92 protein-coding genes, 7 pseudogenes and 1 CRISPR repeat array (2 of these 100 running past the window's edge) are annotated in these 115343 nt (G+C 47.4%); of the genes and pseudogenes, 77 read left to right on the forward strand and 22 right to left on the reverse strand.

What is annotated here, in order from left to right:
* Positions 1-112 (forward strand): annotated as a pseudogene (locus BN2762_RS12045) (sigma factor) (its annotated part extends 104 nt beyond the left edge of the window); the annotation flags it as partial.
* 27 nt (positions 113-139) lie between these two features.
* Here the strand turns inward: BN2762_RS12045 and BN2762_RS26080 are convergent.
* Positions 140-422 (reverse strand): annotated as a pseudogene (locus BN2762_RS26080) (IS66 family transposase); the annotation flags it as partial.
* An 82-nt stretch (positions 423-504) separates the two neighbouring features.
* The gene (locus BN2762_RS12050; RefSeq protein ID WP_055109968.1) at positions 505-1398 is read right to left on the reverse strand and encodes an AraC family transcriptional regulator; all 894 of its coding nucleotides are present in this window, start codon (positions 1396-1398) and stop codon (positions 505-507) included.
* Between the two features lie 411 nt (positions 1399-1809).
* Here BN2762_RS12050 and BN2762_RS12055 point away from each other — a divergent pair, with 411 nt between their 5' ends.
* The 12 genes and pseudogenes from BN2762_RS12055 to BN2762_RS12110 all read left to right on the forward strand — a co-directional run bounded on the left by BN2762_RS12055 (position 1810) and on the right by BN2762_RS12110 (position 14059).
* Positions 1810-3090 carry an ABC transporter substrate-binding protein gene (locus BN2762_RS12055; RefSeq protein WP_055107225.1) on the forward strand — a complete coding sequence of 427 codons (1281 nt, stop codon included), beginning with the start codon at positions 1810-1812 and terminating at the stop codon, positions 3088-3090.
* Positions 3091-3144: 54 nt separating this feature from the next.
* Positions 3145-4065, forward strand: a complete 921-nt coding sequence (locus BN2762_RS12060; RefSeq protein WP_230202504.1) for a carbohydrate ABC transporter permease — start codon at positions 3145-3147, stop codon at positions 4063-4065.
* 13 nt (positions 4066-4078) lie between these two features.
* Positions 4079-4933 (forward strand): carbohydrate ABC transporter permease, encoded by an 855-nt coding sequence (locus BN2762_RS12065; protein WP_055107226.1) that lies wholly within the window; start codon positions 4079-4081, stop codon positions 4931-4933.
* 24 nt (positions 4934-4957) lie between these two features.
* A complete protein-coding gene (locus BN2762_RS12070) occupies positions 4958-6397 on the forward strand; it encodes a glycoside hydrolase family 32 protein (protein WP_055107227.1) in 1440 nt (479 codons plus the stop codon).
* Between the two features lie 140 nt (positions 6398-6537).
* Positions 6538-6798 (forward strand): type 1 periplasmic-binding domain-containing protein, encoded by a 261-nt coding sequence (locus tag BN2762_RS27715; RefSeq protein WP_222861071.1) that lies wholly within the window; start codon positions 6538-6540, stop codon positions 6796-6798.
* 192 nt (positions 6799-6990) lie between these two features.
* The gene (gene scrK / locus BN2762_RS12075) at positions 6991-7860 is read left to right on the forward strand and encodes a fructokinase ScrK (protein WP_055107228.1); all 870 of its coding nucleotides are present in this window, start codon (positions 6991-6993) and stop codon (positions 7858-7860) included.
* A 409-nt stretch (positions 7861-8269) separates the two neighbouring features.
* Complete coding sequence (locus BN2762_RS12080; protein ID WP_055107229.1) at positions 8270-9613, forward strand: NosD domain-containing protein; 1344 nt, start codon at positions 8270-8272, stop codon at positions 9611-9613.
* A 377-nt stretch (positions 9614-9990) separates the two neighbouring features.
* Positions 9991-10499: pseudogene (gene sigK / locus BN2762_RS12085) on the forward strand (RNA polymerase sporulation sigma factor SigK); the annotation flags it as partial.
* A gap of 170 nt (positions 10500-10669) precedes the next feature.
* Positions 10670-11444 (forward strand): annotated as a pseudogene (locus BN2762_RS27720) (IS256 family transposase); the annotation flags it as partial.
* Between the two features lie 692 nt (positions 11445-12136).
* The gene (locus BN2762_RS12100; RefSeq protein ID WP_055107232.1) at positions 12137-12523 is read left to right on the forward strand and encodes a sigma-70 RNA polymerase sigma factor region 4 domain-containing protein; all 387 of its coding nucleotides are present in this window, start codon (positions 12137-12139) and stop codon (positions 12521-12523) included.
* 55 nt (positions 12524-12578) lie between these two features.
* The gene (locus BN2762_RS12105; RefSeq protein WP_055107233.1) at positions 12579-13304 is read left to right on the forward strand and encodes an ABC transporter ATP-binding protein; all 726 of its coding nucleotides are present in this window, start codon (positions 12579-12581) and stop codon (positions 13302-13304) included.
* The gene (locus tag BN2762_RS12110) at positions 13295-14059 is read left to right on the forward strand and encodes an ABC transporter permease (RefSeq protein WP_083484915.1); all 765 of its coding nucleotides are present in this window, start codon (positions 13295-13297) and stop codon (positions 14057-14059) included. The genes BN2762_RS12105 and BN2762_RS12110 overlap by 10 nt, the downstream gene beginning before the upstream one ends.
* 173 nt (positions 14060-14232) lie before the next feature.
* Here the strand turns inward: BN2762_RS12110 and BN2762_RS12115 are convergent, their stop codons facing one another.
* Both BN2762_RS12115 and BN2762_RS12120 read right to left on the reverse strand, forming a co-directional pair.
* Complete coding sequence (locus BN2762_RS12115; protein ID WP_222861073.1) at positions 14233-16311, reverse strand: sugar-binding protein; 2079 nt, start codon at positions 16309-16311, stop codon at positions 14233-14235.
* Between the two features lie 205 nt (positions 16312-16516).
* On the reverse strand, positions 16517-17758 hold the full coding sequence (locus BN2762_RS12120; protein WP_055107235.1) for an MFS transporter: 1242 nt from the start codon (positions 17756-17758) through the stop codon (positions 16517-16519).
* A 188-nt stretch (positions 17759-17946) separates the two neighbouring features.
* Between BN2762_RS12120 and BN2762_RS12125 the strand changes: the two genes are divergently transcribed.
* Complete coding sequence (locus BN2762_RS12125; RefSeq protein WP_055107236.1) at positions 17947-18978, forward strand: LacI family DNA-binding transcriptional regulator; 1032 nt, start codon at positions 17947-17949, stop codon at positions 18976-18978.
* Between the two features lie 135 nt (positions 18979-19113).
* Here the strand turns inward: BN2762_RS12125 and BN2762_RS12130 are convergent.
* Positions 19114-19623: pseudogene (locus tag BN2762_RS12130) on the reverse strand (IS3 family transposase); the annotation flags it as partial.
* Between the two features lie 576 nt (positions 19624-20199).
* Between BN2762_RS12130 and BN2762_RS12135 the strand changes: the two are divergent.
* From BN2762_RS12135 to BN2762_RS12160, 6 genes are all read left to right on the forward strand, one after another.
* Positions 20200-20487, forward strand: a complete 288-nt coding sequence (locus BN2762_RS12135; protein ID WP_055107237.1) for a hypothetical protein — start codon at positions 20200-20202, stop codon at positions 20485-20487.
* Between the two features lie 216 nt (positions 20488-20703).
* A complete protein-coding gene (locus tag BN2762_RS12140; RefSeq protein ID WP_055107238.1) occupies positions 20704-21549 on the forward strand; it encodes an ABC transporter ATP-binding protein in 846 nt (281 codons plus the stop codon).
* The gene (locus BN2762_RS12145; RefSeq protein ID WP_055107239.1) at positions 21546-22256 is read left to right on the forward strand and encodes an ABC transporter permease; all 711 of its coding nucleotides are present in this window, start codon (positions 21546-21548) and stop codon (positions 22254-22256) included. Before BN2762_RS12140 ends, BN2762_RS12145 begins: the two co-directional genes overlap by 4 nt.
* A 73-nt stretch (positions 22257-22329) precedes the next feature.
* Entirely contained in the window at positions 22330-24624 is a 2295-nt protein-coding gene (locus BN2762_RS12150) for a preprotein translocase subunit SecA (protein WP_055107240.1), read from the forward strand.
* A 449-nt stretch (positions 24625-25073) separates the two neighbouring features.
* Complete coding sequence (locus BN2762_RS12155) at positions 25074-28229, forward strand: non-ribosomal peptide synthetase (RefSeq protein ID WP_055107241.1); 3156 nt, start codon at positions 25074-25076, stop codon at positions 28227-28229.
* Positions 28222-29271: a cysteine peptidase family C39 domain-containing protein gene (locus BN2762_RS12160; RefSeq protein ID WP_055107242.1), complete on the forward strand. Its 1050-nt coding sequence runs from the start codon at positions 28222-28224 to the stop codon at positions 29269-29271. The genes BN2762_RS12155 and BN2762_RS12160 overlap by 8 nt, the downstream gene beginning before the upstream one ends.
* A 77-nt stretch (positions 29272-29348) precedes the next feature.
* On the opposite strand, the gene BN2762_RS12165 is transcribed toward BN2762_RS12160, so the two are convergent.
* Positions 29349-30446, reverse strand: a complete 1098-nt coding sequence (locus BN2762_RS12165) for a glycoside hydrolase family 88/105 protein (protein ID WP_055107243.1) — start codon at positions 30444-30446, stop codon at positions 29349-29351.
* Between the two features lie 154 nt (positions 30447-30600).
* Between BN2762_RS12165 and BN2762_RS12170 the strand changes: the two genes are divergently transcribed.
* Complete coding sequence (locus tag BN2762_RS12170; protein ID WP_055107244.1) at positions 30601-31434, forward strand: AraC family transcriptional regulator; 834 nt, start codon at positions 30601-30603, stop codon at positions 31432-31434.
* A 99-nt stretch (positions 31435-31533) separates the two neighbouring features.
* The gene (locus BN2762_RS12175) at positions 31534-32988 is read left to right on the forward strand and encodes a family 43 glycosylhydrolase (protein WP_055109973.1); all 1455 of its coding nucleotides are present in this window, start codon (positions 31534-31536) and stop codon (positions 32986-32988) included.
* Between the two features lie 155 nt (positions 32989-33143).
* On the opposite strand, the gene hcp is transcribed toward BN2762_RS12175, so the two are convergent.
* Positions 33144-34829 (reverse strand): hydroxylamine reductase, encoded by a 1686-nt coding sequence (hcp, locus tag BN2762_RS12180; RefSeq protein WP_222861074.1) that lies wholly within the window; start codon positions 34827-34829, stop codon positions 33144-33146.
* 141 nt (positions 34830-34970) lie between these two features.
* Complete coding sequence (locus tag BN2762_RS12185; RefSeq protein WP_055107245.1) at positions 34971-35240, reverse strand: hypothetical protein; 270 nt, start codon at positions 35238-35240, stop codon at positions 34971-34973.
* Between the two features lie 307 nt (positions 35241-35547).
* On the opposite strand from BN2762_RS12185, the pseudogene BN2762_RS26900 reads away from it, so the two are divergent.
* Positions 35548-35844, forward strand: a pseudogene (locus BN2762_RS26900) (aminoglycoside 6-adenylyltransferase); the annotation flags it as partial.
* A gap of 256 nt (positions 35845-36100) precedes the next feature.
* Here BN2762_RS26900 and BN2762_RS12190 read toward each other — a convergent pair.
* From BN2762_RS12190 to BN2762_RS12200, 3 genes are all read right to left on the reverse strand, one after another.
* Positions 36101-36427: a hypothetical protein gene (locus BN2762_RS12190; protein ID WP_055107246.1), complete on the reverse strand. Its 327-nt coding sequence runs from the start codon at positions 36425-36427 to the stop codon at positions 36101-36103.
* A gap of 4 nt (positions 36428-36431) precedes the next feature.
* Positions 36432-37025, reverse strand: a complete 594-nt coding sequence (locus BN2762_RS12195; protein ID WP_055107247.1) for an ImmA/IrrE family metallo-endopeptidase — start codon at positions 37023-37025, stop codon at positions 36432-36434.
* Positions 37026-37135: 110 nt separating this feature from the next.
* Positions 37136-37489, reverse strand: a complete 354-nt coding sequence (locus tag BN2762_RS12200) for a helix-turn-helix domain-containing protein (protein WP_055107248.1) — start codon at positions 37487-37489, stop codon at positions 37136-37138.
* Between the two features lie 312 nt (positions 37490-37801).
* Here BN2762_RS12200 and BN2762_RS12205 point away from each other — a divergent pair, with 312 nt between their 5' ends.
* The 30 genes from BN2762_RS12205 (at position 37802) to BN2762_RS12345 (ending at position 64431) form a co-directional block, all read left to right on the forward strand.
* On the forward strand, positions 37802-38299 hold the full coding sequence (locus BN2762_RS12205) for an ArpU family phage packaging/lysis transcriptional regulator (RefSeq protein ID WP_055107249.1): 498 nt from the start codon (positions 37802-37804) through the stop codon (positions 38297-38299).
* A gap of 121 nt (positions 38300-38420) precedes the next feature.
* On the forward strand, positions 38421-39611 hold the full coding sequence (locus tag BN2762_RS12210; protein WP_083484919.1) for a phosphoenolpyruvate hydrolase family protein: 1191 nt from the start codon (positions 38421-38423) through the stop codon (positions 39609-39611).
* Between the two features lie 148 nt (positions 39612-39759).
* Positions 39760-40974 (forward strand): Tm-1-like ATP-binding domain-containing protein, encoded by a 1215-nt coding sequence (locus BN2762_RS12215; RefSeq protein WP_055107250.1) that lies wholly within the window; start codon positions 39760-39762, stop codon positions 40972-40974.
* A 42-nt stretch (positions 40975-41016) separates the two neighbouring features.
* Positions 41017-41841: a phosphoenolpyruvate hydrolase family protein gene (locus tag BN2762_RS12220; protein ID WP_055107251.1), complete on the forward strand. Its 825-nt coding sequence runs from the start codon at positions 41017-41019 to the stop codon at positions 41839-41841.
* Between the two features lie 384 nt (positions 41842-42225).
* A complete protein-coding gene (locus BN2762_RS12225; RefSeq protein WP_148499934.1) occupies positions 42226-43056 on the forward strand; it encodes a hypothetical protein in 831 nt (276 codons plus the stop codon).
* Positions 43057-43073: 17 nt separating this feature from the next.
* Positions 43074-43298: a YqzN/YkzM domain-containing protein gene (locus BN2762_RS12230; RefSeq protein WP_055107253.1), complete on the forward strand. Its 225-nt coding sequence runs from the start codon at positions 43074-43076 to the stop codon at positions 43296-43298.
* A gap of 2 nt (positions 43299-43300) precedes the next feature.
* The gene (locus tag BN2762_RS12235) at positions 43301-44764 is read left to right on the forward strand and encodes a phage tail sheath family protein (RefSeq protein ID WP_055107254.1); all 1464 of its coding nucleotides are present in this window, start codon (positions 43301-43303) and stop codon (positions 44762-44764) included.
* Positions 44765-44786: 22 nt separating this feature from the next.
* Complete coding sequence (locus BN2762_RS12240) at positions 44787-45203, forward strand: phage tail tube protein (protein WP_055107255.1); 417 nt, start codon at positions 44787-44789, stop codon at positions 45201-45203.
* A gap of 32 nt (positions 45204-45235) precedes the next feature.
* Positions 45236-45697 (forward strand): phage tail assembly chaperone, encoded by a 462-nt coding sequence (locus BN2762_RS12245; RefSeq protein ID WP_055107256.1) that lies wholly within the window; start codon positions 45236-45238, stop codon positions 45695-45697.
* A 35-nt stretch (positions 45698-45732) separates the two neighbouring features.
* On the forward strand, positions 45733-45882 hold the full coding sequence (locus tag BN2762_RS27270) for a cupin domain-containing protein (protein WP_222861131.1): 150 nt from the start codon (positions 45733-45735) through the stop codon (positions 45880-45882).
* Between the two features lie 38 nt (positions 45883-45920).
* A complete protein-coding gene (locus tag BN2762_RS12250; RefSeq protein WP_055107257.1) occupies positions 45921-47519 on the forward strand; it encodes a hypothetical protein in 1599 nt (532 codons plus the stop codon).
* Between the two features lie 14 nt (positions 47520-47533).
* Positions 47534-48169, forward strand: a complete 636-nt coding sequence (locus BN2762_RS12255; protein ID WP_055107258.1) for a LysM peptidoglycan-binding domain-containing protein — start codon at positions 47534-47536, stop codon at positions 48167-48169.
* Positions 48166-49182, forward strand: a complete 1017-nt coding sequence (locus BN2762_RS12260) for an XkdQ/YqbQ family protein (RefSeq protein ID WP_055107259.1) — start codon at positions 48166-48168, stop codon at positions 49180-49182. The genes BN2762_RS12255 and BN2762_RS12260 overlap by 4 nt, the downstream gene beginning before the upstream one ends.
* Entirely contained in the window at positions 49175-49588 is a 414-nt protein-coding gene (locus BN2762_RS12265; protein ID WP_055107260.1) for a hypothetical protein, read from the forward strand. The genes BN2762_RS12260 and BN2762_RS12265 overlap by 8 nt, the downstream gene beginning before the upstream one ends.
* A complete protein-coding gene (locus tag BN2762_RS12270) occupies positions 49581-50069 on the forward strand; it encodes a DUF2634 domain-containing protein (RefSeq protein ID WP_055107261.1) in 489 nt (162 codons plus the stop codon). Before BN2762_RS12265 ends, BN2762_RS12270 begins: the two co-directional genes overlap by 8 nt.
* Positions 50069-51187: a baseplate J/gp47 family protein gene (locus tag BN2762_RS12275; RefSeq protein ID WP_055107262.1), complete on the forward strand. Its 1119-nt coding sequence runs from the start codon at positions 50069-50071 to the stop codon at positions 51185-51187. The genes BN2762_RS12270 and BN2762_RS12275 overlap by 1 nt, the downstream gene beginning before the upstream one ends.
* A 137-nt stretch (positions 51188-51324) precedes the next feature.
* Positions 51325-51903 carry a YmfQ family protein gene (locus BN2762_RS12280; RefSeq protein ID WP_055107263.1) on the forward strand — a complete coding sequence of 193 codons (579 nt, stop codon included), beginning with the start codon at positions 51325-51327 and terminating at the stop codon, positions 51901-51903.
* Positions 51893-52954, forward strand: coding sequence for a hypothetical protein (locus BN2762_RS27275; protein WP_055107264.1), 1062 nt, complete (start codon positions 51893-51895; stop codon positions 52952-52954). Before BN2762_RS12280 ends, BN2762_RS27275 begins: the two co-directional genes overlap by 11 nt.
* 103 nt (positions 52955-53057) lie before the next feature.
* Entirely contained in the window at positions 53058-53336 is a 279-nt protein-coding gene (locus BN2762_RS12290; protein ID WP_055107265.1) for a hypothetical protein, read from the forward strand.
* 31 nt (positions 53337-53367) lie between these two features.
* A complete protein-coding gene (locus BN2762_RS12295; protein ID WP_055107266.1) occupies positions 53368-53637 on the forward strand; it encodes a phage holin family protein in 270 nt (89 codons plus the stop codon).
* Positions 53634-54350, forward strand: a complete 717-nt coding sequence (locus tag BN2762_RS12300; protein ID WP_055107267.1) for an N-acetylmuramoyl-L-alanine amidase — start codon at positions 53634-53636, stop codon at positions 54348-54350. Before BN2762_RS12295 ends, BN2762_RS12300 begins: the two co-directional genes overlap by 4 nt.
* Before the next feature lie 878 nt (positions 54351-55228).
* Positions 55229-55627 carry a hypothetical protein gene (locus BN2762_RS28165; protein ID WP_316246794.1) on the forward strand — a complete coding sequence of 133 codons (399 nt, stop codon included), beginning with the start codon at positions 55229-55231 and terminating at the stop codon, positions 55625-55627.
* A complete protein-coding gene (locus tag BN2762_RS12305; protein ID WP_055107268.1) occupies positions 55617-55901 on the forward strand; it encodes a hypothetical protein in 285 nt (94 codons plus the stop codon). The genes BN2762_RS28165 and BN2762_RS12305 overlap by 11 nt, the downstream gene beginning before the upstream one ends.
* A 185-nt stretch (positions 55902-56086) precedes the next feature.
* Positions 56087-57574: an L-arabinose isomerase gene (araA, locus tag BN2762_RS12310; RefSeq protein ID WP_055107269.1), complete on the forward strand. Its 1488-nt coding sequence runs from the start codon at positions 56087-56089 to the stop codon at positions 57572-57574.
* An 85-nt stretch (positions 57575-57659) separates the two neighbouring features.
* Positions 57660-58781, forward strand: a complete 1122-nt coding sequence (locus tag BN2762_RS12315) for a GntR family transcriptional regulator (protein WP_055107270.1) — start codon at positions 57660-57662, stop codon at positions 58779-58781.
* Between the two features lie 993 nt (positions 58782-59774).
* Entirely contained in the window at positions 59775-60464 is a 690-nt protein-coding gene (gene araD / locus BN2762_RS12325) for an L-ribulose-5-phosphate 4-epimerase (RefSeq protein ID WP_055107272.1), read from the forward strand.
* 181 nt (positions 60465-60645) lie between these two features.
* Positions 60646-62316: a ribulokinase gene (locus tag BN2762_RS12330; RefSeq protein WP_055107273.1), complete on the forward strand. Its 1671-nt coding sequence runs from the start codon at positions 60646-60648 to the stop codon at positions 62314-62316.
* A 27-nt stretch (positions 62317-62343) separates the two neighbouring features.
* The gene (locus BN2762_RS12335; protein WP_055107274.1) at positions 62344-63474 is read left to right on the forward strand and encodes a sn-glycerol-1-phosphate dehydrogenase; all 1131 of its coding nucleotides are present in this window, start codon (positions 62344-62346) and stop codon (positions 63472-63474) included.
* A 233-nt stretch (positions 63475-63707) separates the two neighbouring features.
* Positions 63708-64052, forward strand: coding sequence for a DUF805 domain-containing protein (locus BN2762_RS12340; protein ID WP_055107275.1), 345 nt, complete (start codon positions 63708-63710; stop codon positions 64050-64052).
* Between the two features lie 187 nt (positions 64053-64239).
* Entirely contained in the window at positions 64240-64431 is a 192-nt protein-coding gene (locus BN2762_RS12345; RefSeq protein ID WP_055107276.1) for an aspartyl-phosphate phosphatase Spo0E family protein, read from the forward strand.
* Positions 64432-64721: 290 nt separating this feature from the next.
* On the opposite strand, the gene mmsB is transcribed toward BN2762_RS12345, so the two are convergent.
* From mmsB to chvE, 3 genes are all read right to left on the reverse strand, one after another.
* A complete protein-coding gene (gene mmsB, locus BN2762_RS12350; protein WP_055107277.1) occupies positions 64722-65885 on the reverse strand; it encodes a multiple monosaccharide ABC transporter permease in 1164 nt (387 codons plus the stop codon).
* Between the two features lie 4 nt (positions 65886-65889).
* On the reverse strand, positions 65890-67419 hold the full coding sequence (gene mmsA / locus BN2762_RS12355; RefSeq protein WP_187386515.1) for a multiple monosaccharide ABC transporter ATP-binding protein: 1530 nt from the start codon (positions 67417-67419) through the stop codon (positions 65890-65892).
* Positions 67420-67765: 346 nt separating this feature from the next.
* Complete coding sequence (gene chvE, locus BN2762_RS12360; protein ID WP_055107278.1) at positions 67766-68857, reverse strand: multiple monosaccharide ABC transporter substrate-binding protein; 1092 nt, start codon at positions 68855-68857, stop codon at positions 67766-67768.
* A gap of 1044 nt (positions 68858-69901) precedes the next feature.
* On the opposite strand from chvE, the gene BN2762_RS12365 reads away from it, so the two are divergent.
* The 5 genes from BN2762_RS12365 (at position 69902) to BN2762_RS27730 (ending at position 75188) form a co-directional block, all read left to right on the forward strand.
* Entirely contained in the window at positions 69902-70504 is a 603-nt protein-coding gene (locus BN2762_RS12365; protein ID WP_055107279.1) for a tetratricopeptide repeat protein, read from the forward strand.
* Complete coding sequence (locus tag BN2762_RS12370) at positions 70411-73206, forward strand: polymorphic toxin-type HINT domain-containing protein (RefSeq protein ID WP_074048623.1); 2796 nt, start codon at positions 70411-70413, stop codon at positions 73204-73206. Before BN2762_RS12365 ends, BN2762_RS12370 begins: the two co-directional genes overlap by 94 nt.
* Positions 73207-73216: 10 nt before the next feature.
* The gene (locus BN2762_RS12375) at positions 73217-73534 is read left to right on the forward strand and encodes a hypothetical protein (protein ID WP_055107281.1); all 318 of its coding nucleotides are present in this window, start codon (positions 73217-73219) and stop codon (positions 73532-73534) included.
* 478 nt (positions 73535-74012) lie between these two features.
* Positions 74013-74417, forward strand: a complete 405-nt coding sequence (locus tag BN2762_RS27725; RefSeq protein WP_230202505.1) for an IS110 family transposase — start codon at positions 74013-74015, stop codon at positions 74415-74417.
* 150 nt (positions 74418-74567) lie between these two features.
* On the forward strand, positions 74568-75188 hold the full coding sequence (locus tag BN2762_RS27730) for an IS110 family RNA-guided transposase (protein ID WP_262362811.1): 621 nt from the start codon (positions 74568-74570) through the stop codon (positions 75186-75188).
* A gap of 317 nt (positions 75189-75505) precedes the next feature.
* On the opposite strand, the gene BN2762_RS12385 is transcribed toward BN2762_RS27730, so the two are convergent.
* The gene (locus BN2762_RS12385) at positions 75506-76288 is read right to left on the reverse strand and encodes a cobyric acid synthase (protein WP_055107282.1); all 783 of its coding nucleotides are present in this window, start codon (positions 76286-76288) and stop codon (positions 75506-75508) included.
* A 313-nt stretch (positions 76289-76601) separates the two neighbouring features.
* Between BN2762_RS12385 and BN2762_RS12390 the strand changes: the two genes are divergently transcribed.
* The 8 genes from BN2762_RS12390 (at position 76602) to cas2 (ending at position 86456) form a co-directional block, all read left to right on the forward strand.
* Entirely contained in the window at positions 76602-78116 is a 1515-nt protein-coding gene (locus tag BN2762_RS12390) for an N-acetylmuramoyl-L-alanine amidase family protein (RefSeq protein ID WP_074048719.1), read from the forward strand.
* Between the two features lie 223 nt (positions 78117-78339).
* Positions 78340-80778, forward strand: a complete 2439-nt coding sequence (locus BN2762_RS12395; RefSeq protein WP_055107284.1) for a CRISPR-associated helicase/endonuclease Cas3 — start codon at positions 78340-78342, stop codon at positions 80776-80778.
* Positions 80779-80995: 217 nt separating this feature from the next.
* The gene (gene cas5c / locus BN2762_RS12400) at positions 80996-81715 is read left to right on the forward strand and encodes a type I-C CRISPR-associated protein Cas5c (RefSeq protein ID WP_055107285.1); all 720 of its coding nucleotides are present in this window, start codon (positions 80996-80998) and stop codon (positions 81713-81715) included.
* Complete coding sequence (gene cas8c / locus BN2762_RS12405; protein WP_055107286.1) at positions 81712-83619, forward strand: type I-C CRISPR-associated protein Cas8c/Csd1; 1908 nt, start codon at positions 81712-81714, stop codon at positions 83617-83619. Before cas5c ends, cas8c begins: the two co-directional genes overlap by 4 nt.
* Positions 83616-84479 (forward strand): type I-C CRISPR-associated protein Cas7/Csd2, encoded by an 864-nt coding sequence (gene cas7c, locus BN2762_RS12410; protein WP_055107287.1) that lies wholly within the window; start codon positions 83616-83618, stop codon positions 84477-84479. Before cas8c ends, cas7c begins: the two co-directional genes overlap by 4 nt.
* Positions 84469-85128: a CRISPR-associated protein Cas4 gene (gene cas4, locus BN2762_RS12415; RefSeq protein WP_055107288.1), complete on the forward strand. Its 660-nt coding sequence runs from the start codon at positions 84469-84471 to the stop codon at positions 85126-85128. Before cas7c ends, cas4 begins: the two co-directional genes overlap by 11 nt.
* On the forward strand, positions 85125-86156 hold the full coding sequence (cas1c, locus tag BN2762_RS12420; protein WP_055107289.1) for a type I-C CRISPR-associated endonuclease Cas1c: 1032 nt from the start codon (positions 85125-85127) through the stop codon (positions 86154-86156). Before cas4 ends, cas1c begins: the two co-directional genes overlap by 4 nt.
* 9 nt (positions 86157-86165) lie before the next feature.
* Entirely contained in the window at positions 86166-86456 is a 291-nt protein-coding gene (gene cas2, locus BN2762_RS12425) for a CRISPR-associated endonuclease Cas2 (RefSeq protein ID WP_055107290.1), read from the forward strand.
* 170 nt (positions 86457-86626) lie between these two features.
* Positions 86627-88928: a CRISPR direct-repeat array (repeat unit 32 nt; unit sequence GTCGCATCCCTCGTGGATGCGTGGATTGAAAT).
* Positions 88929-89010: 82 nt separating this feature from the next.
* On the opposite strand, the gene BN2762_RS12430 is transcribed toward cas2, so the two are convergent.
* The 4 genes from BN2762_RS12430 to BN2762_RS12445 all read right to left on the reverse strand — a co-directional run bounded on the left by BN2762_RS12430 (position 89011) and on the right by BN2762_RS12445 (position 94352).
* Positions 89011-90258, reverse strand: a complete 1248-nt coding sequence (locus BN2762_RS12430) for a response regulator (protein ID WP_055107291.1) — start codon at positions 90256-90258, stop codon at positions 89011-89013.
* Positions 90258-92171: a cache domain-containing sensor histidine kinase gene (locus BN2762_RS12435; RefSeq protein WP_055107292.1), complete on the reverse strand. Its 1914-nt coding sequence runs from the start codon at positions 92169-92171 to the stop codon at positions 90258-90260. The genes BN2762_RS12430 and BN2762_RS12435 overlap by 1 nt, the downstream gene beginning before the upstream one ends.
* Positions 92161-93159, reverse strand: coding sequence for a substrate-binding domain-containing protein (locus BN2762_RS12440; RefSeq protein ID WP_055107293.1), 999 nt, complete (start codon positions 93157-93159; stop codon positions 92161-92163). Before BN2762_RS12440 ends, BN2762_RS12435 begins: the two co-directional genes overlap by 11 nt.
* A 203-nt stretch (positions 93160-93362) precedes the next feature.
* Positions 93363-94352 carry an ArsR/SmtB family transcription factor gene (locus BN2762_RS12445; protein WP_055107294.1) on the reverse strand — a complete coding sequence of 330 codons (990 nt, stop codon included), beginning with the start codon at positions 94350-94352 and terminating at the stop codon, positions 93363-93365.
* Positions 94353-96094: 1742 nt separating this feature from the next.
* Between BN2762_RS12445 and BN2762_RS12455 the strand changes: the two are divergent.
* From BN2762_RS12455 to BN2762_RS12500, 10 genes and pseudogenes are all read left to right on the forward strand, one after another.
* A pseudogene (locus BN2762_RS12455) lies at positions 96095-96319 on the forward strand (alpha-L-arabinofuranosidase C-terminal domain-containing protein); the annotation flags it as partial.
* An 86-nt stretch (positions 96320-96405) separates the two neighbouring features.
* Positions 96406-97737 carry an ABC transporter substrate-binding protein gene (locus BN2762_RS12460; protein ID WP_055107297.1) on the forward strand — a complete coding sequence of 444 codons (1332 nt, stop codon included), beginning with the start codon at positions 96406-96408 and terminating at the stop codon, positions 97735-97737.
* Between the two features lie 79 nt (positions 97738-97816).
* On the forward strand, positions 97817-98710 hold the full coding sequence (locus BN2762_RS12465; RefSeq protein WP_055107298.1) for a carbohydrate ABC transporter permease: 894 nt from the start codon (positions 97817-97819) through the stop codon (positions 98708-98710).
* A gap of 3 nt (positions 98711-98713) precedes the next feature.
* Positions 98714-99547, forward strand: coding sequence for a carbohydrate ABC transporter permease (locus BN2762_RS12470; RefSeq protein WP_055107299.1), 834 nt, complete (start codon positions 98714-98716; stop codon positions 99545-99547).
* Positions 99548-100070: 523 nt separating this feature from the next.
* Positions 100071-101459 (forward strand): ABC transporter substrate-binding protein, encoded by a 1389-nt coding sequence (locus tag BN2762_RS12475; RefSeq protein ID WP_055107300.1) that lies wholly within the window; start codon positions 100071-100073, stop codon positions 101457-101459.
* Positions 101460-101579: 120 nt separating this feature from the next.
* Complete coding sequence (locus tag BN2762_RS12480; RefSeq protein ID WP_055107301.1) at positions 101580-102467, forward strand: carbohydrate ABC transporter permease; 888 nt, start codon at positions 101580-101582, stop codon at positions 102465-102467.
* A gap of 27 nt (positions 102468-102494) precedes the next feature.
* The gene (locus tag BN2762_RS12485) at positions 102495-103337 is read left to right on the forward strand and encodes a carbohydrate ABC transporter permease (protein ID WP_055107302.1); all 843 of its coding nucleotides are present in this window, start codon (positions 102495-102497) and stop codon (positions 103335-103337) included.
* A 59-nt stretch (positions 103338-103396) separates the two neighbouring features.
* The gene (locus BN2762_RS12490) at positions 103397-104800 is read left to right on the forward strand and encodes an arabinan endo-1,5-alpha-L-arabinosidase (RefSeq protein ID WP_055109981.1); all 1404 of its coding nucleotides are present in this window, start codon (positions 103397-103399) and stop codon (positions 104798-104800) included.
* Positions 104801-104844: 44 nt separating this feature from the next.
* Complete coding sequence (locus BN2762_RS12495; protein WP_055107303.1) at positions 104845-105813, forward strand: glycoside hydrolase family 43 protein; 969 nt, start codon at positions 104845-104847, stop codon at positions 105811-105813.
* Between the two features lie 50 nt (positions 105814-105863).
* On the forward strand, positions 105864-107378 hold the full coding sequence (locus tag BN2762_RS12500; RefSeq protein WP_392391575.1) for an alpha-N-arabinofuranosidase: 1515 nt from the start codon (positions 105864-105866) through the stop codon (positions 107376-107378).
* A 72-nt stretch (positions 107379-107450) separates the two neighbouring features.
* Here BN2762_RS12500 and BN2762_RS27735 read toward each other — a convergent pair whose 3' ends face one another.
* Complete coding sequence (locus BN2762_RS27735) at positions 107451-107798, reverse strand: hypothetical protein (RefSeq protein ID WP_222861075.1); 348 nt, start codon at positions 107796-107798, stop codon at positions 107451-107453.
* Between BN2762_RS27735 and BN2762_RS26095 the strand changes: the two genes are divergently transcribed.
* Positions 107778-112118, forward strand: coding sequence for a LamG-like jellyroll fold domain-containing protein (locus BN2762_RS26095; protein WP_222861076.1), 4341 nt, complete (start codon positions 107778-107780; stop codon positions 112116-112118). The two genes, BN2762_RS27735 and BN2762_RS26095, sit on opposite strands and share 21 nt — an antisense overlap.
* Positions 112119-112263: 145 nt before the next feature.
* On the opposite strand, the gene BN2762_RS12510 is transcribed toward BN2762_RS26095, so the two are convergent.
* Both BN2762_RS12510 and BN2762_RS12515 read right to left on the reverse strand, forming a co-directional pair.
* Positions 112264-113901, reverse strand: a complete 1638-nt coding sequence (locus BN2762_RS12510; RefSeq protein WP_055107304.1) for a sensor histidine kinase — start codon at positions 113899-113901, stop codon at positions 112264-112266.
* Positions 113902-113903: 2 nt separating this feature from the next.
* A protein-coding gene (locus BN2762_RS12515; RefSeq protein ID WP_055107305.1) for a response regulator transcription factor crosses the window boundary here: on the reverse strand, positions 113904-115343 show its 3' portion. The gene runs 90 nt beyond the window's last position; 1440 of the gene's 1530 nt are visible here — the last part of the coding sequence; its start codon lies beyond the right edge, outside the window; its stop codon occupies positions 113904-113906.

Genomic DNA, 115343 nt, shown 5'->3' on the forward strand with positions numbered 1-115343 from the left:
AGGGACGAAGCTGGCGACGTTTGCGGCCCGCTGCATTGAGAACGAGATACTGATGCATCTCCGGTCGTTGAAGAAGACGCGTAAAGATGTGTCGCTGCACGATCCGATTGGAGCGGGATACACTCAGATAATCCTATGGTAAACAACAAGGAACCTTCCTTCGACCCGTGCGATACAGCCAAAGATACGACTGGGATTCCGCTGAAATACCCGGCTCGTATGCAGTGTTGTTTCGTCGGTATGTAGAATGTCTTGCTTCGATAGATGCGTCTTCATCCGCTGGGTCAGTAGCGAAAGCCAGTGCTCCGCACCATAAATCATCTAATGCCAGGTGTTTGGAGTGATAGCGTCAGCCCCATGCGTGCGAATTGCTGCTCCTGCCGGTACAGTGGCTGACTATCTGCATACTTCTGGCTCATCACCATCCCCCAAAAAAGAACCCTTAATTCGTGAAACTAAGACCATCCTCCTGTTAGGCTCTCCAGGTGGATATAGTGAATAATTCTAATCTTCATGTTCATGTTTATAGATTTTTTTCTTACGGTAAAAGGAAGGATTAACTCCATCTATTTTTTTAAAGGCTTTACTGAAGGAATGAATATCCGGAAAGCCGACACTTTCGGCAATGAGCGTTAACGGGTCATTAGTGAACTGAATCATTTCCTTCGCCTTTTCTATTCTTAGTAAAAGATGATATTGAATTGGGCTCTTCCCGAATGATTGTTTGAATAATGAAATCATATAGTATTTGCTAATTCCCGAAATTTTGGAAAGTTCATCTAAGGTTACCTTTCGGTCGATATTGTGGTTCAAGTACATCCGCAACTGCTCCATTTCTCCCATATTGGTTACTAGATGTGGATTACAGTTCCAGTAGTTTTCACGTAAAAGTACATTCAATAACTGCAAAAACAATCCTTTTATATTCATTTCATAAAAGGGTAACGTCATTTGAAATTCTTTTATGATTTCAAAGATGATTCTTTCTATAACCAAGGTATTCCTTAACCGAATGTGACTGGGAATCTGAGGGATAATTTGCTCAAGATCGTCGTTTCGAAACCATTTCATTTCATCCGCAGTCATATCTTCAAGTTTTTTAAAGGAAACCTTCACATCGGGACTATCCTCCTTATAGAACAAATCAAAATGTAAATGAGGTTGTCGTACTAATTCTGTTCCTAACTTTCTAATAGAGTGCCGTTGCTTTGGACGAAAAAGAAAGAGGTCCCCCGATTCCCCGATAAAAACATCATCCTCGACGGTTACTTGTATTCTGCCTTCCTTAACGTAAAGTAACTCATAGTCAAATAAAACTCTCTCCTCTAAATACCAAGGGAATGGGATATGACTATCCATTGCTAACCGGATGTACGGCGATAATTGCTGAAAGTTCACATTAGTCTTTCCCTTCAGAGTGTTTTTCAAAGCAATATATGACAAATAAAAAATAATTCTACCTAAATACTAATTCATAAATGTATTATAGCATGTATATGTGATGAGTGAATCGTTTCCATTGATTTGAAATTATTGACAAGGAAAGCCAATCTCATCGTGAAATTAAATCAGGAACAGGACATGAACGTTTGGGCAACAAAACAGCCATTAAGCGGATTGCCATTTATCAAAGATTCACGCAGTCTACCTGAACCAAGCTGGGATCGAACGAGGGGAAACCGGGTATTTGATTGAGAGGGTATCCCTTCATGAGTGTGCAAGAGAATTATGGTCTGGTATTCTTGGTGGTTGTATGGTTTTGTCGACGGTCTTGTCCGGTAGTTCAAGATAAGTTGAGAGGAGAAAAGTATGAAAACAACACGTGTAATGATGAGTGCCGTACTGTTTCTTTGTTTCTTGGTTGTGTTAGTCGGATGTGGAAGTAACTCTGCAGGTAGCTCTAATGACAAGACGTTAACGCTATTAGTTGAAGGCGGTGGTCCTGCTTTTGAAGTGGCGAATAGAACCGCAGCGAAGTTTGAGGAACAGACAGGCTATAAAATTAAGATCGATTCTGTTCCTTATAGCGGGGTATACGATAAGTTGAAGGCTGAAATTGATGCGAAAAAATCGACTCACGATGTAGCGATTATTGATGTATTATGGTTTCCTTCGTTAGCGAAGGGACTGGAACCGTTAGGGAATGTGTTGACGGAAGAACAGATGAATGATTTCTTACCTCAGTTAAGTGAAAGCGCTACGATAAATGGGGAATTGTTAGGGATTCCGACTTGGAGCAATTCTAAAATTTTGCTCTACCATAAAGGTTTGTTCGAGGACCCGATTAACCAGGCGAACTTCGCGAAGGAATTCGGCTATGCCTTGAAGGTGCCAACAAATTGGAAAGAGTATGAGGATGTTGCAAAATTCTTCACGAACAATGGAATGTATGGCACATCCGTCTTCGGTCAGACCGGCGGCGATGCTGTCAGCAGTTGGCTCGACCATGTTACTCAAGCGGGCGTTGATTCCTTGGTGCTGGATCGTAATGGTGAAGTGAATATTACTGAAGAGCCGTATGTCCAATCGCTCACCTTCCTGCAGAATCTAGTCAAAGATAAAGTTGTCCCTGAGGATTATCTGTCGATTGCAAGCAGTGAAACTGCAGAGCTGTTTAATAACGGTAAATTGGCGATGCAGCTTGCGTGGGGACATTTTTACCTCTCCTCAGATAAAGTGTTGCCAGGGCAGATCGGTGCTGCACCGATGATTGCGGGAGAGAAGGGTATTGGCGCGGTGCCAGGGCCCTGGTATCAAGTAATTTTGAAGGATTCTCAGAAGAAAGACATTGCGGAGCAATATCTCAAATTCATGTATGATCAAAATGAGCTGTATATGGAATCGTTAGGGGTAGCAGCTCGAAAGTCAGTCTTTGAAAAGTATATTGATATTCCGCAATATGCGCATGTGAAGGCGATTGAAGCGACCCTTGACGGAGCACAGACGCAGAACAGACCTCAGATTGAGCAATGGAGCCAAATTGAGAATGAAGTTCTCTCGCCGATGCTGCAAAAGGTTCTATCCGGCAGCGATCCAACCACGGAATTAACATTGGCTAAAAAGCAAATCGAAGAAATTCTAGGCAGATAGAAAAAAGGTGGTGCGTTCGAACGTGCCACCTAAGCAAGGAGTCTAACGATACACATGATCACGATAACAGAAGAGTCTCTTCCAAAAAAAAAGTCTCAGAAACGAGTGTCTTCGACCATTGATCGAAAAACATTGATGTTGTTTTTCTTGCCAGCAGCTATTTTTATGTTCCTGTTCTTGTTATATCCGTTATTCATGCTCGTGTTCGACAGTTTCTTTGTTACCAATGATGTTGGGACACGCACTTTTGCGTGGGGCGATAATTACCTCCGTGCCGTAGAGTCTGCTTCGTTTTGGAAGTCGTTTAAGAATACGGTCATTTATGTGTTGTTGGCAGTAGGCTTTGAGACAGTCATTGGCTTGACCTTGGCAGTTGTTTTTACGCATAAATATCGTGGGTTCCGCTTCTTGCGCACCTTGATTTTGTCGCCATTAATGATTGCACCGCTCGTGGCCGGTTTGATCTGGAAATTCATGCTGAGCAACCAGTTCGGCATTATTAATACGTTATTGGTGAAGCTGGGGCTGATTGAATCCACCAACAGCATACTCTGGCTGGCCGACCCTAAAATTTCACTCCTGTCATGTATAATTGCGGATGTCTGGCTAACAACACCCTTTATGATGTTGATGTTTCTAGCGGGGATTCAAGGTGTTCCGGACAGTCTATACGAAGCGGCGGAAATCGAAGGTGCAAGTCGTTCGCAAATGATTTTCAAGATTATAATACCGAATATTAAACCGATTCTTATGAGCGCTCTGGTCGTGCGGATTATTGATGCTGCGCGGTCCTTCGATATTATTTGGGTCATGACACAAGGGGGTCCTATCAATTCATCTGAGCTCTTGAGCGTGCACATTTACAAGATGCTTCAACGGTACGGTGATGTAGGGTATGCGAGTGCAATGGCCGTGATTTTCATTGTGCTATTGGTAGGAATTACATTGCTATCTATGCGAAAAGTAAAAGAATAGGGAGGCGATTGCATTGTTTGCAGAACAACTCGGGCGAAATAGAAAAGACAATGTTTGGATCTTTATCATGTATGGAGTAGCTGCATTGTTCTTAGTCCTCTTTATATTTCCGTACCTATATATGTTGCTATCCTCACTTAAGCCGTCCAATGAAGTGATTTCCACGTCGCCAACTTTTTTTCCAAAGGCTTTCTCGATCGAGAATTATATTCAATTATCGCAATATGCGGGGATGGGTAAATTCTTTCTCAACAGTATTGTAGCAGCAACAGTGGGTACTCTTATTTGTCTTATCTTAGGATCTATGGCTTCGTATGCTATTTCCAGAACAGCAGCATCGAAATTAAGCGGATTTTTCTTGGTGCTTGTCCTGTGCCTCAAGATGATTCCGATGTCTAGTATCGCGGTTCCAATTTACGCATTGATCCAAAAATTCGGTTTATATGATTATTTGCCTGCTCTAGTCGTGGTGTATGCAGCTGTTAATATGCCATTTGTACTGTGGATGATGATTAGCTTTTTTAAAGCCGTTCCAATCGATATGGATGAGGCGGCTTCGATTGACGGGGCTTCCCCGATTGTGAGCTTTCGAAAAGTCATTCTGCCGATCACCATTCCCGGGATCATTTCGACGGGGATCTTCACCTTTTTGTTGGCGTGGAACGATTTCTTGCTAGCACTTCTACTGACGAGCAGCTCAGCAAAGACCGTGCCCGTTGCGTTGTCGGAGTTTTTGACGGCATACAATTTGGATCTGGGACCGATGACTGCGGCAGCAACTTTATTTAGTTTTCCGGTGATCGTCATCTCGTTCTTCTTACAGAAATATCTGGTATCTGGCATGATGGCCGGGTCCGTGAAGGAATAATACAACGATGTCGGAGGGATCAGCATGGATTTGCATGAGCAAAGAATTGCAGAAGCGAATATCTATTTGAACCAGTATCGAGATAAAATCAGTCAAAGTCAATATCGCCAAAATTATCATTTCTGCACACCTGTTGGTTGGTTGAATGACCCGAATGGATTCATTCAGTATCGAGGCGAGTATCATTTATTCTATCAATTTCATCCGTACAAGCCTTATTGGGGTGCAATGTACTGGGGTCATGCCAAAAGTAAAGACTTGATTCACTGGGAGCACCTCCCTGTGGCATTGGCGCCGAGTGAAGCTTATGACGATCATGAAAAAGGCGGTTGTTTCTCAGGAACAGCGATTGAGAAAGACGGTCGATTATATATCTTCTACACCGGAACGATCCTCCAAGGGGAAAAAGTGATTCAGACCCAATGTCTTGCGATCAGTGAAGATGGGGTGAAGTTTACGAAGTATGCGGGAAATCCGATTATCGAAGCGGATTATCCGGGTGTTACGCCTGAGAATTTTCGTGATCCGAAGGTATGGGAGCATAATGGCCGGTATCATATGATTGTCGGTACGAGTATTTCGGGAAGAGGAAACGCCTTGTATTACACGTCGGATAATCTAGTGGATTGGGAACTCTCGGGCCCATTCGTTGATTATCAAGGCAATTATGGGACCATGTGGGAATGTCCGGATTTCTTTAGGATCGGAGAGAAGGCGGTCCTTCTTTTTTCACCAATGGGCCTCGGCGAGACGACAACGCTATATTTGATTGGAACCATTGATGATGCGACGGGGAAGTTTAGGATTGAATCCGAAGAAGTGATTGATTATGGGTTTGATTTTTACGCGCCGCAATCGATTTTAGACCATCAAGGTCGAAGGATTATGATGGCTTGGCAGAATGGATGGGATTGGATGCCATGGTGGAAAGATTTTGGCCCGACGTCAGAGATGGATCAGTGGTGCGGGGCGATGAGCTTGCCAAGAGAAGTGACTTTGAAGGGTTCTCAATTAAGTTTCAGACCTATTCCAGAAATCTCGCAATATATGAAGAATCAGTATCTGTTTCAAGAGATTTTTGTCTGGAAAGAAGAGCGTCTGTTAACCGCAGAAATGTCGGAGAGTTTTATGCTCGAATTAGATCGAACGGATCTTCAGGGTACTTTAACGTTGACCATCAGAAATGAGCAGGGAGTCGCCGATCAGATTGTTTGCTCTCGAACGCGTGTAGAATACTTCAATGTTAACAATCCGTTTGGAAAAACAGGGAAATCAATGGTGGCTGCTGACAATGAACCGCTTCTTTTGTATTCCGATAGCTGCAGCTTGGAGATTTTTGGAGTGGAATCAGGAAAAATGTTCTCTGTAAATAACTTCATGAAAAAGGGCAAGCGAATAATTACGGTGACGAGCGATTCTCCAAATACAATAATTAGATTAAACCTTAGTGAAATACGTAATTAGTTGGTTGCAAGATGAGAAGGGTGCACGTAATTTATTCAAAAATAAGACTTATTTGATCGGCCTCGTGATTCTGGATGTGAAACGCCCTTTTTTCTCGACGATCACGGCATTTAATGAGAATAACTGAATTCCAGGAACAAGTGAAAAAAAAGGTTACATTAAGATACTGCAACAAGCGTTATCGCACCTTTAAATTTGAAATAAACAGCCATCATATTCCGTGTGCTACGTACGAGCTCGCTTGGAATCAATTTGATTTATGTAGCTATATTGAGGTGGCTGATGAAATACTGACGCAGTATCCAGATATTGATGGGATCTTCTCGGTAAATCTGGTCATCATTGCGATGCTTAGACAAGCTTTGAAGCGATACATTCGGGTTCCTCAAGCATTGAGATGAGTCGGATATGATGGGACCTATGTGTCGTTAGATGACCTATCCTTCTTTTCCAAGCGTCATCTAGCCTTATGAGGAGCTGGCCAAGAAAGCCGTCGCGCTCTTGGTGGAGTTAATGGACAAGAAGGAAATCGATTAAATGATCTATGAATTGGATGTTCATCTGACGGAAGAACAATGATGGGAGGAAAAGAAATGCTACTGGGCTCGATTGAAGCGGGCGGGACGAAATTCGTCTGCAGCGTAGGCACGCCAGAACTGGAGATTATCAAGAGAGTCAGCTTTCCTACAACGACGCCAAGTGAGACGCTAGCGCTCGTGATCGATTTTTTTCAACAATATGCAGAGGAATTGCAGGCGATTGGAATCGGCTCATTCGGTCCAATTGATATTCATCCGGCTTCGCCAACGTATGGCTATATTACCTCGACACCGAAGCTGGCCTGGAAGTACTTTGACTTTGTAGGGACGATGACCGAGGCAATGCATGTGCCAATCGCATGGACAACCGATGTCAATGCAGCAGCCTATGGGGAATATGTGAAAGGGCACGGCCAAGGCTTGTCCAGTATCGTCTACTATACGATCGGAACAGGCGTCGGCGGCGGGGCCATCCAGCAGGGGCAATTCATCGAAGGATTCAGTCACCCTGAGATGGGACATATCTTCGTTCGTCAGCACCCCGACGATCTCTTTGAAGGGGCTTGTCCCTATCATCAGAATTGTCTGGAAGGGTTGGCGGCGGGGCCGGCGATCGAGAAGCGATTCGGTGTGAAGGGCCAAGAACTTCCAGTAGATCACCTGTACTGGGAGATCGAAGCGTATTACATTGCACAATGTGCGTATACCGCAACGCTCCAGCTTTCCCCGGAGCGGATTATTTTCGGTGGGGGCGTTATGCAGCAAGAACACATGGTTCAGCGCGTACGCGTGATATTCAAGGATTTGCTGAACAATTATGTCCGAACGCCCGATCTCGCCCAATATATCGTGACGCCGGCGTTAGCAAATAATGCAGGGACGATCGGCTGCTTTGCCTTAGCGAGGGATCGGGTGGAAGTGTAGAATGCTTGTGATAGGGAGCCCGCAGAAGCTGGTTAGCTTTGTTAGTCTTTGATTTCAAGACTAACTCTATGTCTAAATTGGCAGGGGAAGCTCCTGCTGCGGATTAAAGGTTGGTAATCCTCCCCTAAACTCCGACGTGCATTCGGAATATACTAATGTTGTCGACAAGTAGACAACGTTTTTCGTCTTAAATGAAAGATAATCAGAATTGAGCGAGTTCATAAAGTCTTATTAAGAATCTGAACGTCTTTCGGAAAAAACTGGTTTTTCTTGTCAAGTAATGATCCTTCTGAGCGAAAATAATCGGAAAAGCTGTAGGAAAAGTACGAGTTCTTAGGCTTTACTTCCAGCTATATCAGGAATAAGTAGTTTATGAACAAACACAATTAATTGATAGGAGAATTTATCTATGGCTAGTAAAAATTATTACGACGTAACAGAGTGGCCTGTCGGTAATCCGTATGAGGATATTGGTGAGGTAATTAATAGCATTATAGCAGATATTAAAAGTAGGCAAACGAAGACTGATGTGAATAAAGGCGGAAAGCCGGGTGCGGTTATCTATATTCCACCGGGAGATTATCATCTTGTCAGTCAAGTAGTTATAGACATCAGTTATCTTAAAATTATGGGTTCTGGACACGGGTTTACATCTTCGAGTATTCGTTTTAATATTCCTGAGAATGAATGGCCTGATTTGCATGAATTATGGCCGGGAGGAAGTCGCATACTCGTAGATATTCCCCTAGAAGTAAATGACGAGGAATATAAAGGAGCTGCATTTTATGTTGAACGAAGTGGAAATCCCCGAATAAGTTCGGTAGAGTTTTCTGATTTTTGTATTGATGGTTTGCATTTTATTGAAGATGGTTCAGGAGAAATATATCCGGAAAACACATACATGAATGGGAAAACGGGTATTTATGTTGCGAGCGCTTGTGACTCATTTCGGATTACAGGCATGGGCTTTGTGTATTTAGAGCATGGAATTACGATCTATCATGCTGATGCACTGACTATACATGATAATTTCATTGCTGAGTGTGGTAACTGTATAGAACTACGAGGTTGGGGACAGGCTTCAAAAATAACCGATAACTTGATAGGAGCTGGTTTTAAAGGATATTCAATTTACGCTCAAAATTTTGGTGGACTTTTGATTACAGCGAATAATGTTTTTCCACGAGGTGCGAGCAGTATCTATTTTGATGGTGTGACACGTTCCAGTATCACAAATAATAGACTTCATTCATTTTATCCAGGAATGGTGGTATTCAGGGAAAATTGTTCGGAAAACTTGGTTTCTTCAAATCACTTTTTACGTGACCATGAACCTTGGACCCCTTTTCTGGGAATAGACAATGGTTTAGATGATTTGTATGGTCTCCTCTATATCAGTGGTAATAATAATTCTATAATAGCTAACCACTTTTCTGAAGGAATTAATACTCAGAACATCAAGCCGGAAGGTGCCACACCTGTAATCATACGTATTGTTTCGGGTAATGGAAATTATATTTCTACCAATCATGTTGTTGCCACTGAGGTTCATGCCAAGGTAAGTGATTCTTGTTTCTCTGCACAAGTAGACGCTTTGTTGACTACCGAAGCATCAGAGCCGCTTACCGTAACAACAGTATTGGTAGAAAAAGAATCGCTTTACAATACGATTCTTGATTCGGGAAGCGATGCACAGGTTGTTATGGACAAGACTGTAAATGCATTCAGAGCCACACCAACGCCAGGAGCATAAATAATATACTCAACTATTTTGTGGTAGTTTTTGTTCAAAAGTTTCAATTGCAAGGCAGACACTTGAATTATTTCGTTTGTCATTTATTTTTTTGGGGCGCTTCCAGCGATGGAAGTACCTCTTTTTTATATTTCCCATATTTGGATAAATGACAATAAAGTCCACAGAAAAAAGGATTTTCTTAGGGTGGGTTCCAGAAAATGCTTTATTTTAAGTTTCGAGAAAGCATGACAATGGTCTGAATCATTGAGCTCAGCAATATCATCCCCTGAAATATCCAGCATAATATACCCTTTGTATAATGGCTAAAGCTCTTTAACTGACAAACAATTTAAAAGTCCGTTACTTTTCTTTAGAAATTAACATCGTTTCGTGTCCACAACCTCAAGAAGTTTGACAACACAGGCGAAGACCTGGAGGATCTGATTTCGATCGGAACGATCGGCTTGATCAAGGCAATTGAGAGCTTCCGGCCGAACAAAGGGACGAAGCTGGCGACGTTTGCGGCCCGCTGCATTGAGAACGAGATACTGATGCATCTCCGGTCGTTGAAGAAGACGCGTAAAGATGTGTCGCTGCACGATCCGATTGGAACGGATAAAGAGGGCAATGAGATCACGCTTATAGATATTCTGGGAACGGAAGCCGACGATGTGGTGGACCGGGTTCAGTTGAAGATGGAGAAGAGCAAAATCTATCAAAACCTCGATACTCTCGAAGCCAGGGAGCAGGAGGTCATTAAGGGGCGCTTCGGTCTCGAGCATGGGGGCGAGGAGCGACGCAGCGTGAGATCGCCAAGGAGCTTGGCATTAGCCGGAGCTATGTGTCGCGGATTGAGAAAAGGGCACTGATGAAGCTGTATCATGAGTTTTATAAGAAGAAGTGAGTGTAGGAGAGAGCCGTCTTTTAGGTAGTTCCTAAACTGTTGCAAAATTTAAGAGGGATATTTTGACATTTAAAACTTAAAGTAGAAGGTCTTTTTTGAGGCTAGCTCCTTTAAGTTTTATTTTAATCGGTTATATAAATTGTTTGTCATGCTTATATTATATGAAACCTTGGAATAATCGTCCGCTTTCAGACAGTCGCTTTCCCTCGTGCTCGTGGACGCCCTGTATTTGAAAGTGCGGGAAGAAAGTCGCGTTCGCTCCCGCGGAGTGATGCTGGGTATCGGCGTAAATACGGACGGACAGCGCGAGATTCTGGGCCTTATGCTGGGCGATACCGAGTCCGAAGAAAAGCTGGACAGAGTATACTTCAGCTGGCTTAAACAGCGAGGCCTCATAGGCGTCGATCTGATCGTCTCTGATGATCATGGCGGGCTCGTTCGCTCCATTCGTCAACAGCTTCAAGGCGTGACCTGGCAACGCTGCCAGACACATTTTATGCGCAACATGCTGGATGCCTCCCCGAAGAGCTTGAAGGAAGAATCCATGCGCATGTAAGGCGATTATGGAACCACCCGATCCAGATACAGCCCGCATGTTGCTCGACCAGACCTTGGCTGCATACAGCGATAAAGCAGCCAAGGCCATGCGAACTCTTGAAGCCGGTTTTGACAATGCGGCAGCCGTCCTGAGCTTGCCTGAGAAGTACCGTAAGCGTCTGCGGACGACGAACAGCGTCGAGCGCCTACACGAGGAGGTACGACGACGTGAACGCATGTTTCGCATCTTCCCAAACCGTGAATCGGTGGTTCGCTTAATTAGTGCCTTGCTCATGGAGCGCAAATGAAAAATGGGCTGCTGGGAAGAAGTATTTTGGTATGGCTGAGTATGTCCAGTGGCGTGAAAAGAAGCCAAAAACCACGGCCAAAGTAACTCGCATAATGTAGCCGAATCTAGCTGAGGGAATTTACACATAAAAAAGGACTTGATCTATTTACATTTCATAACAGAATAAAACTAAATTTTATTTGATGCTTTGTTTAATGTAATAAAGACAGAGTTAGAAGAGATGAATATTAATGAAAACAAAATTAGCTTTAAGTAAAGCTAGCTTACTAGTATTGATTGCATAGAGACAAAGTTAATAGAATATTATTTGCTTTATTTTGAAGAAGTGCTAATATTTTTAATAGTGGGAAATAATGGGGTTTAATTATATTCTTATTAAACAAGAACTAAAATCAAGTAAAAAACACTTCTTTTGATGGTGTTAGCGTAGAATCAAGTTCAACAAGTGAAGAGTACTTTAATATTCATAAACTTTGTAGACATCGATGACCATAAAAATTTTTAGATCATTATAAACTTTTCGATTTTCTTCAACAAAGATAACTCATATCCAAAATTCTATCACATTGATTGCAGCAAATAATACTTATGTTAACTTGGACGTTTAAAACTTTACATTTTAGTCCATTAACCAATGAACTATGGTGGTGCATATTCTTATGACTTTACAAGATGAGAAGTATGAAACATTAGAAAAAGCGGATCAATTGCTAGTTCGAAAATTACTGAGCAATTATTAGAGGCAGAATGGAAAGAACTTTATCAAGTATTGTGGGCGAGATACTCACCTATGGTTACGAAGAGACTTAGAAGTGAATATGCTGTAAAAGAAGTATTTCAGGATTGGATGATTGCTGTATATCAAGCAAGTAATAAGCAACTACAAGATAATCCAGTGGCATATTCAATACAAATATTACTTAACAAGGTTATACGTTATATACGAAAGCAGATTGAATATCGCCGACATGAAGTCGAATTGGAGATTGCGATAACAAAAAATACAGATGATGAAGTTTGGTTTTTTGGTAGTGCTGTAGAATCATCAAATTTGTTATTTAGTCTTCACACTCAAGAGTCATTGAGTAAATTATCTAAAACTGGACGCCAGTACTTCATATTACATACTGCGGATATACTTGCAAGTTTTATATCAATAGCAAAGTATACGTTTTGACGAAGTATAACGTTAAACAAATAACCACATATAAGATACAACTAGGGGGGCTGAAATGATTATTGACATCAACAATATGTCTAAATCCTATGGCGAAAATCTTGTATTAGATCAAATTTGTCTAAAGGTTAAGAGAGGATCTATTTTCGGTATTCTTGGAAGAAATGGTGCGGGTAAAACATCACTGATCGAAACAATGATTGGTATTAGAAAAAAAGATAGCGGTAAAGTAACTATTTTAGATCAAAATATTGAATCGGTTAATGACACAATTAAGTATCACGTTGGATTACAACCGCAGACTTCAGCATTATTGCCTCGTCAGACTATATTAGAAACACTAACATTGTTTGCAAGCTTATATCCTAATCCATTGCCTGTTAAGCAAGTGATGAGTCAATTAGGTTTAGATCAAATAAGTAACAAGCGAATTAATCATTTATCAGGTGGTCAGAAACAGAGGGTATTGCTAGCAGTAACAATGATAGGTGATCCGAAGTTATTAATTTTAGATGAGCCGACAGCTGGTCTCGATCCACAAGTACGTAGATCATTATGGTCAATTATTCGCGATTTACGTGATCAAGGAAGAACAATTCTCTTAACAACTCACTATATGGAAGAGGCAGAACAGTTATGTGACGAAGTAGCTATATTACATGACAAACATATCATAATGCAAAATAGCCCTGAACAGATTATAAATGTACAGCAAACTAAGACATTAGAAGATGCATTTGTTTCATTAACAGGTAACTTAGTGGAGGCGGGATGGGATTAATGAGTAATTCTTTTAAAAATATTTTTAAAGCGGGATTTAGGGAGACTGTTAGGGATGGGAAAACAATGTTCTTTATTAACTTTTTTCCTATATTTTTTATTGGATTATTTGCATTAATTGGTGTACAGGTTGGAGAAATAAATGGTATACCTGCTTTTGAGTTTATGCTTCCTGGACTACTTACATTTATATTGTTACAAATTGCTGTATTTACAGTAATGCAACCTCTTGTGGAAATTAAAAAAAATGGCACGATGGCATTATTTGAGCTAACCCCGTTGAAGAAAAAAGACTTTATATTCTCGATGCTGTTGTTAAGAATGATATATGGCTTAGTATGGATAATTATATTCATCGGTATATTTTTATCGCTTGGGTCAATACATATTTCTCAAATATCTCTATTACTTGTAGTTGTTTCTTTAGGAATGTTTATGGTATTTTCGTTCGGTATAATGCTAAGTACATTTTTCAATAGTGTAGAGGCAGCAGGCACATGGGGTGGATTTATTATTGTCTTTATCTATATGTTTAGTGGTTCTGGTGGTATGTTACCTAATGTTAAAGGCTTCATGAAAATAGTATCACAATTCAATCCGTTCTCCTATTTAACCCAAGCTATACAGCAATCGCTTTTTAAAAATATTGCAATTACATTTCCGTTATATGTACATTTAATCATTATTATAGGTACAGGTCTGTTATTCATGATCGTTAGTATAAAAACATTTAAATGGAGTTTGGAGGGGAAGTAGGGTATGAAGACGTTAGATGAGTTGTGTTGTATTGGAAAATTAATAAGAAGTAATGACGAATGGCCGAGGCTCGTGAGCCGGTCGGCCATTCTGTTGATCTACACTATAAATTTGCTATCGATAGAACCACTCTGGTAATGTATGCGTCGGACTAGAAAACGATATCTTGCACTTTAGTTGCGAAAGAGGTCCGGCAATATGTCGTAAATATACTGGTTTACCCAATTCCAAGCATGCGTACCGCCATCGGCGGCGATAAAGTAGAAGTTCCCTTTCTTCGTATCCGATGAATAAACAAAGACATCGGTGAACTGCTTCATCGCGTCGATCTGAGGTTTTAAGTTCGGATAGGCAATATCCAGGGTGCCTGTGGCGCTGAAAATATAGTAATCCTGCGGCTTATACCCGGATGCCCTTGCAACGTCGGCAAGGTACTTTGCCGTTTCATTGGGCTTGAGGCCGCCGCCTCTCTGCTCAAGGATCCAGCTATCGCCGGATAATGGCAAATAGTATTTGAAATAGTTCAGATTATGGATAAAAGTATACCAAGTCGTGACCGAACCCATGGAGAACCCGCCGAATGCCCGATGCGCCCGGGATGCTTTCAAATCGTCCAAGCTTCCGGATTTGGCATAGGTATTGTACTTGGTTTCTACCAAGGGAACAATTGTGTTGATCAGTTCCTCATGGAAGAGGGCGACATCATCCTTACCGCCGTAGAACGTAGGTGTCACCACAATAAGTGGTTCAATGTCACCATTTGCAATCATATTGTCCAGTATTTTCTTCATTTCTTTGCTCTGGCCGGGTCCGCCAAAAATGAGATTCTCATTCTCACCCCCGCCATGCATCAAATAGAGGACATTGTAATTCTTATCTAGATTGGAAGCGTCATAACCATAAGGAAGATAAACATTTAATTTCTTCTCGTCCATACCGCCTTTTAAGTTAGCCGCTTTGTACGATAAGCTTTCAATCGTCCCCGATTTACTGTTTTCCAGGCGATATTCATCGGGAACCGGCTTGAAATATTTCTCGTTTGCCGCTTCTTCCGTCATTTCCAGCTTGCCGACCGCATCCTTGATGGCGGCATATTGTTTATCGATTTGTTCCTGGGTGACTTTTTGGTCTTTGAGAACATTTTCGGCGAAAGCATTGGCAATCGCATCCGTAACTATATTTGCATTTTTATAAAGCTTGAGCTCAAGCTTCAGCGTACTTTTGATCAAATTGATGAGATCGTAGGGGTTCAGTCCGCTGACATCGCCCTTTTTCTTGCCGGTAAGCAGGATTTCACCGAACTTTGTCGTATCGTTCCAGGCGCTGCCGGTTGAATCGAATAAATTGATAGTACCGACTCGCTCCGATCCTTTCGCGTCGTTCACCTGTAATTCGATGCCAAGCACCTTTCCGTTTTCCGGTTTCGTATTCAAAGCGATTCTTGCCTCAATGATATATCCGTCTTCCGTTTTTCTTGAAGATGTGTAGAACCGCTCGGTATTTCCGTTGTCCACGGACTGCATATTTTCATAATTTACGCGAAAATGCAAATCATCTACGCCGTATTCCTGCGTTTTGTTATTGTGCTCATCAAGAAATAACTCCACGGAATCTTGCATATAAGGCGTTTCGGATTGTACGGATAAGTTTGGATCTTTAACCTCTGCAAGAATGTAAAGCGCGCGGTCATCCCACAATGCCTTAAACGTGGCGGTTGTGTCGGTATGGCTTGATACGTATTTAGGTGAAACCGCTTGCGCTTTATTCCATACCGGATCCTTATTGCCGTCTATGACCGGCGATCCAAAATAAGCAATCATTCTTCCGCTGGAGTCGAACCCGTTCTTATCTACAGGCACTTTTGCTGGTTCCGGTGTTGGTTTCACATGAGCCTCCTTGACATTGACTTTCACCGAGAGAATTTCCGCTTTCTTGTTAACCGTTATTTTGCAAGTGATGGTTGCAGAGCCGACTGAAGATGCTTTAACGAGTCCGTTCTGATCGACCGCTGCCACTGAGTTTTTGTCGCTACTCCAAGAATAGCTCGCACCGGGAGGCTTATTGACGATCTCCAATATAAAGGATTCGCCAACCTGCAGATTGATGGCGCCCTTCTGTTCAAATGCAGGCTTGCCTTTGGCAGCGGCCGCGGAGACGTCATGCAATGGACCGAGAAAACATACAGATAACAAAGATACAATGACTAAGATCTTCATGATGGGCTGCACTAACGGCTTCGTTCCCGTCTTCAAAAAAATCTCCTCCTTTTTCTTTTCGGAGCACGTGTTTCTGTTATGCCGGGTAGCTCTCGCTGCTTCTTGATATTCCGCATCCACACCCTTTCATAAAAAGTTGCATTTTCGTTTTAGCATTTTTGGCTTACGCGTGAATCGTAACTCGATTTGTATAAAAAGTCAATATTAAATCCGGGCTGCAGGCGTTGCTAAAACGTTAAATCTAAATGCCCGCATTCGTCCGCCGTGAACTTTCCATATAAAAGAACGCCGATAAGGCGAAAATCATGATGAAGCTGGCAAGCAGGAAGATCCACCGCATCTCCAAGAAGTCGGACAAGAGCCCCCATCCTGCGGCTCCGGCGCCGATCCCAAAGTCCAGCGCGATGTAGAATGTGGCGTTCGCCTTTCCCCGGTTTGCTTGATCCGTGTTCGTAATGGCCATTGCATTCAGTTGAGGGATTAGACATCCATTCGCGAAGCCGAACAAGACGGCACAAATGACCAGTTCCCACAATGTGCTTGCAAAACTGATTCCGGCGAGCGCAATCCCGAGCGCAAGCAGATTGACGGACATGACGAAGCGGGGACCCATCTTTACGGTCCACGGTCCAACGATGAAGCGGGAAAGCGCTAATGCAGCGGCTTGAACGGCGAAAACCACACCGATATGGTTGATGCCTTTGCCGATCGCGAATGACGGGAGGAATACCATGACCGTGCTGGTTGCCAAAGATACGAAGAGGACGACAACCGAAGGCGGAATAGCACGAGGTTCCACGAGTTTATTCCAATGTCCTGCCGCGTCAAGTGAATGCTGCTTGGAGGGGGGACGCGGGGTGTAGGCCGCCACTTCCTTGCGATCCCTGTTCTCGGTTTCGATACGCACGCTGATTAGGAGGGCGATCAGGGAGACGACTCCGGTCAAGTAATAGAGTACAGTATAGTCGGAAACTTCCAATAGGTATAGTGTGGCAGACGGCGCAATCGCTACGGCTAGCGTTCCGAATAGTCCGAAATACGAGATCCCCTGGGTCATCTTGTTTTCTGGCAAGATGTCAGTGGCCATTGTACTGGTTGCCGTCGAACTTGCGGAGAATGAAATGCCGTGCATGATTCGCAGGAAGATCAGCGCAGGTATGAAGGCAACAAAGCCGTACAGCATAGTCGTAATCGTATAAACGACAACCCCCCACAGAAGGATGGGCTTTCGCCCGTAGGTATCGAGCGTTATACCGATAAGCGGTCGCGTCAGAAGCGCTGCCAAAGTAAAGAAGGTCATGGACAGCCCGGCCAGCGCATGGCTGCCTCCCAAGTGAAGAAAGAACAGCGGCATGGACGTAATATGAACCTGTGTGCAGATTCGAAGCAGTGTTGTCACGATCGTCAGTTTAATAAAGTCTGCTGTCCAAATGCTCGAACTCGTTAACGGTTTGTCGATTGCACGTTCGGGGGATGTCGTCATGCTCTGACCTCCTGAGGGATATACAGACATAGTTGCATTTTCGTTTTAGCAACTACATCGTAAGGGGAATGATGTCTAAAGTCAATATAGTTCATAAATTTATGCCGACGATCAAAGCCGCTGGTTTGACTTTCCCGGTACTTTTCCGTATTAATAGAGTATTACGAACGGGGAGTGGACGGATAGGTATGTCTACGATTAAAGAAATCGCTGAAAAAACGAAGCTTTCCGTGGGGACGGTTTCAATCGTACTCAACGGCCGCGGCGACGAAATGCGCATTTCAAAAAAAACGCAACAGCTAATTCTGGAGGCTGCGCAAGGGGTCGGCTATGTACCCAATATGTCGGCAAGAAGATTAAGACAATCCGGTGTTCGAAACCTTCCGGTCATCGCCACGTTCTGGCCGTCCGACCTCTCTTCCGACTTGTTGGGGCGTTTTTTCATGGGAGCCCAGAGCTCGATTCTGGAACAAGAGTATACGTTCGAGATGACGATCCAGCCTTTCAAGCGGAAGCACATCCATAGAATTAAGGAAATATGCGACAGCGGCATGTATCATGGCGTGATTCTAACGGGCATCTCCGCAGAGGATCAACGTTATCTGGAAGACAATCCGCTAAGCGTACCGACCGTGCTGTTCAATCGCAAGAGCAGCATCTATAGCTGTGTCCATGTCGATACTTACGAGATTGGCCGCAAATCGGCTGAATTGTTTGCGCTCCGCGGGCACAGGAAGGTTGGCACGATTGTGCCAGACCATCTCGTGAGGTCGGAGAACAATTTGCGTTTCAAGGGGTTCGTCGAGTCGTGCGCCAAGTACGGACTCGAACTGGAGGAACGGCATATCCAAGCCGCTCCGATGACGATGGAGGGCGGAAATGCGGCGGCCAGGAGAATCGTGGAGGGAGGCGGCGAGCTGCCAACAGCCATCTTCTTCCCTCTGGGAATTATGGCAGTTGCAGCCCTTCCTGTGTTCCATCGTGCAAATATCAAAATTCCCGACGCGATGGAAATCTTGACTTATGGCGACCATGATGCCGAGAAATACAGCGTCCCGTCCCTTTCAACGGTTAAGCTGCCCGTTGAAGAGATGGCCGCGGCATGTATCCGTTTGGCAATGGGAAGGATTCTTGATCCCTCGACGAAGCCGAAAGCGGTCGTGTTCGAGACGCCGTTCATCTTCCGCGAATCTTGCGGGGGCTTCATCCAAGAGCTTTAACGGAGTGTCAACGTTCGCTTCGTTTTTTCTAGGTGGTAGATCTTCATCTTGCAAAACGGTGGGGAAAATTCGTTTAATGTGAGTCGAAGCAGCCTTTTGGATTGAAGTGACCCCGAAAAGTTAGACAGTTATTTGTTAAGCGAAACTCTGGGAATGAGTTCGGTACTGGACCGGGCTCATTCCCTTTAGTTTTGCCTTGATACGCTTGTGATTGTAGTATTCGATATAAATGAAGAGCTCTTGTTTAAAATGCTCAATACTATCGAATTCTTATAAATATAGGAATTCAGATTTCATTGTACCAAAGAAACTTTCTATGACGGCGTTATCGCAGCAATTCCCTTTGCGCGACATACTTTGTTGGATACCACGCTGTTTAAGGGCATGGCAATAGGGCTTCATTTGATAGTGCCAGCCTTGATCAGAATGAATGAGAGGGCTGTCTTCAACTGCTAACCGTTCAAATGCTTGATCCAACATGTTGGAAACTAGAGTGTATACAGGCCTTGAATCAATCGTATATGTAATAATTTCGCCGTTAAACAGATCGAGCATCGGAGAAAAGTATACTTTTTCTCCACAACATTTAATCTCCGTTATATCCGTAACCCACTTCTCATTGGGCTTCTTCGCCTGAAAGTCACGCAGTGAACTGGAGAGGAGATGTCGCCAAAAGCTGTAGTGAAATGGATCAAATCTATCCGCGGGGAAGTCGATGTAACTCAAGCATGTACATGGATCGGGCTTTCTCGTGCCACTTGCATATCAAGAGGCTGTAAAAAGGAAAGGCACTATCATGAGCATGTCCCGTAAGGGTACGCCTGCTGACCTCGAACGATGATTAAGTGATCGGAACCTACTATGCCAATCGAACAAATGCCAATGAATAAGAAATGCTCGGTATGTTTGTAAGTACAGTGGCATTTCGAATGTCTATCGAGGGCAAGAAGAAAGACGTATTTGATATTACCCACGAAGACCGAGTAACCTAGGGACAAGACAATGCTGAGAGCATCGTCCTATCAAGCGGATCAGCTTTAAATATAATCTCAGCAGGCCACTCAAGATTGGATGTAAAGTATGTGGTAAAACGATTTCTTATATCGTGATATGCCTTAGAGAAAACATGCCGTTATATTTTCCGATAGAAACTGACAAAAAAGTATCCTAGTATTATAATTGTTATATATATCCTATAATGGCACTAATCAGGAGGCTGGCATGCAATTTCAACCATTGTATTATGATGGGGAATTGTTTGTACCGAAGATCGAATTAAATATGACATCTAACCAATCGATTGGCATTATTACGGACTTGAAGCGAAAGCAGCTTTTAATGAATCAATTAGTGAATCATTCCCGCTACTATTTATTTCGAGCCGGACAAAGCGAGTATATGTGTTTAACGGCGGAAGACCTAATCACTTTTCTAATCAAAGTAACGGGAAGGAATGAGCCTGTCGCTTTGTTAATGGATTATTTTGCTTTAAAAGAGAACGGAAGGTAAAAATCAACGATTTAAGTTCCCGTGTTCCGTTATCTCGTTCAAAATTGCATGAACTAAAAGCACATCTTAACATTTAATTTCCGGGGTAATATCGAACCAATCAAGCAATCCATGGTACCATTCAGGCAATGACAGCAACAATTCAGCGGATTTCGATAGTTGGAAGCATGCAATTTGTATATGTTTAAGTCATTAACTCTTAAGGAAGTGGTGTTTATGGATGTTATCCAAGTGGAACATATTCGAAAAAAGTTTGGAAATAAGGATGCGTTAATAGATGTGACTTTCTCAATTCCAAAAGGTGAAATTTTTGGTTTCCTAGGTCCGAGTGGTTCAGGAAAAACGACATTAATAAAGATTTTAACTGCGCAGTTAAATCCAACAAGTGGACAGGCTATTGTATTTAATCAGCCAGCGGAGATGATGCATCAGTCTGCACAGAAGATGCGATTTGGCATTTTGACGGATAACAGTGGTCTGTATGAGAGATTAACTATTGAGGAAAATTTAGAGCTGTATCGTCAATTATATGATCTTCCTAAATCTTCGATCGATAAGGTGCTGCAGTTTGTAAACTTAAGCGGTGAGCGTAAAAAGAAAGTTAACCGCTTATCGAAAGGGATGCGTCAGCGTGTCATGTTGGCATGCGCGATTATCCATGAGCCAGAATTATTATTTTTAGATGAACCTACCTCGGCTTTAGATCCAGTAAACTCAGCACATATTTATAAAGGCTTACGCTACTTAAATGAGAATGGGACAACAATTTTTTTAACTACGCATGACATGGCTGAGGCAGAATTGATATGTAACCGTGTAGCAATTTTATATCAAGGACAAATTCAAACCATCGGCTCACCAAAGGAACTTAAAAAACAGCATCGAGAAAACGTAGTTTGTGTTGACTTAATAAATGGGGAAGTACACGAGCTCCCGATCAATGAGGGAACGGCTGATCAAATAGCCGATTGGATGAAACAAGGATTAATTGATCGATTAGAAACGAAAGAGCCAAGTCTAGGTGATATCTTTATTAAAATAACAGGAAGTGAGTTACTATGAGTTTCTCATTAAAACGTGCTCGAGCAATTTTTGTGAAGGATTACAAAGAGTTTTCACGCAATTATGCGGTCTCCATTATGTTGATTTTCCCAATTATCCTAGCACTTCTTATTCGAGGTACAGGTCAGTCTTTACCTGGAGCCTTCGCTTTAGTTCTTAATCCTTCGTTTGTGTTACTAACAAGTTTCGCACAAGCATGCCTAATTGCGGAAGAAAAGGAGCGTAACACTTTAAGATCATTAATGATGACTCCGGCTACGACCATGGATGTTTTAATTGGTAAAAGTACTTTAGTCTTTGTAATGTCTGCTATTGTTCTGGCTATTTCAACGTATATATTTGGTTATGAGCCAATTAATAAATGGGCGTTTGTGGCAGCAATCATTCTTTCGATTATTCTATACACAGCAGCCGGGACGATATGTGGTTTATTCTCCAAGACGTTGCTTGAAGCATCATTATCGATACTACCTGTGGCGTTCGTATTCACTGGGGCACCATGGGGAGCGTTACTAGTGAAAGATTTTCCGATTTTTAAAGTGCTGGAGTACGTACCAAGCAGTCAACTTGTCTATTTGCTAGATACACGAAATATAGGCCTTACGACGGGGGAATTATTAAAACCCCTTCTCATTATTTTGGCATGGACGATTGTATTAACTATTGTGTCTGTTGTTCTGTATCAACGACGGTTAAAGGATGAGTAGAAAAAATATACAAAAAAGTCATACTTTAGCTACGTGAAAATTGCGTATTCTACCGAGGAGGGATCAAATTCCGATGAATTTAGCCGTTAAGTTGATGCGAGAATTCAAAGACCGCGATACCCGGCATAAGCTGAAAGGCTTTCGGGACAAAGTGGAGCTCATCAGGAAGCGGAATTTGGAAGCTTGGGACGATGGGAAGCTGCAAGCGGAATCCCTCCGGCTGAAAAAGGAAGCAAGATCGGGTACGCCTTTGGACGAGCTGCTTGTCGATGCCTATGCGCTAGTCTGCGAGGCGGCGAAGAGAAAGCTCGGATTGCAGCCGTACGATGTCCAGATCATGGCTGCCATCGCTTTGCACGAGGGATTTTTGATCGAGCAGCATACTGGCGAAGGAAAAACGCTCTCTGCGGTTATGCCTGCTTATCTCAATGCGCTAACCGGTGAAGGCGTTCATGTGCTGACTTTTAACGATTATTTGGCAAATCGGGATGCGGAGTGGATGGGCCCGGTCTATCGTTTCCTCGGGTTAACGGTAAAATCGGTGCAAGCGGGCATGAGCATGTCCGAGAAACGGGGAGCGTACGCCGCGGATATCACCTATGTTACGGCCAAAGAGGCGGGATTCGATTATTTGCGCGACACGATTGCATTAAACGAAGCTGATATCGTGCATCGTTCTTTCCACTACGTCATCGTTGACGAAGCAGATTCACTTCTTCTCGATGAAGCGCGGGTGCCGCTAGTCATTGCCTGCGAGCCGGGCGGCTTCACGAGCGACGGAATTCGTTTCGCAGAAGTGGCTCGACAGCTCAAGCAAGATGAGCATTACAACTTCGACGAGTTCCAGCGGAACGTTTACTTGAATGAAGCAGGGGCTGCAAAAGCGGAAGAGCTGCTGGGCTGCGTTAATTTGTATGAAAGCTACAATAGTCATCTGCTATCGTCGTTAAATTGTGCGCTGCATGCGGAAGCATTATTGAAAAAAGACGTTGATTACATCGTCCGGGACGGAAAAATTGAGCTGATTGACGAATACACCGGCCGCGTGGCGGAGAATAGGCATTTGCCGGACGGGTTGCAGGCCGCGCTTGCGGCCAAAGAAGGGCTCGAGCCTTTAGCCGGCGGGAGAATTTTGGGTACAATCACCCTTCAGCACTTCCTTAGCTTATATCCGAAGATTTGCGGAATGACGGCTACCGCACAAGTTTCCGCAATGGAATTCGAGGAGATTTATGCGCTGCAGGTCGTGCAAATCCCGCCGAACCGGCCAAACATACGGATCGACCATCCGCACCGGATTTATACCCATAAAGAAGCCAAATTTAAGGCGCTTGTACAAGAGATCTCGAACGTTCATAGGACGGGGCGTCCGATTCTTATTGGCACATCAAGCGTCGAGGAGTCTGACATGCTGGCGAAGGCGCTGGCGGCTGCCGACGTACCTTGCCATGTTCTGAATGCAAAAAACGACGCAGAAGAAGCCGAGATTATCGCCAAAGCAGGAGAAATCGGCGCTGTGACGGTGTCTACAAATATGGCGGGACGCGGCGTTGACATTCGGCTCGGCGGTGGCAACCCTATGCAAGCGGAAGTTGTTGCCAAGCTGGGCGGGCTTTATGTGATAGGTACGCATGTGCACGAAAGCGTGCGGATCGACGACCAACTGCGCGGGCGTTCCGGTCGCCAAGGCGACCCGGGCGCTTCCGTATTTTTCATGAGCTTGGAGGACGAGTTGATGCTTCGGTTCGGCATCGATAAAGTGATCCCGCCCGCCTATCGCGATCTTAGGCAGGATGAGGCTCTTGAAGAGTCGGTACTCCGCGGCAAAATCACCCACATTCAGCGAGTCATGATGGGCCAAAACTTCCAAATCCGCCAAGAACTGAACCGTTATTCGGATATGGTCGAGGAACAGCGGCGTATTTTATACGAGGAGCGGCTCGGAATTTTGAAAGGCGAGACGCCGATGAGCCCTTCGGAGCAGCGGGTACGGCTTTATTTTATCGACAAGTTCTGGGCTGACCATCTAGAATACGTTTCTTACATTCGCGAAAGCATCCATTTGACAAGCATGGTTAACCGCAATCCGATCGACGAATTTCATGAGCAAATTATCCAAGCCTTCGAGCAAATTCCGGCTAAGATAAATGAAGAGTCGGCGAATATGCTTGTAAAGCTCGGAGGTTCGAATGATCCGGCGATGTGGGAAAAGTTCGGGCTGAAGACTCCTACTTCCACTCGGACTTATATTATCAACGATCAATACATGGAGTACTTGCAGAATCGCAGTTCATGGAGTGCAGGGACGATCATCGCTTATTGGATTCGCAAAATGCTTAGGCCGGTATTCGGATGGTCAAAATTTTGATCGGGACCTTGTTTCTCTAGAATCAGATGATATACCCTGTCCGTTTGAATTTTTCAATTTTATAATCGGTATAAACATACCAAATGTAGCCGCCAAAGTTATGGCGGCTTTTTTGTAATCATTTTGAGAGGAGGATTTATATGTCAATCGCACAAGCAACACATTAACGACAACCTCCTCAGTAACCACCTTGCCCCGTCTACTCGATTATTACTTCTGCCTCATCTTTCGAGCGAGCATGAGGATGAGTCTGCAAGAGGCAATAGTGTCAATAGTGTTCAGAGCCAGTGAGCCTGGTGAAAGAGCGGTGTTTTAATAAGACCGTCATTTCCAATCAGAAGGATTTAAACAATAAATGTAAAATAATGAAGTATTAAACACTACTCTGACATGCTATAATTTCTCCGCATGGAATTAGATGGAAATATATAGAGAACAGGAGTGGAGAGATGCTTAGCAATGAACTGGATACAAACGGAGAGCATGAATTAACACACCCGCAGCAAAGAATCTGGATGATGGAAGCAACCTATCCGGGCACCTCGATTGGAAACTTGAATGCGGCCTTGAAGTTTGAGCAAAGGCTGGATGTAACCGTGCTGGAGAAGGCTGTTCAAGCGTTGATTGCATCCTATGATATTTTTCAGACGCGCCTGCATGTCAGGGATTCGGGGGAAGTATACCAATCCTTTATGCAGCAGCCTGAGCTAGAACCAGTTGATGTCGTTCCATTCAGCCAGGATACGGAGCAATCCGTCATTGACGCGTGGATTCGGGAACAAGGAAAAATTCCCTTTCAGCTCATCGGTTCGGAATTGTATTATTTTTGCATCATTTTAAAAGGCGAGGACGAAACATGGTTATACATGAAATCCCATCATATCATTCAGGATGGATTCTCCCTGAGTAAATGCGGACTGGAAGTTTACAGACTATATCAAGAGCTGCTTCATGGTGAAACTCCTCAAATCCCTCTGCCATATTCCTATCAAGCTTATATAGAAGAAGAGAAGAAGTATCTTCAGTCCGGCAGGTTTGCGAAAGACCGGAAATATTGGCTCGAAAAATTTCAAACTGTTCCGGATTCCTCTACGATCAAACCGAACCTTGCACCTGCCATAAATACACATGCTGCAAGGTTTTCGTATTCTCTGTCAAAGCTGCTGTCAGAGCAAATCAATCACTATGGCCAAGAGCATCAAGTGAGCCCTTCGAGCTTGCTTCTAAGCGCCCTCTCTATACTTCTGTTCAAATTAACATCCAACCAGGATATCGTCGTCGGTACCAATTATTTGAACCGGACAAATTTCAATGATAAGCATGCGCTCGGCATGTTTGTCAGTACTACGCCATTAAGAATGACGCTTGAACCGGAGATGACATTCAGGGAACTTGTTTCACAGGCGGGTCAGGAACAATTGTCTGCGCTGCGGCATCATAAGTATCCATATGATCTTTTGCTGTCCGAAATCAGGAAGAGTCATCCTCATGTGAACCGTTTATTTCAGCTAAGCATGGATTATTTGGATATGGGGCAGGCGGAAGAAGCCGGCTCGCAATTAGGGAATAGTGAAGATTACGGCTGCGAGGATCTGACTTTGGACGCTGTATTTCATTTGCATAACATGCCCGGCAATTTGCTGCTTAAAATAGATTACAGAACCAGCTTATTTACGGAAGAGGAAATACGGCAAATTTGCGATCGGCTGATGCTGATTATGGAGCAGGGAATGAAATCTCCGGGGCAAATGCTCAAGGATTTCGACATTGTTACGAAGGAAGAGAAGCACAAGCTTCTGGTGGATTTCAACGACACCTCGTTTCCCGTCAGAGACATCACGGTTCATCAATGCTTCGAGGAGCAGGCAAACCGGTTCCCGGATCGGACTGCGGTGGCATTTCAAGGCCACTCGATGACTTACCGCCAATTAAATGAACGGGCGAATCAACTGGCGCACACCTTGCGAAACAGAGGGGTCAAGGCAGGGCAGCCTGTAGGCATTCTCGCGGAACGATCTATGGAGATGATTACAGGTCTTCTCGCGATCTTGAAAGCGGGAGGCGCCTATGTTCCATTCGACCCGGAATACCCGCAGGAGCGGATGAGCTACATGATCGGCGATTCCGGGATAAAGCTGATGCTGCTGCAAAAGCATCTTTCAGCCAAGGCTGCGGGTGTGGAGCATCAAGTTGTGTTGGACGAGGAAATCTCCTATTGCGAAGAGAAAACCAATTTGCCGGATGTGAATCAACCGGGAGATTTGATGTACATCATGTATACTTCGGGGACAACGGGCGCTCCAAAAGGGGTCCTGATCACGCATCGCAATGTAACCAGTCTGATCCAGGGTGCAACCGAGTTTCAGATCACAGAACAGGACCGGGTTCTCCAATTGTCCAGCTATGCGTTCGACGGATCCACATTTGATATCTACAACGCTTTGCTGCGCGGGGCGGCACTCATCCTCGTTCCGAAGGAAACGATGAGAGACATTGCCCAAATTACGGATTTGATCAAAAATGAGCAAATCACAGTTTCTTTTATGACGACAGCCTTATTTAATTTGTTCATCGATTGTGACCTGTCGAGCTTGAAAAATATGAAGGCGATCTTTTTTGGGGGAGAGCAGGTATCGGTATCCCATGTAAGAAAAGCGCTGGATATGTTAGGCGCTGGCCGCTTATATCATATATATGGCCCGACCGAGTGTACGGTGTATGCGGCGTACTGGAAAATTAACAGCATCGATCCTGAAGCGGCAACCCTGCCGATTGGCTCGCCGATCAGTAATACCCAAATGTATATCGTCAATGGAGATCGTCAGCTTCAGCCGATCGGTGTTCCAGGGGAGCTGTGTATCGGGGGAGCCGGCCTTTCCCGGGGGTATTTAAATCAAGCTGATCTGACGAATGAGGTATTTGTAAATCATCCTTTCGCGGCGGGAGAACTAATTTACAGAACAGGCGATCTCGCAAAATGGCTGCCTGACGGAACGATCGAGTATGTCGGGCGACTGGATCATCAGGTTAAAATACGCGGCTTCCGTATCGAGCTTGGTGAAATCGATGCTCAACTGGCTAAAGTTCCTTCCATCAAGCAAAGTGTTGTTGTCGTTCGGGAGGACGAAGCCGGAGAGAAGCAGCTTTGCGGATACTACGTGGCAGACAGGACATTTGGGGCCGGCGAACTGCGGGATATTTTGTCACAGTCTCTGCCTAGGTTTATGATCCCCATGCGGTTCGTTAAGCTTCATGAAATGCCTTTAACCCCCAACGGAAAAATTGACCGTAAAGCCCTGCCCGAGCCGAGCGAGAGAGCTCATTATACAGGGACGGAATACGCTGAGCCGCAAACGGAGCTGGAGCAAAAGCTGGCCGCCGTATGGTCGGAGGTGCTTGAAGACGTCAATATCGGTATCGATGACGATTTTGTGGAGCTTGGCGGGCATTCGTTACTTGCGCTCAAGCTTGAGGTAGAACTGCAGAAGCATTTTGACATCGATCATTTCGATCTCCAGGAATGCAATACGATCCGTAAGCTGGCGGCGTATATTGAGGATAAGCTGGCGGTTGCTGTTGGCGGAGGGGAATACAATAATGTATAAACAGCTCCCTGTTCATATGCAGCCTGCGCTGTACAGCTATTTGCACCATGCGTATCCATTATCCGTCATGCCGGAGCATCCGCACTTTCTCCCCTGGCTTCACAGCCATTATATTCAATGGAGCGCGGACCCTGAGTTTTTTAATCATCTGGATGAACACATCTTTGTTAACTACTATCAGCCCATGCATACACATCATTACAATGAGCTGCTTCATCTCAAAATCATTACGGCAGATCTGCTCATCCGGATGGATACGGGAACGGATTTGATCGCTTTTTTCAAGCGAAGTATCGACCAGGGAGACTATGTCTATTTATTTCTGGATGAATTTTATTTGCCGGGGAAGGCCATGTACAGGCGGCATCATTTTGCGCATGACACTTTGTTGTTCGGCTATGATGATGAGAAGCAAGTGTTTCATACGCTTGGTTTTAATCACAATTATGAGTACGGACAGACGGATATCGGATATGAGCCGTTTCTGGAAAGCTATCGGCTGGCAGATCGCAGCAAAGCGTATTATACGAAGGAGATTATACTGTACAGCCTAAATAAAGATCGGACCTATGCATTTGATCCTCAGCTGGTGATGGAAAGCCTGGAGGATTATGTGCTGTCCCGCAACAGTTCAGAGAGATACAGGGCAATTGCCAGCCCCAATCCTCACGTGTACGGGCTTAAGGTTTACGAGGAAATCGTTAAATATTTGCGTTTGCTTCAATCAGACTCCACATTATACTGTAACATTATTCCGGTTCATCTTCTTTGGGAGCATAAAAAAATGATGGTTGACCGATTGGGGTATATGAAACAGCACCGCTATTGGAGTCCCCCTGAACAATTGACTGCCCGGTATCAAGAGATTGAACGAGAGGCCTTTTTGATCCGGAAGCTATTTTACAAGTACACTTTTTTTTTAAAGGAAGATACGAGTTTGCTGGAAGAGGCTGTGGCCAAGATCCAAATGCTTGCGGTTAAGGAATCGCTGGTGTTGGAGCAGGTGCTGAATGAGCTGCATGGAAAATCCATCGTATTTTAAAAGACTAAGAAGTGAAACACTTATTTATGGGGAGCCGGCGGATGCCGGCTCTTATTAACTGTGGGCAGAGCCCCGCATTAGGTTTCCGCCAGATTCATCTCTACGCACATGAGAATGAAGGCGCCGGCGCCATGCAGATCGTTTTCGCTGGTGGGACGGGCAATGTAGTGGGCGTAATCGCCGATGCCGGTGCCGATGCAAATGTTGCCGATCACGACGTTGCCATTCTCGTCGAACTTCAGCGTATCGATTACGCCTTGATAGCCTTTCCAGGCATAGTCCATGTATTTGGGGTCCAAATAGCCGAACCGGACGGCTTTGGCAATGGCATGAACAAACAGCGCTGTACAGGAGTTTTCCAGCCAATTATCCGGGCGGTCTCCTTTGTCGATGACTTGATACCACAGTCCCGTGGCAGGATCCTGATAGCTCGTCAGGGCGACAAGCAGTTCTTGTAGAATGGTTACGAGCTGTGCTTTATCCGGATGATCCTCTGGCAGGTATTCGAACATTTCCAGCAAAGCGACGGGATACCAGCCAATGGCGCGGCCCCAGAACTCCGGCGCAACACCTGTGACGGGGTCGGCCCATTTAGCCTCTTTGGTTTCGTCCCAGCCGTGATATAGCAGTCCGGTAGCCGGATCCTTCGTATGCTTCGCCATGAGGAGAGCCTGGAAGGTCATCATGGAGTAATATTCGCTGTCGCCGAATGTTTTAGCAAATTGCACGGCAATCGGACCGGCCATATATAAGCCGTCCAGCCACATTTGATTCGGATAATGTCCCTTGTGCCAGAATCCGCCCGACGGATTCGTCGGCCATGACTTCAGCAGAGGGACTAGCGTATGCAGCGCTTCTTTGTATCGCTCGTCTCCTGTCTGCTCATAGAGAGTGAAGAGAAGCACGCCGGGCTGAATGTCATCGAGCTCGTCAGATTTAAACTTCTTGATGCTGCCGTCATCTAGTACTTGGCTGTCCACCCACCGTTTCATGTAATCGTAGAGTTTCTGTTCTCCGGTCTGCCGCCAGCATTTCTCCATGCCGGACAGAAAGACCCCCTGATGGTAGTGGAACCGGTCCGGCGGAAGATCCTCCGGCTCGAATTTGGCCATTAATGCTTCGCAGGCTTGCTGCGCCCATTGAATCGGGCTCATAAGAGATGTGGATGATGGCATGGATATCCTTCCTCCTTCTTGTTTATACTGCTATTCTAGCATCGTAAAATGTACATGTTTTGCGGATATATCCTCTTTCTTCTTATTTCTTGCGATATAATGAAATATTAAGACTACATCGTTAACAACGGTTAGGGAAGGAGAGCGAGGCAGTTTGGGAGAACTTTATTTCGAAAATAGCACAGGAAATTTCCTGGTGTCCCACCGGGAAGCATTAAGCCACCATATGCCGGTCAGCCATTTTCACAGCACGTACGAAATCTATTATTTGATGTCCGGCCAGCGGAATATCTTTATTCAGGATCGAACGATAGCGATGAACGAGGGCGATGTGGTCATTATTGCGCCGAATATTCTGCATCGTACGATCAATGCGGCCCAGCCGAAGCATGAGCGGCTTATCCTTAATATACACGAGCAGTATTTTGCGCCGGATGGTTCTCATAAGGAAGCGCTTCGGCCTTTGCTGGAACGGGATTATTTGATCGTGAACGGTTCCTTGCGCAGCCAACTGTCGATCGAGCCGTTGTCCCGGGCTATTATAGAGGAGATGAAGGAGCAGGAGAGCGGCTTCGAATTATTTGCGCAGACGCTTGCCGTACAGCTGCTTATCATTTGCTGCAGGCATTTCAAGCAGAACGCCATGGAGGCGCTAGCCTCGCCAAGTCCCATGCATGAAAGAATATTGGAGATCGTCCGCTATATCAACGAACACTACACAGAGGATTTATCGCTTCATCTGCTGGCGGACAAGTTCTATATCAGCCCCTATTATTTGAGCCGCTACTTTAAAAAAGCAACGGGCTTTACATACGTAGAGTACGTGAATAGCGTCCGAATCAAGGAAGCCAAGAAGCTGCTGGAGGGCTCTTCCATGAAAGTGAACTTGATTGCCAGAAGGGTCGGCTTTGGAAGTGTGACGCATTTCGGCCGGGTGTTCAAGGAGGTTACGGGCAATGCGCCGTTATTTTACAGAAGGAATATTTAGTTTCCGCTATGAGTTTCCGCCGGCAACTTTTGGTTGATATGCTGGAATCATTTCATCCTTTACACTGTTGTAAAGCAGTAAAGGGAGATGAACGCGATGATGCCAAGCCAGGCTTTGAACCCATACTTGCCTAGCTACGAATACATCCCCGATGGTGAACCCTATGTATTCGGAGATAGATTATATGTATTTGGTTCGCATGACAGATTTAACGGTAAGCTTTTTTGCATGAATGATTATGTTTGCTGGTCTGCCCCCATTGATGATCTAAGTGATTGGAGATACGAAGGGGTCATCTATAGGAAAACGCAAGATCCTATGAACAAATTAGGTTTGTATCAGATGTATGCACCTGATGTGGCAAAAGGGCCAGACGGGCGATATTACCTGTACTATACACTGGCCTTTCGCAGCGTTATGGCCGTAGCTGTATGCGATTCACCGGCAGGCGAGTATGAGTTTTACGGTTATGTAAGCCATCCGAACGGAGATAGGCTGTGGGATCACAGCGGAGATCCTATTTTATTCGATCCCGGCGTTCTAGTTGATGATGATGGATGCGTTTATCTGTATTCAGGCTTTGCACCAATAAAAGATGTTCCTTTTTTCGTGACAGGATGGAAGAAACGTACTTGTAAAGGCGGGTACGTAATTCAGTTACAGCCGGATATGAAAACGGTGACCGGTGAACCGAAGCTCATCCTTCCCAAAGCGGGGGAGGCAGACGGCACTGGATTCGAGGGGCATGAGTTTTTTGAGGCGAGCTCGATCCGTAAAATAAAAGATACCTATTACTTGATCTACTCGTCGATCAACGGCCATGAACTATGCTATGCCACAAGCAAAAGCCCGACAAGCGGCTTTAAATTCGGCGGATCGATCATAAGCAATGGCGACCTTTATATGAACGGACACGATTCGGATCAAAAGGCCTATAACTATATTGGCAACAATCATGGCGGGATCGTTCAGGTTAGAGATCAATGGTATGTGTTCCATCACAGGCACACGAACCGGCATCATTATTCCAGACAGGGACTTGCCGAGCCGATCGAGATCAAGGAAGATGGGGCGATTCCACAGGTAGAGCTGACAAGTTGTGGACTAAACAACGGTCCGCTCATCGGCAGAGGAGAGTATGAGGCGCGAATTGCCTGTCATTTGATGTCAGCGGAAGGCGCAGGCCGGTACGGGGTTTATTTCGGAAATATAACCTTCCGAAAGCATCCATATTTCACGCAAAGCGGGAAAGACAGGGAGAATAATCCTTATCAATATATTGCAAATATGAGAAGTGGAGCTGTCGCGGGCTTCAAGTATTTTCTGATGCAGGATGTAGTGGAAATCGCTGTATGTGTTCGGGGTCGTGCTACGGGGTTCATGCTGGTTGCGAATGATTTACATGCAGAGCCGATTGCAAGGATACCGATCTCGCCAAGCAGCGCCTTTACGTATTACGGGGCGAAAATTAACATCGAAAATGGGAAGCAGGCGCTCTTTTTTACCTTTGAGGGATCGGGAAAGCTGGATTTCAAGTCAATGGTGTTGAAATAATAGCTTGTTCCGTCACGTCAATACCGCCATAACAAATAATTATCCATAATGATAGGCTGCGCTGACTTCTAACCAAGGAAGGGCGCAGCCTATTTTCATAAGATATAAGAAAGTATAGACACTGCGGACTCCCCTTCCCCATTTCGCAATAAAAACTAAGCCCCAAGGAACATCTTCATGTCATCCTCAACATTTGTAATCCCGCCGATGCCGAACTGCTCCACCAACACATTGGCCACGTTCGGAGAGAGGAAGGCAGGCAGCGTCGGCCCGATATGGATGTTTTTAACCCCAAGATAGAGCAGGGCCAGCAGCACGATGACCGCTTTTTGCTCATACCAGGCGATATTATATGAAATCGGCAGCTCGTTGATGTCATCCAGCCCCAATATCTCTTTCAGCTTCAACGCAATGATGGCGAGCGAGTAGGAGTCGTTGCATTGGCCTGCGTCCAGGACGCGCGGGATGCCTCCGATTTCGCCGAGATCAAGCTTGTTGTATTTGTATTTTGCGCAGCCCGCGGTGAGAATGACTGTGTCGCGTGGAAGCTGCTGGGCAAACTCGGTATAGTAACTGCGCGACTTCATCCGGCCATCGCATCCGGCCATGACAAAGAAACGCCGAATGTCTCCAGCCTTCACGGCATCGACTACTTGGTCGGCAATGCTCGTCACGGTGTTATGGGCAAAGCCGCCGACGATTTCCCCGGTCTCCAGCTCGGTAGGGGGCGGGCACTGCTTGGCCAGGGCTATAATTTCGGAAAAATCTTTAGGCTGACCGTCTACGCCCTCCGGAATATGCCGCAATCCAGGATAGCCGGTGTTTCCCGTCGTAAAGATGCGTTTCACATAGCTCGGCTTCGGTGGAACGATGCAGTTGGTCGTCATTAGGATCGGGCCATTAAAGCTCTCAAATTCGCTGGCTTGCTTCCACCAGGCATTGCCGTAATTCCCGACAAAATGCTCGTATTTCTTAAAGGCTGGGTAGTAGTGCGCCGGCAGCATTTCGCTATGGGTGTACACATCCACGCCAGTTCCTTCGGTTTGCTGCAGCAGCTCTTCCAGATCCTTCAGGTCATGGCCGCTCACTAAAATGCCCGGGCGATTACGCACTCCGATGTTGACTTTCGTCACCTCGGGATGACCATAAACGCCGGTATTGGCTTGATCCAGCAAGGCCATGGCATCCACGCCGAATTTGCCCGTCTCCATCACGAGTGCGACCATTTGATCCACGGTTAATGTATCATCTAAAGTAGCGGCAAGCGCTCGCTGCATAAATTGCTCCACTTCGCGATTCGTATAATTCAGTTGATAGGCATGATACTGATATGCGGCCATTCCTTTAAGCCCATAGGTGAGCAGCTCTCGCAGGGAGCGGATATCCGCATCTGCAGTAGCAAGTACGCCAACCTCCTTGGCTTTGGCATCCAACGCTTCTTCATCGCTGTCATGCCAAACCGCCGCATCTGGCAATATCGTCTGGCTGGCTGGATGCTGATGCTCCCACTGCTCACGTACCTCATCACGAAGAGTGAGCGCTTCGCGAATTTTAGCGACGAACACGTCCCGGTCAAAATTGGCATTTGTAATTGTAGCGAACAATGAATCCATTATAAAGACAGATGTCCGGCGTTCCAGCGATTCTGGCAGCTCCGTGCCCGCGCTGAAGAAGGATATGCCTTTCAAAACAAAAATAAGCAAATCCTGCAGGTTGGCGACCTCAGGCGTCTTCCCGCATACGCCTACGATGGTGCAGCCAACACCTTTAGATGCCTCTTGGCACTGAAAACAAAACATCGGCATCTGCCGCTCAGCATTTTTAACCGCAGCTTGTTCCATAGAATTGACCTCCTGAAATCATAGTTATCATGGTCAGGCATCCGATGGGCCTAACCCAATCATTCAGAAGCATAACGCAGGAGAAGGTGCGGACTAGTGATTGGAATCACAAACTTGAAAATCGAGCCAAAAAATACATAATTAGAGAAAATGCTGCGATACGGCTTGTCTTGATTTTCTCGCATAAAAGCTTCTGTCATCGTATTGCCCGAATCCCTGCTCTGTCAGGTATGCCGCTAAACTTCTAGCATCGGGCGGGACAGGTCCGAATTGATCGCTGTTATATAACGCTTCTGCCATTCGGGCGTCTGCCGAATCAAGATAGATCTTGCGGCCTGTAATCAGGTTGCTTAGTATGGAGTTGTCTCTGCCCTTCGTCAACACGACCTCTTGCTTGAATCTGAAGTACATTGCCATCCCCCTCTAATCTCTAAGATCCTGAAACAAATGCGGTGAGAGTCCTCTCGAATCCTATTATAAATGGTAAAAATATTATTTTATTGATGTCAAATTGTCTATTTTGTTAAATATAGCAAAAATGTAAATGCGAGCTAGCTCTGATAGTCCGTTGTTATAACGCAACGCTCCATAGTATAGCCTTCATCTCGCTTGCGGTGATTGGCATGACGTGTCTGATATTCTATTATGAGAATAGAGTAAACGGTGGAATGGCGGCGGGGATAGCAGCAGAATAAGGTGAACGGAGGGGACCATTGTATTGAGAAGTGAACATGAAATGATGAGTATATTTTTTGAATTTTGCCAGAAACGATGACAGAATCCGGCTGGTAACCTTGGAAGGATCACGAATTGGTTTTCTTACTTGATACTTTTTGAGGATGGGAACAAATTAGATCTGACGCGGATCCCCCTTAACGAGGTAGAGGATTATTTTCAGAATAGTGATGGCTTGGTTGAGGTTCTGCTCGATAAGGATAGGCTAATTAACTATGAAGCAGCCGCAAATGACCGTCAATACTGGATCAAAAGGCCGACCGCAAGGGAATTTGATGATTTAATTAGACCGCCTTCTCTTATAGCGGCAGACCAAATGTTAGGCGCTGACATAGGAGCTGCAGTCCGCTTAGCGGGAGGCTTTCCTCTGAGCAGCAATGGTTCGCGAAATTTAGAGGGGACGATATTGAATCCTCGTTCCCTAAGGCCAAGAGCTCTGGGGGATCAGGGATCTTCGATTTTCATCCCCAGTTCAGCTATTGTCCAAGCTTCGTTGGCAGCACACCCGCTATCAGCTTCGATAAAAAATTCTATGTTCAGTAATACCTGTCCAATTGGAGGATCTCCTCAACGTCATCCATCTGGACGATGAGCAACTCAAACTCCTCTCCATGGCGGGCATAAATTTGCGGCAGCAAAATACCAAGACGCCTGCTCTCATCTGCTTGATTCACCAAATCCTCCAATAACACGGACACGCCTCGTTCATCGCCGAAATCCTCGGCCTCCAGAGGCTCAAGGGGGGACGGCAGGGATATGTATAAGGTCTTCGACCAGTCCAGCTCGCCGGGTTCACTCCTGATCACAAGCTGCAAAGGCCTATAGGCTTCGTTATAGAAATCGCAAAATGCTCTGATCCGCATATCTTCATCCTTTCTCCCAAAGCTGCTTCTCCAGTTGGGAAAGAATCCGCTGTGTTTCGGGCGACCATTTGACCACGGTCTCCTTCTGTTTCCTTTCAGCCTCCTGGGCGGCGGCCATCAGACTGCCGTGCAGGACGCGCCGCTGAATTTGATCCAGCCGCTGTTCGGCCAGCTCCAGAGGAATACGGAATGCATCGGCGATATAAGGTATAGCTTCATTCCGCTGATCCGGGACAGGCAGCTTCTCGAACATGTAGAAGGGGACGGCCGCGTATAGCACGAATTGATCTGCCTCCGCTTCCTGGGCATCCTTGAACAGGCTTGGCATGCTGCGCTGATCCCCCGCGTGCCTCAGCACATGGCATAATTCATGGAAGAAAATGACCCGCGCCATCACATCATCGGTATGCTTATTCAGGAAAATAACCCGTTCTTCGTTGTCCGAAAAAGACGGACAGGCGGCATACACCAGTTCTATGTCAAAAGCCTCGGCAATCCGCTCGATATCATGCTGAACGGCATCAAGCAGGCCGCTGCTTCGGTATTTAGAGTTAATCCACTGCTCCAGATGGGTCTCTTGATAATAGGAAAATAACATGGAGATCACCTCTTATGGGAATGTATGTTCGGTATTAAGGTGCAAATAAAGGTCCTGAAAAGGACCTGAGTGAGAATAAATGAGATTACAGGGTATTGCCTTCATTATAGTCATTTATTGGATTGGTTGTCCAGCAGCTTCTTCTTCTGCTCGCGGTAAGCCTTCAGAGCAGCCTCCATCATGGCGATCTCATCCGCCGTATAGGCTTCCGGACCGCCGTAGAAAGACATGTTCGCCTGGATTTCCTCCGTCGGCGATGGATCGGAAGTACGTCCGAGCAAATAATCCCCGTTCGTATCCAGCGCATCCACGATTCTTCTTAACGATTCGGGATCCGGCTTCCGGTCGTTCGTCTCATATCTCGACAACTGAACAGTCGTTAAGCCTGCCCTGGATGCGAGGTCCTTTTGGGTTAAGTTTTTCTGTTCTCGTAGATGCTTGATCCGATCGCCCAGTGTATGCATAGACACTCCCTCTTTTGATTTTACTCTTAAAATATAAACACATCATTACCATACTGGTATAAAAGCATATTGAGACAATTAAAGTGCAAGATGTTGACATTGCCAATTTGGTAATATATAATGCAATTAATATTACCGAAACGGTAAGGTAAGCTTTGTATATTTATTTTACCTTGTTTGAGACGGCAAATCAACACATTTCATAAATGTTAGTTTAAGAGGATCGTTATTTTTCCGCTATGTAAGACTAAAAGACAGTTGCCGTATTGGTAATTTGATGGCGTGATCATTATCTTCATGGAGGGATTTGCAATGGGGAAAAGACAAATCAACTCATTTACGATTTTTCATAGTTTACCGGTGGATGAGGCTGCAACCCGAGCCGCCGTGATTCAGCTTCTGGAAGAAATGAGGCAGTATCGGCAGATCGGATATATTCGCCAAATGGCGAATGTAACACATAGCTATTCTGCGAGATACCATGGAGTCACCCATGCTGTTCATAAGCCGACTGAGGAGGTCGCGATTCGCAATATCGACAAAGAAGCGGAGCTGCGAAGGAAGTCGGAGCTGCTGGATCAGGCCTTGAAGGGGCTAACCAGCATGCAGCGGGAAGTTATTGAACGCAGCTATCTCAATCATGAGCGCGAGTATGACTTCATCAGCTGCGGCGAAATGGGCATTAGCGACCGGACGTATCGCCGTATCAAGGCTAGTGCGCTCAGGCTGCTTGCAATAGCCATGAAGCTGGAGGTAGTTCTTGAACCGGAGGAGATGAAACATTCCCACTCTGTGCATGGAGTCGGCTAAGCCGGCTTTTAGACTTTACGGGCGATCATTACCTAATAAGGCACGATCCCTTATAATATAAGTAAACACCGCTAATAATAAATCTGACAGGCGGTTGATCGAAGCGAAGGGGATTGTCGATTTGGGGACTCAAAGACAGCTGATATTGGACCGACTGCGCGGACAGATCCGGGCGGAAGAGCATATTATCGGCGTGGCCGCCGGAGCAGGAATTTCCGCCAAATATGCAGTAAAAGGCGGAGCTGATCTCATATTGGTGCTGAACTCGGGACGATTCAGACAGATGGGACTCGGCTCGATTGCCGGTTATTTGCCTTTTGCCAACAACAATGACATGGTGATGGATTTCGGCTCGCGGGAAATTTTGTCCGTGGTAGGCGATACGCCTGTCATTTTTGGATTATGCGGCACTGATCCCGGACTGGAGCTTCCCGTTTATCTGCACCGGATTCATAGCACCGGTTTCGCAGGCATTATCAATTATCCGACACTCGGGCTGATCGGCGGGCAATTTCGCGAAGCGCTGGAGGAAGAGGGGATGTCCTATTTGCAGGAGGTGGAAGCCGTCCGGCTGGCGCATGAGCTGGATCTGTTTACAATGGCTTTTGTGTTTAACGCGGAGCAGGCGGGCCTTATGCTGGAAGCGGGAGCCGATGTCATTTGCGCTCACCTGGGTGTTACTGCAGGCGGCTTGATGGGAACAAAAAAAGTGCTTTCCCTGGAGAAGGGGGCTGAAATCGCCCGTCATATTTTTGCAGTATGCGATGCATCCGGTAAACAGCCGATCAAGCTTGTATACGGAGGGCCTGTCCACAGCCCGATTGACGTGCAGTATATGTATGACAATACATCGGCCATGGGATACGTCGGCGGTTCCAGCTTTGAGCGGATTCCGACGGAGGAAGCAATTGTGGAGACGACCTACCGATTTAAGCTTACCGGCCAGCTGAAGCAGGACAAGCTGTTGATGGACAAATTGGCCCTGGCGGACGAACCTTATGATTATGTGGCTTTCGTCAAAGAATACATTGCGGAAAATTATATGAACAACATATCGTTAACTGAGCTTGCGGAGCGGATTCATGTCTCAAGGACACATCTGAGCGCTTTATTTAACAAAGAAGTAGGCTGCAGCTTCCCGGAATATATTGCGAAATACCGGATTCATAAAGCGCAGGACGTCATAAAGCATACCAGACTGCCATTGGCGCGCATCGCGGAAATGGTCGGGTATCCGGATTACGTCCATTTCAGCAAAACCTTTAAAAAGTATACGGGAATGACTCCGCAATCCTTTCGCCGGCAACTATAAACAACATAAGACAAATATACATAAAGATCGTACAAGGGTACGATCTTATTTTTATGGAAGCGCTGTATCATAGGAGGTGTAAAGAGAAAACATAAACTAGCCCTCTCGGGCTGGCGAGACAACCCTAATATCAAAGGAGGTTGTACGGATGAAAACGATTGCTATTGCAGGAACATTTGATTCAAAGGGTACGGAGTTTTTATATGTAAAATCCGTGATTGAAGGTCTTGGGCTTCAAGCGTTTACGATTCACTGCGGCGTATTCGAACCTATGTTTGCGCCGGATGTCTCCAATATCGAGATCGCAAATGCTGCAAATGCCGATATCCGGGAGATTGCCGCCCGCAAAGACCGAGCCGCCGGAACAGAAATACTGGCGAAGGGGATGGAGAAGATCGTTCCGAAATTGTATGCCGAAGGGAAATTCGACGGTATTCTATCCTTCGGCGGAACAGGCGGAACATCGATTGTTACCGCCGGTATGCGAAAGCTGCCGATCGGAGTTCCGAAATTGATGGTCTCCACCGTAGCTTCAGGCAACACCGAACCTTATGTAGGGACAAGCGATATCCTCATGTTTCCGTCTATCGTGGACGTATCGGGCTTAAATTCGTTTTCGACGAAAATATTTACCAATGCCGTTCATGCCATAGCCGGTATGGTGCAATTCGAGTCGGCGCCGCCTCGAGACAAAAAACCGCTAATCGCGGCAACGATGTTTGGCGTGACAACACCCTGCGTCAATTATGCCAGAGAATATCTGGAGGAACAAGGATACGAGGTGCTGGTATTCCACGCAACAGGCACAGGCGGCAAAACGATGGAAAGCCTGATTGAAGGCGGATTCATTGACGGGGTGCTGGATCTTACGACAACCGAATGGTGCGATGAGCTGGTCGGCGGAGTGTTGGCTGCCGGGCCGCACCGGCTTGAAGCAGCCGGACGCTGCAAAGTTCCGCAGGTTGTTTCAACCGGTGCCCTGGATATGGTCAATTTTGGACCGTATGATTCCGTACCGGAAGCCTTCAAGAGCCGGAATCTGTACAAGCATAATCCTTCGGTGACTCTAATGCGGACGACGCTCGCGGAGAACCGGAAGCTGGGCGAAATCCTCGCAGATAAATTGAATCAGGCGCAGGGCCCGACTGTATTAATGCTTCCGTTAAAAGGGGTCTCCATGCTTGATGTAGAGGGCCAGCCATTCTATGGGGCTGAGGAGGATGCGGTGCTGTTTGCGGCATTGAGACAGAACATTAACCGCCAAACGGTTGAACTGATTGAAATGGATACCGACATCAATGACCAGACATTTGCTGTCGCGGCGGCCAAGAAATTGATTGAACTGATGAACCGGAAGCCTTGAACGAACACAGCATGAATGAATTCATTCAGAGGAGGAGCAACGATGAAAACAAGACAAGAGATTTTAGCGAAATTAAAAGCGGAGGTAGCTGCAGGCAACGTATTGTTGGGTGCAGGGGCAGGAACCGGCATTTCAGCCAAAAGCGCGGAAGCGGGCGGGGTTGATCTGATCATTATTTATAACTCGGGCCGTTACCGCATGGCCGGACGAGGTTCGCTTGCCGGATTGATGGCTTATGGAGACGCGAACCAAATCGTGGTGGATATGGGCAATGAAGTGCTGCCTGTCGTGAAGAACACCCCGGTGCTGGCTGGTGTCTGCGGTACCGATCCGTTCCGCATTATGGATATTTTCCTGAAACAGCTTAAGGATCAAGGTTTTGCCGGCGTTCAGAACTTCCCAACGGTGGGCCTGATTGACGGCGTGTTTAGAGCGAACCTTGAAGAAACCGGCATGGGATATGACTTGGAAGTCGAGATGATCCGTAAGGCGCATGAGCTCGATCTGTTAACGACGCCTTATGTATTTGATGCGGAGCAAGCGAAGAAGATGGCCGAAGCCGGCGCGGACATATTGGTCGCGCATATGGGCTTGACGACAAAAGGAACCATCGGCGCGAAAACGGCGCTTTCCCTCGATGACTGCGTGGAAAAAATCCAAGCCATTTGCGATGCGGGCAAAGCGGTGAATTCGGACATTATGGTGCTGTGCCATGGCGGACCAATTGCCGAGCCGGAAGATGCGGAATATGTGCTGTCGAGAACGAAAGACGTTGAGGGTTTCTTCGGGGCATCCAGCATCGAGCGTTTTGCGACGGAGGTTGGCATTAAGCTGCAAGCGGAAGCTTTTAAAAACATTTTGAAGTAAGCAGGGGCGGCATCATGGAAAGCAGGGCCGTTCAGCTGCAGTGTTCTTATGCGGAACATGAGGATATCCTAAAACTTTTAAAGATGCTTGTCTCATTCCGGGTTGAATGAGGCGGGCATTTTTTTTACGGGGATCGTATGGAGTTATCAAGGGTTGTCCGCTTGCTGTCCGGTTTATGACCAGGGGAAGGCCGTACGCTGTAATTTAGACGTGTTAAATTTGTATTGTGGAAAGGAATAGAGAGGGACGAAAAGCCGCTGACTCTTGTCAGCGGCTTTTGGCATTCTTCAGCCACGGAAGCAAGGCAAGCAGACGGGGGAGGGGGGTGATACCATTGCGCAATGTCGGAGCCGGTGAATTAGAGATGCTGGAATGGTGTGCTTTATGAGAAGCGCAGTGACAGCCAAGCTGCTGGAGGCTGTGCCTAGCTTGAAAGCGATCTACAACTCTGCTCAGGAGATTAGAGATGGAGCATTACTTCCATACGCCTTGTATTTGTTGGGCGAGGAAGGAAGCGGCGCTTGGTCGGGCTTGAGACAAATCATCGAGCTGTGGCCTTATGTGTCCCGCTCCAGCCCGGGTGAACTGGACGGTCTGAGCGAGCAAATGGTCCATGCGCTGGACAAGCAGCTGTTAACTGCGGAGACGGGGGAAAGGTTCCTGTGCTTATTTGAGGGAACCGCAGGAGCGGATGTGCTCGATGAGCCCCGGGACGCGGTGAAGCGAGGATTGCGGTTCGCCTTGATCGTGCCGCAATTTATAAGCCGGGCGGGGCAGATCAGCAGCGATCCTTGGCTTAACGCAATCCAGCAATGGACGCAGGGCGTGCTCGGTCCGGCTTGGCAGGTTCATAATGGCAGCTGGCTGCCAGGCTACGAGCCTCCAGCAGTGATGTGGCGGATTACTGATATGGAAACGGCACCCCGCGGCAAAACGAATTGGGAGCTGAAAAAACAATTCACCGCCTTTATCGTAGGGACGGATGCTGATCAGGAGCATCAGGCCATTCTTTCCCTTATAGAGGGTCTGGGCCAAGCCGTTAAGATTCCTTTGCAGCCTGAGGACAAGTCGTACTTAACCGTTCTTGAACCAAAGGTGAATATGAACGCGAATGGAGTAACGGAAGGACAATTGTCAGTGGCGTTTAGCCGGCGGATCACGGGCTCTCTTGATGCCGGGCCGCTAATGCAGTTTATTCAGCATACAAGATTATAAATTTGAGGTGAAGAGCTATGGCACAAAAAAAGCAGACAGCTAAAGCAGCTAAAGCTGCCAAAGCATCTGAGGCAGCTGCGCCGGTGTATCCGCTTGGTGAAATTATTCAGCAAGCGGAAGCACTGATGGGCGTGAAGCCTGAGGTGCTGGCCGGCGCATTCCATTCGATGTCTGGCGCCAGTTTGACGGTGCAGGAAGCAAGGAAGCAGGTACAACAATTTTTGAATAGGAAGGTGAAGTAATTATGGCAGCAGGAAACTGGAATTTGACGAATCAACCGGTATTGCCGGGGCTGTTCATGAACTTTGTAAGTGCGGCGGGATCAGCGATCAGGCCGGGCGCGCGCGGCGTGGTGGTCGCTCCGGTCAAGGCGCATTGGGGCCCGATTGGCCACTTTGTAGAAGTGACGAGCGAGAATGCCATCAAGGAGCTGTTCTCGAATGACGAATCCGGCGGTGCGACGGCTTATACGACATTGTTCTTGTCCTTGCTTGGCGGTGCGAACAAGCTGCTGGCCTACCGGATTGCGGACAGCTCGGCTGCACCGGCGGAACTTGCGCTGAAGAACAGCGAAGCGGACGCGGAGGATGCGTTAAAGCTTAGCGCCAAGTACGCGGGGGAGCGCGGCAATGCTTTTAAGGTGACGATTCAGCCGAGCCTGGCGGTGCCTAGTGTAAAGGAGCTCAAGCTGTATGAAGGGAACGCGCTGCTGCGCACGATTCCACTTGGGAATGGCGGTGTAGATGACGCTGTTGCCGCGATCAATGAAGATCAGGGCAATAAGTGGATCGTAGCACAGAAGCTTGCCGAAGGCGTACTCGCTGATGTATCCAGCGTCGCTCTAGAAGGCGGATCCAGCGGAATTTCAGGGATTACGAACGCGGATTATATCGCGGCTACGGAAGCTTTTGAGACGCAGGATTTCCATGTGTTAACGCTCGACGGGGTTACGGATGAGGCGCTTCGTGCAAGCCTAGTTGCCTGGATCAAGCGAGTTCGCAGCGAAGGCAAAGGCATTATGGCTACACTTGGCGGAACATTCGCGGAGGATACAGGTGCAGATGCGGTGAACAAGGCGATTGCCCGCAGCGCAACAGCTGATTTTGAAGGAATTATCAATGTTGGGACAGGGGCCGTGTTGAATGGCAAGCCGTATTCTTCCGGACAGGTCGCCTCCTGGGTGGCCGGATTGATCGCTGGACAAGCGCTCAAGGAATCTACGACGTATGCGGCTTCTCCGTTTGAAGACGTGACCCGCCGCTGGACGCGCTCGGAGCAGGAGCAGGCGGTGCAGAACGGCGTATTTCTGCTAGTGCATGACGGCCGCCGGGTCAAGGTGCTGCGCGGGGTGAACAGCTTGATTACCTTGCAGCAGGGACAGAACAAGGGCTGGAAAAAAATCCGCAAAATCCGCGTCATCGACCAGATTAATGCTGATCTGCAGCGGCAGGCGGAGGATCATTACATTGGCAAGGTCAATAACACGGAGGAAGGCCGTCAGGCGCTGATTAGCGCGGGCAAGCAGTATTTGCAGACCTTGGCTGCGGAGAGCATTATTGAGGCGACGGGCTACAATGTCACCTTGGATCCGAGATTTTACGGGGATGGCGCTATCATGCAGCCTGAGGATGATCAGGTGTTCCTGACCTGGTATGCGGATGATACTGATGTAATGGAGCAAATTTTCGGCACGTTCTACGTGCAATAAATTTTGAGGGGGAAAATATAAGATGGCACAATATCTCGATCCAAGTCGCGTCATTATGGGGACGTTCGGGCAAATTTTTATCGATGGGGTATGGCAGTCGAACCTGAATCACTTGGAGGCCAACGTAGAGGCGGATAAAAGAGAGCTCAACCTGGTGGGCACGGAATATACCGTCTTCAAGCTGGGACGCAAAAAAGGCACTGGCACGATGAGCGGCTATAAAGTCACTTCCGATATGATCCAGAGAGGCTTCCAGAAATTCAATATTATTCAGAAGCTGGAGGATCCGGAGGCCTACGGTTTCGAGCGGATTGAGCTGAAAAACTGCATGGTTGACAGAATTCAGCTGGCCAACTGGACGGCAGGGGAAGAGGTTGTTGAGGAAACGCCGTTCACCTTCGAAGGCTATGAGCTGCTTGACCCGATCCAAGGACCTTAATCATTGTTGACATTGAAAGGGGATAAACGAGTATGAGCGATGTAAAACAGTGGAACGAACAGGATATTCTCGACGGTCTCTTCGAGACGGCAGCGAATCTGCCGGAGGAGACCGTTTTTATTTCGCGGCTGAGCCTGCGGATTACGCTGTGCGGCTTGACCTCCAGCAAGGTGGACTCCATCCGGGAGCGCTGTACGATTCGCAAAACGACGAAAGGCCACGTCTCGGAAAAGATCGACAGCGAGCTGTTTAATGCAACGCTGATTAAGGAAGCGACCTCTGCTCTGGAGGTTGTGCGCAAGCAGGGCGACGGCCAGGAGCATAGTGTGAAGCTGAGCGGCTGGGGCGATGAGCGCATTACGAGCCGCCTCAAGCTGTCGGGCGGAGACGAAGCGGTGCGCCGTCTTCTGCTCGCCGGGGAGCTCGATGCCGTAGGCGATAAGGTGCTGGAGCTGTCCGGCTTCGGAGTGGACATTGCCGACCTAAAAAACTAGCAAACTCCGGCGGCATGACGACGCTCTTGTTCCATATGTGGAGCAGGCATAGTCTGCGCCCCGGAGAGTTCTGGTCTCTTCCGAAGGGAGAGCGCATGCTGCTGCGGGCTTTTACGGAGATGGAGCTGGAGATGATGTCATCTTCAGCCTCGCCGTCCGGCTCCGGGCGGAAGCAGCCTGGATGAGTCCGTATGGCTGAATTACGGCAGAAAGGAGGTAAAATGTGGCAAATCAACAGCTTCGTTCAATAGATCTAGCAGTCGACTCCCGGGATATCGATATTGCGGAGAGGAAGCTGCGAAGCCTGGATCGCATGCTGCTGCAAACCCGGCGGCGCGCCCTCGCTCTGGGCAGCACCAGGATGCGGCCGAGCATTACGTTAGAGGACCGTTTCACGGAAACGGCCATCCGGCTGAGCGCAACGATGAAGCGGCTTAATCAGGCTGCGGCCCGTCCGGTGGCCGAGCTGATCGACCTGGCGACGCCGAAGATCGCCGAGATCAGGGGCGCGCTTCAGGAGCTGAGCGGTACCCGCTGGCGGGTTGAGGTGGATGTTGCAGGCTTTGGTGCTGCGTTTGGCAGCTCTGTTGCCGAACAGATCTGCGCAGAGGGGCAAAGTTTATTGCAGCGGATTTCGGTGACTTTTCAGGAAGCTTTAGAGTGTATTTTTAATGCGTTAGAAGTTGGTGAATGTCCAGCTGAGGCGGCAGGAGAGTGCAAATGCGGAGAATCCTCGGGATGCAGCCCGCAAGAGAGCGAGCCGCTATGCGAAGGAGCGGGCAAGACGCTCGGTCAGGTATTTTTTGAGGCATTCCTGGGGCTCATTGATCCTCAACGTATTGTTGAGAAGTTCTCGAATATTCCGTGGGATACGATGATTTCCGATGCCGGGAACGCTTTGAAGGAATTCGGAAAAAAATTAATAGAGTCAATAAAATCTGATATAGTTGACGGAGCGCAAAAGGAGCTTAAAGATCAGTGGAGTAATAAATGGCTTCCGAAGATCAAGGATTCCTGGCAGAATAGCAAAGTAAAACAAGCGTGGGACAACAGCAAGGTAAAGAACGAGTGGATTCCCAAGGCCAAAGACTTATGGAATAACAGTAAAATAAAGGGCTTTATGGATAAACCTTGGGTGAAGAAGGTAACGGAGTTTATAGGCAAGGGTAAAAAGATAATAAAAATACCGGGTATTTCACAAATCCAATCAGCCCATGAGATATTTACTGCCAAGACTGATAGGGAGAGAGCAGGGAAAATAGGGGGCTTTGTGGGCGGCTTGATTGGAACGGCAGTAACGGGCTTCTTTACTAAAAACTATATAGCAACAGTAGTTGGAAATACAGTAAGTGATATGATTGGTGAAAAAATCGGGGTAGGCATATATGACTTATTTAGTGAAAAAGGAAAACGCACATTCCATGACCCACCTTACCCTCCGGGAACGACTATAGCTGATGCCTACTTAAGTGGTGGGGGAAGGAAATCGCACCCAACTACCGATATAGAACAACTCAAGCACGAGATTATTTTCGGTACTGGCAGTAAGCCTTCTGGAACCCCGTTAACGGACGAGGAGATTTTAAGTGCAGCTGAGTATTTCAAGTCATTAAATGGACCGCTCCCTGCGCCCACTGCTCCTGTACCCGTTCCTCAAGCAGCTGCACCTCAGCAAGCCCCTGAGATTATAGTAAATATGCCCCCAGGGATGGTTCAAATTCATCAGCAGCAACAGGAAATCGATATTGATAGTATTTCAAAGCAGGTTGGCTGGCATGTGACTCATAATATAAGCAGAGTACTTATAAATATGACTAAATAAGGGGGGAGCAAAGAGTGGAAATCAGGTTAAGAGATGAAGCCGCAGGCACCGATTTCGTGTTCCCCGTCAACCCGGAAGAGGTGAGGATCACTCGGGGCAAAGGCTACGAGACCTTGAATATGCTATCTTATGGGGAATTTGATATGGCAACGGCAGAGAGGGTGAGGGAAATCACCTTCTCTTCTTTTTTTCCCGCACGGTGGGGAGATGCCGAGGCTAAGCCGAGTCCAAAGGAAGCGATGCACCTCCTGACGGAGATGATGAACAGCAAGCGTCCCGTTCGGTTGATGATTGGGAATTTGGTGAACTTGCTCATCTTTATCACGGTGCATGACACTGCGTTTAAGGGCGGGGAGCCCGACGACATTTATTTCGATCTGACGGCCCGGATGTGGAGGCAGCCAAAGCTTCATACGAAGGCAGGGAGTGCTGCAGGCAGCGGGAATAGCGGTGGTGGATCGAATCGTCCTGATTTGAAAAAAACACCAAAAGCCTACACCGTCAAGTCCGGCGACAGCCTCTCTAAAATCGCTAAGCTTGAGCTAGGCGACAGCTCCAAGTGGTCGGCTATATACAATTTGAACAAGAAAACGATCGGCCCTAATCCCAATTTGGTTAAGCCGGGGCAGAAGCTGGTGATGCCGTCATGAGTTATGAGGTTGTTTTGGAGAATAAGCACTATTTAAGGGAGCTGATCGAGAGCATCTCTTTAACCGACTCGCTGGATCAGATTTCGTATGAGGCCCGCATCAAGCTGCGGGCGCCTGAATCTGGACTGGCCATTGCTCCGGGGCAGACGATTCGCATAAGCGGCGTGCCCTTTGGAGGCAAGGAAATGGTCTATCTGCTGAATCCCGGCGTGGTGTGGGAATGCATCAGCAGTAATCGCGGCAGCAAGAGCCTCAGCCTTGTGGTCTATGATCGGACGATTTACCTCGCGAAATCGGAGGATGAGTACTTGTTCTCTTCGGGAGGAACAGCAAGCCAAAGGCTCAAGAAATACGCTCAGGACTGGCAGATCAAGTTGGCCTCCATTCCGGACACGGGAAAGGCGCTAAGCAAGGCGACTTACCGCTCTCAACCGATCTATAACATGATCGTTACGGATCTAAGGGAGACGGTGAAGCTTGGCGGGGATGCGTACATGCCGCGGATGACGCCTGCGGGTCTCGAGCTGTTCAAAATCGGCAGCAACACAATCGTATGGAAGCTTGAAGCTCTGGAGGGCATCGACCAGCATAGGACCTTGGAGGGAACGGTCACTAAGGTCAAGGTGATTGGCAGCACCAATAGCAGCAAACCAGCGAGTCCGAGAACTGGCAACGATAAGAACAAAGCCGATCCCCCTTCGCATTTTTTGGCGGTAGAGACGGGAGAAGTCAGTAAATTCGGGACTTTGCAGCGGATTGTTCAGGACGAGGATGTAAAGGCTCCTGCAGACGCGAAAAAACTGGCTAAAAGCATGCTGACCGGACTCCAGGAGACCTTCACCGTCAACGGGCTCGACATTAACACGCTGCGGGCCGGGGATAAGGTGGAGCTCAACGGTATGGAGCTGATCGTCATGTCGGTATCGCATGAGCTGGGCGACCCGGGCCGGATGTCGCTGGAGCTGGGGTCATATGATTATGTGAAAAGGAGGTATTATCTGAACCATGGCTGATCCATATAAATCGTTGGCAGCAGCGTTTCGGGAGCAGATGACGGGGTATGCCAAAGATATGCTGTCCGGCATATCCACGGAGCTCGGAACGATAACGGCGTCGGGGCTGAAGCTGGATAATTTCAAGCACGAAATCAAAAGTTATTTAGTTGCGGATTTTCCGGTTACCCTGGAGGTGCCGGCTTTTCACCTGGTGGGCACGATGATGTCGCCCGTGGATCAGGAGGGCTATCCGCTGGGAGTGCCTGGACCGCGAACGCGTTTTGAATTTGAGGCGGCCGAGATCAAGGATGTTCACGTCAATCTGGCGGATGGCCTGCAGCCGGGGGATCGTGTCGTTGCCGTTAATTTAAATGGCGGCCATGATGTGGTCGTTATATGCAGGGTGGTGAGCCAAGATGGCTAATTTATTTCCAGAGGAGAAGGAATGGGGAGCGGGTGCGGACAGTTTGGAGCTGACTGATGCGCTTGATGGGCAGAGCTCGGGAGCTGGAGGAGCTGGTGGAATGTTTGGACGCAGCTGGCTGTTTGATTTTGAGGCCGGGGAGTTCCGGATGACCCCCACGCGAAAAATCGTGCCCGCCGACGAGACCGCAGCCTGGATTATGTGGTGCGAGAAGGCCGTGCGAACGGCAAGATACCATCATATCATATACTCCCGCAACTACGGGCAGGAATACGAAGGCCTAATCGGCCGGGGGATGAGCCGGGAAGCGCTGGAATCGGAAATTCAGCGCATGACGACGGAGGCATTGATGGCAGATCCGCATACAGAGCGGGTGGATCAGTTTTCTTTTCGCTGGTCGGGGGATGCCTGCCTGTTCTCCTGCCGCGTGATGAATGTAAGGGAAGATACGGCGGTTTTGGAAGGGAGCGTGACTGTGTAATGGCAGGATTGCCAGTATATTTGCAGGAACAGACGGAAGAACAGATTATGCAGCGGATGCTAAGCCGGGTGCCTGACGATATCGACAAATCGGAGGGCTCTTTTATTTGGGATGCGCAGGCTCCTGTGGCTTTTATGCTATCGGAGGCCGCGCTTTGGGCCAGGCAGGTGCTGGAATGGGGCTTTGCCAGCTCGTCCTATGGGCCATACCTGGATATGCGGGCGGCAGAGCATGGCGTTGCGCGGCGTGCGGCGACGGCGGCAACCGGACAGGTTCGGTTTACCGGAACGCCCGGAACGACGGTGCCGGCAGGTACGCTGGTAGCTACTCCGGCAGATGAAATGACGGGGGAAGCTTCCATTGAGTATGCGACGACGGCTGCTGTGACACTGGATGACACCGGTATGGCATTAGTGGGGATTCGCGCCGTAGAGCCAGGCCGCAATGGCACAGTGCCTGCGGGTGTGATTACCGTAATGTCTGCCCCGGTAAACGGGATTGTGGCAGTGACGAACCTGGAGGAGACGCGGGGCGGCACGGATGTAGAGTCGGATGAATCGCTGTTGGAACGTTTTTTGAATCAGGTGCGAAGCCAAGGAACGAGCGGGAACAAAGCCCAATATATGAAATGGGCCGGAGAGGTGCCGGGCGTTGGCGGCGTACAGGTTCATCCGTTATGGAACGGAGCGGGAACGGTCGGCATTTATTTGCTTGATGCGGACAAACGCACGGCTAACGAGGATATCGTGACAGCCGTCCAGCAGTATATTGACCCGACGCAGGACGGGCAAGGGGAAGGCATGGCCCCGGCCGGGCCGGTCGTAACCGTGATGGCTGCTGAGGAAGTGCCGATTCATATCAGCGTTAAGCTTACTTTGGCAGACGGTGCTACGTTGGCCGAAGTGAAGGCGCTGATCGAAAAGGGAGTACAGGCTTATTTGAAGCAGCTGGCTTTTGCCGATCCGCTCGTCCGGGTTACGCGCATTGCTTCGGTTCTGCTGGACATTCCGCCGATCATCGATTATGCGATGTTAACGGTGAATGGCAATGCAGAGACAAATGTCCAGATTCAACCTGGCCAGGTAGCTGTGTTAGGGATGGTGGATGTGTATGAGTAGTGCAGTGACGGCATGTTTTTGGGGTCATATGCAGAAGTCAATGCTTGCTGTTGAGGATGGTGCGAAATAATGAACTATAAAGTGATGTTGAGTGCTGGGTATAAAGCGATAATGAGTGCTGGAAATGGTGGTCGTCTATGAGTATTCAAATGATGACAAGCCCGAGAGGGCGCGAGCTTTTTTCGTACCTTCCGGGCTATTATGAAACCTCCCGCGTCATGCGCGGGGACATGGATGCAAAGGGCGCTGAAATGGATCTGCTGTATCGGGCGCTGGATGAGACGTTGGAGCAGTTTTTCGTAAAGACGGCCACTTGGGGGCTGGATCGTTGGGAGCAAGAACTGGGGATTGAAACAGACTTGACCAAGCCACTGGAACAGCGGCGTGCCGTTGTGGAGTCAAAGCTGAGGGGTGCCGGGCAATTTACCGGCCGATTGGTCAAAAATGTAGCCGAAGCATACGACGGCGGCACTGTTGATGTATTTTTTCAACCGGAGGAATGGAGCTTTACGATTAAGTTTATCGATACGATAGGCATTCCCCCTAATCTGGATGACTTGAAAGCTGTTATCGAGGAGCTTAAACCGGCGCACTTGGCGGTGGAATATGAGTTCAGTTATTTGCTCATTCGGGATATTCAAGCCGTGATGACTCTCGGAGAACTGCAGCAGGTGCCGCTATCAAAATTTGCAGGAGGTGGTTCAGTTGGCAAGTAACACAGAACATCTGAATTTGCTGAAGAAGGATCCGGTAGCGGATGGGAATGAGACGTTTAATATTGAGACGATGCTGAACGAGAATTGGGATAAGATTGATGCTGCAGTGGGACAAGTGCGGGAAGAATTGCAGGATATTGATATTCCACTGTCGGACGCAACGGTCGGGACCCGTAGTAATGTCGCGGCTTCAGAAAAAGCCGTCGGTCAGGTCATGAGTGCGGCAACATCCGCACAGGATACAGCTAACGCAGCAAATACTGCAGCGGCAGCAGCGCAGGCGAGGGCTGATTCGGCTTTTCAGCTTGGAGTTGAGCGGAAAAATGAAGTGGTTGCCGCGCTTAATTCCATGGGTGTACCGGCATCCACGAGCGAATCATGGGATTCGCTGATTGGTAAGATGGCAGCGATTATTAATAGAGGAGGACAAGTGATTACTCCTGGAACAACAAATAAAGCTATTCCAGCAGGATATCACAATGGGAGCGGATATGTTGTTGGTGAACCGAATCTTATAGCTGGCAACCTTCCGAAGGATAAAACTTTTTGGGGGATAGTAGGGGCGCTGGAACGCATGACAACTGCTGAAAAACAAGCCATTGCCAACGCAATAACCGGTAAGGGCGTTGTAGCGTCTGCCTCTGATACGAACGCAATACTAGCGCAGAAGATTGGGCAAATAACCACACAATTAAAGCAAGCTTCTGGGAATGCCAGTGGGAGTCATTCATTGGAAGTAAACAATCTGGATTTCAATCCTATGGTGATCATGTTCGGATATTCAGGAAACTTCCGGTATTCAGTTAATAGTTGGGATGACAGAACTGCTAGCGTATCAGGTGATGCCTATTTTTTTAGAGAAGGAGACCTTTCGTATAAAAGACTAATTTCGGAAACTAATTCAGGGAGAGATGGTTCGACAAATTTAGAGGTTACTGCCACTAATAAATGGCTTCCTAATGGATTTATTATCAATGTCAGCTTGTGGACTAATTATTCAATTACGTATTCTAGCAGGGGAATAGGCAGATGGTATGCATTTGGTATATAGGTAAACACTATAATTAAAAGCAAACCTCAGGTTAAAGTATCATTGTTTTAAATTGTTTGCCCCCGATCCCGGGGGCTATTCTTTTTGAAACGGAGGGAGCAGGATGGAAATTACGATACTTATCTCCATTGCGACAGCCGTTAGTGGAATTTTGCTAGGCTGGTTGGGGCGCACACGGACCATACGCCAGGATGCAGCCAAAGATGCGGAGGCCGGGGCGACCCTGCAGACAGACGTAGAATATATCAAACGCGGCGTCGATGATATCAGGGTGGACGTGCGAATTCAAAGCCAGCGCTTAGATGGAATATCCGAACGCGTCACGCGGGTAGAGGAATCGACCAAGCAAGCGCACAAGCGGCTGGACCGCCTGGAGGAATAAACTATATTAAAAGCTGGAAAGGAAGATAGTGATGGACTGGAACGTTATTTTTGAACTCATTCATCCGTATTTATTCGGAGTTGTGGCAGTATGTTGGGTAATCGGTTATATTCTCAAAAAAACGCCCAAGATTCCCGATTGGAGTATTATATATATCGTTACCTTCGTTGCAGTTCTGCTAACCATTTGGCTGCTTGGATGGGGGCCGGATTCGCTGATTCAGGGCATTCTTACCGGAGCGTTTGCGGTATACGGCAATCAGTTCGTGAAGCAAGCATTGAAAGGGGCCGATGATCAATGAAAACGGTATGGATCGACGCGGGGCATGGAGGGAAAGATCCGGGAGCAACCGGAAATGGATTGAAGGAAAAAGATATTACTCTCCTTATTTCGCTTGCCATGAAGCAACAACTTGAAGCTCAGTATGCGGATGTGAAGGTACTGCTCTCACGGACGACAGATGCTGATATCACCTTAAAAGAGCGTACCAGCAAAGCCAATCAAGCGGGCGCTGATATTCTTATCTCCGTTCACTGCAACGCCGGGGGTGGTGCCGGAGGATTCGAGTCTTACCGCTATACCTCGGCATCGGCGGCATCTAAATCTCTACAAGATATGCTGCATAACGCAATTATGGCGGAGCTCAAGCCTTATAACGTCACTGACAGGGGCAAAAAGGCCAAAAATCTTCATATGCTTAGGGAAAGTAAAATGCCCGCGGTGCTGACAGAGAATTTGTTCGTTGATGTAACTGGCGATGCGAACAAACTGAAGCAGCAGGAGGTAATTGAAGCCATCGTCAAAGGACATGTAAAAGGTATTGCTCAATTTTTGAGATTGGAGCCTAAAGGAGGTAAACAGCGAGAAGCGGTTGATCCTGAAAAAACAAAGAACTGGAAAGAAAGCGGCCGCGAATGGCTCATTGCGAACGCTGGGATCAGTCCGGACTGGAAAGCAACCGACCCGATCGATATCGGAACGCTGGGCACGATTCTCAGCAGATTGCAGAAGTAAATTCCCATAGCGCCTGGGAGTTTACTCTTCAAGATTGCAGCTTTATTGTAGGACTTGTTATTTTGCAGTCGGTTACTTGTCTACCGTTTCCTCGATGCATGTCTATTAGTTGTCCCGCTCGCTATCTAATTGTCATTTATCACTATCCGCTATTCGCTGTCCATTATTCGTTAATCTCTAATCTTTTAATCTATAACAGCCACTCGTATTTAGCTAGTTAGCTAGAACTAATTGTATTTGTTACATTTAAAAACTGCCGTTTATCGATGACAACATAAACTAGCTGCATTTCTTACAGTTAGAAATGAGATATGGAGGCTAGTCAGGCAAAATACCGTAAACTAAATGTAGGAATTACATTTACTTCGCAAAACTTACCCTTATTCGCCTAAGTAAATGTAGAATATACATCTAGCGGACGTCCTCCCATACTAGACTACCAGCTTGCAGGCGAGTCGCAGTAATTATTACCCATGGCTAAGCCTGAATCTAAAGGAACAAAGGATTAGCAACCCCATTGATCTCAAGACGCAGACTCCCTGTAAGTTTCTTTAAGACCAATACACGCTAAACAGAATGTACGCCACATATGCACACCCCATCAGTATGCAAAATGCAATAATCCACAAAATCCCCTTCCCTTTGCCTCGATATCTTTCGCCAAGCTTCCACATGATGCAGTCCCCTTTCAGTTTCACATGATCGATTTTCCCTTTAATACCCCATGCTTCTCCTCTCCCGCATACTATTCCTTAACGTTGCCTGACAAACGAGCCATCTTAAGGAAAAATCCGGGCAATCAGGCGCCCTTTTCCACTTGTTAAAGAACATAAGTTCGTATATAATACAAACAAATGTTCTTATCGGAGATGATTCTGGTGAAAAAATACATCAACCAAGTAGTCGAAATTATTTACATGGATCGCAGCGGTCATATTACCCAGCGTTCGATTCATATTCATGCTGTTCATGGTGAACTGGTGCGGGCAACATGCCTGTCGACGGGAGCTCCAAGAGCCTTTAGAAAGGAACAAATCCTTGCTCTTCGTCCTGTAAAGCAAACTTCAAAGCAATTCGAAAAAATGAAGCTTTCTGCAGCTCATTCTGAAGACGTTCCTGTAAGCCATTTAGCAGCAGGCTATCCTGCAACTCATTCTGGAAACGTTCCTATAAACCACACAGCAGACTATCTTGTCAACCATCCCGCAAAACACTCTGCTATTCATCCTGCAAACCCATCTGCATCTGGGAAAGGAGGCAGCTATCATGCTTCCTGATTTAGAACGCAAACTGCTGCGAATCATTCACAACTTTTGGTCGCAGCGCCGCCGCATGCCTACCCTAAAGGAACTTGAACGTACAACTGGCAGGGAGGAGCGGGTGATCTTAACAGCCATAGGAAGGCTGGAAAGCGATGGATACCTCCAATGGCCGGACAAACCCAAATTAGACAGCTTGAGGCTGGTGAATGCTCCAGGGGCGGGGGAACAAGCTAAAGCTAGGCCGCGTGGGGGATTGCGCAGCGATATCGATTACTGGACGAATTATTGAAGATTACATATAAATGGAGCTATTGAGGATAAAAAATACTTGCCTTTTCAGAGGAGCAGCTTTAGAATCTAAGTAAGAACTTGTACGTACAATCAATGTTCACTTTGTATTTTAAGTTGTGATTGTATATACAAGTTAGCAGGTTATTACTTAAGAGACTAATCACTCTGGGAGGCGTTAATGCAATGAATTTGAAACCGTATTCATTTTGGTTTGTAACAGGAAGTCAGCACTTGTATGGTCCGGAGACGCTGGAAGAAGTAGCCGATCATTCGCGCATCATTGCCGAGCAGCTGGATAAAGATCCTGTATTTGCTCAATCCATCGTTTTTAAGCCGATCGTAACTACGCCGGATGAAATTTATAAATTAATTGTTGAAGCGAACAGCGATGCATCCTGCGCAGGGATCATTACGTGGATGCACACGTTCTCCCCGGCCAAAATGTGGATCCGCGGCCTGTCTCAGCTGCAGAAGCCGCTGCTTCATTTTCATACGCAATTCAACCGCGACATCCCTTGGGAAACGATTGACATGGACTTCATGAACCTGAACCAGTCCGCGCACGGCGACCGGGAATATGGTCACATCGGTGCCCGTCTTGGCATCGCCCGCAAAATCGTTGTCGGTCACTGGGAGGACGCGGAGGTTCGTCAGGATATTGCCGGATGGATGCGGACAGCCGTCTCCTATGCAGAGAGCCGCAGCCTGAAGGTAGCTCGCTTTGGGGATAACATGCGCGAGGTAGCGGTAACCGAAGGCGACAAGGTTGAGGCGCAAATCCAGCTTGGCTGGTCGGTGAACGGGTACGGCATCGGCGATCTAGTACAACTGGTAAATGAAGTAAGCGATGCTGAAGTAAAGGCGCTTCTTGATGAATATGCTGAGAAATACACGATTACCAAAGAAGGCTTGAGCGCTGGTCCGGTTCGCGACTCGATCGCTTATCAGGCCCGCCTTGAAATTGCGATGAAACGGTTCCTTGAAGCAGGCGGCTTCGGTGCGTTCACCACGACATTCGAGGATTTGCATGGCCTCAAGCAGCTTCCGGGCTTGGCCGTACAGCGCTTGATGGAAGCCGGCTACGGCTTCGGGGGCGAAGGCGACTGGAAGACCGCTGCATTGACGCGCGTGCTTAAAGTGCTCGCTGACAATAAGAATACTTCGTTCATGGAGGACTACACGTACCATTTTGAGCCAGGCAACCATATGATTCTAGGCGCGCACATGCTGGAGGTCTGCCCGACGATCGCTGCCACGAAGCCGTCGATTGAGGTTCATCCGCTGGGCATCGGCGGCAAGGAAGATCCGGCACGCATCGTCTTCGATGGTCAAGACGGCCCGGCGGTCAATGCGTCCCTCGTGGATCTCGGCCACCGCTTCCGCCTGCTCGTCAATGTGGTGGATGGAGTCAAGGTAGAGAAGCCGATGCCGAAGCTGCCGGTTGCCCGCGTACTGTGGAAGCCGCAGCCGTCGCTTAGAGAATCCGCGGAAGCCTGGATCCTTGCAGGCGGTGCTCACCATACGGTGCTCTCCTACAACATCACGGCGGATAACCTGTCGGATTGGGCAGAGATGGCCGGAATCGAGGCCGTCATTATCGATAAGGATACTTCGCTGCGCCGGTTCAAGAACGAGCTCCGCTGGAGCGATATGGCATATCGTCTGCGTTAATGGCCTGAGAGATCCCGTTTCCGCGCGTTCCCCGGCCTATGATACAATAGCGGATATAACAAGAGCAATTTGGCTGAGGTGAATGATGAGTAATCGGCGGATTCCAAAATATTTGCAGCTCAAAAACGAGCTGTTGTCATGGTTCGAAACGGGAAAGCTCCAGCCCGGACAACAGGTTCCATCGGAGAATGAAATATCCGAGCAGTTCGGCATTAGCCGGCAGACGGTGCGTCAGACGTTCGGCGAATTGGAGAAGGAGGGCTGGCTGGAGCGGATTCAGGGCAAAGGCACCTTCGCGAGAAACCCATTGCGCCGAGAGGGCGAGCAGGTAAAGACGATCGGAATTATAACGACATATATTTCGGATTATATTTTTCCGCACATCGTACGCGGCGCCGAGGCGGAGCTGCGGAGCAAAGGATACCGGCTGCTTCTATCGAGCACGGATAACAATAAAGAGAAGGAAATGGAGAGTCTCCAGTTGATGACGAGCCAGCCGCTGAGCGGGCTTATCATCGAGCCGACCAAGAGCGCGGAGGGCAACCCGAATTTAAGCTACTTCCTGTCGCTGCAGGAGAAGGGCATTCCGTACCTGATGATCAACGAGAAGTATCGCGAGCTGGAATGTCCTTGCCTGAAGGTGGATGACGAGCTTGGCGGTTATTTAGCTGCACGACATCTGCTGGAAAAGGGACACACCTCTATCGTCGGGTTCTTTAAGCGGGATGACCTGCAGGGGGTAAATCGCCTTAAAGGTTTTCTGGCGGCGCACCGGGAGTTCGGGATCAGTGTATCTCCCCAACGGGTAGTAACTTACACGACGGAGGAGAAGGAAGAGGCCCCTTTCAGCCAGGCTGTACGGCTGCTGCAGCAGGATGAGGAAGGGCGCCCGACCGCCTTCGTATGCTACAACGATCAGTTGGCGGTCGTCCTGATGGAGGCCATTCAGCAGAGCGGCCTGCGTGTTCCGGAAGATGTCTCGGTCATCGGCTTCGACGATTCCTCCCTGGCGCTCGCTTCCGGCACGAAGCTGACAACGCTGACGCATCCAAAGACGGAGATGGGTGAGCTGGCAGCCCGGCAGCTTATCGGAATGATCGAGCAGGGGCTGGTGTTTGAGGACACCATTTTCAAACCGGAAATCGTTGAGCGGGAATCCGTACAAAGAAGGAGACAGGCGAACGAAGAAGTGGAAATGCACAGCTAGGGTCCGATTCGGACTCTAGCAGCATATAACTTGTACGTACAATATGTATTGATTTGATTGGACATTTGCATTTTGGTCTGACTAGAACTTTGATCTGACTAGATAAGATGAACTATTGAAATGAATGTGAAGCAAGTACGTACAATTTTCCTTCAATCGCTGCTGCTTCTGGATTTCTTGGATGATACTAAAATGCCGTACCACGTACCATAAGATGCATATACCAAACTGTGCTGTATTAAATGGAATGCAGGTATCTAATTAGGCTCTAAACAATTGTTTTAGGGAATTAGATGGATTTATATACCTAAGATTAAGGAGCTAGTCCAATCATTGGCGATGTTCCATCATATAACTACATGAAATCCATTTAAATCTATGTTTCCTTTCGTACCGTAGAAACTAACGGCTATAAATCCATTTATTTTAAGTTGAACGATAAAAATGGGTACGAGGCAGGAGGCAAGTACGTAAACTGTTCCTACGACGCTGTGTCTCCAGATCCCTTGGATGGTTAGGTTCATGGAATGGTACAGATACATTGGATGATATAGGTTCATGGGATGTTTTCTCTTGACTGCCTCTCAAATTTTTGAGTTCAGTTCATTTTATATGGATATTTGCAATTTCATTTTGACTGATCCTTCAGTTTGAACTAACACTGGATACTTGTAGATTACTCAACTAGATACTTGTACTTGCAGTTTGATCTAACTAGATACTGATAACTCTGGGATCTTTGCAGTTTGATCGGATTGGATACTTGATTTATAGAACTGATTTATAGAACTGGCTCATAGGCCGGGTTCTAGATCTGACTCTGCTTTTCTGATCCCAGGATTAGGTAACTGCAATAGATGATTTTAGAGGAAACTTCGAGCTAAGCAATGGTGATATACAACGCACAAAGCAATGATAGGCTACAGGTTCAAAGAACTGTGCAATGATGAGGTGCATGTTCAAAAAATGATGAGACGAAAGGAGTGACCGCGTATGTTGGAGGCGCTTAAACAGCAGGTTCTGGAAGCGAACCTGGAGCTGCCCAAGCACGGGCTGGTTACATTTACATGGGGGAATGTCAGCGGGATTGACCGGGAAAGCGGACTGTTCGTCATTAAGCCGAGCGGCGTGCCGTACGAGGAATTGAAAGCGGAAGATATGGTCGTCGTCGATCTGGAAGGGAATGTCGTTGAGGGCAAGCTGCGGCCATCCTCCGATACCCCGACCCATATGGTATTGTACCGGTCTTTTCCGGATATCGGCGGGGTAGTGCACACTCATTCCCCTTGGGGAACGAGCTGGGCGCAGGCCGGAAAGGCGCTGCCGGCTTACGGGACGACGCATGCGGATTATTTCTATGGAGAAATCCCCGTGACAAGGCCGATGACGCGGGAAGAAATCGAAGGGGCGTATGAGCTGGAGACGGGCAACGTGATTGTGGAACGGTTCGCAGATCTCGATCCGAACCAGGTTCCGGGTGTACTGGTGCATGCCCACGCCCCTTTTGTATGGGGCAAGGATGCCCATAATGCGGTTCATAATGCGGTCGTTCTCGAGGAAGTAGCGAAGATCGCGGCACGCATGCTGATGCTGAATCCGGAGGCGGCTCCGATGGATCAGACGCTGCTGGATCGCCATTTCCTGCGTAAGCACGGAGCCAAGGCGTATTACGGACAACAATAATGGGATATGGGACGAAAGGTTTTTTCTAGCCAACAATATGGAATATGGAACGAAGGGTTTTTTCTAGCCAATATAAAGCGATATGGAACGAAGGGTTTTTTTCTAGCCAATATAAAGCGATATGGAACGAAGGGTTTTTCTCTAACCAATATAATGGGATACGGAACAGGAGGTTTTTTCTATGGCTAACAAGTATACCATCGGGGTGGATTACGGAACGCAATCAGGCCGGGCGGTACTGGTTGATTTATCGAATGGCCGCGAGGTGGCGGATCACGTAACCCCGTATCCTCATCATGTTATCGATGAGCAGCTGCCGGGCTCCGGCATCAAGCTCGAGCATGACTGGGCGCTGCAGCATCCTGGCGATTATCTGGAGGTGCTGCGCAATTCCGTGCCGGCGGTCATCCGGGAATCCGGGATCGATCCGGCAGACGTGATTGGGATCGGGATCGATTTCACGGCTTGTACGATGCTGCCGATCGATGAGCAGGGCCAGCCGCTCTGCTTCGATCCGAAGTACATCGATGAGCCGCACAGCTGGGTGAAGCTGTGGAAGCATCATGCGGCCCAGCCGGAAGCGGATAAGATCAACGAAATCGCGGCGGAGCGCGGTGAGGCGTTTCTCCCGCGTTACGGCGGCAAAATTTCATCCGAATGGATGATCGCTAAGATATGGCAAATCCTCGATGAAGCGCCTGAAATTTACGAGCGTGCAGATATGTTCCTGGAGGCGACGGACTGGGTCATTTCGCAGATGACGGGCAAAATCGTCCGCAACAGCTGCACAGCGGGTTATAAAGCGATTTGGCATAAGCAGGACGGCTATCCGAGCAAGGAATATTTCAAAGCGCTTGATCCAAGGCTGGAGCATCTCACGGATACGAAGCTGCGCGGTGAAGTGATTCCGCTCGGCACGAATGCGGGCGGGCTGACCGAGCCCATGGCGCAAATGATGGGCCTCAAGCCGGGCATTGCGGTGGCTGTGGGGAACGTGGACGCTCACGCGGCGGTGCCGGCGGTCGGCGTCGTTACGCCGGGCAAGCTCGTCATGGCGATGGGCACCTCGATTTGCCATATGCTGCTGGGCACGGAAGAGAAGCAGGTTGAAGGCATGTGCGGCGTCGTCGAGGACGGCATTATCCCGGGATTATACGGATATGAGGCGGGACAGTCCGCGGTGGGTGATATTTTTGAATGGTATGTGGAGGAGGCGGTTCCCGGCTACGTCAAAGAAGCCGCGGCCAAGGAAGGCATCGGCGTCCATCAGTGGCTGGAGAAGGAAGCCTCAGCTTATAAGCCCGGACAGACCGGATTGCTTGCACTGGATTGGTGGAACGGCAACCGTTCAGTTCTCGTCGATACGGATTTGACCGGCCTGATCCTAGGGATGACTCTGCTTACGAAGCCGCAGGAAATTTACCGTGCGCTGCTGGAGGCTACAGCCTTCGGAACCCGCAAAATCGTAGATGCTTTCCATAACAATGGGGTTGCGGTCGATGCGCTGTATGCTTGCGGCGGATTGCCGCAGAAAAACCGCCTGCTGATGCAGATATATGCGGATGTTACGAACCGCGAAATCTTCGTCGCTGATTCCAAGCAGACACCGGCGCTAGGCGCTGCGATGTTTGCGGCGGTAGCCGCCGGGGAAGAGACTGGCGGCTATAATACGATCCTTGATGCCGCCGAGCGCATGGCACGGGTGAAGGAGGAGACGTTCAAGCCGATTCCGGAGAACGTGGAAATTTATGAGCGTCTATACCAAGAATACAGCAAGCTGCACGATTATTTTGGCCGCGGCGAGAACGACGTGATGAAGCGGCTTAAGAGCATCAAGAAATCTACGGAGTAACGCCATCCGACTGGAGGTAAATTCAGCATGGAGCATTCCTGGGGAATAGACCATTTGGAGAAAATCGTACTGGAGGCCGAGGCGATCCGCAAGGTAGCTCCTTTCCTAATGGAGCGCAGCCTGCACCGTCCCTTGATCGTAGCCGACCAGAATACTTCTGACGCGGCAGGGAAGGCCTTGATAGAGAGCCTGCAGTCCCAAGGCTTGCAGGGAGAGCTGTGCCTTCTGGAGCCGAATGCTGCCGGCGATGTCGTCGCTGATGAGCAAGCCGTCGTGCAGCTGCTGCTTGAAGTGAAGCCAGGTACAACGGACGGGCTTATTGCGGTCGGCGCCGGTACGATCCATGATATCGTGCGCTTTGTGAGCCATAAGACGGGAATACCGTTTATCTCGGTTCCCACAGCTCCTTCTGTGGACGGCTTTACTTCGGCGGGAGCGCCGCTGATTATTCGCGGAATCAAGAAGACGGTAGCTGCCGTGCCGCCGATAGCGATATTTGCCGATCTGCATATTCTCATGCAGGCACCGCAGCCGCTGATTGCGGCCGGCTTCGGAGATATGCTCGGCAAATATACCTCCCTGTTCGATTGGAAGGTATCCCGCCTGACAGGGGGAGAGCCATATAACGAACAGGCCGCGAATATCACGGAGCAGGCGCTTCAATCCTGTGTCCGGCATGCCGCCCAAATCGGACAGCGCACGGAGGAAGGCGTTCGCGTCCTGATGACGGCCTTGATCGAGTCGGGCATCGCGATGCTGATGTTCGGGCAATCCCATCCGGCCTCCGGTGCAGAGCATCATCTGTCCCATTACTGGGAGATGGAATACTTGCGCCGGGGCAGCCGAGCGCTGCTGCACGGAGCCAAGGTCGGTGTCGCCTGCGCCGAAATCTCCCGTTTGTACCATGCGGCCGTGGATGAAGGCATATTCCCGGGGCGGCAGCCTAACGTGCTAAGCGAACATGGTGGGCAGATCCGGGAATGGATGGCCGAGGTTCCGTCCGCTTCCCGGATTCGGGAGCTGCTGGCCCTCGCCGGCGGTCCTTCTACGCTTGAAGAGCTTGGCATCGATGAGGAATTATTTGCGGAGAGCCTTCGCGAGGCGCACCTCGTCCGGTACAACCGGCATACCTTGCTTCGCGCATTGAATGAAGCTTGATCAGTCATTCATGTATTGAAAGGAAGAGGGATTGTCTAGAGAGTATTCTGGGCAATCCTTCTAATTTATATCTAGTTTATTGATCGCTTAAGCACCCTTCAAAATCGATTGTTTAAAACTTAATTTATAAATTTAAATAAAATGTGAACTTTTCTATAAACTATTTAATAGGATTAACCGATATAACCTTGTGCGAAATTATCGCCGGAAAAATTTGTATAGAGGTGACGGTAGTGGAATGGTATTTAAAGGTTCTCAAAAACTATGTCGGGTTTGAAGGGAGAGCACGGCGTACAGAGTATTGGATGTTTGTTCTGTTCAATTTTATTGCTTCACTCATCCTTGGCTTTATCGGCGGATTCATAGGCCTGGATTCAATTCTATCTTATATTTATTCACTGGCTGTTTTATTGCCGAGCTTGGCAGTGGCCGTACGCAGATTGCATGATACAGGAAGAAGCGGCTGGATGATCCTTCTAAGTTTAATTCCCCTAGTAGGCGCGATTGTTTTGATTGTGTTCATGTGTCAGGATAGCCAGCCAGGCGACAATAAATATGGATCGAATCCAAAGCTTTAAAATTTAAGTATTTTATACATAAGATTTAAGCTTAATTTTAGATTTAGTTTTGGAAAAGAGCAGGAGTCTAAGGGCCGTACAGGTTTTTGGACTCTTTTGCGATATACAAATGCCTTCGATTTACGAAAAACAAATAATGGGTATATTTGTCAACGTATACTAGTATATTCATTAGGTGGTGTTTTTTGTGCAGAAATTAAAGTCGAATTATATTAAGCATAGAATCGAAGAGGAACGTCAGCAGCTCGGCCAGTTGGCTGAGCAATACGGTCTGCGGGATATGCGTGTGCTGCGGCAATCCATGGAGCTGGATCGGCTGATCAATCACTATAATGAGGTTATGTATGATTATTTACGCAGGAAAGAGCCGATTGCCTGAGGCATACGGTTTCTTGCGGAGATAACGGTTTGCGGAGCGAGCTCCTGTTTATCCATAATATTCTTGTTGAAAGAAGGCAGCAGCTCCGCTGCAATTTTTTGGTACAATTATTTGGTGCAATTATATTTGGTACAATTTTATAAGCAATGCATATATGCAGATCATAGCATCCAAGCAGGCCAGTCCAAGTGAAATGATTCGCATATTAACGAATTGCAAAAAGCTTCACTCCATAAGGAGAGCGAAGCTTTTTTTGAATTGTGCCGCAGCACAGGCTATGGCCTCCGAACTTAATTCGTCTTGGACTTGTTGTAAATGTCAAAGGCCACGGCAAGCAGCAGAACAAGTCCTTTGATGCCTTGCTGCCAATCGACTCCAAGACCGATCAGGGACATGCCGTTATTCATGACGCCCATGACCAGACCGCCGATGATGGCCCCTATGACGGTACCGATCCCGCCGGAAGCGGAAGCGCCGCCGATGAAGCAGGCTGCGATCGCATCCAGCTCGAAGTTGGTGCCTGCTTTAGGTGTCGCCGAGTTCAGGCGTGCCGCGAAGATCAGGCCGGATAACGCAGCCATCGCGCCCATATTGACGAACACCCAGAAGGTGACCTTCTTCGTCTTGACTCCGGACAGTTTGGCGGCCTTCTCATTGCCGCCCAGCGCGTAAATATGGCGCCCGGCGATCATGCGGTTCATAACGAAGGAATAGATAACGATGAGCACGAACAGGATAACGAGAATGTTCGGAATCCCGTTATACGTAGCCAGTACATAGGTAAAGACGTTGACTACGGCTACGAGGGAGGCCACCTTGGCGATAAAAATCCACATCGGCGCAGTCTCGAAATTGTACTTGATCTGCGTCTGGCGATCCTTCCACTCCTGCCAAATGACGAGCAGCGAGAGAATGGCGCCGAGCACGATCGTCAGGATGTGAATGCTCTCGCCTCCGAACCAGTCGGGCAGAAAGCCGGAGCTGATCTTCTGAAAGGACTTCGGAAACGGCGAAATCGATTGGCCGTTCAGAATAATCATCGTCAGCCCGCGAAACAGCAGCATCCCGGCCAAGGTGACGATAAAGGCAGGGATTCTCACATAGGCGATCCAGAAGCCCTGCCAGGCGCCGATCAGCGCCCCGGCCCCCAGCGAAATGATGACGGCGAGGAAGGGAGGAAGCTGCATGTCGACCATCATGATGGCCGCCAGCGCCCCTATAAACGCCGCGATGGAGCCGACCGACAGGTCGATGTGCCCCGTGATGATGACCAGCACCATCCCGATGGCCAGCACGAGAATGTAGCTGTTTTGCAAAATCAGATTCGTTATATTCAGCGGCTTAAGCAGAATGCCGTCCGTTAAGATTTGGAATAAGACCGTAATAAATACCAAGGCGATAATCATGCCGTATTGGCGGATGTTTTTTTTGAAAAGCTCGCTAATCATTTGCATTTCCTTACCCCCTGCCTCGAGTCATGGATTTCATCAATACTTCCTGGGTGGCGTCCTCGCGCTGGACCTCCCCGGTAATTCGCCCTTCGCTCATAACATAGATGCGGTCGCACATGCCGAGAAGCTCGGGAAGCTCCGAGGAGATGAACAGAATGCCCTTGCCCTCATCTGCCAACTGATTGACGATGGAATAGATTTCATATTTGGCCCCAACGTCGATCCCGCGGGTCGGTTCGTCCAGAATGAGGATCTCCGGCTGGGCATAGATCCATTTGCTGAGCACAACCTTTTGCTGGTTGCCCCCGCTAAGATTAACCGTCTTCTGCAAAATGCTCGGCGTCTTGATCTTTAACTTTTGCCGGTATTCCTCGGCGACCAGCACCTCTTCGTTCTCATTGATTACGCCGCGGCGGGACAGCTTGCCCAAATTGGCCAGAGAAATGTTCCGCTTGATATCATCGATCAGCACGAGCCCATAATGCTTGCGGTCTTCCGTCACGTAGGCAATGCCGTGCCTGATCGCGCTGCTGATGTCGTTCACGCGGATTTCCTTCCCGTTCAGCAGCAGCCTGCCCTGGATGTTCTTCCCGTAGGATTTGCCAAAAATGCTCATGGCGAGCTCCGTTCTTCCCGCCCCCATAAGCCCGGCCACGCCGACAATTTCACCGCGCCGGATATGGATGTTGATGTCATCCAGCATTTTGCGGCCTTCCTGCTCGGGATGATCCACCTGCCAGTTCTGCACTTCAAACAGCTTCTCCCCGATGTTTGGCACCCGCTCGGGGTAGCGATGCGTCAGATCGCGGCCGACCATGCCCTTGATGATCAAATCCTCGGTGACCTGATCCCTGCGCATGTCCAGCGTTTGGATGGTTTTGCCGTCCCGTAGAATCGTGATCGAATCCGCTACCTTTTCGATTTCGTTCAGCTTATGGGAAATGATGATAGAGGCGATCCCCTGCTTCTTCAGCTCTAGAATCAGATTGAGCAGGTTCTCGCTGTCGTCTTCGTTTAGAGCAGCGGTCGGTTCATCGAGAATCAGCAGCTTGACCTCCTTGGATAGCGCTTTGGCGATTTCCACGAGCTGCTGCTTACCCACTCCGATCTGGACGACATGGGTGTTGGGGGATTCTTTAAGCCCTACCGTTTTCAGCAGCTCCTTTGTTTTGACGGTTGTCTCGTTCCAGTCGATAATGCCGCGCTTGGTCTGCTCGTTACCGAGAAAAATATTTTCCGCAATCGATAAATAGGGGATCAAAGCGAGCTCCTGGTGGATGATGACGATGCCCAGGCTCTCGCTCTGCTTGATATCCTTGAATTCGCAAACCTTGCCTTTGAACAAAATATCGCCCTCATAGGAGCCGTGCGGGTAGACGCCGCTAAGCACCTTCATCAGCGTGGATTTGCCGGCGCCGTTCTCTCCGCAGAGGGCGTGGATTTCACCCTCCTTCACTTTCAGATTCACATTCTCCAGCGCCTTGACGCCCGGAAACGTCTTGGTTATTCCTCTCATCTCCAAAATGTAGTCACTCACTGTGCTCACCAAGCCTTTCGTCTACGTTCGAGTACAAAGGATAGCGGAGGCCGGAAGGGCCACCGCTGTATCTATCGGAACGAGCCGTTGCGGGAACCGTGCTTTTACGGCGGGGTATCCCGCTTGCATAACTGTGACTGCATGTATTCGCGGAAGCTATGCGAATTCACTCTGCAAATCCGCGGAAGCTATGCGAATTCACCCTGCATATTCGCGCAAGCTATTGCGAACCACCGGCTACCTTCGCCTATGCTGATGCAAATTTCGCCGCATAATTTGCTCACTAACTTTGCTCGCGTACTCAAGCTTTGCCTGAGTGCAATGGACTAAGCTAAGCTAATGCAGCTTAGAGTCCCAGCTCTTCTTTCGTATAGTAGCCGGTCTCTACCAGTTCCTGCTCGATGTTCTCCTTATCTACCGATTTAGGCTCCAGCAGATAGGAAGGAACAACTTTGACGCCGTTGTCATAGGTTTCTGTATCGTTGACCTCGGCTTCGGTGCCTTCGAGAATGCTGAGGGCCATGCCTACGGCTTTTTTCGCCAGCTCACGGGTATCCTTGAACACCGTTTGCGTCTGCTCGCCGGCCAGGATCGATTTGATCGAGGCAAGCTCGGCATCCTGTCCGGTAACGATCGGCATAGGTTTATTGCCCGAGCCGTAACCGACGCCTTTCAGGGAAGAGAGGATTCCGATGCTGATGCCGTCATAAGGGGAGAGAACTGCATCGACGTTCTCTGTTGCATAGTGAGCGCTCAGCAGATTATCCATGCGCGCTTGAGCGGTAGCGCCGTCCCAGCGCAAGGTGGCGATTTGCTCCATTTTGGTCTGATTGCTGCGAACGATCAGCTTGCCGGAGTCGATATAAGGCTGGAGCACGGACATCGCTCCGTCATAGAAGAAATAAGCGTTGTTGTCGTCCGGTGAGCCGCCGAACAGCTCGATATTGAACGGGCCTTTGCCTTCCTTCAGGCCGAGCTTCTCTTCGATATAGGAGGCCTGCTGCACACCGACCTTGAAATTGTCGAAGGTGGCGTAGTAGTCCACGTATTCGCTGTTCATGATCAGGCGGTCATAAGCGATGACCTTGATGCCTTGATCATGCGCTTTTTGCAGCACCTCGGTAATGGCGGCTCCGTCAATGGAAGCGATGACGAGGAGATCCACGCCTTTGGTGATCATGTTCTCGATCTGGGACACCTGATTCTCCACGACGTCCTCGCCGTATTGCAGATCTGTGCCGTAACCGTGCTTCTGGAACTCCTTCACCATGTTGTTGCCGTCATTCACCCAGCGCTCCGAGGATTTCGTCGGCATGGCGATCCCAACCGTTCCTTTCTCGCCCTTGGTCGAGCCGCCGCTGCTGTTATCCTTGCTTCCGCATGCCGTTAAAGATAAGGCCAGTATGAACGTCAGCAGCAATAATGTCGCTTTTTTCATTGTCGCTTTCCCCCTGTGCATCATATTTGATTTCTTTTTTTGAATCCGCTTTCAGGAGAAAGTATAGCAAGGGGAGGCCGCTTTCGTATTTACAATAAACCTACTCTTTTTATAAAAATCAAACTTATTTTATGGGGAGGCAACTTGTGTTCCATAGAGTTATTTGGCTGTCGCATGAAAAGGCCCTACACGCGGATAGTAAATCATAATTGAAGAAGAAATCGCCGGTGTTACGCCTTTATCGTTTTCTTTAGGATCTTCAAACAACGTATTCGAGGTAGGAACCATCCTCACTGCAGTATGTCATTCGAAATCCCATGGAGTAGTAAGGCGTTCCGTTCTGTATCCCGGCCGGGCGATTGTTTTTCTTGTTGAGGATTCAGCGGAATAATGTTCCGGCCTTCGGGTGTTTAGTACTTCTATAAACTTTTACTTAGTTCAAAGCAAATCGCGGTAGTCGAGCTTCAGTTGAACGTTCTCTTTGGAGATTCCTTGTAGAGTCACTGAAGTGCTGGTAGTAAGTGCCTCAGACTTTCGCAAACATTATATTGTTTTAATTTTATTTTTCTGGTAAAATTTTATAAAGCCATACATATAAACCCTTTAATTAGCTCCCATTGTACTTCTTGGTCTAGTCTTTTATAAACGCTGAGAGACTAGCTAGAACAACGGGGGTTTTTTGTATGTCTGAAAATGGTCATGGAGGTGAATTATGCAGAAAAGAATGAATATTAGTCAGGCGAAAGATTGAACATAGAAAAAACTACATATAAGGAAGTTTAGGGAGATGCATGGTACTGAAGAGATAGAAAACCAACTCTTATAACTTAATCTGTAGAACACGCAAGTGAGCAACAAAAAGCTTCATTAACTCGATTCAAAGAAGAGATACCATCTGATTTTGTATTATTTAGATCTGAAACCAGAATAAGCAGAAATTTGCAGTGTAAAATCGTAGATATACATAATCGTTATTTTAAAGAGTTGTAATTAAGTCACTTAGTTTATATCACAAATCAAGAAGATGATTGAGAGGAGAAAATTGTGAACATATTTCTATTAAGAAAGGCATTAATATTTTTCATTGTTGCTGTCATGTTGTGTATGTTACCGGGAAACACATTTGCACAAATTATAAAAGTTGAGACATTAGGAACCGAGGAGGCTATGAGTCAGCTTGAGCTTTTGGAGCAGCAAAGGAAGCAGGAAGAACTTTATTTTCAAATGGGGTTAGGTCTCTCAGAAGAATTGAGGGACGGTTATATAGGGTTGGCAGCTCAGTACAAGAATATTCCAGATGTTGTTGCTTGGAGTGAATACCGTATAGCTGAATACGACTATTCCCGTGATGAATTTGAGGAAGCGATCCGTAAACTGCTAGATATTGTATCTAAGTATCCTAATTCAGATATCGGGGTTGAGGCGCAAATTTTGGCTGCTGAAATAGCGGAAAGCCCTTACAATCCGAATCGTGATTCTGCACGAGCTGCTCAAATTTTAATGTTAACTAAGAGTCGCAGCTTAAGTTCAAACCCCAATGAACGTATTCAACTATGGGGTATGATGCGATTGGCAACAAAACGAGTATTATACAACCCAATGGTTCGACCTGGAAATACACGTATAATGAAAGAAATCAACTGGTAAGCGTCACTGAACCTATTGGAGTAACGACAGCTGTTTATTATGATTTGTATGGAAGGATGCAAGCCACTACCGATGGAAACAACCAGTTGACTTCATATGATTACGATGTATGGGGCAATATCATGGTCGTGACGGATCCGTTGAATCAACAAACACACTATGTCTATGATGCTAATGGCAATGTAATTCGAATGATCGACCGTTCAGGTCGAACGACAAATTATGAGTATGATGTGATGAATCGTCTGACTGCTGTTGAAGCACAAGACATAACGATTCGATTTGGTTATGACGGCGCAGGACGCCGCATTCAAATGACCGATCAGACAGGGACGACAAATTATACGTATACAGCCGCCGGAAGGTTGAAAGAAAAGACGCTTCCTGATGCAAAGAAAATATCATATACTTACGATCCTGCAGGACAACTATTATCTACTATAGACTACACAGGAAACGTAGTGAGCAGAACTTATGATGACATCGGCCGGCTTACGCGTGTACAAGACGATGAGGGGAGTGTTGTTGACTACACTTATGATGCAGGTGGGCGGTTGACACATGAAACCTTGCCAAATAACGTAATTACATCCTATGCTTACGATCCAAACGACCGAGTTATTCAAATAGCAACAACAAGACAGGGTTCGGATATTTTCAATCCTTACTCGTACACGTATGACGCGGCGGGCAATATTACAAGTATGTCTGATCACCGTGGCACGTCAACCTATACTTATGACGGAAATAACCGTTTGATAAGGACGACTTCAGCAAACGGAACACAGGTTGATTATAGGTATGATGGGGTGGGGAACCGATTAGCGGAATCGACGATGTTGCCAGGGCAACTGAAACAAATACGTCTATATAGCTATAATGCGCTAAATCAGTTAATCGGTCTTGATGATGAGAATAAGAATACCGCATACACCTACGATCTTAACGGCAACTTGTTGGAAGATGGCAAATACCTATATTCATATGACTCATTGAATCGCCTGATTACGGTAACAGATAGTGTATATGGCTCGATATCTATTACCGATGCGGTATATGGCCAAATCTTCTATGAATATAACGGGGATGGTTTGCGAATTGGGTCGATTATAGACGGGCAACGGATTAATTACTACTGGGATCAAGATCAAATCTCGCTAGAAACTGACGCAGCCGGGCAGATCATCGCAAATCATATTTATGGTTTGCAGCGATTGGCTCGTATATTGGGACCAGGCTCGCCAGCCTATTTGCCGGATGGAGATAATCGGTTCTATTATTTATACGACGGACATGGCGATGTTCGAGGGATGATAGATCCGTCAGGCAAATTATTAGGGACATACGACTACGATCCATGGGGGAATGTTACTAGCCAAACCGGAGAGATGGACAATCCTTTCAGGTACGCAGGGGAATACATGGATCCGACAGGCATGCAATACTTAAGGGCACGCTATTACAATCCAGAAATCGGTAGATTTTTGACGGAGGATACGTACCGAGGCTGGTTGGAAGATCCGCAGAGCTTGAACTTATACGTCTATGTAGGTAATAATCCGCTGATTTATACTGACCCGTCTGGACATTTCAGGAATCCAATTGAGGCGTGGCGCGAAGGTCCGGAATGGCTGCCCTTTAGTAAAGAGTATGTCCGCAACTATGATCGGAACTTAGAGACAGGCTTATCCTGGATTGAGGAAAAGAATAAGCCCGCAGGAATGCTTGCCCAAGGATTAACCACCGTGGGTCGGGTATTCATAATGGACGATCTGTTGACTTTAGCAGACGAATGCGCAACGGATGGAGAAAAGATATTTGCCGCAATTAGCGTTATTCCCCTGGGTAAAATAGCAAAAGTCATTCGCATTGCTGATAACGCTTTTGACACTTCAAAAGTTGCTACTAAGGCTGCTAGGGGGCCGGGGAATGCTGTTGATGAAGCTAAGGATATAAAAAAAATAACAAAAAGTCTTGATTGTAACTGTTTCACTGCAGGAACAAAGGTTTTAACAGACGAAGGGGAGAAACCTATCGAGGAAATCGAGGTAGGTGACAAAGTCCTAGCCAAAGACGATGAGACAGGCGAGATGGCTTACAAGGAAGTCGAATGGCTCTTCCAACGTGATGTTGAAGAAACATATTATATTACTGTTGGCGGCGAAGTCATAACGACTACTGATGAGCATCCGTTTTGGATTGTCGGTAAAGGTTGGGTGGAAGCACAGCATCTTGCAGTGGGCGATGTTCTAACAACTTACGATGGCAAGGAATTAGCCATAGAGAAGATAGAGGTTAAGAAGGAACATAAGACTGTCTACAACTTTATGGTTAAGGACTTCCATACCTACTTTGTCTCTAACCTTGGAATTTGGACGCATAATGCATGTAAGGTAAACTTTAATGGTGCTGATGTAGATGTTTATCGTGGTGGCAATAGCTTCACGGTGAAGCCAAATGAAATTAAAATTGACCCTAAAACTGGAATGGTTAAGACAACACATGGTGTTTCATTAGATGTAAATGCTAGCACAGTTTCAAAATTTGGTGGGGCTTATCGGATTGATTCGCTACCCGATGGATTAAAGATAATTCAAAGGGGAGGTAGGGCAGAACATTTTGAGATTGTACCTGCATACGATATGCCTTTAGACCAGTTCCAAAAGTTACTAAACCAAATTACTGTTTCACCAGTAAAATAGGAGGTCGAATGTGAGTAATTTTACAGTGATATTTACTGACGATACGGAATTAGCCGAATATGAAGCAGCAAATAAAGGCTATCGAAATGATGTTTTTGTTAAGATTCAAGAGGATTACTTCAACTTGAGAGTTTATGATATTGTTCGATTAAAACAGGATTTTGAAAGTGAAGTTGAAGAATACGGATACTATTCTGCTGAACCCAACTTAGTTTTGGTCACAGAAGTAACAACAGATAATGTGTTGAAAATCATAACTCAACTTTATGAAGATGGGTATTTTAATCATCTTAAGCCCGTAGACAAGAAAATGTTTAATTTAACTTAACCATACCCTTGACCTTGAGGATAAGCGCTCCTCAAGGTCTTTCTTTTACCCCCCCACCCAGTGCCAATTGAATCGGGCGGCTATGTCCAAAAGAACTTAATCCTGATTACCCCTGTATGATATTCCTCTAATATGCCTGTACGCACAGATATGCTTTAATTTTATAACCTAAATAACGCTACTCGGATACATAAAACAGGTTGATTATGGACAGATACCACCATGATTGACCTGTTTGTATTATTAGGTCAGCCAGAGATTTCTGGTTGGCCTATATTTATGGCTGCTCTATGATGGTGGTAGCCGGGAGAACGTGATTGACCTTGGGGTACTAAAGCCCGTACAAAAACTGTTTTCCCACTACCCTCAATGACCATGTTTGAGCTGGTTGAGGCTAGTGACCTCGTATCACAAGCGAAGCTGTGGAATTGGAACCATCGTGGGAGTGCCGGTTGAAATTACATGAGGAGGAGAGGGTATGGAACCAGTTATTGGCTTAGATGTAGCGAAGGGGAAAAGTGTTATTCAAGCGTTTATGAGGCGAAATGAGGTTTACGGGAAACCTGAAACCATTACACACGATGAAGTGGGATACAGACGTCTTGGTAGCATCATTCAGGAGCTTCAAGTACGAACAGGAGAAGAACCTGTTGTCGTTCTAGAAGCAACGGGTCATTATCATCGCCCAGTAGTGGCATGCCTGTCGGCTATTAAGGTATCTTATTTTATCGTCAATCCGTTGCTATCTAAACGTACGAAGAGCGCACAACTGCGAAAAGTAAAAACGGATAAAGCAGACGCTTGGCATTTAGCAGAAATGTATTATCGTGGCGACGTGCAGCCGCATCGGAGCTGGGAGGAGTGTTACATAGAGCTTCAGTGACGAGGCAGCATGAGTTTATGAGTTCGCTTTATGTACAAGCGAAGCTTAACGCACGTGCGTTGTTGGATCAGGTGTTTCCCGCCTATGAGGAGATCTTCAGCGATTTATTTTCTCTAACGGCACTCAAGACGTTGCAAGCCTGTATATCCAGTGAATCGAGGGAATGGACTGAAGTTATACGTCCGCTTACGGGGAAGTCTCACTCCGAAAAATGGATTCGTGCGAAAGCGGAACATCTTGACATCCGTTCATAAACAATGGCTCAGGTCAGAGAGAAGCTTGGCGCAGACGTTGATGCTGCAAAGCATGATAACGCTTCTTCTGTCCATGCAGGAACAACTTCAAACGATAGAGGAGCAGATCAGGCTGTTGGCTGAGAAGATGCCGGAAATAGAACTTATCAAGAGTATTCCGGGCTTAGGGGATAAACTTGCAGCGACAATCATATCAGAGATCGATAACGCTCATCGATTTGAAGAAGCAAAGCAACTAGTGGCATTTGCAGGGATTGATCCGGGTGTACACAGTTCTGGACAGTTTACGGCTACACGCAACCGGATATCAAAGCGAGGCTCTAAGCGTTTACGACGAGCGTTATTTTTGGCAGTGCAATGCGGATTACGTCGCGGCTGTAACAGCAGGATAAAGAGGTATTACGATAAGAAAAGGCAAGAGGGCAAGCCCTATAAGGTGACGGTGATTGCTTGCGCAAACAAGCTATTGCATCACATCTACGCCATCTTGAAGAAGGGCCAGCCCTATCAGGTATAACCATAATTATCCATAATCTCCACGGCAATGGAGGTTATTTGGCATGTACAAAAGTATATCAGTATTTCCGTCCTAAAGCCAAGGCATTGAGGCTTGACAAGTATTAGCTGGATTTTTGTTATCTTCGCTTTCTTGCGGTTTTTCTAATATGAACCGCAACTGTACAATACCCTGTCCCGATAGAGAGGGCGAAAAGGTCAAATCGCATCTTCTGGGAAGGATAGCACGACAATTCTTAGGCAGTTAGTACTGTGCCCATATAGAGCTTAGGGAAGCAAACGGTTATGCCTATTTTTATGATTTTTTTAATTATCAAATCACAACGCAACATCCAGCAAACGGCTGATCAGCCCTAGATCCATGTTGGACTCAATTAGCTCGGCCATGCGATCTAAGCTTTGTTCCTCGGGTACCGAGATATCCTGCTGATAGGGCAGAACCCCGGCACATGGGATTGCATGCTTTTTCTCCAAGAAATCTATGCCCGGCTGCAAAATGCCCCTGCTCCCTTGATAGCGATTAATAATGAAGCCTTCTAGCTGAGGTTTGATGGATTCATCCAATAAGTCGATGGTACCGTGAATCGCTGCAAAGACGCCGCCATAGTGAATGTCCGACACGAGCAGAAGGGGAGAATTCGTTATTTTTGCGGTGAAAATATTAGCCACGTCCTGATTAGCCAGGTTGATTTCCGCAGTTGAGCCCGCGCCTTCTACAATGAGAATATCGTATTTTGCTGCTAGTCTTTGAAAGGAGCTTGCAATGCTTGCCCTGATCTCCGGTAAAAAATCCTCGTATTTTGTGTAAGAGCCTGTATAAAATAATTTCCCATTTATGATGAATTGTGTTTGATCATACGCGGGCTTAATCAGGACGGGATTCATGTCCGCCTCAGGAACCGCGCCTGCGCTCAAAGCCTGGATATAAGTGGAATAAGCAATTTCACAGCTTTCGGGAGTCATATAGGATTTTGAGGAAATATTTTGCGACTTGAATGGGGCCGCCGAATACCCCTTATTCCGCAGCATCCGCAATAAAGCGGCCGTGATAAAGCTTTTGCCGCACGAAGAGCTGGTTCCGACGATCATTAATGATTTCATTTGTTCACCTTTTTCGCGAAGTACTTAGTAAGTACTCATATTAGATTAAAGTTCTTTAGAAGTAAATTCATCTAAGTTAGTTTCCAGTTGAAATTTGAATAGAAGCCGGCTTCTTTGATATCCATTTCAAGGAAAATCTAGGCACAATGAATCTAGGCAAATTAATATAGAAAAATAACAAGGAATATAGCAACTTTTAGGAGATTTTGACGTTTAAATGGATGATGCTAGAATTTCGGGTTACTAAATGGCTTCTATTATATTACTAAAAGGATGAGTAAAATTGAAAAGGTTTACTGCCGTTGTATTTTGCATGATAGGTTTGTTCTTGCTTGGCATGAATTCACAGGTATTCGCCAATAGCGCTTCGATATATCTTAACGGGTCGCAGCTAAGCGCGGCTAATTTATCCCAAGTTGAAATTGTAAACAATAAAGTGATGGTACCGATTCGCGTGGTGGAGGAATTGGGCTATGCCGTAAATTGGAATAAGGCTGAGAAAACCGTAAAAATTCAAAACAAATCAAAAACGATCACGATGACGGCGAATAAATCCAATGCACAGGTCGACGACCGAGTCGTCAAGCTGCCATCCCCGCTTTTATTGAAGAACAATACTTCATTTGTGCCTTTACGCTTCATGAGTGAAGAATTCGGGCTTAAGGTAAATTGGGACAACCGCAGCAAAACCGTTTACTTAACCTCGGATACGGCCGAAGATTCCTCGGACTTGCTCATTCCACAGGAGGAAGGCACACCAGGTGCCGGGGCAGCTGAAGGCGCTGGTACCGGAGCAAATACAGGAACGAGTACAAGCCCAGGCAAGGGAACTGATACAGGAACAGGTACGAGTAAAAGCCCAGGCTCAGGTACAGGCACGGGGGCGGGCTCGAATGCAGCGTCAACCCATGGAAATCGCAAAATAGAGGATATCCATTTTACGGATAACCGGCTTACGATAACTATGGATCAAACGGTGCAGCCGAAGGCCTTTGCAATGAGCGGACCGGACCGGATCGTCATTGATTTACCGGGCGCTGCGTTGTCGGAAGCATTTATCGGTAAACATATGGAAGAGGCGGGCATCGGTCAGATCGAGGTCAAGGAAGAGGATTCGCTTGCTGGTAAAATACGATATTCCTTATTCGATGCAAAATCTTCTACGATCCGAATGGTTCTTGATTTGAATACCCAAGCGGATTATCGGCTATCGACAGGAGATTCCATCATTGTTCTTGAGCTGGCCCCCAAGACGGCTTCGGGACCAATCGATTCGGATCATTCCAGAAGATTGGTCGTCATTGATGCTGGACATGGAGATCATGATAACGGGACGACCGGGGTATCGGGCAGAGTCGAGAAGGATTTTAACCTGACGATGGCTTTGAAGGTCGAAGAACTGCTTAGACAGGAGCCGCTGATTGAGGTCGTGCTTACCAGGTACGATGACACCTACGTCACAAGACCGGACCGGGCCAAGCTCGCTAACGATTTGAACGCAGACGCGTTTATTTCCATCCACGCCAACTCTGTACTAAATATACCTACGGCAAATGGTACTGAAACTTATTATTACAGCGAAGCAAGCAAGCCGCTGGCCGATATTATGCATAAACATTTGGTTCAAGCGACACAGCTCAAGGACCGCAAGGTAAAATACAACAATTACGAAGTGTTAAGAAGGAGCAACATGCCGGCCACGCTCCTGGAGGTAGGCTTCTTATCGAATGCGGAGGAGGAAGCCCTGCTCTTTACGGAAGATTTCCAGAACCGGGTCGCCCAAGGCATTGTCGATGCGATCAAGGAATACTTTGGGATTGTCTCGTAAGGGGCATTACGCTCTAAGTGATCATCAACTCTCTACTCGAATAAAATTCGAGTGGAGAGTTTTTTTGTGGTTTTACTCATTGTTAACCAAAATTGTAAATATTAAGGGAGGTAAAGTGATAAGTCTGTCGAATCATGTATACATATCAAGTGTTTGTATAGGACAAAGGAATTAATTTAATGTCACAATTTGGTGAACGATGTTATCTGGAGGAGGGGGAGCCATGCATTACATTGCCCATATTAGAGAAGCGGATCGACAGCAACAGACAGTTGAAGAGCATTTATTAGGGGTAATGGCTCTAGCTGAAACATATGGAGAGAAGATAGGAATTAAGCATATTACCGGATTGGCTGGTATGCTTCACGATTTAGGGAAGTACACGGACGAATTTAGGGAATATATTTTAAAAGCAATAGACAACCCGGATTCCCCACCGACTAAAGGCAGTGTTGATCATTCAACAGCAGGCGGGAAGCTATTATATCAACTTTTCCATACGAGCAAAGCGGTGAAGGAACATAGATACCGTGGAATTTTAGCGGAAGTCGTAGGAAACGCAATCATTTCTCATCATTCCTATTTACAGGATTTTTTGAGCCCAGAATTGGAATCCAAATATTTGCTTCGTGTAAGAGACAAGGAACTCGATAAGTTCGATGAGACCGTGGAGTTATTTTATAAGTATGTAATGAAGGAGCCTGAATTCTATCAATATGTGGATCAAGCCGCGGATGAACTGGAGAAATTTCTATCGAAAAATTCTTCAGCGAGTAACGAGAATAAACTGATGTTTTTAAGCAAATTTGTATTCAGTGCATTAATTGATGCCGATCGAACAGACACCCGCCTGTTTGAAGAGAATATAGCGGAGAACTCTGTCCCGAAGGCAGACGAGCTTTTTGAGGCTTTTTACGACAGGCTTATGGCAAAAATGAATTCTTTTACCGTACAACCGGATGCCCTTTCCCGAATTAATCTATTAAGAAGAGAAATGTCCGAGCAGTGCGAACAATTTGCAGAGAAGCCATCTGGCATATACACCTTATCCATCCCGACGGGGGGCGGCAAAACTTTAGCGAGTCTAAGATATGCCCTCAAGCATGCCAAGCTATATAACAAAAAGCATATTATTTATGTTGTGCCGTATACGACGATTATTGAACAGAATGCGGAAGAAGTACGCAAGCTCTTAAAGGATGACATGCATATCTTAGAGCACCATTCGAACGTGATTGATGATATGGATGAGGATGATGAACCATGGGACGGGATCATGAATGTTAAGCAGAAACTAAAACTGGCCAAAGATAACTGGGATGCCCCCATTATTTTCACAACGATGGTTCAATTTTTAAATGTCTTCTATGCCAAAGGAAGCAGGAATATACGTCGGCTTCATAACTTAAGTGAATCGGTCATTATTTTTGATGAAGTGCAAAAGGTTCCTATTCCCTGTGTTTCTTTATTTAATCAGGCCCTGAATTTTTTAGAGGCTCATTGTCACTCTAGTATTGTACTTTGTACGGCAACTCAGCCGGCGCTGGATTTTGTAGAACATAAGCTTGATCTCAAACCAAATTCTGAGATGATATCGAATCTCCCACAGGTCATTGAGGCATTCAAACGGGTTGAAATTATTGATCATGCTTCAGATGAGGAATTTAACAATGAGAAGCTTGCGGATTTTATTGGCGAAAAATTGAATAAGCTTCAAAGTGTGCTGGTCATTTTGAATACAAAATCAGTTGTTAAGAGTTTATACCTTCAATTGAAAGAAAGGTATGGGGATATTCCTTTATATCACCTCAGTACATCTATGTGCGCTGCTCATCGAAATCAGATTTTGGAAGAAGTCCGGCAGCATCTTGAAAATAGAAATAGGGTTATATGTATCAGCACACAGTTAATAGAAGCGGGAGTAGATGTTAGCTTCGAATGCGTCATTCGTTCTCTTGCGGGTCTGGATTCGATTGCTCAAGCAGCGGGGAGATGTAACCGGCATGGAGAACAGGCCTTACGACAAGTGTATGTCATTGACCATGTAGAAGAAAATTTGAAGCATCTGAAGGAAATCAGAATGGGTAAACAAATATCCAAAAAAATGCTCATCGATCTCAAGCGGGATCATACGGCGCATGGCGGGGATATTTTATCGGATGCAGCGATGGAGTGGTATTTTAAACAGCTTTATAGAGAATTTGATAATGATGTGGATTATTATATACCCCAACTACGGAAGAAAATGACGGAGCTGCTTTCGGCGGCTAAAACGGATAACACATATACTCAGGCTTTTTATAGCAAGCGAAACGAACCTTTGCCCTTGTTTCTGGCTAACAGTTATAGAACAGCGGCTGAGCATTTCCGGGTTATTGACGATCTTACCACGTCTGTTATTGTTCCTTATCATCATGAAGGAAAGGAGATTATTGCAGAGTTAAATGGTGAGAGAAGTATCGCTGACTTAACCCGTCTGTTACGGAGGGCGCAGCAATTTACGATTAACTTGTTTGATCATGAATTACAGTTATTATCCAAAAATAGCGGATTGGAAAGCTGCCTGGATGGGAAGGTGCTGGTATTAAAAGAAGGGGCTTATAACGAGGAGTTTGGATTGGATATCGAGAATGATAGTGGGTTTGATTTGAGTATAATTTAAAAACCTATCTTAATTTAGATAGGTTTTCACATAATACAATATATTTTTCAATCCACGCTATTTACAGTTAAGACCCTGTATCTAGCGACAAATTATTATAACATAGTCAAAAGTGATATATTATAGTTCATATAATGTATTATGATATTTACATAACCTAAATTGTGGGATATTATAGAGTTGTTAAAATACCATAATGAGGAAGGAGGTGAGTTCTATGCGAAATTCAATCGAATTCGAGGTATACGGTGACTATGCGCTGTTCACCGATCCGCTAACCAAAATGGGCGGAGAGAAGCTGAGCTACCAGATCCCCACGTACCAGTCGCTCAAGGGAATGCTTGAAAGCGTTTACTGGAAACCGACTTTGATTATGATCGTCGATGAAGTTCGAGTGATGAATGCGATACGCATGGAATCCAAGGGCATTCGTCCCATTGATTATAGCGGCGGGAATACCCTAGCAAATTACACTTATATAAGGCAACCAAGGTATCAGGTTAGAGCGCATTTCGAATTTAATATGAATCGTCGAGACATGGCCTATGATCGTAACGAACACAAGCATCATAACATGCTGAAGCGAGCGGTTAAGGCCGGAGGACGCAGAGATATTTTCCTTGGGACGCGGGAATGTCAGGGCTATGTTGAACCTTGCGTGTTTGGAGAAGGCAAAGGAGCTTATGACGATGTAGAAGAATTGCATTTTGGTCATATGGTACACGGCATCAATTACCCGGATGAGACGGGCAGAGATCAGATGGAAGTCCGTTTATGGAACCCTGTAATGAGAAACGGCATCATCCAATTTATACGACCAGAAGAATGCACGCAGGTTCGCAAAATTTCCGATATGAAGCCGAAGTCGTTCAATCAAGCCAATGTTGAATCTGTTGAGGATTTATACGCACAAATTGGAGAGGAGGGCAAGGGATGAGCTGGTTATTGCATTTATATGAGACTTATGAATCGAATTTGGATCGTGTCGGTGAAATTGAGAAGAAATACAATGATCGTGAGTATACCCTTCTGCCCGTCTCCCATACAACGCAGAATGCGCATATTGAAGTAGAAGTCACTGAAGATGGAGAGTTTCACTCCGCGTTCATTATTGATAAAAATGATGCGAGTACTCTTATACCGTGCACAGAGGAATCAGCAAGCCGGGCTGGATCAAAAATAGCGCCTTACCCGCTGCACGATAAATTAAGCTATGTTGCTGGAGATTTTGTTGCTTATGGCGGGCAAATCAAGAAAGAAGAGCCATTTACATATTACATCAAACAACTGGAAGATTGGGCTCAATCTCCTTACGCTACAGCCAAGGTTCGAAGCATTTATAACTATTTAAGAAAAGGACAATTAATTAAGGACCTAGTTCAGGCGAAGATTTTATGCGTTGATGCGAATAACAAGCTAATTGAGAAATGGGATAGCAGATACGAATCGCTGTATCCCGAGAAACCTCTTATTTTCTCAACGGTAACCGGGGGGCAAGACAGTGCATTTATTCGCTTCAATGTGCACTCTCCCAAAGATATTTTAACAAAAGTGTGGAAAGACCGGGAGATGTACGATTCCTTCATTAGATATTACCAGGATTTATTGGGCGGCGAAGAAATTTGTTACGTAACAGGTAAAAATCTGCCGAGCACGGACAAGCATGCGAATAAAATCAGGAATGCTGCGGATAAGGCAAAGCTCATATCAGCTAACGATACTAGCGGTTTTACGTTCAGGGGCCGTTTTAATCAAAGTAACGAAGTCGCCAGTATCAGCTACGAAGTATCTCAAAAAGCTCATAATGCCTTGAAGTGGCTCATTAACCGCCAAGCCAAAATTATAGACCAACGCGTATTTCTGGTATGGGGCAACGACATGCCGGATCTCGCGGACCCGACAGAAGACACTTACTCCATTGATCCTACGCCTGTTACGGTGGTACAAAAAAAGTCATTTACAAACCAGGAATTTGCAAATGAGGTTTCTAAGGCTTTGGAAGGGTATAGAAACGATATTTCATCGGAATCCCAAGTCAACATCATGATTCTTGACTCGGCCACAACTGGACGAATGGCTGTATTGTACTATCGGCACATGGATAAAGAGATGTATTTGGACAGACTGGTGAAGTGGCACTCGACCTGTGTATGGCTGCATCGTTATCGGAAGAATGAACAAGGTGAATTTGTTCAATTCTATGGGGCTCCGGCTACCAAGGATATTGCTTTCGCAGCGTATGGGCCAAGAGCTAATGAGAAAGTCGTAAAAGGATTAATGGAGCGCATGCTGCCATGCATTGTGGATGATCTTAAAATTCCTCAAGACATTGTGACTAGCGTATATCAGCGAGCCTCCAATCCGGTTTCTATGGAGAAATGGGAGTGGGAGAAGACATTGAGTATTGCCTGCGCCCTAATTAACAGACAGGAGGGATTCAATTTGGCATTAGACACGGAAAGTAATGATCGCGACTATCTATTCGGACGATTATTGGCGGTTGCGGATGTCTTAGAAAGATCGGCACTAGGGCGGGAAGAGACGCGAGCGAGCAATGCCATTCGTTATATGAACGCTTTTTCTCGGCACCCCGCAAGAACCTGGATGACGATTCAACAGAGCTTGCAGCCTTATCAGGCCCGAATGGGAACGAAAGCTTCATACTTATCAAAAATCATTGATGAAGTGGCTTCTAGAATAAAGATCGAAGATTTCAACAACAAACCGCTATCTGGCAAATATTTATTGGGTTTCTATAGTCAACGACATGAGCTCTATCAGAAAAGGGAAAATAATAAAGATGCTATAGAAGCGTCTAATGAAGAGGAGAAATCAATATGACCATTTTAGATCATAAAATAGATTTTGCCGTAGTTCTGTCTGTGACGAATGCCAATCCCAACGGGGATCCGTTAAATGGAAACCGTCCTAGACAAAATTATGATGGTCACGGTGAAATCTCGGATGTAGCGATCAAACGTAAAATCAGGAACCGTCTACAAGACATGGGAGAATCCATATTTGTTCAGTCCAACGACCGCAAGTCAGATTCGTTTAACAGTTTGAGAGAGAGGGCGGATGCCAACGCAGAATTGGAGAAAATTCTAAAGTCCAAGACCAGCTCGAGTGATGATTTTGCTAGAATAGCATGCCAAGAATGGCTGGATGTTCGCAGCTTTGGGCAAGTATTTGCTTTTAAAAGCTCTGACAAAGGCGGGGGTGTCTCTGTCGGTGTAAGAGGGCCAGTATCCATTCACACGGCTGTTAGTGTTGATCCTATTAATATTACAAGTATGCAAATTACGAAGAGCGTCAACTCCGAACCGGGGAAAGAGCGCGGTTCAGATACGATGGGAATGAAGCACCGCGTAGACTTTGGGCTGTATGTTTTCTATGGAAGTATTAATACGCAATTGGCGGAGAAAACCGGATTTACGCAAGAGGATGCGAACAAGATGAAGCAGGCGCTGGTCACTCTGTTTGAAAATGACGCGTCGGCAGCAAGGCCGGATGGGAGTATGGAGATTCATAAGGTCTATTGGTGGGAGCATAATTCCAAGCTTGGCCAGTATTCTTCTGCCAAAGTCCATCGTTCGCTGAAGGTGACGCCTAGATCGGAAGAGCCTAAATCTTTCGAGGATTATTCGCTTGAACTTATTGAATTAGAAGGATTAAAGGTTGAAGTGATAGATGGCCTTTAAGGAAGATGACGATTACCTCATGTTATCGGGGATACAGCATTTTCAATTTTGCAAACGACAGTGGGCGCTTATTCATATTGAGCAGCAATGGGAAGAGAACGTCAGAACGATTGAAGGACAATATCTCCATCAGAAGGCGGATCAGCCATTTATCAGAGAGAAGCGTAGGGACAAACTCGTTGTAAGAGCAATGCCCGTCAAGTCTGATGAACTTAAGATCACAGGTATATGCGATGTAGTAGAATTCGTTAAGGACGATGAGGGTGTAGAGATTCATGGTGCTGAAGGGAAATATCGAGCATATCCGGTTGAATACAAGCGGGGAAAACCAAAGTTGAATGATGCTGACTTATTGCAACTAACTGCTCAGGCCATATGTCTGGAAGAAATGCTGTTATGCAATATAGACAAAGGTTTTATGTTTTATAATGAAATAAAGCATAGAGTCGAGGTTGAATTAACTGCCGAAATGAAAGGTAAAGTGAGAATGCTCGTTTCCGAAATGCAGGATTACTACATCCGTAGACTGACACCAAAAGTCAAGACGGGTTCTTTTTGCAACAGCTGTTCCCTTCATTTGATTTGTTTGCCAGAATTAATGAATAAAAGATCTGTAAAGAGCTATATTGAAGGGAAAATTAAGGAATGAAAAAGCTGCTGAACACCCTATTTATTACGCAACCAGATGTTTACTTATCCTTAGATGGAGATAATGTTGTTCTTCTCAAGGAGCAGGAGAAGCTCGGAAGGCTGCCGCTTCACAATCTGGAGTCTATTGTAGCATTTGGTTATACGGGGGCAAGTCCAGCGTTCATGGGGTATTGCGCGGACAGGAATATTTCATTGGTGTTTCTTACGATGAGCGGAAGATTTCTGGCTAGAGTTATTGGAGCAAGCAAAGGCAATGTAGTTCTACGGAAGAAACAGTACCTTCTTTCGGAAAACAAGTTGCTTTCCACTAAAATTGCCCGGAATTTCATTGTAGGCAAAATTTTCAATCATAAATGGATGATTGAGAGAATGACCCGGGACTACCCGCTGCGTGTGAATGTAGATCAATTTAAAGAAGTGTCCCAGCACCTGTCGTCTATTATGATGGATGTACGAGCATGCGAGGATCTGGAGCGATTAAGGGGCTTAGAGGGTCAAGCGGCTGTCAGCTACAATGCATTGCTGGATCAAATGATTCTGCAGCAGAAAGAACATTTTTATTTCCGTACCCGTTCAAGAAGACCGCCATTGGATAACGTAAATGCTATGTTGTCGCTAGCTTATACGTTGTTAGCTAACGATACGGCATCAGCCTTAGAAGCGGTGGGGCTTGATGCATATGTTGGTTTTTTACATCAGGATCGCCCCGGACGAGCTTCTTTAGCCTTAGATGTCATGGAAGAGCTTCGAGGAATCTACGCTGACAAGTTCGTTCTAACTTTAATTAACAAGAAAATCGTCAATCATGAGGACTTCCTTCATAAAGAGAATGGTGCTGTGATCATGGCGGATGAAGCAAGAAAAAAATTCTTAGCAGCTTGGCAGAACAAGAAGCAAGAGAAGATTACACATCCGTATCTTGGCGAGAAAATGTCTTGGGGACTCGTACCTTATGCACAGGCATTGCTTCTGGCGCGTCATTTACGTAATGACTTGGATGAATATCCTCCATTTCTATGGAAGTAGGTGTGAGATATGCTAGTATTAATTACGTATGATGTAAGTACGGTGAGCGGTGCGGGGCAGCGCAGATTGCGAAGGGTATCCAAGGTATGCCAAAACTATGGACAGCGCGTACAAAATTCAGTATTTGAATGTGTGGTCGATGCCGCTCAATTTGCAACTCTAAAGCTAAAGCTTATGGACATTATCGATCCTGACCAGGATAGCCTCCGTTTCTATCAGCTCGGGAATAACTATCGGAATAAGGTTGAGCACATCGGTGTCAAAGAGTCACTAGATTTGGAAGGGCCCCTAATTTTGTAAGGTGCGAATGTGAAGCGAACATGATTCTCCAGGGACATTCGCACCAGATAATAAACTTTAATTATCTAAGATGGAAAAATATACATGACTAAAATTTGATATTATTACGATTATTAGCATAAAAGTTGTTTTATTTGCGTCTATAGCGTCAATATACGTTATAAATCGCAGTCGCATCCCTCGTGGATGCGTGGATTGAAATCAGGATTATGTTGACGCAGGGGTTTGGTGGGGACGTCGCATCCCTCGTGGATGCGTGGATTGAAATGCAAATAATAATACGTTACAAATTCTGGAGCGCGTCGCATCCCTCGTGGATGCGTGGATTGAAATGAGAGTACCAGCTATACGCTTAAGAATTTGCAAGTCGCATCCCTCGTGGATGCGTGGATTGAAATAAAAATCCACCTCCAAAGCAGCAAAAAAGGAGAGGGTCGCATCCCTCGTGGATGCGTGGATTGAAATTGAACACTCTTCCAGCCACACAATGGAAATGTTGGTCGCATCCCTCGTGGATGCGTGGATTGAAATAACAGCGGCAAAGCTTGAACATCCAGCTTTTACCGTCGCATCCCTCGTGGATGCGTGGATTGAAATGTTGATAGGCCGACAATTACCCTGACGGATTTAGAGTCGCATCCCTCGTGGATGCGTGGATTGAAATTTTAATTAATGGGGAACGAACATTTAAGACGTTTTGTCGCATCCCTCGTGGATGCGTGGATTGAAATAGACATATTTCTACCTCCTTAAATAGACTAGGAATGTCGCATCCCTCGTGGATGCGTGGATTGAAATCAGATCCGTTATAGCTGCAGCATGCTCATCTAGGTCGCATCCCTCGTGGATGCGTGGATTGAAATGCATCGAAGTTATTGCTTCCAGGCTCATACTTTGGCAGTCGCATCCCTCGTGGATGCGTGGATTGAAATCATTGACGTGCAATAACTGGACGAAAATTGATAATAGTCGCATCCCTCGTGGATGCGTGGATTGAAATTTCAAATGCTCCACGATCCGTTCCAATGCGTGAGTCGCATCCCTCGTGGATGCGTGGATTGAAATCATATACACGTTATAGTCGTTTATGTCTTCATCGTGTCGCATCCCTCGTGGATGCGTGGATTGAAATCTTTATCAAATCCAGCTCGTGCTGTACGAGAAAACAGTCGCATCCCTCGTGGATGCGTGGATTGAAATACCGATGTGGCTCTCAGACGCGGAAATATTGTATGTCGCATCCCTCGTGGATGCGTGGATTGAAATGTCGCGTCGATAACGTGGCCGGGGCGTAGTGTGACTTCGTCGCATCCCTCGTGGATGCGTGGATTGAAATTGGAGACATATCTCTCCAGGAGTAAAAATTGTGGTCGCATCCCTCGTGGATGCGTGGATTGAAATAAGCAGTCGGAACCGGAGCGCAATTTATATACGAGTCGCATCCCTCGTGGATGCGTGGATTGAAATCTCGCGGTGAAAAAATGAATGCCGTGATGAGAGGGGTCGCATCCCTCGTGGATGCGTGGATTGAAATAACCCGGGTCGTACAGGATTACTGTATCAGCATACGTCGCATCCCTCGTGGATGCGTGGATTGAAATAATCAAAGTCTGAATAAGGGTAAGAGAGAAGCCTCTGGTCGCATCCCTCGTGGATGCGTGGATTGAAATTTCCCTCCCGATCTACTAATTAGCTTCTTAGCAAGCGTCGCATCCCTCGTGGATGCGTGGATTGAAATGCAAAAGGCGATAAGGTACGGTTGGTGAGTGGAGGGTCGCATCCCTCGTGGATGCGTGGATTGAAATGAGATATTCAGGCTCATTTTCTGGCTGATCAACTTAGTCGCATCCCTCGTGGATGCGTGGATTGAAATGATGCCAAGCGAAAAAATAAATTGGGAGCCGTGTCGCATCTCTCGTGGATGCGTGGATTGAAATCGTTTACGCAATATCCTCCACCTCCACATTTGCGTCGCATCCCTCGTGGATGCGTGGATTGAAATTGCTACGGGTCCGAACTGGCGAGGCCGAGTCGAGAGTCGCATCCCTCGTGGATGCGTGGATTGAAATCCAACGACTAAAGGCAACCAATGTATCAGTGGATGTCGCATCCCTCGTGGATGCGTGGATTGAAATAAGCGGGCGTGCGCGCTATCTCTATCCGCGGACGAAGTCGCATCCCTCGTGGATGCGTGGATTGAAATTAATAATAAGGATGAAATTGGCGCAATAGAATTACGTCGCATCCCTCGTGGATGCGTGGATTGAAATTAATTGATGTAGGGAAACTCTTTTTTCATAATCTGCAGTCGCATCCCTCGTGGATGCGTGGATTGAAATCGAGAAGGGATGCGAGTAGGCGAAAAAGAACGTCAGTCGCATCCCTCGCGGATGCGTGGATTGAAATATGATGACCATCTCAATGAAAGAGATCGAGCGAGGTCGCATCCCTCGCGGATGCATGAATTAAAACAGAAACGGCTAACAAAAAACGTATGGAGGCTGTTGTAGCCTAACGCAGCATTTTAAAATTAGAATGAAGAAAAAACAAGGCGCTACTCATCCTGAGCAGCGCCTCCTTTGCGATATTGCAGGGGGGAAATTCCGGTGGTGCGTTTAAAGGCGGTGCTGAAATAATGCTGGGTTTCGTAGCCGACCTGCCTGGAGATCTCGGCGATGGTCAGGTCGGTGCCGTTCAGCAGCTGGGACGCCCGGCGAATGCGGATTTGTGTCAAATAGCTGTTGAACGAGGTATCCAGCTCCTGCTTGATCATTCGGCTCAAATATACCGGAGAAGATTGCAGCTGCTGGGCCATGGACTCCAGGGTCAGCGTGCAATCGCCGTAGTGCTCCAGCATATACTGCTTGGCTCTGCGCACCAGGGGGGAGACGGCGGTCTCCTTCAGCACGGCGGATTTGCATCTTCGGTAGGCGGACGGCATTGCGGTAACGTCCCCTTCTCCTTCGATTAAATGGACGTCAACGGCCACCTTCAGGTAAGTCCGCACCGATGATTCGATTTGATGGAAATCGGCATCGGCCGAGAAGCTCCATAGCAGCACTACGATAACGCCGAAGGGGTCGCGGAAGATGACCTTCGGATAGGAGGCGAGCAGCTCGGCTGCAATGTTCTCGATCGCAAACAAGTAGAGCTGGCGCTCGCTCTCCTTCATCAGCGGCTGCGGTGCTGCCGCCTCGCGCAGGCGGATCATGCCAAGCAGGGCGGGGGCCGTCACGGGCAATTGGAGAAAAGCCAGCTGCTCCACGATTTCCTCCTCGGTCATGCTGCCGTCCATCCATTCCTGGCAGAACCGCTCCCGCAGCAGAGGATAGCTCCTCGTAATTTGCCGGGAAGCAGTCTGCAGATGCTGCTGCTGGATCGCCTCCGCTTCGAGCTCATCCCTGACCTGGCGCAGCACCTTCTCCAGCTGCGTCGGATTGGCAGGCTTCAGAATGTAATCCTTGACCTGCAGCCGGATCGCCGTCTGGGCATAGGCGAATTCGTCATGGCCCGTAATAATGACGATTTTGCAATCCGGCAGCTCCTCGCGAATATGCTTCATCAGCTCGATCCCATCCATGATGGGCATATTGAGATCGACAAGCAGAATGTCGATCTGATGCCGGAGGGCGAGCTCCAGCGCTTCCTCGCCGTCCTCGGCTTCCGCCGCGACCTGCAGCCGCAGCTTCTCCCAATCGACGCTCTCCCGGATGCCTTCGCGAATAATGAACTCATCGTCGGCGATAAGCACCTTCCAGCGGTGATCCGGGACAGGCGAAGACTGCGCAGACTGATTTAACATTAGCGATCAACTCCATTTGGAATATCATGGTCCCGCAAGAGCGGATGAATTATGGTTACCGTCGTTCCCTCGCCGAGGACACTGTCCAGGCTCAGGCCATATTTAGGGCCAAACGTAAGCCGCAGCCGGGCTTGTACGTTCAAGATACCGTATCCCTTCGTTTCTCCGGCCGTGCTAGCAGCCTCGCCAGCCGATGGTTTAACCCAATTTCCTCCAGATGCTGAGCCGGCTCCCGGTTCCTCGTCGGAGCCCGCCACCTGCTCCAGAGCCTGGCGCAGCCCGGACAGCTTCTGCGGTGTCATGCCTTTGCCGCTGTCGCGGATGATGATGACCAGATCGCCGCCCTGTTCGTACGCTTCAATCTCAATCCATCCCGGGCCGCGGCGCTCCTTAATCCCGTGATAAATCGCATTTTCCACGATCGGCTGGAGAATCAGCTTCAGCACGTTAAGCCCCTGCACGGCCGGATCGACCTTCAGCTCGTAATCCAGCTTGTTCTGGTATCGGACGTGCTGGATCTGCAAATAACTGCGGATATGCTCTATTTCATCGGATAATGGAATGATGACATTGCCTTTGCTCAGTCCGATTCGGAACAGCTTGGACAGCGATTCAGCCATCTCGGCGATATCTACAGCCCCTTTTCGGCGGGCCATCCAGTGGATGGTATCCAGCGTGTTGTATAGAAAATGCGGCTTAATATGCGCCTGCAGACTGCTGAGCTCGGCCTCGCGCTTTTGCCTTTCCTGCCGTTCCGTCAAGGAAAGGAGCCGATTGATCTGCAGGAGCATTTCATTAAAGCGGCGGCCAAGCAGGCCGACCTCGTCCGAACGGTCGCCCCAGTAGCGGATCGTCAAATCTCCCGATTGAGCCTTCTGCATGAAGGACATCAGCTGCCCGATCGGCCGGGAGATGGAGTGCGCCAGATAGAAGGAGGCCGTCATCCCGAGCAGGCAGACGACGAACACGAAGCTGACGACATAGAAGCGGATTTCCCGCATTTCCGAGATAGAATCCTCCGTGCTAAAGACGCCGACCGTCGTCCAGTTCGTGAATGGGGATACCCGGTAAATGAATTGCAGCTTCCGCCCGTCCGCTTGATGGGAATACGTTCCCGAACCGTCCTGGCTCAGCCATTCCAGCGGAATATGGTCGATGTACGGATCAGGAGGAGCATAGATCAGCTCGCCGCTGCTGTCGATGACCGTGAGGTAGCCGGTTTTGCCCAGTCTGACGTCCTGCGCCGTTTCTGCTATGACTCTCAGCTTCAAATCGATGAGAACAACGCCTTTAACCTGCTGCGTATCGGGATCAAGAATCGCTCTTACCGCCGATACGACCTCGCTGTTTTTATAATGGACATGGTTTGTGACGCTGCGGCTGCGGGGATGGCCGACGATTTTGAATATTCCTTTATTGCGGACGGCTTCCTGATACCAGGACTCGCTTCTCAAGTCGCTGGGCGTCCGTGCATACATTTCATTGCTGATATATTCGCCGTCACTGTTGACGATCATGATGCCGGCGACCTCCGAGTGCAGTGTCGTGAAGCCCTGCAGGAACTTGCGAATATCGTAATGATCCTCCTCCTGAACAGTTTCGGGCGCAGGGACGGGCTTGCCGCCGGGCTCCAGGAAGCGCTGAACATCCGGATTAAAGGCGATAAGGAACGTCATGTTCTGTAAATTTTCCACATAGGTCTCAAGGGACTCATTCACCTTGCCGATCAGCTGCAGCGTGTTGTTCGTGACCTGGCGATCCAGAACCCGATCCACAGTCCAGTGAATAAGGAATCCGAGGCCGATAGACGGCAAGATGCTGATCAGCAGAAAATGAATAATCAATTTATAGCGGATCGGCAGGTTATTGAATGACAATTGGCGTACCCCCGCTGACGTAAATTTATTTCGCATAGTAATCATCCACATTCTGCCGCGTTACGACGGTGATCCCGGTATCCACCTGCTCGGGAACGGGAGGCGTGCCCGGGATTTGCGCGGTGTTCAGATCATGCCCCAAGGAGAATAGAAACTGCAGCGACCAGTAGCCCATATTCCAGGTGCCTTGAGCCATCGTCGCGGAAATATCTCCGCTTTTCACGAGATCCAGTGTGCCTTTGTCGGTATCGAAGCTGATGATTTTCGGGCGTTGAACCCCGCCGATTTCCCGCACGGCTTCCGCGACCCCGATACCGCCGTTCGCCTCCGTGGCAAAAATGCCCGCAACATCAGGATAAGCCCCCAAGATCTCCTCGGCGGATTGCCGGGAATAAATCTGATCCCCCTTGCCGTTCTTGACGGCAACGACCTTCATTTCCGGGTAGCTCTGCTGGATCGTAGCGAGGAAGCCGTCGGTTCTTTCCTGATGGTTCTGCTGGTTCGGCGCGGTGACTACTGCGACCTGGCCGCGTTCGTTCGTCAGCTCCGCCATTTTATGCGCAGCCTTGACGCCTGCGGAATAATTATTCGTACCGAGGAAGGAGTAAGCCTTGCTCCCCGGCGCGTCGGAATCGAACAGCACGACGGGAATCCCCGCGTCCACCGCCTTGTTGATCGTCTCCGTCAAATCGACGGGGTGGATCGCCGAGATCGCAATGCCCGCCGGCTTTTTGGCGATGATTTGCTCCAGCACCGTGATCTGCTCATGGACGTCACGCTGCGTCGAGCCGCGGTATTCGACAGACACATTCAGCACCTGGGCAGCGTCCTCGAAGCCCTTCAGGCTGCTTTTCCAATAATCGATCCCCATTTGAAAGGTGACCATCACGTACTTTTCATCGATTTCGCCTCGCAAGCCTGCCGTCTTCCACTGCTCGTTCAAGTGGCTTTGAGATCTGTAATCCAGTACATACAGCAGAAAAAAGCCGATCAGCAGCAAATATACAATCCCAATCTTCTTCATACTGAAACCCCTTTCAAAAAACGAGCCTGGACACATCATACTACGAAACTTCGCTGAAATATATCGTTTTTCGCAGGTGGAGCAGGGCCGTCCAGGAGCCGGACGGGCAAAAGGCCGTCCTTAACGCAGCTCGTATCTCTGCAGCTAAAGACAGCCTATAGGCTGAAGCATGATCGCTTCTACTTAGGACGACATCGCCTTGTTTATTCCTGTGCCGGCACCTCTGCGGTCTTATCCGCTTGCTTGCTCTCTTTGCTGGCCTTGGATTCTTTATTCTCGACCTCATGGACATCATAAAGCACCCGGGCGAGCAAATCCTGGCTATAGTTGCCGAAATGCTTGCCATAAATCGTCAGGCCTCGCTTGTTGACCGGCTTGTCGGTCACCGCGATTCGGAAGGTCAGCTCGCTCTTGTAGTCCAGCTTGATCTGATCGATCGTGACGTCCGAAATCCGGCATCCGTCGATGAAGCTTCCCTCGTTATTGATGCGGATCAGCTTAAGCATGCCGTATTGGTTCAAGTGAGGCGGCCACCAGTCGGGGTTGAAGGTGCCCCGGGCATCGCCGAAGTCACCCGGACTTGTCCAGTAGCCGATTTCGATGCCATTAATGTAAAAATAAATATCGGACGGATAGTTGTCATTGAAGCCAGGCGCTTCCGAGCTTAGCTCCATCGAGAACTGAATTTCGCGAAACGTCTGGTTCGGCTTCAAATAGTTAGGAATCCGATACTCCAGGAACCCGTCAGCGAGCCAAATGATCTCCGAGTCAATGCGCTGCGGGTCAGCAAAATAGCGAGGGTCGTCGAAATCGCCGATGATGCTGTCCTTCGTCGCTAATCCGCAGGTAGGAGCCGCTTGATAATCGCTGTAGTGCCCGACCTGGATTTCGACCTCGTACAAGTTCTCTACATCCTTGCTCCGCAGGTCAACCATTAACTTGTCTTTGTTCAAATAACAGATTTTCTGAATTCCGTGCTTGCCTACAGTCGTATTAATTTCAATGAGCCCGCTTTCCTCGAGCTTCCGAATGTGCATCGTGATGGCGCCGTTGCTTAGATTGAGCTTGTTAGCCAGATCGTTCAGGTTCAAGGATTGATTGTTCGCCAGCAGCTCAAGAATTTGAATGCGAATTTCCGAGCCCAATGCTTTGAATATATCGATCCCGCTCATTAGATCTTTAATATAGATCATCTACCGTACCAGCCTCCGAAAAAAAGTGATTGCATTTCCGTTTGTTTCAAACAATTATAAACCAACTTTTCTGAAAATGAAAGCAAATAATTGAATAATGTAACAATAATGCAGATTATCACAAATATTAACAAATTACCACCCTACTATTTTAAATTATTATGAAGTTTATTTCAGGGTGAGTCGGTTATAAATCGACAAATTATCATCTTTTTAAACTAATATCGGCGAATGAACAAAATTGTTTTATGTAGTAATGAAAAGATTTATGTATATACCTTTGCTCTGCGTTTTACGTATGCTATTTTATAGCTGTAAGCGAATTCATTTAGTGATGATGCAATCAGTTTATGCTTAATTGAAACAAGAGGGTGATAATTCACCAACGCGATCATAGAAAAAAGGAATGCATGCTTTGCGGTGACTACCTGCTTCGAAATTTTGGCTGGAGCTGTACTATGGGTTGGCTTAGAGAGGCGGCTCCTCATGCGGAGCCGGATTTACAATCCCGGGCGGGCTATTCTCTCTGTTGATCGATCCTTAGTCAGCTGGGAGCTCAAATAAGTTTTACCTTTTTGATGCTATTTACGTGGAAATTAATTATCCGGTGATGGTGATATTTGCGGAGAGTTCGTCTCGAACCGTTCGTTTGAGGATCAATTCTGATAACCCGGTGCCTTTCAATAAGCCCTTGGCCAAATTGGCCAAGGGCTTTCCTTGGTATCATACCGAACCCCCGAAGCAGAATACCGACTAATGCTTCAACGCCTTGCATCGTTAATCTCCCAGCACCAAGGATATTGGTTTTCGTTGGTTTGTCGCTGGCCGATGCTGTCTATCAAGTAGATCATGCCATCTGCCGGCCCTCGCCCGTCCGCGTTTTGCGTTTGCTCATCCGCTAATTTGCTTGTTTGCCTTGAGTAAATATGACACCCTCTTTACAGTAACTGTATTTCATACATTAAGATTCTGTCGTTTACGCGCTAAATGTACAACTAACTGCATTTCCTGCATTCAGAAATGATGATTTTAAGAGTAGTGGGGCGTTTTGGCATGATCTAGATGTAGGAAATGCATTCATCTAACCCAAATGAGCACAATAACACCAAAATGGATGTATTAAGTGCAACTAGATTCTGGGCATGTCCACTAGTTCGGGTTTATTCCATCAACCAAGCTATAACTCGCCACGTAGCAGATCCCCCCATGTCAAACTACTCTAAAATTTACATCCTGCCGGTGTATGCGTGTGACATCCCGCCTATATACTTGTGCAGTTTCAACCTCCAGCGGTGCAGTATTATGCTGCAGGATAGGGAGCCGTCAAGGATATCCACTATCCCCCGAGTCCCGCATGTCCCGTTGATACCCACCGCTATACCGGCACCCAACCATATCCTCGCAATCCCACCAACCCCACCAACCCCACCAACCCCACCAATCCCAACCAACTACCCTGTATACCCTAGCATTTCCCGAAATTATGAATATATCAACGGATATATTATATATTTATATAAAATTAATACGGGATTAAGAGAAGGAATATTGCTCTAATTAACCTTAGCATGTCTAAATAGCAAATTAACTTCATACATTTATAAAAAGGTTTACATTTCACTGTTTACATTCTATATTTCATGTGTTATTTTATATTTGCAAGCGCATTCATTGAATTATTATAAAATCATTTTATGTTTAATTGAAATGGAAGGTGAAGAATTTGTCCACAACATCAGCATCATCTGGAGGAAGCGCTTGAGCTGGAATGCGATGTGCGCGGTTTTGAGAAGTACCGGGTGATAGAGCATATCGTGCTCGAGCATGAGGACCTTAAAGCGGTGAATACCGCCGCCGAGGAGAAGGTGAAGCCGCATTCGGGGGGAGATGCCGCTTGTCAGGACGGCTATGTGAATTCCCGCCTGGCGAAGGCTTCCTGGAACGTCATACGGCTAAAGAAGGCGTAGTCAAGAACCTAGCGCCGGATTTAGTTGGATGTATATAGCTTTATTACTTCTATGATCTGCACTTAAAAATTTTAAGGAGGTCAGCTATGAAGCAAAGATGGTTTATTGTGTTTGTTGTAATGTCAATGACGCTCATGTTATTTGGGTGCGGACAATCGCCCAAGAGCGCGGGAGGAGAAACCTCGGTTCTCGACGCAGGGGCAGGTGAAGGGGCAACAGAATTGTCCTATTGGACATTCGTAGAGCTACACGGACAACATTTTGAGAAGATGCTTGGAAAATGGAATGAGGCCAACCAGGATCGGCAAATCAAGTTGAATGTGACCGTAATGCCTTATGATGACATGCATAATAAACTATCGATCGCGGTGCAGACAGGGGTAGGAGCCCCGGATATCGCGGATATTGAGCTGGGCAAGTTTCCTGATTTTCTGGCGGGAACTCCCCAATTGGAGCCGCTGAATGATGTCATTGACCCGTACCGGGACACGATCGTGAAATCCAGGGTCGATCTGTACAGTAAGGAGGGACAGAATTACGGCATCCCTACCCATGTAGGCGCATCGGTTGCGTTCTACAATACGGAGCTTCTGGAGCAGGCCGGCGTCGACTATAAGACGATCGTAACCTGGGAGGATTTCAAGCAAGCTGGAATTAGAGTATATGAAGAAACCGGCAAATACATGGGAACCGCGGATACCAGCGCAACCTGGCAGACCTCAATGCTGCTTGCGCAGCAGGGCAGTGATTTTACAGACGAATCCGGCAAGCCCGTCGTCAATTCCGAACCAATGATTAAAGGCCTAACGATTTTGAAGGATTTGCAGGATCACAACGTCATTGCAACCATCGCCGGGGGACAGCCCGATACGGAAGAGGCCTATGGCGAATTTAATTCCGGCAACTACGCCGCGGCCTTTATGCCCTTATGGCAAATGTCGAGATACACCAACTATATGAAGGACTTGTCGGGCAAAATAGCGATCGCACCGATCCCTGTCATCGAGAAAGGGATGCCGCGATCCGTGGGCGGAGGCGGTACGGGAACCGTAGTCACGAAGACGGCCAAGGATGTTCAGCTGGCCAAGGATTTTCTCGCTTTTGCCAAATTATCGCTGGATGCGAACCAGGAAATCTGGAACACGCTTGGCTTTGATCCGGTCAATATGGATGTTTGGAACATGCAGGATGTCACGCATAATCCGGACAATCAATTCGTGCAATATTTTCAAAATAATCCGTTCGATGTTCTGAATGAAATCAAGGACGAAATCCAGCTGATCAAATCGACTTCGGCGACGCCTACGATTAATAATGTGCTCTGTACCATTACATTAAATGAAATATTTGAAGACGGCAGAGATATAAAGGAAGCCTTGGATGCAGCCCAGGCGCAAATTGAACAGGAATTGAAATAACGCCAGCTTGTTTATCCATTCATGACGAGCTGCTCTTTAGCGAGGGTAGCTCCACTCCATTTTAAAAAGGAGTAGTGCGATGATCAAGAAATTTCTCTACTCACAAAAGGTTGCTCCTTATGTTTTTGTGCTGCCTTTTATAGCCGTATTCATCTTTTTCTGGGTATACCCACTAGGCAGCTCTTTCGGGATGAGCTTTCAGAAAATACAGCTAGGCCAGGAGGCGAGCTGGATCGGCTTCAGCAACTACGAGAAGCTGATGGGCGACGGTGTTTTCCTCAAGGCCGTCACGAACAGTGCCGTTTACATGGTGCTGACCCTGGCTATATTGATCCCCTTTCCCATGCTGTTCGCAGTGCTGATCAACAATAAATTCATGTGGGGAAGAGATTTCTTCAAAGCTTCGTTCTTCTTCCCGGCGCTTACCTCTGTTGTCGTGGCAGGTACGATATTCAGATTGATGTTCGGCGAAATGGAAGGCTCTTTGATCAACAGCGTGCTTGGCTGGTTTGGAATCGGGCCGGTCAAATTTCTGAAAGGGCAGGTTACCGGCTTTGTCGCCTTGGTGTCGCTAGCGACCTGGAGATGGACCGGGGTCAATATGCTTTATTTCCTGGCTGGCCTCAAAAATATTCCCGACGAATACTACGAAGCCGCCTCGATTGACGGTGCATCGCCCTTCCAGAAATTCACGCGGATTACGATGCCTTTATTGAAGCCGACTACGATTTATGTATTAACGATCAGCATTTATGCGGGCCTCGCTATGTTCATCGAGAGTATGATGCTGTGGAACGGCAATAACTCTCCGAAGAACATCGGACTGACCATTGTCGGATATTTGTATCGGCAGGGAATCGAGAAGAACAATTTGGGATATGCGGCGGCTGTCGGCATTGTGCTCCTGATGATCACGATGATCATCAACCTGACGCAGCTGGCATTTTCCGGGATGTTCAAGAAGGAGGATTGACGAATGAGCCGGGATATTTCTATCAAAATCGTCCTCTTCGTACTTTTTGCGGGTCTATGCGCCCTGATTCTCATTCCTTTCTATGCCGTTGCCATTGCGTCCTTCAAGCCAGGAGAGGATTTAATTCGGTACGGGCTTAACTTAAGCTTTGACCTGTCCGTTATGAATTTGGATAATTTCGTTTATTTGTTTACCGGCAATCATGCGTACTTTACTTGGTTCTTCAACTCGCTGCTGCTGACGATCGTCCAGGTCGTGTTGACCTTGCTGGTCAGCGCGACGGTAGCCTACGGATTTTCGGCGTATGAATTCAAGGGGAAGAACTTTCTATTCATCTGCGTGCTGTTAATCATGATGGTGCCGTTTGAAATATTGCTGCTTCCGCTGTATACGCTGACTCACAACATCGGTCTTATGAACTCTTACTCGGCGATTGTGCTGCCGGGCATCGCCAGCGCGGCAACGATCTTCTTCTTCCGGCAATATTTAAGAGGCGTGCCGAAGGAGATGATTGCCGCAGGGCGGGTGGATGGCGCCTCCGAATACGGCATTTACCTGCGAATTATTTTACCTGTGATGAAGCCGTCATTTGCGGCCATGGCCATTCTAAACGGCATGAACAGCTGGAATAACTTCCTCTGGCCGTTTATGGTTCTCAGCGATGCCGGGAAGTACACGCTTCCGATCGGCCTGAAGACGCTGCTGACGCCATATGGCAACAACTATGACCTGTTGATCGTCGGATCGTTTTTCTCCATTATTCCTATTTTCATTTTATTCGTGGCTTTTCAGAAGTATTTTATCGACGGCATGACGGCTGGAGCGGTGAAAGGTTAGTTTTAAACTGGTTTTTATAATAGCAGGCAGCCGTTTTTAATTAAATATATATAGGAAATGTATGAGGCAACTCCCTATTTTAAGAGCACCGTTAGGTGCTTTTTCTTCATTATGCATCTCTTTCATATCTTATGGCTTCATTTTGTTTTAGATAAAAATAAATTATAGATTGAATTTATAGGGGGATCGCATCAACAATTGTAAAATCCCTCTTTAAGAAATAGAAAATTTAGAAAAACACCCTAAAGTATTATGTATTTATGTAAAACTAAAATCGGATTTCCAGGTGAAAACACGTTATTTTTAGCGGAATCATAGTCGAAAAATAATTAATTTCATAAATACATAAAAAGATTTAGATTTATATATTTACAATCTAGCTGCTATATGTTATTTTATAATTGCAAACGGATTCATTCAAGCGTCTTGGAATCATTTTAAGTTTAATTGAAGGTTGAAGTTTGCTCAGGATTAACATTTATATCTCGATATAGTGTTAAATCAATATTCATTAGGAGGGTTTATGGTGGTCAAGAAAAAAAGTTGGTTTGCGCTCGTTTCGCTCATTCTTATCCTCTCAACCGTGCTGGCGGGCTGCGGAGGCAAAGGGAACGGTGAGGCAGAAACCGGCAGCGGTAACGGGAATGCTGGCAAATCCTCAGAGACTAAAGAGCTGACATTCATGTATCGCGGTGGTACGGACGAACAGAAGGCTTATACAGAGGTCGTGAAGAAATTCGAAGAGGATCATCCTGGCGTAAAGGTTAAGATGGTCGTTACGGCAGCGGATCAATATGCCACGAAGCTGAAAGCCGCAATTACGGGCAATAAAGTGCCCGACGTATTCTATTTTGAATCAGGCGATTTAAAAGCCTACGTGAACAGCGGCATTCTGAAGAACCTTACGCCTTACTTGAATTACAGCGAGGACATCAACCTCGATAACATTTGGAAATATGGTGTGGACTTGTACCGCTATGATGGCGATATGACCGGACAGGGCGATATTTATGGCATGCCGAAGGACGTAGGTCCATTCGCGCTGGGCTACAACAAGACGATGTTTGAAAAAGAGGGCATCCCTCTGCCGGACAATGACGTTCCTATGACCTGGGACGAATTCATTGATGTGAATAAAAAGCTGACGAAGGATACGAACGGAGACGGAAAGATCGATCAATATGGAACCGGCTTCAACGTGAACTGGGTATTGCAGTCGCTGGTCTGGAGTAATGGTGCAGACTGGATTGACGAGACAAAAACGAAGGTCACGATTGATGATCCGAAATTTGCGGAAGCGCTGCAATTCTTTGCCGACATGCAAAATGTTCATAAAATTACACCTTCCGCCGAAGATGCGCAAACACTGGATACCTACCAGCGTTGGATGAAGGGCGAGCTGGCCTTCTTCCCGGTAGGCCCTTGGGATATGAGTACTTACGAATCATTGCCGTTCGAATATGATTTAATGCCTTATCCGGCAGGCTCGACAGGCAAGCCGGCCACATGGATCGGATCGCTGGGAATCGGCGTATCCGAGAAAACGAAGTATCCGGAGGAAGCCGTGGCCCTAGTGAGCTATTTAACCGCGTCCAAGGAAGGCATGGAAATGCTGGTGAATGCCAAGGTGCAAATTCCGAACCTGATCGACATGGCTGAAGAGTGGGCTGCAGATACATCAACCAAGCCGGCGAACAAGAAGGAGTTCCTTGATATCGTAGGAGAGTACGGCAGAGTGCTGCCTGGCCACTACACCTATAATGCTGAGTGGTACAACCTGTTCTTTACCGATATTCAGCCTGTGCTGGACGGCAAAATTACGGCTGCGGAATATGTGAAGCAGGAACAGCCAAAAATGCAAAAATTGCTGGATAAAGCGATCGAGCAGGAGCAAAAGTCGAAGAAAAAATAATGAAGCTGCAAGGTTAGAATTGTATTCATCCAGTATGCAAAATGATGTTAGTCACTGAGGTTGCTATACAAAGGGGCTAGCATCATTTTCATTCTGGTATCCGAAATAGAGGTGAACCACATGAAAACGAAATCAAATCTCTATCGAAAAGAAAAGCTGTACGGCTTGCTGTACGTTTCTCCTCCTATTATAGGCTTCCTGCTATTCACCTTGTTTCCTGTGGCCTATTCCTTCTACGGTTCGTTTACGGACTGGGACGGCTTGGGACAGATGAATTTTTTAGGACTGAGCAACTTCAAGGAACTGTTCACGGATGAACTGTTCCATAAAGCCAGCTTCAATACAATATTCATGATGATCGGCATCCCGATCGGTATTCTCCTGGCCCTGCTGCTGGCATTGGGACTGAATCGGGGCATACCAGGAACAACGACGTTCCGGGTTATTTATTATGTTCCGGTCATTTCTTCGCTGGCTGCGATTTCAATTATGTGGAGCTGGGCGTTCAACGGCGACTATGGACTAGTCAACCAATTCCTGGAGATCTTCGGCATCAAAGGGCCTAACTGGCTGATGAACAAGCATACGGTCAAGCCTGCTCTGATTATGATGACGGTGTGGAAGGGCCTGGGCTATACGATGCTCCTGTATTTAGCCGCATTGCAAAGCGTTCCCCGCTCCTACTATGAAGCCGCGGAGCTGGATGGCGCGAACGGCTTCGCAGCCTTCCGTCATATTACCTGGCCGATGGTGAAGCCGGTGACCTTTTTCATCGTTGTAACGAATATTATCGGCGGCTCGCAAATTTTTACGGAAATTAACATTATGACATCTACGGGGGGACCGGAATACTCCTCGGCTTCCGTCGTGTTCTATATCTGGCAAAAGGCCTTCAGTAACCTGCAAATGGGTTATGCCTCCGCCATGGCCGTCGTTCTGGGCATATTCATATTTATTGTGACCCTGATTCAATTCAAAATGAACGAAAAATCATCCTTTGATATTTGAGCATAAGGGAAAGGAGAGAATATGAATATGTCTCATTCGACTAGACTCAAGCTGACGAACACGATTATTTTCATCATCCTGTTGATCGGAGCCGTTTTTATGATAGCCCCGCTCCTGTGGATGATATCTACTTCGATCAAACAGAAAATGGATGTATTTGCTTTGCCGCCGGTATGGATCCCGCAAAATCCGCAATGGGGAAAATACCTGGAAATTTGGGAAGCGGGACCCCTGCTTAGCGGGATCAAGAACAGCATCATTATCGCTGTTTCGGTTACCGTTGTCGGTACGTTTACTTCAAGTCTGGCCGCATTCTCATTTGCTAAGCTCAGATTTCCCGGCAAGAATCAGATTTTTCTCATGCTGCTTTCAGCCATGATGATTCCATATCCTGCGGTGATGATTCCGCAATTTATGATGTTCTCGAAGCTCGGTTGGATCGATACGCTGCTTCCGCTTATTGTTCCCGGCTTATTCGGCAACATCGTCATGATTTTCTTCCTGCGCCAATATTTGATCAGCATCCCGAACGAGGTGATTGAAGCGGCAAAAATCGATGGCAGCTCGTATTTCAGGCTGTTCTCGGTCATTACGTTTCCATTGATCAAGCCGGCGGTAGCCGCCCAGCTCATTTTATGGTTCATGGGCATCTGGAACGATTATTTGGCGCCGATCATTTATTTGAGCTCTCCGGAGAAAATGACGCTGCAGCTTGTCATTGCGAATTTTAACGCTACCTATGCTATACAGACGGACTATCCGCTGATTATGGCGGCTTCCGTTATCGCGCTTCTGCCAGTTTTAATTATATTCCTTGTGTTCCAGAAACAAATTATCGAGTCGGTCGCAATTTCTGGGGTGAAGGGATAAGCGAGGCGGCAGGGTGGTGAATAGCTATGAATTTTTTAAAGAAGGCGGTGCTGTCAGGAATGCCCATATTGATGCTAGTCGGCTTGGTAGGCTGCTCGGGGAAAGGAACGCCTCAGCCGGTATTTCCCGATCCCCCAGGGGAGACGGCCATGTACGATACGTCTGTGCTTCACGACGAACAGAAGTGGACGGTCAACAATGCCCATGACCCCGGCATTATAAAGACCGAAGACGGCTATTATGTATTCTCGACGGACGTTAAGGTTGGCGGAGAACCGAAGCCAGGGGTCATGGTCCGCAAATCCGCGGATCTGATTCACTGGCAGTGGGTGGGCTATGCCCTGCCGGGCATACCGGAGGAAGCTGGTGCATGGTCCAGTGCCGTCAACCTCTGGGCACCCGACGTCGTTAAGCACGGCGATGAATATCGGCTTTATTACTCGGCCTCTACGTTTGGCAGCAGGCAATCCATGATTGCCATGGCGACTTCCCCATCGATCGAAGGGCCGTGGACGGATCAGGGAGCTGTGCTCAAAACGAGAAGTGAAGATGCGCTTAATGCTATCGATCCTAACATTGTTACAGATACTGAAGGCCGGATGTGGATGGTCTACGGTTCATTCTTTGGCGGAATCCACATCATTGAGCTGGATCCGGCTACCGGGAAGCCTCGCGAAGAAGGGTTCGGCACGCGAATAGCCGCACGAGATCCCGTTACCGAGGACGGAGCGGTGGAAGGTCCCTATATCATCTACAACGAGAAGTTCAAGAAATACTATTTGTTCGTGTCTTATGATTCTTTATTTGAAGATTACAACGTGCGCGTAGCCCGTTCGGATTCCATTACGGGTCCTTATGTGGATTACAACGGCCGGGAAATGACGGATACGGAATTTCAGCCTCAGTACGAAATTGGCAATAAAGTGCTGGGCGGTTACAAATTCGGCGAGGATGAAGGCTGGGTCGCACCGGGCCACAACTCGGTGCTCAAGGATGGCGATGATTATTATATCGTGCACCATGCGCGCGGAGAGGTGGATAAGCACTGGTCATACCTCCATATCCGCAAAATTCTATGGACGGAGGACGGATGGCCGGTCGTTTCACCGGAGAGATATGCCGGGGAGAAGGAGCAGGATATACCCGAGGCGATGGTTGCCGGGGAATGGCAGCGAATTGAAATCGACCCGCTTGTGGATGGAATGATAGAGTCCGATCCGCTTATCCTTCATTCAGATGGGAAGCTCGAAGGCAGGCGTGGAAAGGGAGCTTGGACATTCGACGGGCGGAGGACGCTAAATTTGACCTGGGAGGAGGTTCCGGAGGGCGAGGGACGTAAGGCGAGCGTTCAGCTGCTTCCTTCATGGGATTGGGAGAAGGGGGTTCAGACCCTTGTGTTTACCGGATTGGATGAACGTGGAATTTCGATCTGGGGCAAGCGAGAGGCTCCAGGAGAGAGCTGAGCCTGCCCCAGGCTTAACAATATGACTCAAAAGGAGAAACCAGAATGACGACTAACCAAGAATTTATCAATCCAATTGTAGAGCAGAGAGCAGATCCCTGGGTTTATCGGCATAGCGATGGATACTATTACTTTACGGCTTCCGTTCCGGAATACGATCGTATTGAAGTTCGCAGATCCTCGACCATTCAAGGACTTGGAGAGGCTGAGCCTATAGTGGCCTGGCGCAAATATGATACAGGCCCGCTGAGCGCCAACATTTGGGCTCCGGAAATTCATTATATTCAGGGAAAATGGTATATCTATTTCGCTGCTGCGCGAACGACCGAGACGAAGGACGGTTTGTTCGATCACCGGATGTACGTTCTGGAGAACAGCTCTGCCAATCCGCTGGAGGGGACTTGGGTGGAGAAAGGGCAGGTTCGTACCCGCTGGGAATCCTTCGCCCTGGACGCCACCGTGTTCGAGCATCGCGGTGACCTGTACTACGTTTGGGCTCAGAAGGACCCGGAAATCGAGGGCAACTCGAATATGTACATTTCCAAGATGAGCAATCCATGGACGCTCACGGGAGAGCAGGTAATGATCTCGACCCCGGAATATGACTGGGAGATCATCGGCTTCAAGGTGAATGAAGGAGCTGCGATCCTGAAGCGTAACGGGAAAATCTTCATGACCTACTCAGCGAGCGCCACGGATCACAATTATTGCATGGGACTGCTGTATGCTGACGAAGATGCGGATCTTCTCGATCCGAAATCCTGGTCCAAATCGCCGGTTCCCGTCTTTCAAACGAATGAGCAGAACGGGCAGTATGGTCCGGGTCATAACAGCTTTACCGTAACGGAGGACGGCCGGGATGTCCTCATTTATCATGCCCGCAACTATAAGGAGATTACAGGGGATCCTCTGTATGACCCTAACCGGCATACGCGCGCCCAAATTTTTCATTGGAACGAGGACGGGACACCGTGCTTCGGGGAGCCCGTGCCGGACGCGCAGAAGACGCGCTAACAGACGATTGCTGCTGTGAAAGATGGATGGACTGCTGATTGGCTTAGATAATGATCAATGATCTGGAGGGCATCATTTTGAAGAATAATGTGATCGTCAATGCGGACATTCGCAAAGGGAAAATCAATAAGAACATCTACGGCCATTTTTCGGAGCATCTTGGCCGCTGCATTTACGAAGGCATTTGGGTCGGGGAGGATTCCCCAATCCCGAATACGAAGGGGATTCGGAATGATGTGCTTCAGGCGCTGAAGCATATCAAGGTTCCGGTACTGCGCTGGCCGGGGGGCTGCTTTGCCGACGAATATCACTGGAAGGACGGCGTAGGTCCCAGGGAAAACCGCAAGCGCATGGTTAATACCCATTGGGGCGGCGTAGTCGAGAATAATCATTTTGGAACCCACGAATTCATGCTGCTCTGCGAGCTGCTGGAATGCGAGCCGTATATTTGCGGCAACGTGGGCAGCGGAACGGTTCAGGAGATGTCGGAATGGGTCGAATATATGACCTTTGACGGCGAATCCCCCATGGCGAACTGGAGACGAGAGAATGGCCGGGAAGAGCCGTGGAAGCTGAAATATTTTGGAGTGGGGAACGAGAATTGGGGCTGCGGCGGAAATATGCGTCCAGAGTATTATGCTGATTTGTACCGCCGCTATCAGACTTATGTGCGTAATTACGGGGACAACAAAATTTATAAAATCGCCGGCGGGGCGAATGTGGACGATTATAACTGGACGGAAGTGTTAATGAAGAACGCGGGCTGGCTTATGGACGGCTTAAGTCTGCACTATTACACGATTCCGGGGGATTTCTGGCTGGGTAAAGGATCGGCGCTTGACTTCCCGGAGGATGAATGGTTTATCACGATGAAGAAAGCTCTTCATATGGATGAATTAATCACCAAGCACAGCACGATCATGGATAAATACGATCCGGATAAACGCGTAGGCATGATTATCGACGAATGGGGCACGTGGTTCGATGTGGAGCCGGGAACGAACCCGGGCTTCCTGTATCAGCAGAACACGATCCGGGATGCGCTGGTAGCGGGCTTGCATTTCAACATTTTCCACAACCACTGCGACCGCGTGCAAATGACGAACATTGCTCAGACTGTCAACGTGCTGCAGGCAATGATTCTGACGGAAGGCGAGAAAATGATCCTGACGCCGACCTATCATGTGTTCGACATGTACAAAGTCCATCAGGACGCCGAGCTGCTGGCCGTTGACTCCACCTTCGGCGAGTACGAATACAATGGCGAGAAGCTGCCTCAGGTGACGGTATCCGCTTCAAGGGATGCTGCGGGCAAAATCCATATCAGCCTGTGCAATATCGATCACCAGCAGGAGGCTGTGCTCGACTTGGAGCTGCGCGGCATCGATGCTGCTGGTGCGAAGGTATCCGGAACGATCCTCACGGCTGACAAGATGAATGCCCACAATACCTTTGAACAGCCGGATGCCGTCAAGCCGTCTGAATTCACCGGGGCTGCCGTGCAGGGCGGCAAGCTGGCGGTCAAGCTGCCGGCCATGTCCGTCGTCACGATTGCCGTAGAGTAAGGTTCATACAAGAACAAGGACCGACAGCGAGATGGAGCACTCATCAATCCAGTACGCTGTCGGTTCTTTTATTTACAGGAATCCATAGAGGGGGAAATGAATGTGAAGCGAGGATGGAAAAAGCTGCTGGCCGTAGTATTGACTTTGACCATGCTGATGCCTGCCGCGGCTTTTGCCGAGCATGGCGGTCCTGCCGGTTCGGGTAGCGGCGGAAGCAGCATAGGCGGCGTCAGTGACGAAAGTGGCATAAGCAGCAAAAATGCTGTAGATGCCGTAAGGGACGTAAGTGACGTAAGCGATGCAAATGCCGTAACTGATGTAAGTGGCGTAAGCGACATAACCGACATAACCGACATAAGCAACATAAGCAACATAAGCGGCATAACCGATATAATCGACGTGACCGATATAAAGGGCCACTGGGCGGAGAAGCCGTTTGCCGATTGGGTTCAGAAAGGGCTGATTCACGGTTATGGCGATGGGTCGTTTAAGCCGAATCAGGCGATAACGAGAGCTGAATTTGTGACCTTGGTCAATAAGGTATTTAATTTCTCAGCAATGAACGAAATTCCTTTTAAGGATATTCATGCAGAGGATGCTTATTATTCAGAAATTAAGAAAGCGATTACAGCTGGTTATTTGAGCGGGTATGAGGACGGAACTGTACGTCCTGGCGCAGTGATTACGCGGCAGGAAGCGGCCGTCGTACTGGCGAAGGTGTTTGCACTGCAGCCCTCTGCTTCATCCGGCGCGGCGCGGCAGCTTCAGGATGTAGAGAAGCTTCCTTCCTGGAGTGCCCCGGCGGTAGCTGCGCTGCTGGAAGGCGGCTATGCGAGCGGATATCCCGATCATACTTTTAGAGGCGGCAATCCCGTAACGAGAGCCGAGGCGCTTGTTCTGCTCGGCAAGCTGTCCGGCGAGGTGTTCAATCAGGAAGGCGCGCATACGGGCGGCTTGTACCGGAATGCGGTCATCAATCGCAGCGGCATTATCCTGAAGGATGCAGCGATTCAAGGCAATCTGTATTTGACAGAAGGGATTGCTGAGGGAGATGTGACGCTCGACAACGTCAAGGTACAGGGCAAGGTGTACGTGAACGGGGGCGGGGAGAACAAAGTCATCTTAGCCGACTCTGAACTTCGTGAAATCATTGTAAATCAGCGGAACGGGAAAATCAGACTGCTGGCCAAAGGCCGTACAAATATCCAGCAGACTATTGTCCTGTCTGGCGCCGAATTGGAGGAAGAGGCGCTGACGGACAGGGCTGAAGGTTTCATACAAGTGATATTGGATAAGGCATTGCCGAAGCAGTCGAAGGTGCAGCTATCAGGAGAATTCGCTGAGGTCGAGGTTCGTTCCTTCTCGAATCCAGAGCTTAGCTTGCTGCAGGGCTTGATTAAGAAGCTCGTTCTTCGTCAGCAGGCTGTGCTGATCGTTCATGAAGGCAGTGTAATCGAAGAGGCCGTTATTCAAGTAGACAAGACGATTCCGGTTAGAGGCAAGGGAATCATTCATTCAAACGATAAGAGACTCGCCCGTGAAGGCGAGGGAGATTCGGTCCCTGGCAATGGAAGCGCAAATACGCCCGGAGGTTCTAGTTCAAGCTCGCCATCAACTTCCGGTCCATCGCCAAGCCCGAATCCGGCGCCAAACCCGGGTCCGGCGCCAAATCCGCAGCCGGGGGCAAAGCCGGCATTTACCGAGGTGTCCGTACATGATCCGTCCATTATCAAGGATGGCGGCACATATTACGTATTCGGCTCTCATATCGAGGCGGCCAAGTCGGCCGATCTGATGAACTGGACCCGGTTCACGAATGGGTACGAGACGCCGGGGAATGTGATTTTCGGTGATTTGTCTGCCAATTTGGCGGGTTCGTTTGCCTGGGCTGGTGAGAATGACTCCGACAGTAAAGGCGGCTTCTCCGTCTGGGCGCCGGACGTCTTCTGGAACGAGCATTACGTGAACGAGGACGGCACTACGGGCGCTTATATGATGTATTACAGCGCATCCTCCACCTATATCCGGTCGGCGATCGGTTATGCGGTATCCAAAAACATCGAAGGTCCTTATCAATATGTGGATACGATCGTATATTCGGGATTTACGAGAAACGACGCCTACGATGCCGATAGCCAGATCAATAAGAAATGGACGAATACGAATATTCAGGCATTGATCGACGACGGTACATTGACCGGAAGCAATCCGAATTGGTTCAACAGCAACGGCTCCTATAACAACAGCATGTATCCGAACGCTATTGATGCGACATTGTTTACGGATAGCAGCGGAAGGCTGTGGATGACCTATGGCTCCTGGTCCGGCGGAATTTTCGTCCTTGAGCTCGATCCGCAGACAGGCCGGGCAATATATCCGGGTCAGGATGGTCTTACGATGGACGGCCGAATTATCGATCGTTATTTCGGTACCAAAATCGCTGGCGGATATACGAAATCTGGGGAAGGACCGTACATTATTTATGACAAGAATACAGGTTATTACTTCTTAAATGTGACTTATGGATGGCTTGGGGCGGACGGCGGCTATAACATGAGGTTGTTCCGGGCGACGGAGCCCGACGGCCCATATGTAGATGCGGCGGGGAACAATGCTGTTCTGCCGGGCAATACCGATAACTCGCCGTTCGGCATCAAAATGATCGGCAACTTCCTGTTTGAGCGGCAGGTCGGAGAGCCGGGGACGGGGATCGGATACGGCTATGCGTCGCCTGGACATAACTCCGTGTACTACGAGGAGGAGTCGGGGAAATATTTTCTGCTGTTCCATACGCGTTTTCCGCAAAGGGGCGAGGCACATGAGCTTCGCGTCCATCAAATGTTCTTGAATAAAGACGGCTGGTTCGTGGTCGCGCCGGAGCGTTATGCCGGGGAGACGATTCAAGCGGTGAATGCTGGAGACATTGCCGGCGATTATAAATTTGTAAACCATGGGCTTGCTTATTCCGGCAATATCACGCCTGCGGTGAACATCCGTCTGAACGAGGACAAGACGATTACAGGCGATGCCACTGGAACATGGGATTTGCAGGGTGACTATTTAGCGGCCATTACGATAGACGGAGTAACCTATGACGGAGTATTCGTCCGCCAGTGGGATACGGCGCTCGAGCGGGAGACGATGACATTTACCGCGATCTCCTCCGTTGGAGAGACGGTTTGGGGCATCCGGCAGCCGGACAGAACGGACGAACAGATCGTGGGTGATGTGAAGAATGCTCTGGAGCTTGGCGATACGAGCCGGGTCATGACCCATTTAACACTGCCAACGGCAGGTGCCCGCGGTACGGTCATTTCCTGGCAAACCTCCGATGAAACGGTCATTACCGACAAGGGTATTATATCACCGCCGGAAGTTGGCGAAGCGAATTTGACGGCCACGCTTACGGCGACCATTGCGAAAGGAACGGCTACTGCAACGAAAACATTCGAGATCGTGGTTGTACCGATCGACCCTGCTTACGGTCTGGCGGCACAGTATTCCTTTGAAGGGGATTTGCGCGACTCCAGCGGCAATTTTGGCGCAGGTACGGTCACTGGCAACCGGGTCGACAACACTGGCGGCACAATAACCTATGATGAAGGGGTAAAAGGCAAAGCTGCGGTATTCGACGGCAATTCCGGGATTAAACTGCCGGATGGACTGATTGCCAGCGACCGATATTCTGTCGCCATGTGGCTGAATGTGGAGCAGCACACGCAATTTGCGACGAGCTTCTTCGGCGCAAAGGCGAATAACAGCTGGATCAGCCTGGTGCCGCAATCCTGGGATAACAACACGATGCTATGGTCGGGCGAGTCTTGGTACGATGCGACGACCGGCTCCAGAATCCGCGCCAATGAATGGCATCATGTGGCCTTTACGGTTGATCGCGGAACGGTAAAAGTTTTTGTCGATGGCGTGCAGAAGTTTTCAGGCACCGGCTTCCCGAATGTGTTTACGGATGAACACGGCACCTTCGGCCTGGGCGTGAACTGGTGGGATACGCCGTTCAAGGGAATGATGGATGAGGTACGGATTTATGACGTGCCGATTACCGCCGAGCTGGTGGCTAAGCTATCGCAGGAATACGCGACTGATCCGGGCGAGAGCGCTGCCGAATTAGCAGCCAAATTTTCCTTTGAGGATCATCTGCTTGATACGGCGGGCAGCTTTGGAGCAGGGACGGCCATTGGGGACATGATCGGTTCACCGTCCGGCGGAACGATTTCCTATGAGCCTGGCGTAACCGGCAAAGCGGCCGTATTCGACGGCGCGTCAGGCGTCCTGCTGCCGAAGGGACTGATTTCCGGCGATAGCTACTCGGTGACGATGTGGGTGTATGGGGAGGAGCTTGCACCTTATACGCCAGCCTTTTTTGGAGCGCAGACCGGAGACAGCTGGATCAGTTTTCAGCCGAAGGGCCATGACGGCGTAGGGAACAGTGCCATGTTATGGTCGGGAACGAACTGGTATGATGCTGGAACCGGTGTAAATACAGTTCCGAGAGAATGGACGCATTTTGCCTTCACCGTCAACAAGGGCCATGTCACCGTGTACGTGAACGGAGAAGCGAAATTTACGGGTACCGGCTTCCCGGATGTGTTCCTGGATGACCAAGGCACCTTCAGCCTGGGCGTGAACTGGTGGGATACACCGTTCAAGGGCATGATCGACGAGCTGCATATCTACAAAGGAGCGATTACGGCGGATGAAGTAGCGGCGCTTGCTTCTAAATAGATTCATAACACAACTAGGCTGACCATAAGCAGATAAGCTCTGCGATGGATCAGCCTGTATTTTTATAGATGGAAATGCCGTTTTATTCGTCTATTAACGACAATTAGAGGTTTCCAGCAACCCGCATACATTATTGATTTTCCTGTTATAAAGGCAAGGTAACGATCGTATGCGTGCCTTGGGAGTCAATGTAAATTTGGACGCCATGCTCAGGGCTGGTTTTTAGCTGAATGCGTTCATTGACATTCCGTAAGCCATACCCATAAAGCCGCTCATCAAACAAGCTTTCTCCAAACTTCTTATACAACTCCTTGCCGTTATCCTCGATAATGATCTGGTAGTTCATACCAGTCACCCGGCTTCTTATCGTAATTTTACCATTCATGTCCCGCAGTGTATCGACGCCATATTCAATGGCATTTTCAACAAGCGGCTGAAAAATAAAGTTAGGTACCTGCTTATGCAGCAGTTCTGGACATATCTCATAATTGACCTCAAAGGAGTGTTCCCGCGCAATTTGCTGTAAGGCGATATAGGATTTAATGTTATCCAGCTCTGTCTTTAAAGAGCTGATATCCTTTCCCTGGTTTAATGCTGTCCGGTAAAAGGTGGCCAAATTATTGATCATTTGCGATATTTTATGCTGATGGTTTTCCAATGCGATCCAATTGATCGTCGATAGAATGTTATATAAGAAATGCGGGTTAATTTTTTCCTGCAAGAGCCGTAACTCTAGTTCTTTCTGCTTTATTTCATATTGATAACGTTCTTTAATGAGATGGTTGATCTGCGTGGTCATGGATTGAAATGAGGAAGCTAAGCTACCGATTTCATCCTGGTATGAAGTATCGATATCTATGTTCAGGTTACCCTCGCGAACCTCCTGCATCTGATGGGTCAGAATAAAAATTCTTTTGACAATGGAACGGGACAGATAGTGGATCATTAAACCGACCAATACCAAACAAGCGAGAATGACTGTAAGATTCAAAAGCAACTGCAGATTCGAGAAAGAAGATATCGTTTGCCTTGGGAAATCATAGGTGATGCTCCAATTGACAGGTGCCAGAGTCTTAGTGATTGTATAACCATATTTGTTGTTGTTCTCCGGGTTATATTCGTAGATCACCTTCCGATTCTCGTTTTGTGAAATCGTAATGTTGGCAGGAAAGGTTACGAAAGAGTTGAAACTCTGCGAGAATAAATCCTGCTTGATTCGAACCCGGGCGATGCCTAAAAATTTGCCGGTAATGGAGTTGCGGATCGATTTGCCCACATACAGCTTCTCGTCCTCTGACCACCAGAAAAAAGCATTGGAAGACGAGACCTGCCTGTACCAATCCGTTTCTTCCACAGAACTAGAGGGCTTGAGTAAATCCGTTAATACGAAAAAATGCTGGGTCGAGTATACTTCTAATTTGTCTATATAATAATTGGACAATAAAACATTATATAAAAAAGGGCCGATATAGCTGTCCGCAATCCGGGCCGTTTCCAGAGACGATAAGCCTTCCGGCGGAGATAAAAACTCCTGAAAGCTGTAATTGTTTACCGCCAACGATAATGAAGCCTCCGATTGATTCAGCTTGCTCTCAATATCTTTAGTTATCCTTTCCACGGCATTATTTGTTTCCTGCTTCATTTGTTTATGAAGAAAGGATAGGGAGGAACTATAGGAATAGCCGCCAAGAAGCACAAGCGGAATCATAAATACAACGATATAGGATAGCTTCAATTTATTAGTAAAGGATAAGGACTTCCATATCGCTCGCAGTTTCTCCATGATTATGCCCTCTCCCTGTACTGCGCAGGACTAATATTTTCTTTATTTCTGAATATTGAAATAAAATAGGAGGAGTTCGGAAAGCCGACCTGCTCGCCTATTTCCGCCACCTTTAGTTTTGTTGTTTTTAACAAATATTTGGCCTGCTCAATGCGATAATCGGCTATGAATTTCGTAATGTTTTGCCCCGTTTCCTTTTTAAAAAGAGTGCTAAGATAGGCTGGGGTTACTTGTACTTGATCCGCCAAAAATGAGAGTCCCATCTCATTCCGGTTATAACCTTGCGTGATCAGATCTCTGACAGTCCTGATAATTCGACTTTGCATGAGGCTGTTCTGTTGTTTGGCTTCAATCTTTTTAAGGATGTTTTTGATGACATGCATCGTGTCCTTTAGGTTCTCTGTTGCATAAATACTGTTGACCAAATCAGCGGGCTTTATGTTCAAGCTAGTGTTCTGACTGATTTTTTTAATCATTTCCGTCAGGATATACTTCACAAAAATTTGGCTGTAGGAGCGGTTGTTGTTAATTTGTGCTTGCATTCTATCAAGCTCGGTATAGGCCTCTGAGAAATTGTTAACGTTTACGCAAGTCGTTATTTTTTCGATTGAAATTTGCATGACATCATGGCTGGACATAATCTGTTCATCCTGCTGCACATAAACAATCGTGCTGGTGGAAACGAAGTAGAAATATTCCGCATATTTGCTCATGATCTCGTACTCGGCCTTTAAATCTTTTAAGTGCTCCAGTTCTCTGCCAACAATGATAAAAGCAGTTGATTGCAACTGCTGTTGGATCGTCTGAAGCAGCATATCGCCAAATTCGCTGGCGTGACGCTGATCATTGTTTTGCTCCAGAAAGAGGCAGATTAAGAAGGTATTTGGATCCAGCAAGGAATATACAAACTCAAATTGACGGGATGCTTTGCTTTTAACACCTTCAATGACTTCGATCAAATCACTAGCTTCACCGCACACGCTGATTGGAATAAAGTGATGCGTACGGAAAGAGGCGACCAGTTCATAAATTTTATCGAGTGCTTTGGAATGACTGATTGCTGAGTTTAATAATAAATAGATTTGCTTTTCCAGGGTGTAATATTTGGAGTTCTCCACAATCCTTCGAATCTCGAGCTCCTCGGATTCTTTTTCTTGTTTCTCGCGGCACCAGTTGATTGCTTCCGTCATCACCTCATAGAAGTCATCCATATTGATCGGCTTCAGCAAATACTTGCTGACACCAAGAGAAATGGCGCTTTGCGCATATTCGAAATCAGCATAGGCGCTATATAAAATTAAAAAGATTTCCCCTCTGCGATCCTTCAGTTTTTGGATCAGGCTGATCCCGTCCATAAAGGGCATCTTAATGTCCGTGAGTAAGATATCGATCTTGTGATCTGCCATGCGTGATAAAGCATCCTCACCATTGTTTGCCTTTAT

Source organism: Paenibacillus ihumii (genome assembly GCF_001403875.1).
GTDB classification, from domain to species: Bacteria; Bacillota; Bacilli; order Paenibacillales; family Paenibacillaceae; genus Fontibacillus; species Fontibacillus ihumii.

Bases quoted from the DNA above. Each gene is read 5' to 3' on its own strand.
- BN2762_RS12145 (WP_055107239.1), top strand. From the start codon at position 21,546: ATGAGTTTCTCATTAAAACGTGCTCGAGCAATTTTTGTGAAGGATTAC.
- BN2762_RS12100 (WP_055107232.1), top strand. From the start codon at position 12,137: ATGGTTACGAAGAGACTTAGAAGTGAATATGCTGTAAAAGAAGTATTT.
- cas1c (WP_055107289.1), top strand. From the start codon at position 85,125: ATGAAAAAGCTGCTGAACACCCTATTTATTACGCAACCAGATGTTTAC.
- BN2762_RS12265 (WP_055107260.1), top strand. From the start codon at position 49,175: ATGGCTGATCCATATAAATCGTTGGCAGCAGCGTTTCGGGAGCAGATG.
- BN2762_RS12500 (WP_392391575.1), top strand. From the start codon at position 105,864: ATGATCAATGATCTGGAGGGCATCATTTTGAAGAATAATGTGATCGTC.
- BN2762_RS12275 (WP_055107262.1), top strand. From the start codon at position 50,069: ATGGCAGGATTGCCAGTATATTTGCAGGAACAGACGGAAGAACAGATT.
- BN2762_RS12225 (WP_148499934.1), top strand. From the start codon at position 42,226: ATGAGAAGCGCAGTGACAGCCAAGCTGCTGGAGGCTGTGCCTAGCTTG.
- cas8c (WP_055107286.1), top strand. From the start codon at position 81,712: ATGAGCTGGTTATTGCATTTATATGAGACTTATGAATCGAATTTGGAT.
- BN2762_RS12140 (WP_055107238.1), top strand. From the start codon at position 20,704: ATGGATGTTATCCAAGTGGAACATATTCGAAAAAAGTTTGGAAATAAG.
- BN2762_RS12330 (WP_055107273.1), top strand. From the start codon at position 60,646: ATGGCTAACAAGTATACCATCGGGGTGGATTACGGAACGCAATCAGGC.
- chvE (WP_055107278.1), bottom strand. From the start codon at position 68,857: ATGAAAAAAGCGACATTATTGCTGCTGACGTTCATACTGGCCTTATCT.
- BN2762_RS12270 (WP_055107261.1), top strand. From the start codon at position 49,581: ATGGCTAATTTATTTCCAGAGGAGAAGGAATGGGGAGCGGGTGCGGAC.
- BN2762_RS12165 (WP_055107243.1), bottom strand. From the start codon at position 30,446: ATGCCATCATCCACATCTCTTATGAGCCCGATTCAATGGGCGCAGCAA.
- BN2762_RS12235 (WP_055107254.1), top strand. From the start codon at position 43,301: ATGGCAGCAGGAAACTGGAATTTGACGAATCAACCGGTATTGCCGGGG.
- BN2762_RS12070 (WP_055107227.1), top strand. From the start codon at position 4,958: ATGGATTTGCATGAGCAAAGAATTGCAGAAGCGAATATCTATTTGAAC.
- BN2762_RS12160 (WP_055107242.1), top strand. From the start codon at position 28,222: ATGTATAAACAGCTCCCTGTTCATATGCAGCCTGCGCTGTACAGCTAT.
- BN2762_RS12055 (WP_055107225.1), top strand. From the start codon at position 1,810: ATGAAAACAACACGTGTAATGATGAGTGCCGTACTGTTTCTTTGTTTC.
- BN2762_RS12110 (WP_083484915.1), top strand. From the start codon at position 13,295: ATGGGATTAATGAGTAATTCTTTTAAAAATATTTTTAAAGCGGGATTT.
- cas4 (WP_055107288.1), top strand. From the start codon at position 84,469: ATGGCCTTTAAGGAAGATGACGATTACCTCATGTTATCGGGGATACAG.
- BN2762_RS12290 (WP_055107265.1), top strand. From the start codon at position 53,058: ATGGAAATTACGATACTTATCTCCATTGCGACAGCCGTTAGTGGAATT.
- BN2762_RS27270 (WP_222861131.1), top strand. From the start codon at position 45,733: ATGTGGAGCAGGCATAGTCTGCGCCCCGGAGAGTTCTGGTCTCTTCCG.
- BN2762_RS12315 (WP_055107270.1), top strand. From the start codon at position 57,660: ATGAGTAATCGGCGGATTCCAAAATATTTGCAGCTCAAAAACGAGCTG.
- BN2762_RS12260 (WP_055107259.1), top strand. From the start codon at position 48,166: ATGAGTTATGAGGTTGTTTTGGAGAATAAGCACTATTTAAGGGAGCTG.
- cas5c (WP_055107285.1), top strand. From the start codon at position 80,996: ATGCGAAATTCAATCGAATTCGAGGTATACGGTGACTATGCGCTGTTC.
- BN2762_RS12205 (WP_055107249.1), top strand. From the start codon at position 37,802: ATGGGGAAAAGACAAATCAACTCATTTACGATTTTTCATAGTTTACCG.
- BN2762_RS12385 (WP_055107282.1), bottom strand. From the start codon at position 76,288: ATGAAATCATTAATGATCGTCGGAACCAGCTCTTCGTGCGGCAAAAGC.
- BN2762_RS12195 (WP_055107247.1), bottom strand. From the start codon at position 37,025: ATGTTATTTTCCTATTATCAAGAGACCCATCTGGAGCAGTGGATTAAC.
- BN2762_RS12125 (WP_055107236.1), top strand. From the start codon at position 17,947: ATGTCTACGATTAAAGAAATCGCTGAAAAAACGAAGCTTTCCGTGGGG.
- BN2762_RS12300 (WP_055107267.1), top strand. From the start codon at position 53,634: ATGAAAACGGTATGGATCGACGCGGGGCATGGAGGGAAAGATCCGGGA.
- BN2762_RS12200 (WP_055107248.1), bottom strand. From the start codon at position 37,489: ATGCATACACTGGGCGATCGGATCAAGCATCTACGAGAACAGAAAAAC.
- BN2762_RS12305 (WP_055107268.1), top strand. From the start codon at position 55,617: ATGCTTCCTGATTTAGAACGCAAACTGCTGCGAATCATTCACAACTTT.
- BN2762_RS12390 (WP_074048719.1), top strand. From the start codon at position 76,602: ATGATAGGTTTGTTCTTGCTTGGCATGAATTCACAGGTATTCGCCAAT.
- araA (WP_055107269.1), top strand. From the start codon at position 56,087: ATGAATTTGAAACCGTATTCATTTTGGTTTGTAACAGGAAGTCAGCAC.
- BN2762_RS12430 (WP_055107291.1), bottom strand. From the start codon at position 90,258: ATGTTAAATCAGTCTGCGCAGTCTTCGCCTGTCCCGGATCACCGCTGG.
- BN2762_RS12495 (WP_055107303.1), top strand. From the start codon at position 104,845: ATGACGACTAACCAAGAATTTATCAATCCAATTGTAGAGCAGAGAGCA.
- BN2762_RS12335 (WP_055107274.1), top strand. From the start codon at position 62,344: ATGGAGCATTCCTGGGGAATAGACCATTTGGAGAAAATCGTACTGGAG.
- BN2762_RS12060 (WP_230202504.1), top strand. From the start codon at position 3,145: ATGATCACGATAACAGAAGAGTCTCTTCCAAAAAAAAAGTCTCAGAAA.
- BN2762_RS12485 (WP_055107302.1), top strand. From the start codon at position 102,495: ATGTCTCATTCGACTAGACTCAAGCTGACGAACACGATTATTTTCATC.
- BN2762_RS12105 (WP_055107233.1), top strand. From the start codon at position 12,579: ATGATTATTGACATCAACAATATGTCTAAATCCTATGGCGAAAATCTT.
- BN2762_RS12185 (WP_055107245.1), bottom strand. From the start codon at position 35,240: ATGTACTTCAGATTCAAGCAAGAGGTCGTGTTGACGAAGGGCAGAGAC.
- BN2762_RS12510 (WP_055107304.1), bottom strand. From the start codon at position 113,901: ATGGAGAAACTGCGAGCGATATGGAAGTCCTTATCCTTTACTAATAAA.
- BN2762_RS12135 (WP_055107237.1), top strand. From the start codon at position 20,200: ATGCAATTTCAACCATTGTATTATGATGGGGAATTGTTTGTACCGAAG.
- BN2762_RS12150 (WP_055107240.1), top strand. From the start codon at position 22,330: ATGAATTTAGCCGTTAAGTTGATGCGAGAATTCAAAGACCGCGATACC.
- BN2762_RS12295 (WP_055107266.1), top strand. From the start codon at position 53,368: ATGGACTGGAACGTTATTTTTGAACTCATTCATCCGTATTTATTCGGA.
- BN2762_RS12230 (WP_055107253.1), top strand. From the start codon at position 43,074: ATGGCACAAAAAAAGCAGACAGCTAAAGCAGCTAAAGCTGCCAAAGCA.
- BN2762_RS12080 (WP_055107229.1), top strand. From the start codon at position 8,270: ATGGCTAGTAAAAATTATTACGACGTAACAGAGTGGCCTGTCGGTAAT.
- araD (WP_055107272.1), top strand. From the start codon at position 59,775: ATGTTGGAGGCGCTTAAACAGCAGGTTCTGGAAGCGAACCTGGAGCTG.
- BN2762_RS12280 (WP_055107263.1), top strand. From the start codon at position 51,325: ATGAGTATTCAAATGATGACAAGCCCGAGAGGGCGCGAGCTTTTTTCG.
- BN2762_RS12465 (WP_055107298.1), top strand. From the start codon at position 97,817: ATGATCAAGAAATTTCTCTACTCACAAAAGGTTGCTCCTTATGTTTTT.
- scrK (WP_055107228.1), top strand. From the start codon at position 6,991: ATGCTACTGGGCTCGATTGAAGCGGGCGGGACGAAATTCGTCTGCAGC.
- BN2762_RS12480 (WP_055107301.1), top strand. From the start codon at position 101,580: ATGAAAACGAAATCAAATCTCTATCGAAAAGAAAAGCTGTACGGCTTG.
- BN2762_RS12155 (WP_055107241.1), top strand. From the start codon at position 25,074: ATGCTTAGCAATGAACTGGATACAAACGGAGAGCATGAATTAACACAC.
- cas2 (WP_055107290.1), top strand. From the start codon at position 86,166: ATGCTAGTATTAATTACGTATGATGTAAGTACGGTGAGCGGTGCGGGG.
- BN2762_RS12220 (WP_055107251.1), top strand. From the start codon at position 41,017: ATGAAAACAAGACAAGAGATTTTAGCGAAATTAAAAGCGGAGGTAGCT.
- mmsB (WP_055107277.1), bottom strand. From the start codon at position 65,885: ATGCAAATGATTAGCGAGCTTTTCAAAAAAAACATCCGCCAATACGGC.
- BN2762_RS12245 (WP_055107256.1), top strand. From the start codon at position 45,236: ATGAGCGATGTAAAACAGTGGAACGAACAGGATATTCTCGACGGTCTC.
- BN2762_RS12395 (WP_055107284.1), top strand. From the start codon at position 78,340: ATGCATTACATTGCCCATATTAGAGAAGCGGATCGACAGCAACAGACA.
- BN2762_RS12215 (WP_055107250.1), top strand. From the start codon at position 39,760: ATGAAAACGATTGCTATTGCAGGAACATTTGATTCAAAGGGTACGGAG.
- BN2762_RS12190 (WP_055107246.1), bottom strand. From the start codon at position 36,427: ATGCGGATCAGAGCATTTTGCGATTTCTATAACGAAGCCTATAGGCCT.
- BN2762_RS12460 (WP_055107297.1), top strand. From the start codon at position 96,406: ATGAAGCAAAGATGGTTTATTGTGTTTGTTGTAATGTCAATGACGCTC.
- hcp (WP_222861074.1), bottom strand. From the start codon at position 34,829: ATGGAACAAGCTGCGGTTAAAAATGCTGAGCGGCAGATGCCGATGTTT.
- BN2762_RS12120 (WP_055107235.1), bottom strand. From the start codon at position 17,758: ATGACGACATCCCCCGAACGTGCAATCGACAAACCGTTAACGAGTTCG.
- BN2762_RS27725 (WP_230202505.1), top strand. From the start codon at position 74,013: ATGGAACCAGTTATTGGCTTAGATGTAGCGAAGGGGAAAAGTGTTATT.
- BN2762_RS12470 (WP_055107299.1), top strand. From the start codon at position 98,714: ATGAGCCGGGATATTTCTATCAAAATCGTCCTCTTCGTACTTTTTGCG.
- BN2762_RS12435 (WP_055107292.1), bottom strand. From the start codon at position 92,171: ATGCGAAATAAATTTACGTCAGCGGGGGTACGCCAATTGTCATTCAAT.
- BN2762_RS12445 (WP_055107294.1), bottom strand. From the start codon at position 94,352: ATGATCTATATTAAAGATCTAATGAGCGGGATCGATATATTCAAAGCA.
- BN2762_RS12370 (WP_074048623.1), top strand. From the start codon at position 70,411: ATGGGGTATGATGCGATTGGCAACAAAACGAGTATTATACAACCCAAT.
- cas7c (WP_055107287.1), top strand. From the start codon at position 83,616: ATGACCATTTTAGATCATAAAATAGATTTTGCCGTAGTTCTGTCTGTG.
- BN2762_RS12440 (WP_055107293.1), bottom strand. From the start codon at position 93,159: ATGAAGAAGATTGGGATTGTATATTTGCTGCTGATCGGCTTTTTTCTG.
- BN2762_RS12240 (WP_055107255.1), top strand. From the start codon at position 44,787: ATGGCACAATATCTCGATCCAAGTCGCGTCATTATGGGGACGTTCGGG.
- BN2762_RS12175 (WP_055109973.1), top strand. From the start codon at position 31,534: ATGCCAAGCCAGGCTTTGAACCCATACTTGCCTAGCTACGAATACATC.
- BN2762_RS12475 (WP_055107300.1), top strand. From the start codon at position 100,071: ATGGTGGTCAAGAAAAAAAGTTGGTTTGCGCTCGTTTCGCTCATTCTT.
- BN2762_RS12490 (WP_055109981.1), top strand. From the start codon at position 103,397: ATGCCCATATTGATGCTAGTCGGCTTGGTAGGCTGCTCGGGGAAAGGA.